The sequence below is a fragment of the Streptomyces sp. LBL genome (genome assembly GCF_029893585.1).
GTDB lineage: Bacteria > Actinomycetota > Actinomycetes > Streptomycetales > Streptomycetaceae > Streptomyces.
This window is the reverse complement of sequence record NZ_JARXYX010000028.1, coordinates 1-112785: the sequence shown is the minus strand read 5'-3', so window position 1 is coordinate 112785 and position 112785 is coordinate 1. Positions and strand designations below refer to the sequence as shown.

101 protein-coding genes and 3 pseudogenes are annotated in these 112785 nt (G+C 70.5%); 35 read left to right on the top strand and 69 right to left on the bottom strand.

What is annotated here, in order from left to right:
- Positions 1-72: 72 nt before the first annotated feature.
- The 4 genes from M2271_RS29950 to M2271_RS29935 all read right to left on the bottom strand — a co-directional run bounded on the left by M2271_RS29950 (position 73) and on the right by M2271_RS29935 (position 3617).
- Positions 73-396 carry a hypothetical protein gene (locus M2271_RS29950; protein ID WP_280890501.1) on the bottom strand — a complete coding sequence of 108 codons (324 nt, stop codon included), beginning with the start codon at positions 394-396 and terminating at the stop codon, positions 73-75.
- Positions 393-761, bottom strand: coding sequence for a WhiB family transcriptional regulator (locus M2271_RS29945; RefSeq protein WP_280890500.1), 369 nt, complete (start codon positions 759-761; stop codon positions 393-395). The genes M2271_RS29950 and M2271_RS29945 overlap by 4 nt, the downstream gene beginning before the upstream one ends.
- Positions 762-936: 175 nt before the next feature.
- On the bottom strand, positions 937-1254 hold the full coding sequence (locus M2271_RS29940; RefSeq protein ID WP_280890499.1) for a hypothetical protein: 318 nt from the start codon (positions 1252-1254) through the stop codon (positions 937-939).
- Between the two features lie 164 nt (positions 1255-1418).
- The gene (locus M2271_RS29935) at positions 1419-3617 is read right to left on the bottom strand and encodes an ATP-dependent DNA helicase UvrD2 (RefSeq protein ID WP_280890498.1); all 2199 of its coding nucleotides are present in this window, start codon (positions 3615-3617) and stop codon (positions 1419-1421) included.
- A gap of 208 nt (positions 3618-3825) precedes the next feature.
- Here M2271_RS29935 and M2271_RS29930 point away from each other — a divergent pair, with 208 nt between their 5' ends.
- Positions 3826-4083 carry a mycoredoxin gene (locus M2271_RS29930; RefSeq protein WP_280890497.1) on the top strand — a complete coding sequence of 86 codons (258 nt, stop codon included), beginning with the start codon at positions 3826-3828 and terminating at the stop codon, positions 4081-4083.
- A 265-nt stretch (positions 4084-4348) separates the two neighbouring features.
- On the opposite strand, the gene nudC is transcribed toward M2271_RS29930, so the two are convergent.
- The 5 genes from nudC to M2271_RS29905 all read right to left on the bottom strand — a co-directional run bounded on the left by nudC (position 4349) and on the right by M2271_RS29905 (position 14547).
- Positions 4349-5293: an NAD(+) diphosphatase gene (gene nudC, locus M2271_RS29925; protein WP_280890496.1), complete on the bottom strand. Its 945-nt coding sequence runs from the start codon at positions 5291-5293 to the stop codon at positions 4349-4351.
- A gap of 152 nt (positions 5294-5445) precedes the next feature.
- Positions 5446-6858, bottom strand: a complete 1413-nt coding sequence (locus M2271_RS29920) for a dipeptidase (RefSeq protein ID WP_280890495.1) — start codon at positions 6856-6858, stop codon at positions 5446-5448.
- A 10-nt stretch (positions 6859-6868) separates the two neighbouring features.
- Entirely contained in the window at positions 6869-10471 is a 3603-nt protein-coding gene (locus tag M2271_RS29915; RefSeq protein WP_280890494.1) for an ATP-dependent DNA helicase, read from the bottom strand.
- A 106-nt stretch (positions 10472-10577) separates the two neighbouring features.
- On the bottom strand, positions 10578-13904 hold the full coding sequence (locus M2271_RS29910) for an ATP-dependent DNA helicase (RefSeq protein ID WP_280890493.1): 3327 nt from the start codon (positions 13902-13904) through the stop codon (positions 10578-10580).
- A 256-nt stretch (positions 13905-14160) separates the two neighbouring features.
- A complete protein-coding gene (locus tag M2271_RS29905) occupies positions 14161-14547 on the bottom strand; it encodes an MGMT family protein (protein ID WP_280890492.1) in 387 nt (128 codons plus the stop codon).
- Between the two features lie 188 nt (positions 14548-14735).
- On the opposite strand from M2271_RS29905, the gene M2271_RS29900 reads away from it, so the two are divergent.
- Entirely contained in the window at positions 14736-17504 is a 2769-nt protein-coding gene (locus tag M2271_RS29900; protein WP_280890491.1) for a lysylphosphatidylglycerol synthase transmembrane domain-containing protein, read from the top strand.
- Positions 17505-17572: 68 nt separating this feature from the next.
- Complete coding sequence (locus M2271_RS29895) at positions 17573-19123, top strand: alpha/beta hydrolase (protein WP_280890490.1); 1551 nt, start codon at positions 17573-17575, stop codon at positions 19121-19123.
- Between the two features lie 79 nt (positions 19124-19202).
- Here the strand turns inward: M2271_RS29895 and moeZ are convergent, their stop codons facing one another.
- The 12 genes from moeZ to M2271_RS29840 all read right to left on the bottom strand — a co-directional run bounded on the left by moeZ (position 19203) and on the right by M2271_RS29840 (position 33921).
- Positions 19203-20381 (bottom strand): adenylyltransferase/sulfurtransferase MoeZ, encoded by a 1179-nt coding sequence (gene moeZ / locus M2271_RS29890; RefSeq protein ID WP_280890489.1) that lies wholly within the window; start codon positions 20379-20381, stop codon positions 19203-19205.
- Positions 20382-20444: 63 nt separating this feature from the next.
- On the bottom strand, positions 20445-20864 hold the full coding sequence (locus tag M2271_RS29885; RefSeq protein ID WP_280890488.1) for a hypothetical protein: 420 nt from the start codon (positions 20862-20864) through the stop codon (positions 20445-20447).
- Complete coding sequence (locus M2271_RS29880) at positions 20852-21814, bottom strand: NAD-dependent epimerase/dehydratase family protein (RefSeq protein WP_280890487.1); 963 nt, start codon at positions 21812-21814, stop codon at positions 20852-20854. The genes M2271_RS29885 and M2271_RS29880 overlap by 13 nt, the downstream gene beginning before the upstream one ends.
- 373 nt (positions 21815-22187) lie before the next feature.
- On the bottom strand, positions 22188-23327 hold the full coding sequence (locus M2271_RS29875) for a hypothetical protein (RefSeq protein ID WP_280890486.1): 1140 nt from the start codon (positions 23325-23327) through the stop codon (positions 22188-22190).
- Positions 23328-23530: 203 nt separating this feature from the next.
- Entirely contained in the window at positions 23531-25306 is a 1776-nt protein-coding gene (locus M2271_RS29870) for a DUF3492 domain-containing protein (protein ID WP_280890485.1), read from the bottom strand.
- Positions 25307-25584: 278 nt separating this feature from the next.
- On the bottom strand, positions 25585-27189 hold the full coding sequence (locus tag M2271_RS29865) for an ABC transporter ATP-binding protein (protein WP_280890484.1): 1605 nt from the start codon (positions 27187-27189) through the stop codon (positions 25585-25587).
- A complete protein-coding gene (locus M2271_RS29860) occupies positions 27186-28184 on the bottom strand; it encodes an ABC transporter permease (RefSeq protein ID WP_280890483.1) in 999 nt (332 codons plus the stop codon). Before M2271_RS29860 ends, M2271_RS29865 begins: the two co-directional genes overlap by 4 nt.
- A complete protein-coding gene (locus M2271_RS29855) occupies positions 28181-29248 on the bottom strand; it encodes an ABC transporter permease (RefSeq protein WP_280890482.1) in 1068 nt (355 codons plus the stop codon). Before M2271_RS29855 ends, M2271_RS29860 begins: the two co-directional genes overlap by 4 nt.
- A 4-nt stretch (positions 29249-29252) precedes the next feature.
- Entirely contained in the window at positions 29253-30971 is a 1719-nt protein-coding gene (locus M2271_RS29850) for an ABC transporter substrate-binding protein (RefSeq protein ID WP_280890481.1), read from the bottom strand.
- A gap of 164 nt (positions 30972-31135) precedes the next feature.
- Complete coding sequence (locus M2271_RS42600) at positions 31136-31228, bottom strand: Ms4533A family Cys-rich leader peptide (RefSeq protein ID WP_348539199.1); 93 nt, start codon at positions 31226-31228, stop codon at positions 31136-31138.
- Positions 31229-31285: 57 nt separating this feature from the next.
- Positions 31286-32860, bottom strand: a complete 1575-nt coding sequence (locus M2271_RS29845) for a DUF3152 domain-containing protein (protein ID WP_280890480.1) — start codon at positions 32858-32860, stop codon at positions 31286-31288.
- A gap of 8 nt (positions 32861-32868) precedes the next feature.
- On the bottom strand, positions 32869-33921 hold the full coding sequence (locus M2271_RS29840; protein ID WP_280890479.1) for an alpha/beta hydrolase: 1053 nt from the start codon (positions 33919-33921) through the stop codon (positions 32869-32871).
- Between the two features lie 172 nt (positions 33922-34093).
- Here M2271_RS29840 and M2271_RS29835 point away from each other — a divergent pair, with 172 nt between their 5' ends.
- The 4 genes from M2271_RS29835 to M2271_RS29820 all read left to right on the top strand — a co-directional run bounded on the left by M2271_RS29835 (position 34094) and on the right by M2271_RS29820 (position 36072).
- Positions 34094-34345 carry a hypothetical protein gene (locus M2271_RS29835; RefSeq protein WP_280890478.1) on the top strand — a complete coding sequence of 84 codons (252 nt, stop codon included), beginning with the start codon at positions 34094-34096 and terminating at the stop codon, positions 34343-34345.
- A 226-nt stretch (positions 34346-34571) separates the two neighbouring features.
- Positions 34572-35210 carry a TetR/AcrR family transcriptional regulator gene (locus tag M2271_RS29830; RefSeq protein WP_280890477.1) on the top strand — a complete coding sequence of 213 codons (639 nt, stop codon included), beginning with the start codon at positions 34572-34574 and terminating at the stop codon, positions 35208-35210.
- A gap of 148 nt (positions 35211-35358) precedes the next feature.
- Positions 35359-35586 (top strand): DUF3107 domain-containing protein, encoded by a 228-nt coding sequence (locus M2271_RS29825; RefSeq protein WP_019754243.1) that lies wholly within the window; start codon positions 35359-35361, stop codon positions 35584-35586.
- 216 nt (positions 35587-35802) lie between these two features.
- Positions 35803-36072 carry a hypothetical protein gene (locus M2271_RS29820; RefSeq protein ID WP_280890531.1) on the top strand — a complete coding sequence of 90 codons (270 nt, stop codon included), beginning with the start codon at positions 35803-35805 and terminating at the stop codon, positions 36070-36072.
- Positions 36073-36155: 83 nt separating this feature from the next.
- Here the strand turns inward: M2271_RS29820 and M2271_RS29815 are convergent, their stop codons facing one another.
- A complete protein-coding gene (locus M2271_RS29815; protein WP_280890476.1) occupies positions 36156-36914 on the bottom strand; it encodes a ferritin-like fold-containing protein in 759 nt (252 codons plus the stop codon).
- A gap of 468 nt (positions 36915-37382) precedes the next feature.
- Between M2271_RS29815 and M2271_RS29810 the strand changes: the two genes are divergently transcribed.
- The 3 genes from M2271_RS29810 to M2271_RS29800 all read left to right on the top strand — a co-directional run bounded on the left by M2271_RS29810 (position 37383) and on the right by M2271_RS29800 (position 41083).
- Positions 37383-40160, top strand: a complete 2778-nt coding sequence (locus M2271_RS29810; protein WP_280890475.1) for a DEAD/DEAH box helicase — start codon at positions 37383-37385, stop codon at positions 40158-40160.
- A gap of 369 nt (positions 40161-40529) precedes the next feature.
- Complete coding sequence (locus M2271_RS29805) at positions 40530-40961, top strand: Tn3 family transposase (RefSeq protein ID WP_280890474.1); 432 nt, start codon at positions 40530-40532, stop codon at positions 40959-40961.
- Entirely contained in the window at positions 40958-41083 is a 126-nt protein-coding gene (locus M2271_RS29800; RefSeq protein ID WP_280890473.1) for a hypothetical protein, read from the top strand. Before M2271_RS29805 ends, M2271_RS29800 begins: the two co-directional genes overlap by 4 nt.
- 73 nt (positions 41084-41156) lie before the next feature.
- On the opposite strand, the gene M2271_RS29795 is transcribed toward M2271_RS29800, so the two are convergent.
- Both M2271_RS29795 and M2271_RS29790 read right to left on the bottom strand, forming a co-directional pair.
- Entirely contained in the window at positions 41157-42221 is a 1065-nt protein-coding gene (locus tag M2271_RS29795) for an aldo/keto reductase (RefSeq protein ID WP_280890472.1), read from the bottom strand.
- A gap of 71 nt (positions 42222-42292) precedes the next feature.
- On the bottom strand, positions 42293-43018 hold the full coding sequence (locus M2271_RS29790) for an SDR family oxidoreductase (protein ID WP_280890471.1): 726 nt from the start codon (positions 43016-43018) through the stop codon (positions 42293-42295).
- A gap of 139 nt (positions 43019-43157) precedes the next feature.
- Between M2271_RS29790 and M2271_RS29785 the strand changes: the two genes are divergently transcribed.
- Complete coding sequence (locus M2271_RS29785; RefSeq protein WP_280890470.1) at positions 43158-43721, top strand: TetR/AcrR family transcriptional regulator; 564 nt, start codon at positions 43158-43160, stop codon at positions 43719-43721.
- A gap of 34 nt (positions 43722-43755) precedes the next feature.
- Positions 43756-43884, top strand: a pseudogene (locus M2271_RS29780) (arsenic resistance protein); the annotation flags it as partial.
- 11 nt (positions 43885-43895) lie between these two features.
- Here the strand turns inward: M2271_RS29780 and M2271_RS29775 are convergent.
- Entirely contained in the window at positions 43896-44204 is a 309-nt protein-coding gene (locus M2271_RS29775) for a site-specific integrase (RefSeq protein WP_280890469.1), read from the bottom strand.
- 159 nt (positions 44205-44363) lie between these two features.
- A complete protein-coding gene (locus tag M2271_RS29770; RefSeq protein WP_280890468.1) occupies positions 44364-44765 on the bottom strand; it encodes a hypothetical protein in 402 nt (133 codons plus the stop codon).
- A gap of 94 nt (positions 44766-44859) precedes the next feature.
- Here M2271_RS29770 and M2271_RS29765 point away from each other — a divergent pair, with 94 nt between their 5' ends.
- Positions 44860-45804: an alpha/beta hydrolase gene (locus tag M2271_RS29765; protein WP_280890467.1), complete on the top strand. Its 945-nt coding sequence runs from the start codon at positions 44860-44862 to the stop codon at positions 45802-45804.
- Between the two features lie 103 nt (positions 45805-45907).
- Here the strand turns inward: M2271_RS29765 and M2271_RS29760 are convergent, their stop codons facing one another.
- Entirely contained in the window at positions 45908-46801 is an 894-nt protein-coding gene (locus M2271_RS29760) for an NYN domain-containing protein (RefSeq protein ID WP_280890466.1), read from the bottom strand.
- A 242-nt stretch (positions 46802-47043) separates the two neighbouring features.
- On the opposite strand from M2271_RS29760, the gene M2271_RS29755 reads away from it, so the two are divergent.
- A complete protein-coding gene (locus M2271_RS29755; RefSeq protein ID WP_107055985.1) occupies positions 47044-47196 on the top strand; it encodes a hypothetical protein in 153 nt (50 codons plus the stop codon).
- A gap of 76 nt (positions 47197-47272) precedes the next feature.
- On the opposite strand, the gene M2271_RS29750 is transcribed toward M2271_RS29755, so the two are convergent.
- The 3 genes from M2271_RS29750 to M2271_RS29740 form a co-directional block, all read right to left on the bottom strand.
- Positions 47273-47878 (bottom strand): MarC family protein, encoded by a 606-nt coding sequence (locus tag M2271_RS29750; protein WP_280890465.1) that lies wholly within the window; start codon positions 47876-47878, stop codon positions 47273-47275.
- A 154-nt stretch (positions 47879-48032) separates the two neighbouring features.
- Positions 48033-48890: a PHP domain-containing protein gene (locus tag M2271_RS29745; protein WP_280890464.1), complete on the bottom strand. Its 858-nt coding sequence runs from the start codon at positions 48888-48890 to the stop codon at positions 48033-48035.
- Positions 48891-49086: 196 nt separating this feature from the next.
- The gene (locus tag M2271_RS29740) at positions 49087-49728 is read right to left on the bottom strand and encodes a DUF6758 family protein (RefSeq protein WP_280890463.1); all 642 of its coding nucleotides are present in this window, start codon (positions 49726-49728) and stop codon (positions 49087-49089) included.
- Between the two features lie 232 nt (positions 49729-49960).
- Between M2271_RS29740 and M2271_RS29735 the strand changes: the two genes are divergently transcribed.
- A complete protein-coding gene (locus tag M2271_RS29735; protein WP_280890462.1) occupies positions 49961-51196 on the top strand; it encodes an MFS transporter in 1236 nt (411 codons plus the stop codon).
- A 128-nt stretch (positions 51197-51324) separates the two neighbouring features.
- Here the strand turns inward: M2271_RS29735 and M2271_RS29730 are convergent, their stop codons facing one another.
- On the bottom strand, positions 51325-51909 hold the full coding sequence (locus tag M2271_RS29730; RefSeq protein ID WP_280890461.1) for a suppressor of fused domain protein: 585 nt from the start codon (positions 51907-51909) through the stop codon (positions 51325-51327).
- Positions 51910-52414: 505 nt separating this feature from the next.
- Between M2271_RS29730 and M2271_RS29725 the strand changes: the two genes are divergently transcribed.
- Both M2271_RS29725 and M2271_RS29720 read left to right on the top strand, forming a co-directional pair.
- On the top strand, positions 52415-53536 hold the full coding sequence (locus M2271_RS29725; RefSeq protein WP_280890460.1) for a magnesium and cobalt transport protein CorA: 1122 nt from the start codon (positions 52415-52417) through the stop codon (positions 53534-53536).
- Positions 53537-53568: 32 nt separating this feature from the next.
- On the top strand, positions 53569-54087 hold the full coding sequence (locus M2271_RS29720) for a hypothetical protein (protein ID WP_280890459.1): 519 nt from the start codon (positions 53569-53571) through the stop codon (positions 54085-54087).
- An 83-nt stretch (positions 54088-54170) separates the two neighbouring features.
- Here M2271_RS29720 and M2271_RS29715 read toward each other — a convergent pair whose 3' ends face one another.
- Positions 54171-54941 (bottom strand): hypothetical protein, encoded by a 771-nt coding sequence (locus M2271_RS29715; RefSeq protein WP_280890458.1) that lies wholly within the window; start codon positions 54939-54941, stop codon positions 54171-54173.
- Between the two features lie 223 nt (positions 54942-55164).
- On the opposite strand from M2271_RS29715, the gene M2271_RS29710 reads away from it, so the two are divergent.
- Genes M2271_RS29710 through M2271_RS29700 form a run of 3 tightly spaced genes read left to right on the top strand, consistent with a single transcriptional unit; the run spans position 55165 to position 58280 of the window.
- Entirely contained in the window at positions 55165-56505 is a 1341-nt protein-coding gene (locus M2271_RS29710) for a CBS domain-containing protein (protein ID WP_280890457.1), read from the top strand.
- Complete coding sequence (locus tag M2271_RS29705; RefSeq protein ID WP_280890456.1) at positions 56495-57103, top strand: DUF1003 domain-containing protein; 609 nt, start codon at positions 56495-56497, stop codon at positions 57101-57103. Before M2271_RS29710 ends, M2271_RS29705 begins: the two co-directional genes overlap by 11 nt.
- A gap of 43 nt (positions 57104-57146) precedes the next feature.
- Positions 57147-58280: an Mrp/NBP35 family ATP-binding protein gene (locus M2271_RS29700; protein ID WP_280890455.1), complete on the top strand. Its 1134-nt coding sequence runs from the start codon at positions 57147-57149 to the stop codon at positions 58278-58280.
- Between the two features lie 152 nt (positions 58281-58432).
- On the opposite strand, the gene M2271_RS29695 is transcribed toward M2271_RS29700, so the two are convergent.
- From M2271_RS29695 to sigE, 5 genes are all read right to left on the bottom strand, one after another.
- A complete protein-coding gene (locus tag M2271_RS29695) occupies positions 58433-59089 on the bottom strand; it encodes a hypothetical protein (RefSeq protein WP_280890454.1) in 657 nt (218 codons plus the stop codon).
- A 333-nt stretch (positions 59090-59422) separates the two neighbouring features.
- On the bottom strand, positions 59423-59869 hold the full coding sequence (locus M2271_RS29690) for a sec-independent translocase (RefSeq protein WP_280890453.1): 447 nt from the start codon (positions 59867-59869) through the stop codon (positions 59423-59425).
- A gap of 205 nt (positions 59870-60074) precedes the next feature.
- Positions 60075-61580, bottom strand: coding sequence for a trypsin-like peptidase domain-containing protein (locus tag M2271_RS29685; RefSeq protein ID WP_280890452.1), 1506 nt, complete (start codon positions 61578-61580; stop codon positions 60075-60077).
- Between the two features lie 208 nt (positions 61581-61788).
- Positions 61789-62763, bottom strand: coding sequence for a zf-HC2 domain-containing protein (locus M2271_RS29680; RefSeq protein ID WP_280890451.1), 975 nt, complete (start codon positions 62761-62763; stop codon positions 61789-61791).
- Positions 62760-63533 (bottom strand): RNA polymerase sigma factor SigE, encoded by a 774-nt coding sequence (gene sigE, locus M2271_RS29675; protein ID WP_280890450.1) that lies wholly within the window; start codon positions 63531-63533, stop codon positions 62760-62762. The genes M2271_RS29680 and sigE overlap by 4 nt, the downstream gene beginning before the upstream one ends.
- Before the next feature lie 163 nt (positions 63534-63696).
- Between sigE and M2271_RS29670 the strand changes: the two genes are divergently transcribed.
- The gene (locus M2271_RS29670; RefSeq protein ID WP_280890530.1) at positions 63697-64395 is read left to right on the top strand and encodes an O-methyltransferase; all 699 of its coding nucleotides are present in this window, start codon (positions 63697-63699) and stop codon (positions 64393-64395) included.
- A gap of 437 nt (positions 64396-64832) precedes the next feature.
- Here M2271_RS29670 and M2271_RS29665 read toward each other — a convergent pair whose 3' ends face one another.
- Positions 64833-65000 carry a DUF3117 domain-containing protein gene (locus M2271_RS29665; protein ID WP_003966491.1) on the bottom strand — a complete coding sequence of 56 codons (168 nt, stop codon included), beginning with the start codon at positions 64998-65000 and terminating at the stop codon, positions 64833-64835.
- A 378-nt stretch (positions 65001-65378) separates the two neighbouring features.
- On the opposite strand from M2271_RS29665, the gene M2271_RS29660 reads away from it, so the two are divergent.
- Positions 65379-66182, top strand: a complete 804-nt coding sequence (locus M2271_RS29660; RefSeq protein WP_280890449.1) for an enoyl-CoA hydratase-related protein — start codon at positions 65379-65381, stop codon at positions 66180-66182.
- Positions 66183-66354: 172 nt separating this feature from the next.
- On the opposite strand, the gene M2271_RS29655 is transcribed toward M2271_RS29660, so the two are convergent.
- Complete coding sequence (locus tag M2271_RS29655) at positions 66355-66942, bottom strand: DNA-3-methyladenine glycosylase I (protein WP_280890448.1); 588 nt, start codon at positions 66940-66942, stop codon at positions 66355-66357.
- The gene (locus M2271_RS29650; RefSeq protein ID WP_280890447.1) at positions 66939-67298 is read right to left on the bottom strand and encodes a DivIVA domain-containing protein; all 360 of its coding nucleotides are present in this window, start codon (positions 67296-67298) and stop codon (positions 66939-66941) included. Before M2271_RS29650 ends, M2271_RS29655 begins: the two co-directional genes overlap by 4 nt.
- A 124-nt stretch (positions 67299-67422) precedes the next feature.
- On the opposite strand from M2271_RS29650, the gene folP reads away from it, so the two are divergent.
- Positions 67423-68283, top strand: coding sequence for a dihydropteroate synthase (gene folP / locus M2271_RS29645; protein ID WP_280890446.1), 861 nt, complete (start codon positions 67423-67425; stop codon positions 68281-68283).
- 207 nt (positions 68284-68490) lie between these two features.
- Here the strand turns inward: folP and M2271_RS29640 are convergent, their stop codons facing one another.
- A complete protein-coding gene (locus M2271_RS29640) occupies positions 68491-69249 on the bottom strand; it encodes a TIGR00730 family Rossman fold protein (protein ID WP_280890445.1) in 759 nt (252 codons plus the stop codon).
- A 183-nt stretch (positions 69250-69432) separates the two neighbouring features.
- Positions 69433-70512 carry a succinyl-diaminopimelate desuccinylase gene (gene dapE, locus M2271_RS29635; protein WP_280890444.1) on the bottom strand — a complete coding sequence of 360 codons (1080 nt, stop codon included), beginning with the start codon at positions 70510-70512 and terminating at the stop codon, positions 69433-69435.
- Between the two features lie 84 nt (positions 70513-70596).
- On the opposite strand from dapE, the gene M2271_RS29630 reads away from it, so the two are divergent.
- Positions 70597-71604: a heavy metal transporter gene (locus M2271_RS29630; protein ID WP_280890443.1), complete on the top strand. Its 1008-nt coding sequence runs from the start codon at positions 70597-70599 to the stop codon at positions 71602-71604.
- Between the two features lie 272 nt (positions 71605-71876).
- Positions 71877-72326 carry an ATP-binding protein gene (locus tag M2271_RS29625; protein WP_280890442.1) on the top strand — a complete coding sequence of 150 codons (450 nt, stop codon included), beginning with the start codon at positions 71877-71879 and terminating at the stop codon, positions 72324-72326.
- Positions 72327-72580: 254 nt separating this feature from the next.
- Here the strand turns inward: M2271_RS29625 and M2271_RS29620 are convergent, their stop codons facing one another.
- A complete protein-coding gene (locus M2271_RS29620) occupies positions 72581-73675 on the bottom strand; it encodes a bifunctional succinyldiaminopimelate transaminase/glutamate-prephenate aminotransferase (RefSeq protein ID WP_280890441.1) in 1095 nt (364 codons plus the stop codon).
- Between the two features lie 117 nt (positions 73676-73792).
- Positions 73793-74116 (bottom strand): ferredoxin, encoded by a 324-nt coding sequence (fdxA, locus tag M2271_RS29615; protein ID WP_280890440.1) that lies wholly within the window; start codon positions 74114-74116, stop codon positions 73793-73795.
- 140 nt (positions 74117-74256) lie between these two features.
- Here fdxA and M2271_RS29610 point away from each other — a divergent pair, with 140 nt between their 5' ends.
- Together M2271_RS29610 and M2271_RS29605 are read left to right on the top strand one after the other, a co-directional pair.
- Entirely contained in the window at positions 74257-75312 is a 1056-nt protein-coding gene (locus tag M2271_RS29610) for a GNAT family N-acetyltransferase (protein WP_280890439.1), read from the top strand.
- Positions 75313-75338: 26 nt separating this feature from the next.
- Positions 75339-76190 carry a transglutaminase-like domain-containing protein gene (locus M2271_RS29605; protein ID WP_280890438.1) on the top strand — a complete coding sequence of 284 codons (852 nt, stop codon included), beginning with the start codon at positions 75339-75341 and terminating at the stop codon, positions 76188-76190.
- Between the two features lie 238 nt (positions 76191-76428).
- On the opposite strand, the gene M2271_RS29600 is transcribed toward M2271_RS29605, so the two are convergent.
- The 10 genes from M2271_RS29600 to M2271_RS29555 form a co-directional block, all read right to left on the bottom strand.
- Positions 76429-77043: a response regulator transcription factor gene (locus tag M2271_RS29600; protein ID WP_280890437.1), complete on the bottom strand. Its 615-nt coding sequence runs from the start codon at positions 77041-77043 to the stop codon at positions 76429-76431.
- Complete coding sequence (locus M2271_RS29595; protein WP_280890529.1) at positions 77040-78227, bottom strand: histidine kinase; 1188 nt, start codon at positions 78225-78227, stop codon at positions 77040-77042. Before M2271_RS29595 ends, M2271_RS29600 begins: the two co-directional genes overlap by 4 nt.
- Before the next feature lie 5 nt (positions 78228-78232).
- Complete coding sequence (locus M2271_RS29590; RefSeq protein WP_280890436.1) at positions 78233-78973, bottom strand: ABC transporter permease; 741 nt, start codon at positions 78971-78973, stop codon at positions 78233-78235.
- A complete protein-coding gene (locus M2271_RS29585; protein WP_280890435.1) occupies positions 78970-79920 on the bottom strand; it encodes an ABC transporter ATP-binding protein in 951 nt (316 codons plus the stop codon). Before M2271_RS29585 ends, M2271_RS29590 begins: the two co-directional genes overlap by 4 nt.
- A 289-nt stretch (positions 79921-80209) precedes the next feature.
- Entirely contained in the window at positions 80210-82816 is a 2607-nt protein-coding gene (locus tag M2271_RS29580) for a hypothetical protein (protein ID WP_280890434.1), read from the bottom strand.
- Positions 82817-82974: 158 nt separating this feature from the next.
- Positions 82975-83388: a DUF6113 family protein gene (locus tag M2271_RS29575; RefSeq protein ID WP_280890433.1), complete on the bottom strand. Its 414-nt coding sequence runs from the start codon at positions 83386-83388 to the stop codon at positions 82975-82977.
- Positions 83385-84326 (bottom strand): N-acetyl-1-D-myo-inositol-2-amino-2-deoxy-alpha-D-glucopyranoside deacetylase, encoded by a 942-nt coding sequence (gene mshB / locus M2271_RS29570; protein WP_280890432.1) that lies wholly within the window; start codon positions 84324-84326, stop codon positions 83385-83387. Before mshB ends, M2271_RS29575 begins: the two co-directional genes overlap by 4 nt.
- Positions 84327-84432: 106 nt before the next feature.
- The gene (locus M2271_RS29565; RefSeq protein ID WP_280890431.1) at positions 84433-84780 is read right to left on the bottom strand and encodes a hypothetical protein; all 348 of its coding nucleotides are present in this window, start codon (positions 84778-84780) and stop codon (positions 84433-84435) included.
- 67 nt (positions 84781-84847) lie between these two features.
- Positions 84848-85726 (bottom strand): helix-turn-helix domain-containing protein, encoded by an 879-nt coding sequence (locus M2271_RS29560; RefSeq protein WP_280890430.1) that lies wholly within the window; start codon positions 85724-85726, stop codon positions 84848-84850.
- A 202-nt stretch (positions 85727-85928) separates the two neighbouring features.
- Positions 85929-86414 carry an ATP-binding protein gene (locus tag M2271_RS29555; protein ID WP_280890429.1) on the bottom strand — a complete coding sequence of 162 codons (486 nt, stop codon included), beginning with the start codon at positions 86412-86414 and terminating at the stop codon, positions 85929-85931.
- Between the two features lie 155 nt (positions 86415-86569).
- On the opposite strand from M2271_RS29555, the gene M2271_RS29550 reads away from it, so the two are divergent.
- Positions 86570-87448: a helix-turn-helix transcriptional regulator gene (locus tag M2271_RS29550; protein WP_280890428.1), complete on the top strand. Its 879-nt coding sequence runs from the start codon at positions 86570-86572 to the stop codon at positions 87446-87448.
- Complete coding sequence (locus tag M2271_RS29545) at positions 87445-87660, top strand: DUF397 domain-containing protein (RefSeq protein ID WP_280890427.1); 216 nt, start codon at positions 87445-87447, stop codon at positions 87658-87660. Before M2271_RS29550 ends, M2271_RS29545 begins: the two co-directional genes overlap by 4 nt.
- 62 nt (positions 87661-87722) lie before the next feature.
- Here M2271_RS29545 and M2271_RS29540 read toward each other — a convergent pair whose 3' ends face one another.
- Positions 87723-87917, bottom strand: coding sequence for a hypothetical protein (locus tag M2271_RS29540; protein ID WP_280890426.1), 195 nt, complete (start codon positions 87915-87917; stop codon positions 87723-87725).
- 177 nt (positions 87918-88094) lie between these two features.
- Here M2271_RS29540 and M2271_RS29535 point away from each other — a divergent pair, with 177 nt between their 5' ends.
- Positions 88095-90212, top strand: coding sequence for a prolyl oligopeptidase family serine peptidase (locus M2271_RS29535; protein WP_280890425.1), 2118 nt, complete (start codon positions 88095-88097; stop codon positions 90210-90212).
- A 245-nt stretch (positions 90213-90457) separates the two neighbouring features.
- Here M2271_RS29535 and M2271_RS29530 read toward each other — a convergent pair whose 3' ends face one another.
- From M2271_RS29530 to M2271_RS29510, 5 genes are read right to left on the bottom strand one after another with little or no spacing between them, the layout of a single operon-like run.
- The gene (locus tag M2271_RS29530; protein ID WP_280890424.1) at positions 90458-91510 is read right to left on the bottom strand and encodes a dipeptide ABC transporter ATP-binding protein; all 1053 of its coding nucleotides are present in this window, start codon (positions 91508-91510) and stop codon (positions 90458-90460) included.
- Positions 91503-92486, bottom strand: a complete 984-nt coding sequence (locus M2271_RS29525; protein WP_280890423.1) for an ABC transporter ATP-binding protein — start codon at positions 92484-92486, stop codon at positions 91503-91505. Before M2271_RS29525 ends, M2271_RS29530 begins: the two co-directional genes overlap by 8 nt.
- Positions 92487-92493: 7 nt before the next feature.
- Entirely contained in the window at positions 92494-93483 is a 990-nt protein-coding gene (locus M2271_RS29520) for an ABC transporter permease (RefSeq protein ID WP_280890422.1), read from the bottom strand.
- Positions 93476-94399 carry an ABC transporter permease gene (locus M2271_RS29515; protein WP_280890421.1) on the bottom strand — a complete coding sequence of 308 codons (924 nt, stop codon included), beginning with the start codon at positions 94397-94399 and terminating at the stop codon, positions 93476-93478. The genes M2271_RS29520 and M2271_RS29515 overlap by 8 nt, the downstream gene beginning before the upstream one ends.
- Positions 94400-94405: 6 nt before the next feature.
- A complete protein-coding gene (locus tag M2271_RS29510) occupies positions 94406-96049 on the bottom strand; it encodes an ABC transporter substrate-binding protein (protein ID WP_280890420.1) in 1644 nt (547 codons plus the stop codon).
- Between the two features lie 436 nt (positions 96050-96485).
- On the opposite strand from M2271_RS29510, the gene M2271_RS29505 reads away from it, so the two are divergent.
- Genes M2271_RS29505 through M2271_RS29485 form a run of 5 tightly spaced genes read left to right on the top strand, consistent with a single transcriptional unit; the run spans position 96486 to position 102705 of the window.
- Positions 96486-98357, top strand: a complete 1872-nt coding sequence (locus tag M2271_RS29505) for an ABC transporter substrate-binding protein (protein WP_280890419.1) — start codon at positions 96486-96488, stop codon at positions 98355-98357.
- Between the two features lie 19 nt (positions 98358-98376).
- Entirely contained in the window at positions 98377-99402 is a 1026-nt protein-coding gene (locus tag M2271_RS29500) for an ABC transporter permease (RefSeq protein WP_280890528.1), read from the top strand.
- Complete coding sequence (locus M2271_RS29495) at positions 99399-100502, top strand: ABC transporter permease (RefSeq protein ID WP_280890418.1); 1104 nt, start codon at positions 99399-99401, stop codon at positions 100500-100502. The genes M2271_RS29500 and M2271_RS29495 overlap by 4 nt, the downstream gene beginning before the upstream one ends.
- The gene (locus tag M2271_RS29490) at positions 100499-101629 is read left to right on the top strand and encodes an ABC transporter ATP-binding protein (RefSeq protein ID WP_280890417.1); all 1131 of its coding nucleotides are present in this window, start codon (positions 100499-100501) and stop codon (positions 101627-101629) included. Before M2271_RS29495 ends, M2271_RS29490 begins: the two co-directional genes overlap by 4 nt.
- On the top strand, positions 101626-102705 hold the full coding sequence (locus M2271_RS29485) for an ABC transporter ATP-binding protein (RefSeq protein ID WP_280890416.1): 1080 nt from the start codon (positions 101626-101628) through the stop codon (positions 102703-102705). Before M2271_RS29490 ends, M2271_RS29485 begins: the two co-directional genes overlap by 4 nt.
- Here the strand turns inward: M2271_RS29485 and M2271_RS29480 are convergent.
- From M2271_RS29480 to M2271_RS29440, 9 genes and pseudogenes are all read right to left on the bottom strand, one after another.
- Positions 102687-102785 (bottom strand): annotated as a pseudogene (locus tag M2271_RS29480) (GNAT family N-acetyltransferase); the annotation flags it as partial. The gene M2271_RS29485 and the pseudogene M2271_RS29480 sit on opposite strands and share 19 nt — an antisense overlap.
- A gap of 319 nt (positions 102786-103104) precedes the next feature.
- Positions 103105-104661 (bottom strand): alpha-L-arabinofuranosidase B, encoded by a 1557-nt coding sequence (locus tag M2271_RS29475; RefSeq protein ID WP_280890415.1) that lies wholly within the window; start codon positions 104659-104661, stop codon positions 103105-103107.
- Positions 104658-105263: a hypothetical protein gene (locus M2271_RS29470; protein WP_280890414.1), complete on the bottom strand. Its 606-nt coding sequence runs from the start codon at positions 105261-105263 to the stop codon at positions 104658-104660. The genes M2271_RS29475 and M2271_RS29470 overlap by 4 nt, the downstream gene beginning before the upstream one ends.
- 442 nt (positions 105264-105705) lie before the next feature.
- Positions 105706-106074 (bottom strand): annotated as a pseudogene (locus M2271_RS29465) (UTP--glucose-1-phosphate uridylyltransferase); the annotation flags it as partial.
- 73 nt (positions 106075-106147) lie between these two features.
- Entirely contained in the window at positions 106148-107296 is a 1149-nt protein-coding gene (locus M2271_RS29460; protein ID WP_280890413.1) for a dipeptide ABC transporter ATP-binding protein, read from the bottom strand.
- Positions 107289-108350 carry an ABC transporter ATP-binding protein gene (locus M2271_RS29455; RefSeq protein WP_280890412.1) on the bottom strand — a complete coding sequence of 354 codons (1062 nt, stop codon included), beginning with the start codon at positions 108348-108350 and terminating at the stop codon, positions 107289-107291. Before M2271_RS29455 ends, M2271_RS29460 begins: the two co-directional genes overlap by 8 nt.
- 15 nt (positions 108351-108365) lie before the next feature.
- Positions 108366-109307 (bottom strand): ABC transporter permease, encoded by a 942-nt coding sequence (locus M2271_RS29450; RefSeq protein ID WP_280890411.1) that lies wholly within the window; start codon positions 109305-109307, stop codon positions 108366-108368.
- Positions 109300-110226 carry an ABC transporter permease gene (locus M2271_RS29445; RefSeq protein ID WP_280890410.1) on the bottom strand — a complete coding sequence of 309 codons (927 nt, stop codon included), beginning with the start codon at positions 110224-110226 and terminating at the stop codon, positions 109300-109302. The genes M2271_RS29450 and M2271_RS29445 overlap by 8 nt, the downstream gene beginning before the upstream one ends.
- Positions 110227-110379: 153 nt before the next feature.
- Positions 110380-111993: an ABC transporter substrate-binding protein gene (locus M2271_RS29440; RefSeq protein ID WP_280890409.1), complete on the bottom strand. Its 1614-nt coding sequence runs from the start codon at positions 111991-111993 to the stop codon at positions 110380-110382.
- Positions 111994-112785 lie beyond the last annotated feature (792 nt).

The window sequence follows — 112785 nt, the reverse complement described above, 5'->3', positions numbered from 1 at the left end:
ACCGACCCCCGCGGGGAGAGCTCCGCCTCCCCGGGCAGGGAGGCCACCGCTTCCGGTGTGTTCGGGATGTGATTACTGCATGACGGCCATGGCGAGCGCGCGGCGGGCGCGCAGCGAGGCGCGCTCGGCCCGGCGCTGCATCCGGCGGGCTGCCGCCAGGCGCACGGCCTGTCGGTCCCGCTCGGCCTCATGCAGTAGTTCGTGCATATGCGCACGAGCCAGGGCTTCTGGAATGAGTTGCATCTCTCGGGTCCTGTTCTGGCGCGAGTCCATCGCGCTGCTCTTGGTGAAGTCTTCAGGCGTCGCGCCTGCGGGCTCGGTGATGGACGGCTTCATCGGGGCCTGCTTCTTCGGGTCGTGCGTGAGGGGGCGGTCGATCGTTCCTGCGGTGTTCATGCCGTGACCGGGTTCTTGCGCGGGCGACCACGCGGCCGCTTCCGGGCAACGACGACACCCTGCACGAACAGCTCGCCACCCCAGACGCCCCAGGGCTCACGCCGCTCCTTGGCGCCGGCGAGGCAGGCCTCGACCAGCGGGCAGGTGCGGCAGAGGGACTTGGCGTATTCGACGTCCGCCGGCGACTCGGCGAAGAAGACCTCCGGGTCGTAGGAGCGGCAGGGAACGGGCACGCCGAGGTTCTCGATGGCGTCGTCGAGCGCGGTGAGCGCGGTGAGCGGAGTCAAGGTGGAGTCCTCCGTGAGGCCGGGCGGGGGGATCGTTTCGGAAGGCGGTACGGACGGGGCGTGCGCTTCGAGATGCACGGTTCGTCTTCCTCGTCTGTCGTTCCGGTCCTGTTGGACCGGGTTGCGGCTGGTACCGGAGTCTTTTCTTGTCCCGAGGCCCCTTCGCTCTGCCGTCCCCGTTCAGGGACAAACAAATGGGCCGCGGATCCCGGGTGGGGTTCCGCGGCCCTGAAGGCGCCGGCCTGATCGACGATCAGACTGGATCACTCCAGGGTTCTGGCCCACGGAAGGCCCACATCAGGTGGTGCTGCGTCTGCTTCCGGCTACCGGCACCGGCCGCCGCAAAGGCATAGGCCTGCGCCTGTGCCGCTACTGCTTCCAGTGCCTTGGTCGGTCGCTCATTGCGCTCACTGACGGGAAGACCCGCCAGAGACACGGAGGACGCCGGACGCACGGCACGAATGCCGGACAGGCCGGTGCCGGGGACCGAGGCGCCGAGCACGCACGTGGAGACGACCGAGCGATCGGTCATTTTGACGGTGCTGATGGAGCTGCCGTTGATGCTGATCACTGCAATCGCCTCCTCTCGGCGTCTGGGGGACCGGGGTGAGCCAGTCCGTCGGATATGCAAGTACAGCACGGAATCGGGGCCTCCGAGAAGGCCTCCGTCCCCGTGGCTAAGAACCTATGGGGATTGCTGGGGCATGCGCAAACTATTTTCTGGACGAGTTCGCATCAGTCGCCGTCTTCTTCTCCCCCCGGGGTCTGGCCTGCGCAGATGGCGAGGACATCCGCTCCGTAGCGGTCGAGCTTGCGCATGCCGACCCCGGGGATCCGTGCCAACACCCCCTCGTCGTCCGGGGCGGCTTCGGCGATCGCCATCATCGTCTTGTCGGTGAACACGCAGAAAGCGGGCTGTCCACTGCGTTGTGCCTGGACCGCACGCCACTCGCGCAGTCGCTCGTAGAGACCCTCGTCCATGTCGGACGGGCAGTCCTCACATCGCATCAGTTTCATCTCGCCCGCGTCGGTGAGCGTGCGCCCGCACACCCGGCAGCGGGCCGGAGTGCGCTGCCGTCGTCGAGGGGCGGCGCCCGGCCTGCTCGTGAAGCCCCGCTCGACACCTCCGGAACCGGCCACGGCGGCCCGTCCGGCACCGGCGGCGGCCGAGCCGGGGCGCAGTCCCTCGAGAAAGCGGCTGGGACGGCGGCTGGGTCGGCCTCCGGGCGAGCGGGAGAGCGCCCAGGAGACATGGAGGTGTTCTCTGGCCCGGGTGACGCCGACATAGAGGAGGCGGCGTTCTTCCTCTGTCTGCTCGTCGGTCTTTGCGTAGGTGATCGGCATCATGCCCTCGGCGACCCCGACCAGGAAGACGACGTCCCATTCCAGGCCCTTGGCCGAGTGCAGGGAGGCGAGGGTGACGCCCTCCACGGTCGGAGCGTGCTGGGCCCCCGCCCTTTCGTCCAGTTCGGCGACGAGGTCACCGAGGGTGGCGCCGGGTCTGGCGACGACGAAGTCCTGCGCCAGGTTCACCAGGGCCGCCAGGGACTCCCAGCGCTCTCTGACAGCTCCGGAGCCGGCCGGGGGCTCTGTGGTCCAGCCTTCCCCGGAAAGTACGGCACGCACCTGGGACGGCAGGTCGACGGCGTCGTCGAGGAGGGAGTCGTTGCCACCGAAACGGGCCGCGCCGCGCAGGGCGATGCCTGCCTTGCGGACCTCGGGGCGGTCGAAGAACCGCTCGGCGCCCCGCAGCTGGTAGGGGACCACGGCGTCGGCGAGAGCCTGTTCGTAGGTCTCGGACTGGGCGTTGGTGCGGAACAGGATGGCGATCTCGCTGGCCCGCACGCCTCCGTTCATCAGCTCGCGGATGCGGCGGGCGGCGCCCTCGGCCTCGGCGGGCTCGTCGGCGTACTCGGCGTAGACGGGTTCGGGGCCGGGGGCGCGCTGGGAGACCAGCTCCAGTCGGTGGTCCGCGGCGCGGCCACGGGCCTGGGCGAGCAGGCCGTTGGCGAGATGCACGACCTGTGGTGTGGAGCGGTAGTCGCGGACCAGCTTGACGACCGTGGCGCCGGGGTGGCGGGTGCGGAAGTCGAGCAGGTGGTCGGGAGTTGCTCCCGTGAACGAGTAGATCGTCTGGCTGGCATCGCCGACCACGCACAGGTTGTCCCGGTCGCCCAGCCACAGCTCCAGCAAGCGCTGCTGGAGCGGGCTGACGTCCTGGTACTCGTCGACCACGAAGTGCTGGTACTGGGCGCGGACCTGCTCTGCGACGTCGGGCCGGTCCTGGAGGATGGCGACGGTCAGCAGCAGGACGTCCTCGAAGTCGATGACCCCGCGATCACGCTTGAGGCCCTCGTACGCGGAGTAGAGCTGGGCGATCTCGGCCGGGTCTCGGGGGCTCTCGCGGCCGGCCTTGGCGGCGGCGAGCCGGTAGTCGGCGGGGACGGTCTGGGTGACCTTGGACCATTCGATCTCGCCGGTGACATCCCTCAGCTCGCCCCGGTCGAGGCGGATACGGCAGGCGGCGGCCGCGTCGGCGACCAGCTGAATCTTGCGGTCGACGAGGCGGGGCATGGCGCCGCCGACCGCTTTCGGCCAGAAGTACTGGAGCTGGCGCAGGGCGGCGGAGTGGAAGGTCCGGGCCTGGACGCCGCCCGCGCCGAGCTGTCGGAGCCGGCCGCGCATCTCACCGGCGGCGCGGTTGGTGAAGGTGACGGCCAGCACGGTGGACGGCTGGAGGATGCCCGCGCGCACGCCGTAGGCGATGCGGTGGGTGATCGCCCGTGTCTTGCCCGTTCCGGCACCCGCCAGCACACACACCGGACCGTGCAGGGCCGTGGCCACTTCGCGCTGCTCGGGGTCGAGCCCTTCGAGCACCGCGTCCGCCGAGTCCGGTGTCTGCGGGAAAAGGGTGGAGTGCGTTGCTGCTGTCACATGGCCATGCTGCCAGGTCGCCGGAGACAGATGAGCCGGTTGTCCACAGGGAGGCACTCGCAGTCGTACTAATGCGGCAGGCGTCACGTCCGGCTCGTGCGGCGGGGGTCACTCCGGGTTGGGCGTGCAGACGGGAATGGTGACCCTTTCAAGTACGTTCCCTCACTGCGAGCACGCATCCCCAAGCCGTCGAAGGAGCACGAGACACATGCCGGGCACTGTGACGATGTACAGCACCACGTGGTGCGGCTACTGCCGTCGGCTGAAGAGCCAGATGGACCGCGAGGGCATCGCGTACGACGAGATCAACATCGAGCACGACCCGGCATCCGCCGCGTACGTCGAGAAGGCGAACGGCGGAAACCAGACGGTTCCCACCGTTCGGGTGGTTCCCTCCACGGGTGGCAGCGAGGTCGTCATGACGAACCCGAGCCTTGCCCAGGTGAAGCAGGCTCTCAGCGCCTGACCCCCGGGAGTGCACGAGACCCCGCCCAAGGATCATGGGCGCGGGTCTCGTCGCTGTCCGGTCGCTCAGCAATACGGCTGCTGGTCGGTCAGTGCCGCCGCTGTGCCGTACCGACGGTGCTGTTCCCGGACGGTACGACGCTCAAGGAGCCCTCGCCGGCCCGGGTCAGGCAGAGGATCGGCGGGTGAAGCACCGCTCGGTGTGCGGAGGGCGGCTCCTGACGTGCTCGGGGCGCCCTCCGCGTATGGCTCAGGCGGTGAGCGCCTCAGACGAAACTGCGGGTCGGCAGCGGCTTGCCGTACCAGAGCTCGATCAGGCGAGCCGCGATCGAGATGCCGTACGGCGGGAGCACCTCGCCGGAGTCGAAAGCGGCGCGCAGTTCGTCGCGGGAGAACCAGCGGGCCTCGTGGATCTCATCGCCGTCGACGTTGATGTCGGTCGAGGTGGCGCGGGCCATGAAGCCCAGCATGAGGCTGGACGGGAAGGGCCAGGGCTGGCTGGCGACGTACTCGACCGGGCCGATGGTGATGCCGGCTTCCTCGAAGACCTCGCGGCGCACCGTCTGCTCGATGGACTCGCCGGGCTCGACGAAACCGGCGAGCGTCGAGAAGCGGCCTTCGGGCCAGTGGACCTGGCGGCCCAGCAGGATGCGGTCGTCCTCGTCCGTGACGGCCATGATCACGGCGGGGTCGGTGCGCGGGTAGTGCTCGGCGCCACAGGCCGGGCAGCGACGGATGTGACCGGCCGCGGCGATGACCGTGCGCTCGCCGCAGCGGGAGCAGAAGCGGTGCGTGCGCTGCCAGCTCTCCAGGCCGACGGCGTGCACCATCAGGCCGACCTCACGAGGCGACAGGAGCAGACCGGCCTCGCGCAGGCCCGCCGGGCGCGCGGACTGGTCGATTCGGCCGGGAAGCGCGTCCTTCTGGAGGGCGAAGTAGCGCACGCCGTCCTCGTCGATGCCGAGGAAGTAGCGGTGTGCCTCGGTGAGGGGCGCCTCGAAGGACGGGGTCATCACGAGTTCGGTGTGGCCGTCCGGCGTCTCGTCGATGAGTACCTGGCCGCCGGAGACCACGAAGCAGCGGGTCGTGGGGTGACTCCACGCCGCCGCGAGCCAGGCCTCGTCGAGCCTGTGGTGGGCGGCGCGGTCGATGCCGCTCGGGGCGGTGAGCGAGATGGGACGGTCGGCGGTGTGATCGGTCCAGGTGGTCACGGGTACTTCCAACTCCCCCGGTGGAAAGGGTGTTTCGCGGGCAGTTCGGCGGGACGTACGGCGGGAGGCGACCGGGTCCGGCAGGGTGGGGCTACGGGACAGCTCTTCCAGTGTGCCGCGCGCTCCATGCCGGTCGGGACGACTCGGGATGATCAGGGCGCATGGCTCCAGTGCTCCCCCAGGTCGTCCCACAGGTAGGCGCTGGTCTCGACGCCCTTGAGAAGCAGATCGAGCTCGACCTTCTCGTTCGGGGCGTGCCAGCCGTCGGACGGGACGGAGATGCCGAGGAAGAGCACGGGAGCACCGAGGACCTCCTGGAGGTCGGCAGCCGGCCCCGAGCCGCCCTCACGGGTGAAGCGGACGGGCTGTTCGAAGGCGCGGCTCATGGCGCGCACGACGGACTGCAGTGCCGGGTGGTCGAGCGGCGTCAGGCACGGACGCGTGGCGGCGAAGAAGGTGATCTCGCTGCGGATGCCTGCGGGCAGTTGCTCCTCGGCCCAGGCACGGACGATCTTCTCGATGTGGCCGGGGTCCTGGCCCGCGACCAGCCGGAAGGAGAGCTTCACCATGGCGGAGGACGGGATGATCGTCTTGCTGCCGGGACCCTGGTAGCCACCGCCGATGCCGTTGACCTCGGCGGTGGGGCGGGCCCAGATGCGCTCCAGAGTGGTGTGACCGGCCTCGCCGTGGGTGGCGTACGACCTGGCCGTACGCAGCCACTCCTGCTCGTCGAAGGGCAACTCGGCGAAGAGTTCGCGGTCCCGGTCGGTGAGTTCCACGATGCCGTCGTAGAAGCCGGGAACGGCCACGCGCGCGTGGCCGTCGTGCAGAGCGGCGACGAGGCGGGCCGCGGCGGTGACCGGGTTGGGGACGGCGCCGCCGAAGGAGCCGGAGTGGATGTCCTGGGCGGGGCCGTGCAACCGGATCTCGCACTCGGCGAGGCCGCGCATCCCGGTGCACACCGTGGGAGTGTCCTCGGACCACATTCCGGTGTCGGAGACGATCACAGCGTCGGCGGCCAGCCGGCCCGCGTTCTCCTCGACCAGGGCGCGGAAGTGCGGGGAGCCGGACTCCTCCTCGCCCTCGATCAGCAGCTTGAGGTGGACGGCGGGGGCGGTGCGGCCGGTGGCGGCGAGGTGGGCGCGGACCCCGAGGGTGTGGAAGAACACCTGCCCCTTGTCGTCGGCCGCCCCGCGCGCGTAGAGGCGGTTGTCGCGGACGACGGGTTCGAAGGGCTCGTTGTCCCAGCCGTCCTCGCGGGCGGCGGGCTGCACGTCGTGATGGCCGTAGACCAGGACCGTGGGCGCTCTGGGGTCGGCTGAGGGCCACTCGGCGAAGACGGCCGGCGCGCCCGGTGTCTCCCAGACCTCCGTGGTGGGGAAGCCGGTCTCCCGGAGCTTGGCGGCGAGCCAGTCGGCGCTGCGGCGTACGTCGGGCGCGTGGTCGGGCTGGGTCGACACGGACGGGATGCGCAGCCACTCGGCCAGGTCGTCGAGGAAGGCGGCGCGGTGCCGCTCGATGTACGTACGGACGGCGCTGACGGCACCGTCAACGGGCTGGCTCATGGTCACGAGCCTATCGGCCCGCAGTGACATCCTCGCCGTGCGGTCCCTCACCCTCCGGCTCCTCCAGGAGGAGTCGCTCCAGTGCCGGCCGGTCCGGCAACTCGTCCGGTCGTACGACCTCCCCGCGGCGCACGTACAGGAACGTGGCCGTGACCGCCTCCAGGGGGACGCCCTGCTGCTCGGCCCAGGCGAGCCGGTACACCGCGAGCTGGAGCGGGTCGGCGGTATGGGAGCGATTGGTCTTCCAGTCGACGATCTCGTAGGTCGCCTCCTCGCCGTCGCCCTCCTTGTAGACGGCGTCGATACGGCCCCTGACCATGCGGCCGGCGATCGCGAGCTGGAAAGGAGTCTCCACGCGGTAGGGCGTGCGCCGGGCGTAGTCGGTGCGCTCGAAGGCGTCCTTGAGTGCCTCCAGGTCGCGTTCGTCGGCGATCTCCGCCTCGCTTCCGGGCAACTCCTCCGGCTGCAGCATGGGCAGGGTGAGCGCTTCGAAGCGGGACTCGACCCAGGCGTGGAAGCGGGTGCCTCGGCGTGCGGCGGGCTGCGGCGGGCGGGGCATGGGTCGGGCCAGTTCCTGGGCGAGGCCGTCGGGGTCGGCGGCCAGCTGCAGGAGTTGGGACGCGGTGAGCGATGCGGGCAGGGGGACGTCGGTGACGCTTTGCCGGGCGCGCAGGAGTTCGCCGGTGAGGGCGTCGAGGTCGCGGTCCCAGGAGGCGATGGTGCGGGCCTCGTCCGAGGTGAGGGGCGCATTCTCGTGCTCGGCGGGGTGGGGGCGCGCGAGCTCTCGGTGGAGACGCGCGGGTTCCGCGTGGGGGTGTTCGGTGATGTCAGGGGCGGTGCCCGGGGCTGCTGCCTGGTGCGGGACGGTCGGGCGGTCCTGGGTCCAGTCGTCCCAGTCGGCGGGGTCCTCCCCCGCGAAGGGGACGTCCGCGACGAACGGATCCTCCTCGGGGAAGGGAGGCTTCTCGTAACGGGCGTCCTCGTAGCGGACGTCCTCGTCCTCGTAGCGGACGTCCTCGGAAAGGGGATCGTCCTCCGGCGGAACCGGCCAGTCCGGGTCGTCGTAGGTGTCCGGGTCGTGCGTGGCCGCGGGGTGGCCGTCCGTGTGGGAGGCGAGGTGCTCCAAGTGGGTCAGGACGGTCTCGGCAGCCGCCCGGCGCCGAGCCAGGGCCCTGTCGCCCAGAGGCAGGGGCCACACCTGGTCGGCGGACTGCCGGTGCAGGACGGGGTTCTCCCGGCCCTCGGCGGGCTCGTCCGCCCAGGCCTCGATCTCACCGTACCCGGCGGCGCAGTGCTCGTAGAGGGCCTGCAGGAAGTCGGAGGGGCCGCGTGGCTTCTTCTGGGAGGGTCCCCACCAGTGGCCGGAACCGAGGAGGAGGGAGCGGGGGCGGGTGAACGTGACGTAGCCGAGACGCAGTTCCTCGGTGTGCTGGTGTTCCTTCATGGCCTCCTGGAAGGCCTTCAGTCCCCGGGAGTCCCAGGAGGCGACGTCGGGAAGTGTGTCGGCGTCCCCCCGCAGTTCGTGCGGCAGCACCTTGCCCTGGGAGGTCCACTTCTCGCGGCCCTGGCTGCTGGGAAAGGTACCGGTGACCAGGCCGGGGACGGCAACGACGTCCCATTCCAGGCCCTTGGACTTGTGCGCCGTGAGCACCTTGACGGTGTTCTCGCCGCCGGGCAGGGCGTTGTCGAGGCCCTTCTCGTACTGGGCGGCGGTGCGCAGGAAGGCGAGGAAGGCGAGCAGGGTCGCCTCGTTGTCGCCGGCCGCGAAGGAGGCGGCGACGTCGAGGAAGTTCGACAGGGTCTCGCGGCGGCGGGCGGCCAACGCGTGCGGGGAGGCCGAAAGTTCGACCTCGAGACCGGTGACGGCAAGGACGCGGTGCAGGACGTCCATCAGAGGATCGGCCAGGGAGCGGCGCAGGTCGCGCAGTTCGGTGGCCAGGCGTGCGAACCGCACGCGGGCGTCCGGGGAGAAGGGCAGTCCGTCGTCGTCCCCGTCGCGGTCGAACGGGCTCTCCAGGAACGTGTCGAGGGCGTCCGCGAGCGATGTCACCTCGGACGGGTCGACTCCCTCGACGGCCTCGGCGAGCCTGCGGTCCAGGTCGCCGTCGCCGTCCACGCGCGCATGGGACACCAGGAGCCGGGCGCGCCGCCCCAGGAGAGCGAGGTCGCGCGGGCCGATGCGCCAGCGCGGTCCGGTCAGCAGCCGGACGAGGGAGGCGTTGGCGCCGGGGTCCTGGAGGACCTCGCAGACGGCGACCAGGTCGGCGATCTCGGGCAGGTGCAGCAGCCCGGACAGGCCGACGACCTCGACGGGGATGTCCCGGGCGACGAGTGCGCCCTGGATCTCGCCGAAGTCGGTGGCCGTACGGCACAGGACGGCGATCTCGCCGGGAGCCTTGCCCGTGTGCACCAAGTGCGTGATGGAGTCGGCGATCCAGTCGATCTCCTCGGTGTGGGTGGACAACAGAGCGCAGCGGACCATGCCGTCGCGTTCGGCGCCGGGGGCCGGGCGCAGGGCCTCCACGCCCGCGTGCATGGCGCGCAGGGGCTCCGCCAGGCCGTTGGCGAGGTCAAGGAGGCGGCCGCCGCTGCGGCGGTTCTCGCTGAGTGCCTGACGGTTGGCGAGGCGACCGTCGGAGTCGGCGAAGTGCTCGGGGAAGTCGTCGAGGTTGGCGACGGAGGCGCCGCGCCAGCCGTAGATGGCCTGGCAGGGGTCACCGACGGCGGTGACCGGGTGGCCGGTGCCGGCGCCGAACAGGCCCGCGAGCAGGATGCGCTGGGCCACCGAGGTGTCCTGGTACTCGTCGAGGAGTACGACGCGGAACTCGTCGCGCAGGATCCGGCCCACGTCGGGAATCTGCGCGAGGCGCGCGGACAGGGCGATCTGGTCGCCGAAGTCGAGCAGGTCGCGTTCCCGTTTGGCGGCGCGGTAGCGGACCACCAGATCGGCGAGTTCGCGGCGGGCGGCGGCCGTCTCGGGAACCTTGCGCAGATCGGCGTTGGTGAGCTTGGCGCCCTCCAGGGTGCGCAGCAGCTCGGCGTCGTACGCGCGCAGTTCCTCGGGTCGTACGAGGTGTTCGGCGAGTTCGGCGTCGAGCGCGAGGAGGTCGCTGACCAAGTCGGCGAAGGAACGGGTGAGCGCCGGGTAGGGGCCCGGTGCCGCGCGCAGCACCCGCGCGGCGAGCTGGTAGCGGGTGGCGTCGGCGAGCAGGCGGGAGGTCGGCTCCAGCCCGATACGCAGGCCGTGATCGGCCAGAAGGCGGCCCGCGAAAGCGTGGTACGTCGAGATCACCGGCTCGCCCGGCGGGTTGTCCGGGTCGATGACGTCGGGGTCGGTGACACCCGCCCTGACCAGTGCCTTGCGGACGCGCTCGGCGAGTTCGCCGGCGGCCTTGTTGGTGAAGGTGAGGCCGAGCACCTGTTCGGGGGCGACTTGGCCGGTGCCGACCAGCCACACCACACGTGCCGCCATGACCGTGGTCTTGCCCGAGCCGGCGCCGGCCACGATCACCTGCGGGGCGGGCGGCGCGATGATGCAGGCCGTCTGCTCCGGCGTGAACGGGATGCCGAGAAGCTCCTTGAGCTGATCGGGGTCAGTGATACGGGCAGGCATGTCGGAGAGGCTAGCTGCGGCCACTGACAGTGGCCGCCAACATCACCCTCGGAGCCGGGAGATACGCAGGTCAGCCCGTCTGGTGCGACCGGTCACACCCGTGTGCTCACTCCACGACGTGCCGTCCCTCGGGCTGCGCGCTGCACGACGCCCGGAACGCGCAGTGCGTGCAGTGCTGGCCGGAGCTGGGCGTGAACCGTTCGTCGAGGACCTTGCCTGCGGCCGTGGCCAGCAGGTCGCCGACCCACTCGCCCTCCAGCGGTTCCTGTGCCTGCACCTTGGGCAGGGTCTCGCCGCCGTCCCGCCTGGCGGCGCCCTGACGCAGCTGGACGAGTTCGGCGCCGCCCGGTTCGGGACGGACGCCGTCGAAGGCCTCGTCGACGGCGCCCTCGCGGACGGCGAGTTGGTAGACGGCGAGCTGGGGGTGACGCTCCACCTCCTTGGCGGTGGGCGCCTGTTTGCCGGTCTTGAAGTCGACGACGTAGGCACGGCCCTCCCCGTCCGCCTCGACGCGGTCCATGGAGCCACGGATGCGCACCTCGTAGTCGCCGGCTTCGAGGGTGACGTCGAAGTCGTGCTCACTGGCCACCGGCGTCCGCCCGGTGCGGTCCATGACGTGCCACTGCAGGAAGCGTTCGAGCGCCACGCGCGCGTTGTCCTTCTCCTGCGACGACTTCCATGGCGCGTCGAAGGCCAGCGCGTTCCACACGGAGTCGAGGCGTTCCATGAGCACGTCGAGGTCGGCGGGGGTGTGCCCGGAGGCGACCTCGTCGGCGAGGGCGTGCACCACGTTGCCGAAGCCCTGGGCGACCGTGGCGGGTGCGTCGGCCTTCACCTCGCGGCCCAGGAACCACTGCAGGGCGCAGGTGTGGGCGAGTTGGTCGAGGGCGCTGCCGGAGAGGACCACGGGCTGATCGCGGTTGCGCAGCGGCACCCTGCTCTCGGTCGGCTCGAACATGCCCCACCACCGGTAGGGGTGAGCGGACGGCACCAGCGGGCGGCCGTCCTCGTCGCAGAGCGCGGCGAGCCGGGCCAGGCGGCGCGCGGCAGCCTCCCTGAGGGGGTCGGACACGCGCGGGTCGACCGTGGTGGCGCGCAGTTCGGCGACGAGGGCGGCGACGGACAGCGGGCGGCTCGGGCGGCCGGTGACGTCTCTGGGGTCGACACCGAGCTCGGTCAGGAAGCGGGAGGGCTGGTCACCGTCGTCCGCAGGAGCCTTCACCGCGGTGACGACGAGACGCTCACGCGCGCGGGTGGCGGCCACGTAGAACAGGCGGCGCTCCTCGGCGAGCAGCGCTCCGGGGGTGAGCGGTTCGGCGAGGCCGTCGCGGCCGATGCGGTCGGCTTCCAGCAGGGAGCCGCGGCGGCGCAGGTCCGGCCACAGGCCTTCCTGGACGCCCGCCACGACGACAAGGCGCCACTGAAGGCCCTTGGAGCGGTGCGCGGTCATCAGGCGGACGGCGTCGGGGCGTACGGCTCGCCGGGTGAGGGTGTCGGCGGCGATGTCCTCGGCGTCGATCTCTTCCAGGAAGTTCAGGGCACCGCGGCCGCCGGTGCGTTCCTCCGCGCGCGCGGCTGTGGCGAACAACGCGCAGACGGCGTCCAGGTCCCGGTCGGCGTTGCGTCCCGCCGCGCCGCCGCGCCGGGCGGCTCGCTCCAGGCGTGTGGGCCACGGCGTGCCCTCCCACAGGTCCCACAGCGCTTCCTCGGCGGTGCCGCCGCCCGCGAGGCGCTCACGGGCCTTCCTGAGCAGCGCACCGAGCCGCTGAGCGCCCCGCGCGTACCCGGGGTCGTGCACGGCCAGCCGTTCCGGTTCGGCCAGCGCCCGCGCGAGCAGTTCGTCCGAGGGCGGCGGCAGGGCGTTGCCCGCGGCTCGTTCCTCGTCGCGCAGGGCCCGTCCGAGGCGGCGGAGATCGGCGGCGTCCATGCCCGCGAGGGGGGAGGCGAGCAGGATCAGGGCGGTCTCGGTGTCGAGCCAGCAGGTGTCCGGCTCCGGTTCCTCGGAATCAGGATCGCCGGAGCTCTCTTCGGTGCGCGCCGCCTCCGCTGCGGCCACCACCCGCAGGGCGGTCAGCAGCGGCGCCACGGCGGGTTCGTGCCGCAGGGGGAGGTCGTCGCCGTCGATGTCCAGTGGGACGCCGGCCGCGGTGAGCGCGCGGCGCACCGTCGGGATGGAGCGGGCGCCCGCACGCACCAGGACGGCCATCTCGCTCCAGGGCACGCCGTCCTCCAGGTGTGCCCTGCGGAGGATGTCGGCGACGTTGTCCAGTTCGGTGCCGGGGGTCGGGTACGTGTAGACCTCGACGTGTCCGCCGTCGCGGACCGCAGTGAGCTCACGGTGGGCGCGCACCTTGTCGGCCGGAAGGCGGGTCAGTGGCATGCGCTGGGTCAACCGCCGGGTCGCGGTCAGCAGGGTGGCGCCGGAGCGGCGGGCGTTGCGCAGGACCTCCACGGGCGCGGGGCGGCCGCCCGCGCGCGGGAAGTCCCGCGGGAACTCCAGGATGCCGTTCACGTCCGCGCCCCGGAAGGCGTAGATCGACTGATCGGGGTCGCCGAAGGCAACCAGAGTGCGGCCGTCGCCGGCGAGGGTGTGCAGCAGCCTCACCTGTGCCGGGTCGGTGTCCTGGTACTCGTCGACGAAGACGGCGTCGTACTGGGCGGCGAGCCGTGCGGCGACCTCGGGGCGGCGGGCGAGGAGAACGGCACGGTGGACCAGTTCGGCGTAGTCGAGCACGCCTTGGAGGTCCAGCACGTCGAGGTACTCGGCGAGAAAGGCGGCTGCTGCGCGCCAGTCGGGGCGGCCGCTGCTGCGGGCGAAGGCGTCCAGGGTTGCGGGGTCCAGGCCCAGTTCGCGGCTGCGGGCGAGGACCGCGCGGACCTCGTCGGCGAAACCACGGGTGGTCAGGCAGGCGCGCAGTTCGTCGGGCCAGCGCACGTGCGCGAGGCCGAGCCGCTCCAGGTCGGGCTGGCCGGCGAGCAGTTCACGGACGGCGACGTCCTGCTCGGGGCCGGACAACAGCCTCAGGGGCTCGACGAACAGGTCGGTGTCCTGGTGGGCGCGGACCAGGGCATAACAGAACGAGTGGAAGGTGGTCGCCTGGGGCGAGCGGGCAGCTCCTATCCGCAGCGCCATGCGGTCGCGCAGTTCGACGGCCGCCTTGCGGCTGAACGTCAGCACCAGCACGCGCGCGGGGTCCCCTCCCCGGGCGATCCGCGCAGCCACCGACTCGACGAGCGTGGTGGTCTTGCCGGTGCCCGGACCTGCGAGGACGAGCAGTGGTCCGGTCCGGTGGTCAACCACGGAGCGCTGTGAGGCGTCAAGACGAGGGGGATCCATGCGGGCCGGCGGGGTACGCACCAGTCGGTAAGCGCCACGGTTCCCCTGTCGCACCTGGGTGTGCGACAGACGCCTGGTGGAGGAAGAGGAGCTCACGTGGTTCGCCGGTCCTGGTGGGTGTGCGGTGGGGACGACCTCCGCGCGGGGAGGTCGGTGATCGCGGGATGAGGGGGCGGGTGCAGCCGACGCTACGCCGACGAGCGGTGCGGAAGCAGGGCTTCCCCCTCTTCCTTCGGGGCACTCGCGGCACGTACGCCCCTCGCCCCACGAACGTACGGCATGCCTCGGACGTGCCCTGTTTCCCCCGTACGGACCTCAGGGTGTCCCTGGGCCGGTCCGATGGCGGAAGCTGTCAGTCGTGACCCTCCGCGCGCTCGCCGCCGTCCCATCGCGCCCGTCTCATGTCGACCCGCGGCTGATGGTCCTCGGCGGCTCTGCTTGCCTCCTTCAGGGGGGTGCCCTCCGTGCGGTAGCGCCCGAGCGCCTCCAGTTCGTGGCCCGGGAGCAGGACACCGTCCGCGCGGACGACACGCCACCACGGGACGACGCCTCCGTAGAGGGACATGACTCGCCCGACCTGGCGGGGGCCGCCCTCCTCCAGCCATTCGGCGATGTCGCCGTAGGTCATCACTCGGCCGGACGGAATCCGTTCGGCGACGTCGAGGACCCGTTCCGCGTACTCCGGCAGCGCGTCCGCGTGCTCCGCGCGGACTTCGTCCGGAAGGCTCTCCTCGCTCATCCACCCCATCCTGCCCCACCTCACCGACAATGTGACGCGCTCGTGACCGTGCGTGGTATCCGTCGCTCCGGGGCGGCGCTTCGGGCAGACTGTGCGCCCCGCAAGTGCACCCTGATTCCCCCGCGTGTCGGTGGGGCATGCCACCATCGTGCGGGCGGTGACCGGTGATACGAGATCAAGAAGAGGCGATGAAGCAGCAGGGTGCGCACCCCGAGGACGCGGAGGGCACCTCTGACGTTTCGTCGCGCCCGGGCGCCGGCGGGACGGGCGCGGAAGACACCGGCGACGCGGACGCCAAGGACACCGGGAAGAAGGCGGCGGGCCGGTCCGAGCCCGGTGTCGACGAGCCGGACGAGGTCTACGCGGACGAGGTCGAGGGCGACGAACCGCTGCTCCCCGCGCGCGTCCACCGGCCCTCCGATCTGATGCGGTTCCTGATCGGCGTGTTGGCCGTGGCGGTGCTTCTCGCGATCGCCGCGTTCGCGCACGGCACCACCTCGGGCCTCGAACAGGACATCAACAAGGGCACCGGCCAGGCACCTGACCTGGTCATCAAGATCGCAGGACTGGCCTCCAGCATCGCTATCCTCCTGGTGCCGGTCGCGTTCGCGATCGAACGGCTGATCAAACGCGACGGGCTGCGTATCGCGGACGGCGTACTCGCGGCGGTCCTGGCGCACGGCGTGACCCTCGCCACCGACCTGTGGGTCGCCAAGGCCGCCCCCGGGTCGATCCAGGATGCGCTCACCCAGCCCTCCCCCGGCGACATCCACGCCCTCACCGACCCGGTGCACGGCTACCTGGCGCCCGTCATCGCCTATATGACGGCGGTCGGCATGTCACGCAGACCCCGCTGGCGTGGGGTGCTGTGGATCGTGCTGATGCTCGACGCGTTCTCGATGCTCGTCACCGGCTACACGACACCGTTCTCGATCATTCTCACCGTACTCATCGGCTGGACCGTGGCCTACGGAACGCTGTACGCGGTCGGCTCGCCCAACGTCAGGCCCACCGGGCGGACCCTGATGGCGGGCCTCAGGACCGTGGGCTTCCGCCCGTTGAGCGCCGCCCGCGAAGAGGCCCCCGACACGCCGGAGAACGGCGACCGCGGCAGGCGCTACTTCGTCACCCTGGAGGACGGCCCACCGCTGGACGTGACGGTGGTGGACCGGGAGCAGCAGGCTCAGGGCTTCTTCTATCGTGCCTGGCGCAACCTGATGCTGCGCGGCTTGGCCACCCGCAGCAGCCTCCCGTCGCTGCGGCAGGCCCTGGAGCAGGAGGCTCTGCTCGCGTACGCGGCCATCGCGGCCGGCGCCAACGCACCCAAGCTGATCGCCACCTCCGAACTGGGCCCCGACGCCGTGATACTCGTGTACGAGCACATCGGCGGACGCACCCTGGACGCGCTCCCGGACGAGGAGATCACCGACGAGCTGCTGCACGACACCTGGCACCAGGTGCGGGCGCTGCAGTCCCGGCGCATCGCCCACCGGAGGCTGGTGGGTGACGCGATCCTGGTGGATCGTTCCGGCACGGTGATCCTCACCGACCTGCGGATCGGCGAGATCGCGGCGGGCGACCTGCTGCTGCGCATGGACGTCTCCCAGTTGCTGGTGACGCTCGGCCTGCGGGTCGGCGCCGAGCGCGCGGTCGCCGCCGCGCTGAGCGTGCTCGGGCCCGACGCCGTGGCCGACTGTCTGCCGATGCTGCAGCCCATCGCGCTGAGCCGCTCCACGCGCGCGACGCTGCGGAGAATGGCGCGGGAGCGGGCCGAGCGTGAACGCGAGGCCGTCCTGGAGGCGTCCCGGCAGGCCAAGCACGCCCGTCTGGAGTCCGCGCCGGACGACGACACCGCGCCCGTACTCGAAAAGCCCGGCAAGAAGGCCGTGAAGGCCGAGGCCAGGGCCGAGAAGCGGGCCATCGACGAGGCCGTGGAGGAAGCGCGGGAAGAGGATCTGCTCACCCAGATCCGCCACCAGGTGCTGCTGATCCGCCCGCAGGCTCCGGTCGAACCGGCCCGCCTGGAGCGGGTGCGGCCGCGCACGCTGATCAGTCTCATGGCCGGCGCCATCGGCGCGTACTTCCTGCTGACGCAGCTGACACACATCGAGTTCGGTCCGCTCGTCGCCCACGCCCAGTGGGGCTGGGTCGCCGCGGCCGTGCTGTTCTCCGCGGCGAGCTACGTCGCGGCGGCCATGGCCCTGCTGGGCTTCGTGCCCGAACGGGTTCCGTTCGTACGGGCCGTCGCAGCGCAGGTCGCGGGGTCCTTCGTGAAGATCGTCGCGCCGCCCGCGGTGGGCGGGGTCGCCCTCAACACACGCTTCCTGCAGCGCGCGGGGGTGCGGCCGGGGCTCGCGGTGGCGAGTGTCGGCGCGTCGCAGCTGTTCGGGCTCGGCTGCCACATCCTGATGCTGCTGTCGTTCGGCTATCTGACCGGCACCGAGAAGACGCCGTCGCTGTCGCCGTCCAGGACTGTCATCGCGGGCCTGCTGACGGTCGCGGTGCTCGTGCTGGTCGCGACCTCGGTGCCGTTCCTGCGGAAATTCGTCGCCACGCGCGTGAGGTCGCTGTTCGCGGGTGTCGTGCCGCGCATGCTCGACGTCCTTCAGCGGCCGCAGAAGCTGGTCACCGGCATCGGCGGCATGCTGTTGCTGACGGCCTGCTTTGTGATGTGTCTGGATGCCTCGATCCGGGCGTTCGGCGACGAGACGACCTCGCTCAGCATCGCCGGCGTCGCCGTCGTCTTCCTCGCGGGTAACGCGCTGGGGTCCGCCGCGCCGACGCCGGGTGGCGTGGGCGCGGTGGAGGCGACCCTGACCGTCGGACTGATCGCCATCGGCCTTCCCAAGGAGGTGGCCGCGCCGGCGGTGCTGCTGTTCCGGCTGCTGACCCTGTGGCTGCCTGTGCTGCCGGGCTGGCTCGCCTTCAACCATCTGACGCGCAAGGGCGCGCTGTAGCAATGCTGCGCTCCCTCGTACGGCCTGCGCCCCGAGCGTCCGCCCATGGACGGCTCCAGGATGGGAGCATGCCCCGCCCCTCCCGGCCGCGCGCCGCTGCCCTGTCCACCACCGTCCTGCTGCTGGCCACCGTGCTGGCGGGTTGCAGCGACGGTTCGCAGGACCAGGATCAGGATCTGTCGGCGCAGAAGCTGAGCTGGAAGGACTGTCCGCCGCCGTCCGCGGCGGCGGGCGGCGGGGACGCACCGTCTCCCCTGCCCGGCGGCCGGAAGTGGCAGTGCGCCACTCTGAAGGCGCCGCTCGACTGGGCCGCACCCAAGGGCGACACGATCGATCTCGCGCTGATCCGCGCGAAGGCGAGCGGCCCCGCGGGCAAGCGCATCGGCTCGCTCGTCTTCAACTTCGGCGGCCCCGGCGGCTCGGGCGTCACCACACTGCCGGCCTTCGGTGAGGACTACGCGACCTTGCGCACCCGCTACGACCTGGTGAGCTTCGACCCGCGCGGTGTCGGCCGCAGTGCTCCCGTGGACTGCCTGAACGACCCGCAGCTGAACGCGTACTTCCAGCAGGACGCCACCCCCGACGACGCTGCCGAGCGCACCGAGCTGCTGGACAACACCAAGGAGTTCAACGCGGCCTGCGAGGAGAACTCCAAGAGGGTGCTGCCGCATGTGCGCACCACCGACGCGGCCCGCGACATGGACCTGATGCGCCAGGTCCTCGGCGACGACAAACTGCACTACTTCGGCATCTCGTACGGCACCGAACTCGGCGGCGTCTACGCCCACCTGTTCCCCCGGCACGTCGGCCGCGCGGTGTTCGACGGGGTGGTCGATCCCACCCAGAACGCCGAACAGGGCTCGCTCGGGCAGGCCGAGGGATTCCAGCTCGCCCTCGACAACTTCGCCGAGGACTGCACCTCGAAAACCGAGGACTGCCCGATCGGCGACAGCCCGCAGGACGTGAAGAACCGCATCGCCACACTGCTCAAGAAGCTCGACAGCAAGCCGATCCCCGGCATCGCCCCGCGTGAGCTGACCCAGACGGCGGCGACCAACGGCATCGCGCAGGCCCTGTACTCCAAGGACTTCTGGGAGTACCTCACCGAGGGCCTCGATCAGGCGTACCACGGGAACGGCCAGACTCTGATGGCGCTGTCCGACTCGATGAACGGACGAAGCCAGAACGGCGAGTACAGCAACATCACCGCGGCGAACGTCTCCATCAACTGCGCCGACGACAGATCCCGCTACACCGCCGCCTACGTGGAGCGGAAGCTGCCCGAGTTCCGGGCCGCGTCGGCACTGTTCGGCGATTTCCTCGCCTGGGGCATGCTCAGTTGTACCGACTGGGCCGTGCCGGGGGCCGCCGACCATCCGGACGTGAGCGCGTCCGGCTCCGCGCCGATCCTCGTCGTGGGCAACACGGGCGACCCGGCGACGCCGTACGAGGGAACCCGGAGGATGGCGGACGAACTGGGCAAGGGCGTCGGTGTGATGCTGACCTGGAAGGGCGAGGGCCACGGTGCGTACGGCAGCGGGAGCGGCTGTGTGGACGCGACGGTGAACGCGTATCTGCTGAGCGGCACGCTGCCGAGAAACGGCAAGGTCTGTTCATGACGACGGCGGGGGGGGGGGGGGGGGGGGGCCGGGGGGCCCCCCCCCCCCCCGCCGACAGCCGACCGGGACGAGCCGAGGCTCAGTACACCGGCTTGTCCGGCTCGATCTGGTGGACCCAGCCGATCACGCCGCCGCCGACGTGCACGGCGTCGGAGAAGCCCGCGGACTTCAGGACCGCGAGGACTTCCGCACTGCGGACACCCGTCTTGCAGTGCAGGACGATCTTCTTGTCCTGCGGGAGGGTCTCCAGGGCGGTGCCCATGAGGAACTCGTTCTTCGGGATCAGCTTGGCGCCCGGGATGGAGACGATCTCGTACTCGTTGATCTCGCGGACGTCGATGATCTCGATGTTCTCGCCGTCATCGATCCACTCCTTGAGCTGCTTGGGAGTGATCGTCGAGCCGGCGGCCGCCTCTTGGGCCTCCTCGGACACGACGCCGCAGAAGGCCTCGTAGTCGATGAGTTCGGTGACGGTGGGGTTCTCGCCGCAGACCGCGCAGTCGGGGTCCTTGCGGACCTTGACCTGGCGGTACTGCATCTCCAGGGCGTCGTAGATCATCAGGCGGCCGACCAGCGGCTCGCCGATGCCGGCGAGGAGCTTGATGGCCTCGTTGACCTGGATGGAGCCGATGGACGCGCACAGCACGCCCAGGACGCCGCCCTCGGCGCAGGAGGGGACCATGCCCGGCGGCGGGGGCTCCGGGTAGAGGCAGCGGTAGCAGGGGCCGTGCTCGGACCAGAAGACGGAGGCCTGGCCGTCGAAGCGGTAGATCGAACCCCACACGTACGGCTTGTTCAACAGCACGCAGGCGTCGTTGACCAGGTAGCGGGTCGCGAAGTTGTCCGTGCCGTCGACGATCAGGTCGTACTGGCTGAAGATGTCCATCACGTTGTCGGCCTCGAGCCGCTCCTCGTGAAGGACCACGTTCACGTACGGGTTGATGCCGATGACCGAGTCACGGGCGGACACGGCCTTGGAGCGGCCGATGTCGGCCTGGCTGTGGATGATCTGGCGCTGCAAGTTCGACTCGTCGACCTCGTCGAACTCCACGATACCGAGCGTGCCCACGCCCGCGGCGGCCAAGTACATCAGCGCCGGCGAGCCCAGGCCGCCGGCGCCCACACAGAGCACCTTGGCGTTCTTCAGCCGCTTCTGCCCGTCCATCCCGACATCAGGGATGATCAGGTGGCGGGAGTACCTGCGGACCTCGTCTACGGTGAGCTCAGAAGCGGGCTCGACCAGGGGTGGCAGCGACACGGGGACTCCGTTGGTCGGTCAATCACTACAGTTGTTCTCCCCGTAACACTGCCATGGGCTTCTTCATTCCGAGACACCTGTTCCGACCCGCGAGACGATGCCGTCCCAGTAGCCGGGCATGGTCTCCCAGGGGTCGCTACGGCCGGAGTGGTTCGCGCGGTCGAAGTAGGCCGTCGCGGCGCCCTGCCGGCGGGCGATGCGCAGTGCCTCGTCGAGGTGGCCGAGGATCCGGAGTCCCGCGTCGCGCAGGCGTCCGACGGCGTCCGGACAGTGCGGGGCGGGACGGGTGCCGGGGCCGTTGCCCGTGACGTTGCGGACGACCCAGTACAGCGGGCGCCCGGGGCGGGTGAGTTCGGCCCACTCGGCCCACTCGGCCGGGGCGGCCAGAGGGTGGGCGAAGCCGGGGATGCCGAAGCCGGTGCGCCGGCGGGAGCTCGCGGTACTGGGGATGGCGCTGGCGCTGGCGCTGGTCAGATACGGCATGCCGCCTCCATCCAGATGTCGGCCAGGGACTCCTCGAGGTTGATCCGCGGGCGCCAGCCGAGCCGGTCGCGTGCGGTGCGCACGTCGGCCTGCTGCCAACTGCCGCAGCCGTCCGGGTACGGGTACGCGACCGGGGCCGCGTGGTCCGACTCGGTGCGGGGGTGGCCGATGGTCGGCCTGAGGTGGACGCTGGGCGGACCGTCGAGTTCATGGAGGGCACCGCCGTATCCGGCGACGCGCGCGAGGATCGCGGCAGCGTCGCGCAACCGGACCGCGCGGCCCGAGCCGATGTTGATGACACCCTGCGCGGCGGAGAGCGATGCAGCGTGCACGGCGCGGGCGACGTCACGTACGTCGACGAAGTCCCGCTGGACGCCGAGGCCGCCGAGTTTGAGCTCACCGTCACCGGACTGCATGGTGCGGCGCATGGCCTCGGCGAGGCGGCCGAGCGGGGATCCGGCGGGGGTGCCGGGGCCAACCGGCGAGAACACACGGAGGACCACGGCGTCCAGGCCGGAACCGAGGACGAGTTCGGTGGCGGCGAGCTTGCTGACGCCGTACGGGCCGCCGGGGCGGGGCACGGAGTCCTCGGGAGTGGAGGAACCCGGCTGGCTGGGGCCGTACTCGGCACCGCAGCCGATCTGCACGAGGCGGGCGCCGCAGCCGCTGCGGCGCAGGCCCTCACAGACGGTGGCGACGGCGACGGTGTTGTGGCGGGTGAGGTCGCGCGCGCCCCCGCGAGTGGCACCGGCGCAGTTGACGACGACACCGGGGTGGACCGCGTCGAGGAAGCGGGTGAGGGCACCTGGACTGCCGGACGCGAGGTCGAAACGTACGTCGGCGTCATCACCCCGGCCGAGGGCCGTGAGTTGGACAGCCGGGTCGGCGAGCAGGCGGTCGGCGACGAAGCGGCCGAGGTAGCCGTTGGCTCCGATCAGCAGGACTCTCATCGGACGACTCCCGGGGCCGAGGCGTCGGATCGGGAGGTGATCATTTGGCGGTCTCCTTCGAGAAAGGGGGGTATGGGGGCCTGCGGCGCTGGGGCCGGGAGCTAGGGGCAGCCTGGACGCATCGACGCGCGGGCCTGCGGTGCTCGGGCCAGGTGCCGGGGATGGCCTGGACGCATCCGTGCGGAGGCTTGCGGCGACGGGACAAAGTGCCACAGGACGCTGAGGCAAGAGGCCGGAGGTACAACGCTGTGGCTCGATGCCGGAGCGAGGACACCTGAGCCGGTCGGCAGGGCGCGTGAGGCCGGTGGCGCTGAGCGCGGCAGCTGGTGCAGTGATCGCAGCAGGGGGCGCGCCGTGCGGCGTGATGTGGCCGTCATGTCGGCTCACCCGGTAGGGCATGGGCCGAGGCTCGGGCCAGCGTGCGAGTGGCGTGAAGCAGGAGGGTGAGAGCGCCCAGGCCGCAGGTGAGGGTCTGGATGCCGCCCGGGCCCCAGGTGTCGGTGACGGTGTGGACGGGAGTGGCGAGGAGGTCGCAGCCGGGGAGGCGGGCGGCGAAGACCGCCGACAGGGCCACGGCCTGGGACGCGGCCGTGGCCGTGAGGACCACCTTCGGGGCGTGGTTGAAGCCGTGGACGGTGAGGAGGCGGGCGAGGAGCAGAAGCGCACCCAGGGTGGCGGTCTGGGCGTACGGCGTTGGTTCGCCGAGGGCCGCGCCGGATGCGGCCAGGAGGGTGGTGAGGCCACAGAGAAACAGAACGAAGGTGCCCAGCAGGAGAGGCCGTACGGAGGCGGCGAAGTCCTCCAGGCCTCGGCTGCCCGTCAGTTTGCGGCGGGCGCGGACGGCGAAGAGATGGGCGCTCCAGGCGGCGGGCACGCACGCCCAGGCAAGGGCCAGCGCGGGAGCCGGGGTGAGGGGCCAGGGGGCGTTCGCGGTGCCGTCGGGGAGGCCGTCGGGGCCGCCGGCCAGGGCTGCGCCGAGCAGTCCGTCGCCGAGGATGGCGTAGGCGAGGAGCCAGTACGTCGAGGTGACGGTGGCGTTCGGGTGCGCGCGGGCTCTGGTGCCGAGCGGGCCGTGGGTCAGGATCGCGCGCACGCCCAGGGCCATGGCGAGAACACCCACGGCGGCGACGGTCAGGCGCGCTCGGCCGTCGGTGAGGTGCAGGCCGACCACGGTGGCCGCGCAGAGGGCACCGGGCAGGAGGGTGAGCAGGGCCCAGTCGGCGCGGGCCCGCAGGACTTCCTGAGGGGTGGGACGCGGCGGAGTTTCGCCGTCATGGGAGACGCGGGCGTACATCTCCTCGGCGAGGGAGAAGACGTCCCGGTGGCGGAAGCGGGCCGCGGTGCGGTCGGTGACGCCGTGGGCCTCCAGGCCTGCTGCGATCTCCAAGGGGTCCACGGCCCCTTCGCACAGCTCGCGGTGACGGTGCATCAGGGCCTTCACCGGGTCCGCGCCAGTGCCGCGGGTGACGGGCCGACGGCCCCCGGCCGCCTCATGGGCGCCAACGAAGGCCACGGCACCCCCGCCCCCGCCCCCGCCCCCGCCCCCGCCCGCAACCGTCACATCCCCGACATCCACACCCACACCGGCCCCCGCATCCACACTGGCACCCACCGGCACCCACCCCTCCGGCCGCGCATCCCGCGCCCCGCCCCCGCGTCCGCCCCCGCTCGGGCTGCCAGGTCGGTCCAGCCCGTCCGGCTCGCGCAGGCCGCTCATCACGCCCCCTCCGTCGCGGTCACCGGTGTCGCACCACGCACCGAAGAAGTCCCGACCGAAAAAGTCCTCACCGAAGAAGCCTTCGCGGAGGAAGCCCCCGCCGAAGCGGCCCGCACCGGCGGGCCCGCCGCCCAGCCGGGACCGCCCGCGGCCACGACGCGCACGTCCCGCTCGGTCCAGCTGCCGGGTACGCGGGACTCGGCAGGGGCGGCGAACGGCAGGGGTTCGCCGGAGTCGTCGAGGACGATCCGGCGGACCGGGGTGCGTGCGACGATGTCCAGGTAAATGCCGTGAAATGCCGTGATGTTCTGCTCGACGGTGAACAGTTCGAGCGCGCGGGCCCGCGCGGCGGCGCCCAGGCGCGCACGACGCTCGGGATCCCGCAGCAGTGCCACACACGCCTCGGCGAGCGCCTGCGGATTGCGCGGGGGTACGACGAGTCCGGTGCCGCCGATAACCTCCACGACCGCGCCCACGTCCGTGGACACCGTCGCCCGGCCGCAGAGCATGGCCTCGACCAGGCCGACCGGAAAGCCCTCGACCACGCTGGACAGGACGGTCACGGCACCGGCGGCGTACGCGTCGGCGAGGGCCGGGAGCTCAGGACCGCCGACCTCCTCGAAGGACACCGGGTTGTCACCGACGGCGTGCGGTCCGTCGGCCTCGTCGAGGAAGAGCTGTGCGGCCAGCGCCTCGCAGTGGCCGAGGTAGACCGCGCCCTCCGCGCCCGAGGGAGCGCCGACTATCCGTAGCCGGGTCGTGGGCTCCTCCTTGCGGATCTCGGCGAAGGCATGCAGCAACGACACCAGGTCCTTGGCCGGTTCCACGCGGCCTACCCAGACGAGCGTGTCGGGGTCCGCGCACACCGGTGACTCGCCGACCTCCGCGAAGGGGGCGGCCTCCATGCCCGGGTAGACCGTGCGGAGCTTGTCGCGGTCGGCTCCGCAGCGTTCCTGCCAGCGGCGGGCATGCGCGTTGCCGGGTGTGACGATCGTGGCCCGGCGGTAGGTCTCCGCGGCGAGCCTGCCGTGGAAGGCGGTGAGCAGGGTTCGTACGGGGGGCGCGGCCTTCGTGGCGGTCAGGTAGTGCGTGCGCAGCCGCACGCCGTACTCGGTCACCAACAGGGGTACGTCGGCGAAGTGCCGTGCCAGCAGCCCGGGCAGGGCCGCCGGTCCGCCGGAGGCGGCGTGGCACAGGTCGACCGAGCCGAGGCCCTCGTCCTCATACCAGTCGAGCGACAGGGGGCGCAGGACGCGTTCCAGGTGCGCGGCGACGGCGAGCAGCTCGGGTACGCGCGCTTCGCGGGCCGTGCGCGGGGCGCCGGGCGCACGACAGGCGCGCTCCAGGGCGCGTACGGCGGCCTCGGAGCGGAGCGCGCCCACCAGTCCGCCCACGTCGCGGGCGAGTTCCGCGAGCCCGTACAGCGCGCCGGCGAAACGGTCCGCCTCAGCCGCCCACGGTTCGCCCGGAGCCTGCCCGGCGTCCCCTTCGCACAGGGCGGCCGCCAACTCGCCGTAACACTCGGCAAACCGCCGACGCGCGCGCCGTCCGTACACCACCCCGTCGCCCTCGGCCATCCACAACGGCGCCGTACGCACCCTGCTGACCTGCGGGGGCAGTGGGACCCAGCCCTCGTCCTCCTGGCGCTCGCTGCGGCTGAGCGCGTAGATGTCGAACTCGTGCTGCTGAAGCCCGCGTACGAGCCGGTCGCACCAGAGCCCGGTGTCACCGTTCACATACGGATAGCCGCTCTCCGTAAGCAGTCCGATGCGCACGAACGCACCCCCGATCTCCCGTATGAGGAGCCGCCCTTGGTCCGGCGGCTCGCAGCGGGACGAACGTATGCGGACAAGGGGGTGGCGCGACGGACTGTTGTCCATCGCGCCACCAAAAGGGGTGAACGGTCGTAACTTTCCCGTGCGGGTCGCGTTCTGTCGCGCTAACAGATCAGACGCGTACGGATCGTCACCGGCGGATGATGCCGGACGTCACGCCACGCCAGGTCACGCCAGGTCACGCCACGCCACGCCACCTCACCTCACCTCACCTCACCTCACCTCACGGCCGGCTCGCGCCGGATGGCCCTGCGCCGGGCCGCGATCTCCGGGTCCAGTGCCGGTACGGCGGCCAGGAGTTGCTTGGTGTACGGGTCCCGCGGGTTGTCGTACACCTCGTCGGCCGGGCCGGACTCGACGAGCCGCCCGTGGCGCATGACCGCGACCCGGTCGCTGACCTGGCGGACGACGGCGAGGTCATGGGCGACGAAGACGAGGGCGAGCCCGAGTTCACGCTGCAACTCCCCGAGCAGCGCGACCACCTGGGCCTGGGTGGTGACGTCCAGCGCTGAGACCGGCTCGTCGCAGACGATGACGCGCGGGTCGGCCGCGAGCGCCCGCGCGATGCCCACGCGCTGGCGCTGACCGCCGCTGAACTCGTGCGGGTAGCGGTCGTAGTGCGCCGCTTCGAGCCCCACGCGCTCCAGCAGTTCCCGCACCCGCCCCCGGATGTGCCCTTCGGCCTGCTCCCCCCGCGCGCGCAGCGGGTCGGCGATCGACTCGCCCACGCTGCGGCGGGGGTTGAGGGACGAGACGGGGTCCTGGAAGACCATCTGTACGGCCGGGTTCACGCCCACGCGCGCGTGCCCCTCGTAGCGCACCTCCCCCGCCGTCGGCTCCAGGAGGCCGACGAGCATGCGGCCCAGGGTCGTCTTGCCGCTGCCGCTCTCGCCGACGACGCCGAGGGTCTCACCGCGGCGGATGGTCAGCGACACGTCGTCCACGGCGGCGAACGCCCGTTTTCCGCGTCCGAACTCACGCCGCAGGCCGCTCGCCTCGATGACGACCTCCTCGGACACCTCCGCGGACACCCCGGAGGTGACGCGCGGCGCGTCCACACGCGGGACCGCGCCCAGCAGGTCGCGGGTGTACGGCTGCGCGGGTGCCCCCAGCACGGCACCGACCGGCCCGTGCTCGACCACCCGGCCGTGCCGCATGACGAGGATCTCGTCGACGCTCTCCGCGGCGACGCCCACATCGTGCGTGACCAGCAACAGGCCCATGCCGGTCTCCTCGCGCAGCGTGTGCAGCAGGTCGAGGATCTGGGCCTGGACGGTGACGTCGAGCGCGGTCGTCGGCTCGTCGGCGATCAGCAGCTCGGGTTCACAGGCCAGCGCCATCGCGATGAGGGCACGCTGTCGCATACCGCCGCTGAACTCGTGCGGCCGGGACCGGGACCGGCGCCGCGCGTCCGGAATCCCCACCCTGTCCAGTACGTCCACCGCACGCGCGCGTGCCGCTCGGCGCGAGGCGCGCGTGTGCACCCGGTACACCTCGGCGATCTGGTCCCCGATCGCGTAGTACGGGTCGAGGGACGACAGCGGGTCCTGGAAGACCATGGCGGCCTTCGCGCCGCGCAGCCGCCGCAGCGCGTCCTCGGACGCCCGGTGTACATCGGTGCCGGCGACCTCGACCGAGCCGCCGACGCGCGCTCCCGTGCCGCGGTGCAGCCCCAGCAGGGCCGAGGCGACCGTGGACTTGCCGGAGCCGGACTCGCCGACCAGGGCGAGGGCGGCGCCCTGCTCCAGCCGGAAGGAGAGCTTGTCGACGGCCCGCAGGTCGCCGAAGTCGACGGTCAGATCCGTGACGTGGACAAGACTCATGTCAGTACCACCCGTCGGTCGGCCACCGCGTACAGCACGTCGGCGACGGCGTTGGCGACGACCACGAAGAAGCCGATGACCAGGACCATGCCGACCACCACGGGGAGGTCGACGACGTTCACCGCGTGCACCAGCTCCTGGCCGATGCCGGGCAGGCCGAAGAGCGACTCGACGAGGACGGCACCGCCCACCGCACTACCGAAGTCATTGGCGTTCAGGGCGATGATCGGCGCCACCGCGCCCCGTAGCGCGTGCCGGCCGACGATCGACCGTTCACCGACGCCGTAGGCCCGGAAGGTCCGGATGTGGTCCTCGGCGAGTGTCTCGAGCATCGACGCCCGGGTCAGCCGGGCGAAGTAGGCCGCCTGGCTGAGAGCGAGCGCGAACCACGGCAGCAGGAGGCCCCAGGCCCACTGCTCGGGGTCGTCGGAGAGGGAGACGTACTCCGGGAAGGGCAGCAGCTCCAGTTGCCCGCAGATCACGATCATCAGGACGAGGCCGATGACGAAGACGGGCGTGGCGATGCCCGCGAGGGTGATGCCGGTCAGCGCGCGCTCGGTGAACCGGCCGCGTCGCCAGGCGGAGAGCACCCCGGTGCCGACACCCAGCAGCAGCCAGAGCACCATCGCACCGACCACCAGCGAGAGACTGACGGGCAGCTTGGTCAGGATGATCTGCATGACCTGCTGGTCGCTCTGGTACGACAGCCCGAAGCAGGGTGCCGAGCAGTGTTCGACGGACGTGCCGGTCGAGTAGTCCTGACCGACGACGATGCCTTCCAGGAAGTGCCAGTAGCGCAGGTAGAGCGGATCGTCGAGCTTGAGCTGCTCGGCGACCTGGTGCACTTGTTCCGGCGAGCAGCGCGGGCCGCAGGTGATCTGGGCGACGTTGCCGGGGGTGGCGTAGAAGATGACGTAGATGATCACCGAGAGGGCGAGCAGGGTGAGCACGGCGCCTGTGGCGCGGCGGAGCGCGAAGCCGGCGAAGCCGCTCATGGCCGCGCCTCCTTCTCGACGCCCGCGTCCGCCTTCGCCATGCCCGCGTCCGCCTTCGCCACGCCCGCGTCCGCCTTCGCTTCCCGCTTGCGGCCCGTCCCGACCCGCAGGCGGGAGACCGCGCGCGGGTCCAGGGCGGTGCGGACACCGTCGCCGAGGACGGTGAGCGCGAGCACGGTCACGAACAAGGCGCCCGCGGGCAGCAGCAGGTACTGCGGGGCCGCCTGGTACCAGACGTTGGCCGAGGTGAGCATCTGTCCCCAGGACGGAGTGGGCGGCTTCACGCCGACGCCGAGGAAGGACAGGGCGGCCTCGATGGCGATGTTGGCCGGCACCATGAGCGCGGCGTAGGTGATGACGGGGGCGGCGAGGCCGGGGAGCAGCTCCCGGCGCGCGATCCGGACGGTGCCCCAACCGCTGAGCCGGGCGGCGGCCACGTAATCGAGCTCCTTGAGGGTGAGCGTCTGGGCCCGCGCGATCTTGGCGATGGTTCCCCAGGCGACGAAACCGATGATGAGCGCGACCAGCACCGGCCTGGGGAAGCTGCTGGGCACGATGGCCAGCAACGCCAACGCCATGATCATCAGCGGCATGGCGACGATGATGTCGGCGATCCGGCTCAACAGTTGATCAACCCATCGGTTCCCGAGCGCGGCGGCGACACCCACCACGACTCCGATGCAGACCTGGACGACGGTCGCGGCCAGCGCGACGCCCAGGGAGACCCGCGCGCCGTACACCAGCCGGGCGAACAGGTCCCGTCCGGTCTGCGGTTCCACGCCGAGCCAGTGGTCGCCGCCGATGCCTCCGAAGGACCCGATGGGCACGCCACCGCGTGCCGAGTCCACCAGCGAGGGGTGGTAGGTGGTCGGGTCCTGGCCCTCGATCGCGGTGAGCAGCGGTGCGGCGATCGCGACCAGGACGAGTAGCGCGACGACGGCCGCCGCGAGGATGGCGGCGCGCTGCGCCCGCAGCCGCCGCCAGAACTGACGGGCCCCCGAGGCCGCCGGGGTGGGCTGCACACCCGTACCGGCGGCCTCGACGGCGACAAATGCCTCACTCATGGCGTTACTTGACCGCGACCTGTGAGATGTCCAGCACACCGGTCCAGTCGCTGATCACGATGTTCTTGACGTTCGCGCCGTACAACCGCTTGTAGACGGGGTGGAAGAGCGGCACGGTCAGCGCCTGCTCGCCGATCTTCTTGTCCAGTGCACCCCACCGCTTGGCGGCAGCGTCAAGATCGGTCAACTTGTTGATCGCGTCGATCTCCGCATTGACCGACGCGTCATCGAGGAAGCCCGAGTTGAAGTTCGAGCCGTCCTTGACGATCTGCCGGCCGTCGAAGATCGGGGCGAGGAAGGGACCGCCGGAGGGCCAGTCGGCACCCCAGTGGGCAAGGAAGAAACCGGGCTCGGTCTTCACGTTGTGGATCTTGTCGGAGTAGTCGTTGTCCTCCAGCCCCTGCAGCTTGACGGTGATGCCGGCCTTCTTCAGCGCGTCCTGGACCGCGGTCGCGATCTCGGGGCTGGTCTCGAAGTCCTTGCTGTTGGAGTGGGTCAGCGTGAGGGTCAGCCCGTTCGCGTACCCGGCGTCCTTCAGCAGTTCCTTGGCCTTCGCGGCGTTGCCCGTGCTGCCCGCGGGGAAGAGGTCGTACGGCGTGTAGCCGAAGGACTTCTGGTCCGGCAGGTAGGTGGTGGCGGACTCGGCCAGCGCGGAACCCCCGGCCGCGTTGATCACGGACGAGCGGTCGATGGCGTACGAGATCGCCTGCCGCACCTTGACGTTGTTGAACGGCTTCACGTTCGGGTTGAACGCGAGGTAGTTCGTGTAGCCGAAGTGGCCGGTGCCGACGCGCGCCGCCAGCTCCTTGTCCCCCGTCACCTTGGCGAGCTCGGCCGGGCCGAGGTTGGTGTCCGTGGTGACCGCACCGGCGTCCGCACCCTGGGACGCCGACAGCCGCTGGTTGATCACGGACGAGTCCAGCCCGGACCGTACGTCGATCTTGTCCGGGTAGGCCTTGCGCTCGGGGTCCGTCGAGGCGGACCAGTAGGTGTTGCGCTCCAGGACGAGGCGCTCGCCGTCGTTGTCGTTCGTGACGACCTTGTAGGGGCCGGACGAGACCGGGTGCTCCTCGTACTTCGTCCCGGTGTCCTTGCTCTTCGGGACGGGCGTGAACTGCGTCTGGGTCGCCAGGTACGGGAACTCGCCCTCGGGCTTGTTCAGGTGGAAGACGATGGTCCGCTCGTCCGGCGTCCCGATCGCCGAGAGCCCCTTCTTGTCCTTGTAGGGGCCCTGGTAGTCGGCCGCGTCGACCAGCCAGTCCCGCAGGTAGGGGGCGCCGCCGGAGAGCTCGGGGGCGAAGGAGCGCTCGATGCCGTACTTGATGTCGGCCGAGGTGATCGGGGTGCCGTCCTCGTACTTCAGCCCCTTCTTCAAGGTGTACGTCCAGACGGTCGCGTCCCTGTTGGGGCGCCCGGTGTCGGTGGCGAGGTCCGGCACGACCTGGGCACCGGCCGCGCCGTTCTCCCGGTTGCGCGTGGTGAGCGTGCGGAACACCAGGGACGGCACGTTGCCGCCGCCGGAGGTGTACTGGCGGGCCGGGTCGAAGTCCTGTTGCGGGTCGGAGTTCAGGACCGTGAGCGTGCCGCCCTTGTGGGGCGTGGAGTCACCGCCGGAGGCCTTGGCATCGTTGTCCTCGGGCCCGCAGGCTGCGGCACCCGCTGCCAGAACCAGGCCTACGGATACCGCGGTCACGCGGCGCGCACTGAGGGACGGTTGACGCATCGGAGACGACCTCTCGAAGAATGTGTCTCGGATCACGAGACGGATTGACGAGGAGTGAGACAGAAGGGAGCAGACGTCTGCCCCGGCGTCAGGTCGTCGGAAAACCGTGACCTGGGGTCACGGGAGAAAAAGAAGTTCGCGACGCGTACGCCAGGGGGCGGACGTCAGCTACAGAGAATGTCGGCCACGCAGAGCGGGGTCACACCGATCAGCGCAAGCTCGATGGCTGCGCGGGCGGAGGCGTGACGGGGCGACATGCGCAGCAATATGTACGACTTTTCTGCGCCTGTCAATGTGATCTCGGTGCCCGCCCGTCAACTCCGAGGAAACGGCCAGGGATTGGCCTTGCAGTGGATTCCCCCGTGGTCGAGGAACTTGGTCTGCTGCTGCATGACCGGCGCGAGCTCACCGTCCTTGTCGCAGCTGACATGGCCGTGGCCCAGCCGGTGACCGACCTCATGGTTGATCAACATTTGTCGGTACGGATGGATCTGATCACCGTATGTCGTTGATCCCTGCGCCCATCGATACGCATTGATCATCACGCGTTCGGTGGACGCCGAGTCACACGACACGTTGTCCTGGGTGGTGTCCAGGCCGGACTTGGCGCACCAGTAGGCCGTGGTGCCGGGACTGGCGAGCGTGATCACGAAGTCGGGCTCGCCCGAGGAGATCCGCTCGAAGGTGTTGGCGCCGTCGTGGGCCCAGCTCCGGTCGTCGTTGAGCGTCTTCTGGACCGCCTCCGCGAAGAGTTCGCCGTCGAGCCCGAGTCCCTGCTCCACGTCCACCCGGTAGGTGTGCTTCTGCCCCTTGCCGGGCGCCTTGGCGACACCGGGAATCGCGTCGAACCTTCCCGAGCCCTTGAGGCCGGCGCCGAGCGCGTACGTCCTGCCCATCTTCTGTTCGTATGTCAGCGGCGCCCCGGCCGCCCCGGAGGGTGTCGGCCGCTCCCCGACCCGCGAGGCGGAGTCGTGGTCGTCCCGCGCCTGGTCGGTGGCGGACCGGAATTGGCCATCGCTGCCGTCCTGCCCGTCCGCGACCTGGCCGGCCACGACGATGGCCAGCACGGTGGTGACCGCGGCGGCCGCGATCCCGGTGAACGCCCGCCCCTTGCCGCCCTTGGGCGCCGCGGGCTCGCCCGTGGGAGCCGCGTCGTCATCGCCCTCGTCGCCACCCGCGGTGTCGGGCCACGCGGTGACCGCGTCGTACGGCTCGGACGCGTGCGCGGCGGTCTGCGTACGGGTCGCCGAGGCCGGACCGTGGCCGGCGGCGGACGGCGGCCCGGAGGCAGGCGTACGCGGTCCGGAGATGGGCGTACGCGGCCCCGGGACGGGCGGAGGCCCGGAGGTGGGCGGAGGCCCCGAGGCAGGCGTACGCGGCCCCGCGACCGGCGTACGCGGCACGAAGACGTCCTCTTCCGCGCCGAAGGCGTTCAGGTAGTCCTGACGCGGTCCCGAACCGGATGGGGGCGCGGGACGCTGCCGCGGTATCACGGGCCCCTGCCCACCGCGCCCGGCACCGGACCGCCCGCTCGACTCGCCCCAGCCACCGCCGTCTTCCCGCTGCTCGGGATGCCCGCCCCGAACCTGGGGGACCCCATGCGCCGGAGTGCCGTCGGAAAGCCTCGGGACACCGCGCGCAGGCGTGCCGTCCGCGAAACGCGGCACCGCGCGCGCGGAAGTCCCGTCCGGGAGACGTGGCACCCCCCGCGCGGGTGTGCCGTCCGCAGGACGCGGGGCCCCTTGCGCGGGCCTCTCGTACCCGGGAGGCGGAACCTGAGTCCGGTTCCGGCCTCCCGTCACACCCGAGTCGTTGTGACCACTGTCGCCCTTGGGGGCACTCTTGGGGTCACTCCTGGGGGCAGATCCACGTCGACTGTGGCGTCCCACGCCGCGCCTCAGCTCCCCGCGCCGGTCGTACTCGACATCCCGGCGCCCCCGTCGGAGACACCCGCACCACGAACAAAGCCACCCGGACCACCGCCGGAGGCCTCCTTCTCCGCCTTCTCCGCGAGGAGGTCACGGACCGCGCCCGCCAGCGTCTCCGGGTACTCCATCATCGCCACGTGCCCCGCCTCGGGCAGGGTGAGCAGGCGGGAGTCGCGGAAGGCGCGGGCCGCCTTCTGGGCCATACGGAAGCCGACGAGCTGGTCGCGGCCGCCGTAGACGAGGAGCGTCGGCGCGAGGACGCGTTCGGCCTGGCGCCACAGCGCGTGCTGGCCGCCCAGGGTGTACGCGTTCACCAGCCCGCGCGCGGAGCGCGTCATCGCGTCCCAGAAGTACGGCAGTCGCAGCCGCCGCTCCATCTCCTCCACCGCGTACTGGAGCCCCTCGGGAGTCACCTGCCCGGGATCGCCGTAACACAGCGCCGTCACCCCGCGGACCCGTTGCTCCGCCGTCCACTCCTTGGTGAACCGGGCGAACAGTCCGGCCACGCCGGGCACGGCCAGCAGCGCCGTCGGCACGGCGCTGCGCTGGACGCGGATCTCCGGCAGGGCGGGCGACACGAGTGTGAGCGTACGGACGAGGTCGGGCCGCACCGCGGCCACGCGCGTGGAGACCGCGCCGCCGAGGGAGTTCCCGAAGAGATGCACGGGACCGCGCCCGGACGCGTCGAGGTAGCGGATGACCGCGCGCGCGTGCCCGCTGATCGAGTAGTCGCCGTCGTCCGGTGGCGGGGAGTCGCCGAAACCCGGCAGATCGACGGCCTCACCGTCGACATCATGCTCCAACTGCTCCATGAGGGCCGACCAGTTCTGCGAGGAACCGCCCAGCCCGTGGACGTACAGCGCGGGCGGCAGACCCGCGCGCGCGGGCGGTCTCGACCGGACCGTCAGCGTGATCCCCGGCAGCCCCGCCGACCTCAGCCGCTCGCCCTCCGCGACCCTGACGGGCGCCACCTTGGGAAGCACATTGGCGGGCGGCACGAACGGCAGCTCGGTCGAAGGCATGCAGCAATGTTACGAGACGATCACACGGTGGTTCGTGTGTTCGCCGTCACAGAAGGGTGCCCGGATCGATGGCGTACAGATCGGGTGTCTCCTAGGCTCGTTCGCAGGGCACCCGGATGTGGCCCCCTGTGGCACCCAGGCACGCAGGGATGTTCTAGGAAGGGAGCCCAGCATGACCGTCGACCCCACCGGCCCCGAGACGTTCGCGGCCGAGAACGACGAGAAGGACGAGCGCATCGAGAACGCCCGGAACGCCGAGGAATTCGACGTCGAGGCCCCCCAGGTCGACGCGGCCGAGCAGCGCACCGAGGTCGACCCGGACCGCGACGACCCGCTGACCGGCCTGGAGCCGGATCGCGCCAGCGAGGCCGATCTCCTCGAACAGGCCCGGGTCGTCTCCCTCGACGAGGACGACTATCGGTGACGCGCACGAAGGCTCCCTGCTGAGCAGGAGCGGAGCCGCCGGCCCGCCCGGATGGTGGAACGTGGTGCGCCCCGGTGCCCAGTAGGCCCCGCCTTGAAACCTTCTGTACGGCTTTCGTCACCGTCCGGTCCGTGAAATTCTGCGCTCGCACCGCGCACAGCTCGGTTACCGAAAAGTACGATGGCCACGCGGCGCATACCGCAAGTGGACGACTTTGGGAGGCGGCGTGACAGCCATCGAGCAGACAGAGGCGGCGCGCCCACGAGGTACGCGCCTGCCGCGCCGTGCCCGACGCAACCAGCTGCTGGGCGCCGCCCAGGAGGTCTTCGTGGCGCAGGGCTACCACTCCGCCGCGATGGACGACATCGCCGAGCGCGCCGGAGTCAGCAAGCCGGTGCTGTATCAGCACTTCCCGGGCAAGCTCGACCTGTATCTCGCGCTGCTGGACCAGCACTGCGAGTCTCTGATCCAGTCCGTTCGCCACGCGCTCGCGTCGACGACGGACAACAAGCAGCGCGTCCGGGCGACCATGGACGCCTATTTCGCGTATGTCGAGGACGACGGCGGTGCCTTCCGCCTGGTCTTCGAGTCGGACCTGACGAACGAGCCCGCAGTGCGCGAGCGCGTCGACAAGGTCACGAACGAGTGCGCGGAGGCGATCTGTGAAGTGATCGCCGAGGACACCGGTCTCTCGCGCGCGGAGTCGATGCTGCTCGCCTCCGGTCTGGGCGGCCTCGCGCAGGTGGTGGCCCGCTCCTGGCTGCACAGCGACCGCAGTGTGCCGCGCGACCAGGCGGTCCAGCTGCTGACGTCCCTGGCCTGGCGGGGCATCGCGGGTTTCCCGCTGCACGGCATCGACCACTGACCCGTACCCGCGCGTGGGGGCGTTTGTTCCCGCCTGATGTTCGCTCCTGGCGTTCTTGGGCGGAGCATGTAGGTCCCCTCACCGGGCTAATGTGTGCTGGTACGGCGCGGAAGGTCGCGCACTTACTGACCGTCGGAGGGACATAGCCGTGGAGGTCAAGATCGGCGTGCAGCACGCGCCCCGCGAGATCGTTCTGGAGAGCGGTCAGAGCGCCGAGGAGGTCGAGCGGGCGGTGTCCGAGGCGCTGGCGGGCAAGTCTCAGCTGCTGAGCCTCGTGGACGAGCACGGTCGCAAGGTCCTCGTGCCGGCCGACCGTCTCGCCTACGTCGAACTGGGTGAGCCGGCCCCGCGCAAGGTGGGCTTCGGCGCGCTGTAGTCATACGCGAGGCACTCGCGCGGTCCGCGCGACGGGAGGAGCCCGGCGACCATGTGGCGCCGGGCTCCTCCCGATTTTCCCCCTCCGCACATGGAGCTTTTCTCCTCCACATAGGGAGCACGGGTCGCATCCGGAGGATGATTGCATTCCGCAGGTCACGGGTATGACGGGCTACGACCGTGATGCACAGAGTGGCCGTGTGGGAGGGACCCCATGATGTTGTTGGAAGCGCTCGGCTCCACCTTGCTCGGTCTCGTGCTGGCGGGGGCGGCAATCCACCGACTGCCCCACCGTCTGCCGGCCCGTTCCCTGGTCCTGGCGACCGGTGTCGCCGGAGCCCTGGTCGGCGCCTTCGTCACGCACAGCGCGCTGGACGCCGGGGGTGTCCTGGTGACCCTGCTCGGCGCGGTGGTCGTCTCCGCGGCCTCGCTCTCGCTGCTGCTGCGCCCCGCGGGAAGACTCCGCCGCCGATCGGCGACCGCCTGACCCGTCGCCGACCGCGGCACCCCCGGTGAGCAACAGCCGAGCCGCTGGGCGGCGTTGGGGGGCAAGATCCTGTCTGACAGGCCCTATGCCGCGAGTCCCAGCGCCGCCATCCGCTTGGTGTGGGCCTCGGTGATGCGGGAGAACATACGGCCCACCTCGGCGAGGTCGAAGCCGTCCGCGACACCGCCCACCAGCATCGTCGACAAGGCGTCCCGGTCGGCGACCACGCGCTGGGACTGGGAGAGGGCCTCGCCCATCAGCCGTCGCGCCCACAGGGCGAGCCGTCCGCCGACGCGCGGGTCCGCGTCGATCGCCGCGCGCACCTTCTCCACCGCGAAGCCGGCGTGCCCGGTGTCGTCGAGGACGGCCAGGACGAGTTCGCGGGTGTCCGCGTCGAGGCGGGCGGCGACCTCGCGGTAGAAGTCGCTGGCGATCGAGTCGCCGACGTACGCCTTGACCAGGCCCTCCAGCCAGTCCGAGGGCGCCGTCTGCTTGTGGAAGCCGTCCAGCGCGGCGACGAACGGTTCCATGGCCAGGGTCGGCTCCTCGCCGATCTCGGTGAGCCGGTCCTTCAGCTTCTCGTAGTGGTGGAACTCGGCCGACGCCATCTTCGCGAGCTCCGCCTTGTCCGCCAGCGTCGGCGCCAGCTTGGCGTCCTCCGCGAGCCGCTCGAAGGCCGCCAACTCCCCGTACGCCAGCGCGCCGAGCAGGTCGACGACCGCCGCCCGGTACTGCGGCTCTGCACAGGCCCGGGCCCAGTCCTGGGCAGCGACAGCGATGACCTCGCGAGAAGCGTCCGCGGGTGTGTCGGAGGTGTTGTCAGGCGTCGTCATGAAGCGCACAATAGCCCGCCCGTCGCACGACGGAAGTCCCTGGTCAATCACTGTGACGACGACGACGTGACCAAATCGGCCATCGCGTGTGCGCAATTCCGGGGTATGGTGGTAATGCGCCCGCTGAGGTCTCTGACGTATCTCGACGGGCCGCACGAATGAGGATGCCCGGTCGGTGGCCCGATCGGCTCCGACCCGACAGCCCTCCTTGTCCGTATGGCACTGTGCGTACGGAATCCGGAGGGGGACCCTCAGCGGTACGAGCGCTAGAGCGTCGGCAGTGGTCCCGTGTCATACGGCTAGCCCGTAAGGCAGTCGACGTCCCCGGCACGGCCCCAGACGACCCCCGCGCTCGCCTCGCACCGCCCACACAGAAGAGGCAGCACCCTGACTACTTTCCGAGAGCTCGGGATCCTTCCCGAGACCGCCGAGGCCCTCGAAGCCGTCGGCATCACCAGTCCCTTCCCCATCCAGGAGATGACCCTCCCCGTCGCCCTCTCCGGCTCGGACGTCATCGGCCAGGCCAAGACCGGTACCGGCAAGACGCTGGGCTTCGGCCTTCCGCTTCTCGAGCGTGTCACCGTCCCCGCCGACGTGGAGGCCGGGCGCGCCACGCCCGAGGACCTCACCGACGCCCCGCAGGCGCTCGTCGTCGTTCCCACGCGCGAGCTGTGCACGCAGGTCACCAACGACCTGTTGACCGCGGGCAAGGTGCGCAACGTACGCGTGCTCGCCATCTACGGCGGCCGGGCCTACGAGCCGCAGGTGGAGACCCTCAAGCAGGGCGTCGACGTCGTCGTCGGCACCCCGGGCCGGCTGCTGGACCTCGCGGGCCAGAAGAAGCTCAACCTCAAGCACATCAAGTCACTCGTCCTCGATGAGGCCGACGAGATGCTCGACCTGGGATTCCTGCCCGACGTCGAGAAAATCATCAACATGCTGCCGGCCCGCCGCCAGACGATGCTGTTCTCGGCGACCATGCCGGGCGCGGTCATCGGTCTCGCGCGGCGCTACATGTCGCAGCCCACGCACATCAGCGCCACGTCGCCGGACGACGCGGGCAAGACGGTCGCCAACACCAAGCAGCACATCTACCGCGCCCACAACATGGACAAGCCCGAGCTGGTCGCGCGCATACTGCAGGCCGACGGCCGGGGCCTGGTCATGGTCTTCTGCCGTACGAAGCGGACGGCGGCCGATCTGGCCGACCAGCTCCAGCAGCGCGGTTTCGCCTCCGGCGCGGTCCACGGCGACCTCGGTCAGGGCGCGCGTGAGCAGGCGCTGCGGGCCTTCCGCAACGGCAAGGTGGACGTCCTCGTCTGCACCGACGTCGCCGCGCGCGGTATCGATGTCGAGGGCGTGACCCACGTCATCAACTACCAGTCGCCGGAAGACGAGAAGACGTACCTGCACCGCATCGGCCGTACGGGCCGCGCGGGTGCCAAGGGCATCGCGATCACTCTCGTCGACTGGGACGACATCCCGCGCTGGCAGCTCATCAACAAGGCGCTGGACCTCGGTTTCAGCGACCCGCCGGAGACGTACTCCACGTCCCCGCACCTCTTCGAGGAACTCAGCATCCCCGCGGGCACCAAGGGTGTCCTGCCGCGTGCCGACCGCACGCGTGCCGGGCTCGGGGCGGAGCAGGTGGAGGACCTGGGCGAAACCGGTGGCCGCGGTGCACGCGGCCGCGGCGACCGGGGAAGTAGCGGTGGCCAGGGCGGCCGGGGAAGCAGCGGCGGCCGGGGAGGTCGCGGCGGCCGGGACGACTCCCTGTCCGTCGGCCGCGAGCGTTCGGCCGGTACGACGCCGCGTCGTCGCCGCCGTATGCGCGGTGGAACGCCGCTGGACGCCACGGCGCCCTCCGGGGCGAACGAGGCGATCGCGCCGGAGGAGAACGCCTCGGCGGTCGCCGCGGTGTCGCCGATCTCGCCGATCTCGCCGGTCTCGTCGGAGGACGCGACCGCGACGACCCGGACCCCGCGCCGTCGCCGCCGTAACCGCAACGGGGCGCAGGCCGAGACCGCGCCGCCGACCGCGGCCGCCGAGCCGGTGGCGCCCCAGGCGGTTGCCGAGACCGCGCAGGAGGCCGTCGCGACGGCCGAGGGCACGGCAGTGGAGGTCGTGGGCTCCCCCGAGTCCCCGGCGAAGTCGCGTCGGCGTCGGACCCGTAGGTCCGCGGAGTCGGCGGTCACGCCGGCCGAGCCGACCACGGCGTCCGAGCCGGCCGCACCGGTGACTCCGGAGGCGATCACGGAGGCAGCGCCGGTGTCCGAGGCCCCGGTGGTGTCGGAGCCCGAGGCTCCCGCCGCGAAGCCGCGTCGCCGTACGCGCAAGGCGGCGACCGCGGCCCCGACCGCTGCCCCGACTGCGGCCGAGGCCGCGGTCGACACCGCCGAGGGGACGACCGCGTCCGCCGTTGAGGCCACGGAGGCCACGCCTCGTCGCCGTACGCGCAAGGCCGCCGCGGCTCCGGCCGAGGCCGCCCTCGACACGGTGGAGGCCACGGAGGCCACGCCGCGCCGCCGCACACGCAAGACCGCCGAGCCGACCGAGGTCGTCACCGCCGAGATCCCGGCCCAGACGGTCCCGGAGCCGGAGGCCACCGAAACCAAGCCGCGTCGTACGCGCAAGGCGTCGGCGACGGCGGAGGCCGCCGAGGCGGCGGTGGACACCGCCGCGGGTGTCGAGGCCAAGCCCCGGCGCACCCGCAAGGCCACCGCTGCCGTGGACACGGCCGAGGGTGCGGAGGCCCCGCCCCGGCGCCGTACCCGCAAGGCTGCCGAGCCCGCGGTGACCGCCGTTGTTCCGGAAGGCACGGAGACCAAGCCGCGCCGGACCCGCAAGACCGCCGCTGCTGCGGAAGCGGCCGTGGACACCGCAGAAGGCACGGAGACCAAGCCGCGCCGGACCCGCAAGACCGCCGCTGCTGCGGAAGCGGCCGTGGACACCGCGGAGGGCACGGAGACCAAGCCGCGCCGGACCCGCAAGACCGCGGCTGCCAAGGCGACGGAGGACACGGCGCCGGAGACGAAGCCGCGCCGTACGCGCAAGACCGCGGCGTCGGCTGAGGCTGCCGTGGACACGGCCGAGGGTGCGGAGGCGAAGCCCAAGGCACGCCGGCCCCGTAAGGCCACGGTTGCTGCGGAGCCCTCCGCCGACATCCCGGCCCAGGCGTCGGAGACGGTCGAGGCGAAGCCTCGGGTACGCCGGCCCCGTAAGGCCACGCCTGCAACGGAGCCGGCGGACAGCTGACCCCTCGCTCGATGGCCCGGTTCACTGAGGTGAACCGGGCCATCGACGTTTCTCCGCGCATCCCGGCCCTGTTCTCGTATAGCTACGGCGAACGGACATGTAGCGCCGTGTGACTGCTGTGGTCGTCGTTTCCCCTCGTCGGACGCCTCGTTGAGCTGAACGAGTGATCTCGGGCGGGGTGGAGGGGGACGGGGTGCGGCAGGACTGGGAGCCAGAGGACCTGATCGAGGTCTGGACGCTGCTGGAAGATGACATGAAGCGGGTGCGGAACAAGTCCGGGGCGACCCGGCTCGGGTTCGCACTGTTGCCCTGGTCTCCATCAAGGCGGAGATCGAGGGGCACTGGGGCACCATCGACCTGCTGGACATCTTGAAGTACGCCGAGTTCGACACCGGCTTCATCGCCGAGTTCACCTCGGTCGCCACCAGAGAGAACCTGTCCAAGGACGTACTGCGCCGCCGGCTGCTGCTGGTCCTGTTCCGCCTGGGCACCAACATGGGCATCAAGCGTGATAATTACCTCGCCGACGCCGAGCCGCGCCAGGAGATCCACGAGGGCCTGCAGGTGGTGGAGAACTGGAACAGCGCGAACAAGGACCTCTTCTACGGCAAGGACGGTGACCTGGCCGGGCAGGACAAGGAATCCCAGGAGGTGTCCATGCTCGCCCTGCACCTGCTCCAATCCGCCCTCGTGCACGTCAACACGCTGCTGATGCAGCAGATCCTCGCTGATCCGACGTGGGCCGACACGCTCACCGACGCGGACCGGCGGGCGCTGTCCCCCTGTTCTGGACGCACGTGAACCCCTACGGCCGGTTCGAGCTGGACATGAACAGCCGCCTGGAGCTGGGCCTGACCGCCCGGGCCGCGACGTTGCCCGGCCCGCGCACCCCCGAGGGTGAGAGCGCGACGGCCCCCGCGTGACTGGGGCGGCGTGGCCGGGCGGATTGCCGACGCGCGCACGGGTGCGGCGAGATGCCGCCCCCGTGCGCGTCCGTCAATGGCGGGCCTGGATCTTCAGGTCGCCGCGGGTCTGTACGCGGATGTGGTCACTGGCGAGCATGGCGTGGGGGAAGCCGAGATCGATCGCGCTGACCTCGTCCAAGCGCGCCTTCTGGGACGGGGTGAGGTTGACCTCGAGGGTTCCCAGGTTCTCCTGCAACTGTTCGACAGTTCGCGCCCCGATGATGGGCGCGGTCACCCCTGGGTTGTGCAAGGTCCAGGCCAGTCCGACCTGTGCAGGGGTCCGGCCCAGTTCCGCCGCGACCTCCTTGACGACGTCCACGATGGCGAGGTTGCGCTCGGTCACTCCGCCCAGGGCCAGGTTGAAACTCTTGCGGGCGCTCTCACTCTGGTCGGACGCCGGTGCGGTCAAGTCCTGGCGGCTGTACTTGCCGGTGAGGACCCCACCCGCCAAGGGGGACCACAGCACGGTTCCCAGTCCCAGCTCCTGGGCCATCGGCAGAAGGTCACGCTCCCCGGTACGTTCCACCAAGTTGTACTCCAGCTGCAGTGCCGTGAGTGGCGACCAGCCGCGCAGGTCGGCGATCGTCTGCATGCGTGAGATCTGCCAGGCCGGGGTGTTGGAGATGGCGACGTAGAGGATCTTGCCCTGGCCCACCAGGTCGTCCAGGCCGCGCAGAATCTCCTCCACGGGCGTGGTGGAGTCCCATACGTGCAGGTAGAGCAGGTCGATATAGTCGGTATTCAGCTGCCGCAGGCTGGTCTCGACCGCGCCGAACAGGCTCTTCCGGCTGGCGCCGCCGGAGTTGGGGTCATCGGGCCGGCGCAGCGTCGTGTACTTGGTCGCCAGGACCAGACTGTCGCGCCGGTCACGGGCGAACTCGCCGAGCATGCGCTCGGAGGTGCCGTTGGTATAGGTGACCGCGGTGTCGATGAAGTTCCCACCCCGCTCGACGTAGAGGTCGAACAGTTTCCGCGCCTCGTCCTGCTCCGCGCCCCAGCCCCAGTCGTTGCCGAAGGTGGCCGCGCCGAGCGCGAGTGGTGAGACCCGCAGACCGGAACGTCCCAGCTGCCGGTAGGTGTCGAGCGTGAGCGCCATCGTGTTCTCCTGTGAGGTGTGGTTCCTGGCGTGTGTTGCGTTCGGGCCGGTCGTGGGCCCGTGGATGCTCATCAGGCGCCGAGCCCGTAGCCGCCGGCCACGGTGACGTCCTGGCCGGTGATGTAGCTGGCGGCGTCCGAGGCGAGGAAGGCGACTGCTTCCGCGACCTCGCGGCTGGATCCGAAGCGCTCGAAGGGGATCTTCGCGCGCATGGCGTCCCGGCCGCTCTGGGGAACTCCCAGCTTGTCGAACAGTGGGGTGTCGGTGACCCCGGGGCTCACGGCGTTGACGCGAATTCTGCGCGGAGCCAGTTCGAGCGCGAGCGAGGGCAGCATCGCCAGCAGCGCGCCGCGTGTCGCCGCCCCCACTGTGGCGCCAGGGCTGCCGCGACGGGATCCGATGCCCACGGTCAGCACGATCGAGCTGCCGTCATTCATGAGGGGAAGGGCCTTTTGGAGGGTGAAGTACTGGCCCTTGAAGTTGAGGTCGGCGTGCTCGTCGAACGATTCCTCCGTCACATCGGCTGCCAGTGCCGGACGGAATATCCCGGCGTTGAGGAAGAGCAGGTCCAGTGACCCGAAGCGCGCCGACACCGCTGACATCAGAGCGTCGGTGTCGGAGAGCACGCGCGCATCGGATCGGACGACGAGCACGTCGTCGGGGAGCTCGGACCGTGCCCGTGCGAGGGAATCAGGATTCTGTCCGGTGACCGTGACCTGGTAGCCGCGGGCGTGCAGCAGCTCGGCCGTCGCCCTGCCGATCCCGGTCGTTCCCCCGGTGATGAGAGCTGTGGGCATGGCAAACCTTTCGTCGCTGAAGCAGTGGGCGAGACTGCTTCACAACCGGGGAACTCCCCGTTTGTCTCACCGTACACTGAACTGGGGACATCCCCGAATCGTTCCCGAGCCTCATCCGGCACTCACGATCGCGAAGGTCATGACACCTCCACGCAGCACCCTGCGCGCCGACGCGCAGCGCAACCGCGAGCAGCTCATCGCCACGGCCGCTGAAGCCTTCGGGTCCGGACGCGGGATCTCGCTGGACGCGATCGCCAAACGCGCGGGAGTGGGGAACGCCACCCTGTACCGGCACTTCCCCACCCGTGAGGATCTGGTCGAAGAGGTCTACCGGGACCAGATCCGCCCCTTGCGCGAAGATGCGCGCACCCTGCTGGCCACCGAGCCGCCCGCCCAGGCCCTCCACGCGTGGATGCTCAGATTCGCCGACTGGGCCGGTGAACGACGCGGCATCTGCGAGGCCCTGGTCGCCATGAGTGCTTCCGGCCGCTTCGGCACCGGACCGGTCTGCGACGAGGTCCAGCAGGTCCTGGCGATGATGCTCGAGGCCGGCGCCACAGCAGGAGAACTGCGCAGCGACATCGACCCGGCCGACGTGGGCGGCATCCTCGCCGGGCTGCTCTCCGTGGCCGGCGCACCCGAGCAGCGCCCCCAGCTGAACCGCATGCTGGACGTCGTCGTCGACGGACTCAGGCCCCACTAAGCGATACGCCAGCGGTTCGGTGAGGCGTCGGCCTATGCCGGACGACCCGGCTGCGGCCGCGGTGGTCGTGGCGCCCCAGACCTTGGTGAGAACCGTCGGGATGGTTGCCTACGTTCGGCTCGTTCCCCGCCTCGCGACAGCGCCCGCTCGTCACAGTAGTTGATCTTGGAGGCGTCAGCGCTTCCGGCGGGCGGCGGGGTCGCGCTCGGCGACGTGCCGGGCGACTGCGGCGACGCTGGGGCGGGCGTAGCGTTCCAGGGATCGGACGGATGCGTGGCGGGAGGCCAGCAGCATCGGGGTGGAGGTGCCGTCCTCCGCGTCGTGTGTCAGGGCACTGTGGCGTAGCCGATGGAGCGTCCAGCCGTCCAGGTCCTCGATGTCCTCGGGCGAGGTGAGAGGGTTGGCCAGTAGCCGGGTCTTCTCCTCGAAGATTTCCTCGGCCCGGCGATAGGAGAGCCGGGCCCGGCCGGTCTTGGGGCACACGTCCAGCGTGGGTGTTCCGGCCGGGGCCTTGCGGTCGGTGAGGAACAGCGGGCCGCGGGTGCGACGGGCGATCAGTCGGGGCAGGAGCTGGGCGGTGCCGGACTGCCAGTGAATCCACTCGATTGCCCCGCCCTTGGCGGTGATCCTGCCGCGCTTGTCCTACGGATATAGGTCCTCCACGTTCAGGCACAGCACCTCGTCGGCGCGGGCTGCCGCCAGCTCGGCCAGCACCTCGGGCAGGGCTGGGTCGTCGATCGCGGTGAGGGGGAAGACGGGCGGCTTCGCGCCCCGGCGGGCAAGTCCGGTCGGCGCCGGTTCGCCGGCGAGCATCCATCTCCATGTCGTCAGCGAGATCCGGTAGATCCGCGCGGAGGACTTCGCGATGCCCGCGCCGGTGAGGTACCGCTCGACCGCTGCGGTGTACGACGAGGGCGGGGCGGACAGAGGAATCACCCGGCCCCGCCGCAAGCCCTCCCCCAACTCCCCCAACTCTCCCAACTCTCCCAACTCCTCCAACTCCTCCAACTCCTCCAACTCCTCCAACTCCTCCAACTCTCCCAAGCCCTCAAGCCCCCTCAAGCCCCAACCCCCAACCCCTCCTCCCTCCACCCCAGGCGCCCGGCCACGCCCCCCGCCCACCCGATACCCTCCCCCCGTGAGCCGTCGCGTCTCCTTCACCCCGCCCCCCGGCGCCCGCGCCTACCCTCTGCGCACCGCACGCGGTGAGTTCGCCGTCGTGGACTCACCCGTGGCCGATGGTGTCGAGGGGAAGGGGACCGTGTTGATGCTGCCCGGGTTCACCGGCAGCAAGGAGGACTTCACGCTGCTGCACGAGCCGCTCGCGGCGCGGGGATATCGGGTCGTGGCCGTGGACGGGCGGGGGCAGTTCGAGTCGGACGGGCCCCAGGACGACGAGTCGGCCTATGCCCGGGACCAGTTGGCGCGGGACGTGCTCGCGCAGGCCGAGGCCGTCGGGCCGCCCGTGCATCTGCTCGGGCACTCGCTCGGCGGCCAGATCGCCCGTGCGGCCGTCCTGCTCGACCGCTCCCCGTTCCGCTCGCTCACCCTCATGTCCTCCGGCCCGGCGCGGATCTCCGACTCCCAGCAGCAGCGCGTGAAACTGCTGCGGGACGCGCTCGCCGTGATGACCATGGCCAAGGTGTGGGAAGCCATCCAGGCCATGGGGCCGCCGGAGGAGGTCGGTGGCCCCGCCGTCGGCATCGGCGACGCGGACCAACTGCGCCGCCGTTGGCTGGGCACCAAGCCCGCTCAACTCCTCGCGACGGGCCGCCAGTTGTGCACCGAGCCCGACCGGGTCGCCGAACTCGCCACCGTCCCGCTGCCGTTCCACGTGCTGTCCGGCGCCCGCGACGACACCTGGCCGGTGGCACTCCTCGACGGCATGGCCGTACGACTCAGGGCGCGCCGGACGGTCGTCCCCGGCGCCGAGCACTCCCCCAACACCGACCAGCCCTTCCCGACCGCCCGCACCCTCGCCGACTTCTGGGACGGCGTCCAGCGCGAGAACGGTGAGGACGGTATACAGCGCGAGAACAGTCGCGAGAACGGTGCGGACGGCACCCGGCGCGAACCCGGTTAGTACGGCGTCCGCCACGAACCTTCGGCTGGTACGGCGTCCGCCACGAACCCGGTCAGTACGGCGACCCGAACCCGGGTTGTACGGCGTCCGCCGCGGACCCCCGTCAGTACAGCGTCCGCAGGTGCTCCCAGAAGCCGTCCCGCAGGGACCGGCGCAGGTCCGAGTGGCCGCGGAGCGAGTACTGCAGCAGGCCTTCCGCCTCCACCAGGAGGTCCTGGTCCACCGACCCCGGCAGGTACGGATGCCCCGGCAGCAGTTCCACCAGCGTCTCGCGGCCCCGCGCCGCCAGCCACTTCGCCGCGATCTGTGCGCCCACGAACCGGACGTCCTCGCGGGTCGGGCGGACCGCCGCGGCCTCGTAGGCGGGGGCCGTGCGCCGGGAGACGTACGGCTTGAAGAAGTCGAGGTCGAAGGTGCGCTGGCTGTCGACCTCCCAGAGCAGAGGCTCGGCCTGGTTGCGGCCCTCGGGTGCCTCGATGCCCCAGAGGTGGACGCGAGCGCCGTATCCCTGGGCCGCCTCCACCGCCGAGACCAGGTCCTCGTCGCCGCCCAGCAGGGCCGCGTCGCTGATGGCGCGGTGCCGGGCGAGGGACTCCAGGTCGGAGCGGATGAGGGAGTCGACGCCCTTCTGCTGGTTGTTGGCGTTCAGATTACCCAACCGGACCTTCACGTCCGGGAGTTCGGCGATCGACTGCTGTTCGGCGGTGTGGATGCGGCGTCTCGCACCGTCGTACCAGTAGACCCTGAGCAGACGGCTGTCCGCGAAGATCGTGCGGGCCCGGTCGATGAGCGCCTCGATCAGGCCCTCGGTGTCGAGCTCGAAGGAGCGGCGGTCCTCCGTGCCGGCCACGAGGCGTCCCGCGGCCGCGTAAAGGTATCCCGCGTCGACGAAGATGGCATGCGTCGAGGGCGTCTTCGCCACCTCGGCGAGCATGCGCTGGAGCAGCTCGTTGGTGCGGTCGATGCGGGCGCTGAGGGCCGTGAGGTCGTCGTTCATCGCCTCCATTGTCCCGGCGGTCACGCTGCGAACACAACTGCTCCCGGTCAGTCCCCCGACGCTCCCCGTCCGCACCGCTTACCGGTCAGTAATTAGCCGTTCGAAAAATTTCCTTAGCGTAGGGAATGTTTGTAACAAGCGCCCCGTTGACTAGAGATGGAACAGGGGGCACCGACGCTCCGTGGACCATCCGCCAAAAAGTAGTTCTCCTCAGGAGGATGACCAGACGAAGGGAGAAGCCAATGCGCTTCGAAATCATGCGACTCGACGATGTCGACGGCACGCCCGTGGACAGCACCGTCGTAGACGCCGCCTCCGTCAACCGTATCGTTCAGCAGGCTGCCGCGATCGGGCAGCGGCTGTGGATCCGCCCGGCCGAGACCTCGGCCTCGTAACCCAGGATCCCTCTACATGTTTGGGAACCCCCGCCGGCACCGATGCCGGTGGGGGTTCTGCGTGTCGCGCCAGGGCTCAGCTCCCCCGGATCACCTGCGTGACCCCGTTGATGATCTGCTGCACGGCGATCGCGGAGAGCATCATGCCCGCGAGCCGGGTCACCAGGACCACGCCGCCGTCCTTGATGACCCGGATGATCAGCAGCGAGTAGCGCATCACCAGCCACAGCACGACATGGATGGCGAGGATCGCCGACCACACCGACAGCTGGCTCGCCACACCGCCGGCCTTCTGCACCGCCAGGATCACCGACACGATGGCGCCCGGCCCGGCCAGCAGCGGCATGCCCAGCGGTACGAGCGCCACGTTGACGTCCTTGGTCTGCTTCGGCTCGTCCGTCTTGCCGGTGAGCAGGTCCAACGCAATCAGCAGGAGCAGCAGCCCGCCCGCGATCATCAGCGCGGGTACGGAGACATGCAGGTAGTCGAGGATCTGATGCCCGAGGAGCCCGAACACGGTGATCACACCGCCGGCCACGCAGACAGCCTGGAACGCCATCCGCTTCTGCACCTTGGCGGGGCGGCCGGCGGTCAGCGCGAGGAAGATCGGGGTGATCCCAGGGGGATCCATGATGACAAAGAGGGTCAGGAACAGGGAGCCGAAGACGGCGACGTCGAACATGGAGGCCTTGCGGAGTTACGGAAAGAGGCGGACGTACGGAAGGATGCGGACGTGCGAAAAGACGTGGATGTGCGAAAAGACGTGGACGTACGGAACGTGGAGGCACGGAAGGCTGCGGAGGTACGGAAAGACGTGAACGCGCGACAGGTGGACCTCAGGCTCCGCTGGCCCCCGGCACCGGGAACGCCCCCGTGGCACGCCGCGTGATCTCTCCGTAGACCTCGGGGTCGGTCGTGTACGCGCCGAGCGAGACGGTCTTGCGGCTGCCGTGGTAGTCCGAGGAGCCCGTGACCAGCAGCCCCAGTTCCTCGGCCAGTCCCCGCAGTCGCGCCCGCGTGTCCGCGTCGTGGTCCATGTGGTCGACCTCGATACCGTCCAGCCCGGCCGCCGCCATCTCGGCGATCGCCGACTCCGGCACCGTACGTCCCCGCTTGGAGGCCGCCGGGTGCGCGAACACCGCGACCCCGCCGGCACCCTTGACCAGCCGGATCGCCTCGAAGGGGTCGCTCTCGTGCTTCTCCACGAAGACCCGGCCGCCGTCGGCCAGCCAGTCAACGGTGAAGGCGTCGTCCACGGTCGGTACGACCCCGAGTTCGACAAGCGCGGTCGCCACATGCGGACGGCCCACGGAACCGTCACCCGCGATCCGGGCCACCTGCTCCCAGGTGACCGGCACGCCCAGTTCCTGAAGGCGGGCGACCATACCCCGCGCCCGCGGCACCCGGTCGTCCCGCACCAGTTCACGCTCGGCGAGCAACGCCGGTTCCTCGGGGTCGAACAGGTACGCAAGCATGTGCATGCTGATCCCGTCGACACGACAGGACAGCTCGGCCCCGGTGACCAGCGTGAGCCCCGCCGGCAACGCCGCGATCGCCTCGGCGTAGCCGCGCGTGGTGTCGTGATCGGTCAGCGCGACGACGTCCAGACCAGCCGCGGCGGCATTCCGCACCAACTCGGCGGGGCTGTCCGTACCGTCGGAAGCGGTGGAGTGGCAGTGCAGATCGATGCGCACAGCGCGGACTCCAAGCGATGACGGGATGGAACTGGACAGATCTGGACGGAACCGGACGGGACGGAACCCGACTGCACGGATCTGGGCCGGACCGGACTGCACTGGACGCTCAAGGATAACCGGATTTTCCGGACCCCCTCGTCACACCCGCACAGGGCCAGCGCCCCCTACAAGACTCGCCCCGACCGGTGGAGCATCACGGCTTCAGCAAGAGCGGCGACAGCGCCCCGCACGGAACCAGGTCCAGCTCGGCACCCGCGTCCCGGAGATCCGTCAGCACCAGTTCGTCGTACATCAACAGCCCCGACTGCTCGGGCCACACCACCGCCCACAACCACAGCCCGAGCGCCTCCCCCGCGAAGACCGCGCGATCGTCGGGCGCACCGGCGACGTTCCACAGCGGAGTCGGGCGACCGGCGGCCAGCACCTTTGCCTGCGGAGGCTTCTCCACGCTCACGTACGGCCCGGGGTCCGGCCCGTCGATGCCCGCGTACCGCGCGCCGAGGCCGACGCCGAGTTCCTCGGCCACCAGGATCAGTTCGCCCACACCGCCGAGCGGCCCGGGTCCGGTGCAGGCCACCGCCGTCGCACGGCCGCCGCTGCGGTCGTCACCCGCGCAGGCCACGCCCGTGAACAGCCAGCCGACCGGCAGCGGCCACGGCATCCACACCGGCACCTGGGTGCGGCGCACCACGACTCCGAGGGCCTCGACGCTGGGCGGGATCACGGGTTGCACCGGATGCACGGTGCCGTGCACAGCACACTGCCAGGCATCGGCGAAAAGTCCGGGAGCCCTGACCCGGCCACCGCACTTCGGGCAACTGGGTTCGCCCCTCATAGGGCCCCACGGTCCTACCCCTGCGCCGCCACGTCAAGGGACGATCACCTGTCCGGACCGAGACCGCCCACCACCGCCCACCGTCGCCCATCACCGCCCACCGTCGCCCACCATCACCCATCACCGCTCCCACCAGCACCCACCAGGAAAAATTAGATGTAGCTTGCATTAATTAGCTGAGCTAACTACTGTGTGCATATACCAACTATCTTCGTCGGGATGGGAGAACGTGATGGGAGCCAGCCAGGACCCCTTCGACGCAGGAGCCGGCAGCATCCTGCGACAGCCCAAGGCGGTGTGGGCGACCGCCGGCGCGTCCGTCGTCGCCTTCATGGGCATCGGACTCGTCGACCCGATTCTGCCGTCCATCGCCTCGGGCCTGCACGCCACCGCCAGCCAGGTCTCGCTGCTCTTCACCTCGTACTTCCTGATCACCGCGATCGCGATGCTGGTCACCGGCTTCGTCTCCAGCCGCATCGGCGGCCGCAAGACCCTGCTGCTCGGCCTCGCACTGGTGGTGGTCTTCGCGGGCCTCGCGGGCACCTCGAACTCGGTCGCCGAACTCGTCGGCTTCCGGGCCGGCTGGGGCCTCGGCAACGCGCTGTTCGTCTCGACGGCCCTCGCGGTCATCGTCGGCTCGGCGGCCGGGGGCAGCGCGGCCGCGATCCTGCTGTACGAGTCCGCCCTCGGCCTCGGCATGGCGTGCGGCCCCCTGCTGGGCGCACTGCTCGGTGACGCCAGCTGGCGCTACCCCTTCTTCGGCACCGCGTTCCTGATGGCGATCGGCTTCCTGTGCATCACGGCGTTCCTGAAGGAGCAGCCGAAGCCGGCACGGAAGACCTCGCTGCTCGACCCGGTCAGGGCGCTCGGCCACGGCGGCCTCGCCTCCGTCGCCGCCTCGGCCTTCTTCTACAACTACACGTTCTTCACCGTGCTGGCCTTCACCCCGTTCGTGCTGAACATGACCCCGTACAAGTCGGGTGCCGTGTTCTTCGCCTGGGGTGTGCTGCTCGCCGTGTTCTCGGTGATCGTGGCGCCGCGCATGCAGGAGCGGTTCGGTTCGCTGAAGGTGCTCGGCGGCTCGCTGGTGCTGCTCGCGATCGACGTACTCGTCCTCGGCTACGGCAACCACACCGCGGCGATCGTCTGCACGATCCTGTCCGGTGCCTTCATCGGCGTGAACAACACGGTGTACACGGAGCTGGCTCTGGGGGTGTCGGACGCGCCGCGTCCCGTGGCGAGCGCCGGCTACAACTTCGTGCGCTGGTTCGCGGCGGCCGCCGCGCCGTTCTTCGCACCGAAGATCGAGGAGTGGACCGACATCCACATCCCGTTCGTGGTCGCGGCGGTCACCGCCCTGCTGGGGGCGCTCGTGGTCGTCGTACGACGGAAGGCACTCACCCACGAGGCCGAGGAGCTGGAGCCGCGGCATGCGACCCAGGACGGTGTCGCCGTCTTCGTCAACTGACGGTCTTCGCCAACTGACGGTCTCCGTCAAGGTGCGGTCTCCGTCAAGGGACGGTCCTCGCCAACGAACGACCTTCGTCAACTGGAGCTTTTCGGCCACCGGTTGGTGACCTTCCTCACCACGGGAGGTCAGGCCAGCGGGACGGACATGCGGGACGGGTCCCTCAGGTCCGTCCCGTTCGTCAGCCAGCGCTCCTGGAGGGCCTGGGCGCCGTGCACCCGCTTCCAGGCGGCCTCGTTCGGCGTCATGGGGAGCAGCGGCAGGAACCGTACGGGGTCGAGCGGTTCGTCGAGCTCCAGGTCCTCGACCAGCCCGCCGGGCTCGGCGACCAGTACCGAGGTGAACGGGGCGCCGGGCCACAGCGGCTCGCCGACGTCGAGGGAGGCACCGGGCGCCACGATCAAGCCCTCGACCTGCGGGGACGCGGCCAGCACGGCGAGCGGGCGGAGCGCCTTGTCGGTGTCGGCGAGGCCGGAGCGGACCGAGAGGACCAGCTCGGCGCGCGGGCCCTCGACCGGGTCGGCGAGAACGGCCGTGGGCTCGCTCATCGGCTGCGCGGACATGCCGAGCGTGGCGTAGCGGACGATGTCGCCCTCCTGGAAACGCAGCACCTCGATGCGGTCCGTGCCCAGGAACGTGACCGCCGCGCGCGCGTCCGGTTCGCCCAGCGCGGTGCGCAACCGGGCCTCGACCAGAGGAAGAACATCAGCCATGCGGCGAGCATAGAACTCGTCAGTACGGGGCAAAGCAGCGCCTTGACAGTTTGGTCGGCTGGTACTCTGGCCCAGTGGTTCGGGGCAGCACGCAGAAGCGTCGCGGTCAAGCCCCGACGCCGACGAGACTCCCTCACGAGGGACCGGCCGGAGGAGGTGGGGCTGCAATGGACCGAAGTCGACCGTGCAGTAGCACCCGCTCTTCCCGCCGCTGATGTAGCTGCTCCGGCTCCGGCTGACTGCCACCTCTCGCACTCACTGCACCGCGGAAGAGCGCTTCGTTTCGTTTTGCCTGATCTGTCTGATCTGCCTGTTTGTCTGAATCAGTACCTGTATCAGTAGCGAAGCTCGCCACCGCGACGGAGCGGTGCTCCCCGCTTTGTGGACGTGCCAAACATCCTTCCCCTCCTTGAAGGGCGGGAGACCCGTTGCCAGGACGTCCCCATTCCGGGTAGTTCCACCCGTCGTCGGCGCCCTTTCGTTGCCTGTCACGAAGGAGCCCGCCATGTCGATGATCCGTGACCTGCGTGCTGTCGTCCGCCCGTCCCGCATCTCCCTGCGCAAGGACGCCGGTGTCTACGACGCCACCCGCGACCCCTCGACGCCCTCCGCGGTCGTCGACTGCGCCGTCTACCGCGACGGCAACCGCGTCCAGCGGGACACACCCCTGACCCCGCACGAGGCGATGCGGGTGGTGCGCCGCGACGGCGGCTTCGTGTGGATCGGCCTGCACGAACCGACGGAGGCCGAATTCGCCGGTGTCGCCAGCGAGTTCGGGCTGCACCCGCTGGCCGTGGAGGACGCCGTGCAGGCCCACCAGCGACCCAAGCTGGAGCGGTACGACGACTCCCTCTTCACGGTCTTCAAGACCATCCACTACGTCGAGCACGACAAGCTCACCGCCAACAGCGAGGTCGTCGAGACCGGCGAGGTCATGTGCTTCACCGGACGGGACTTCTTCATCACCGTCCGGCACGGCGGGCAGGGCTCGCTCAGAACGCTGCGCCACCGCCTCCAGGACGACCCCGAGCTGCTCGCCAAGGGCCCCTCGGCGGTGCTGCACGCGATCGCCGACCACGTCGTCGACGGCTACGTCGCGGTCGCCGACGCGGTGCAGGACGACATCGACGACGTGGAGACCGAGGTGTTCTCCTCCCCGGGCCGCCGGGGAGGGACCTCGCGCGGTGTGGACTCGGCGCGGATCTACCAGCTCAAGCGTGAGGTGCTGGAGTTCAAGCGGGCGGTGTCCCCGCTGCTGCGCCCCATGCAGCTGCTGAGCGAGCGGCCGATGCGGCTGATCGACCCGGACATCCAGAAGTACTTCCGGGACGTCGCCGACCACCTCGCCCGCGTCCAGGAGCAGGTCATCGGCTTCGACGAGCTGCTCAACTCGATCCTCCAGGCCAACCTCGCGCAGGCGTCCGTGGCGCAGAACGAGGACATGCGGAAGATCACCTCGTGGGCCGCGATCATCGCCGTACCGACGATGGTGTGCGGGGTGTACGGCATGAACTTCGCGTACATGCCCGAACTGCACTGGAAGTACGGCTACCCGGTGATCATGTCGGCCATGGTGGCCCTCTGCCTGGGCATCCACCGCACGCTGAAGCGCAACGGCTGGCTCTGAGACCGCCTGGATAGCCTGGATAGGCTGGGCCCATGACAAGTGAGCTGCTCGACCAGGCCCTCGTCGAGGAGGCCACGAAGAAGTCCGGCCTCATCTGGGTCACGGGTCCCGGCTCCCCGGCCCGCGCCCTGTGGCACGTCTGGCATGAGGCGGCGGCCTGTGTGGTCGGTGACGGGCCCGGTGAGCAGCCGCTGCCGGGGCTGGTCGACGGGTCGGAGGCCGAGGTCACGGTCCGCAGCAAGGACAAGGGCGGCCGGCTGGTCTCGTGGACGGCGAAGGTCGTGGAGCAGGCGCCGGGGTCCCCCGCGTGGGAGGCGACGGTCGCCGAGCTGAAGGGCAAGCGTCTGAACGCGCGGGACGGCGAGGCGATGCCGGTGCGCTGGGCCCGCGAATGCCGGGTACTGCGCCTGGAGCCGACCGGTACGACGGCAGCGCTGCCGGACGGCGATCTGGCCGAGGCGCCGTTGCCGACACCGGCGACGACCCGGGGACCGATCCCGGCGGGGCTGCCGCGGCTGTTGCTGAAGCGGGGCCGGGGCAGGCGCCGCTGACCGCGGTAACGATCAAGCTTGGCCCCGCATGCAAGGCCCCGCATCCAAGGCCACGCGTCCACGATCACGCGTCCACGATCACGCTAGGACGTCGGCAGTTGCTTGCCGTAGTCCACCGTTTCGTCCTTCTCCGGTTCGGCCAGGGTGAAGTTCGTGCCCCAGGCCGAGAAGCTCAGGGTGCCCGCGCCTCCGGCCCGCACCAGGCGGAGCGGATACGGCCTGCCCTCCAGGGAGACGTCCAGGGTGCCGCCGGAGCCGTCGTCGCCGGTGATGCGGATGGTGCGGACGCCTGTCTGCTCGCGGCGGCCGTCCGTTTCCAGCGTGCCGTGCAGGGTCAGCAGACCGTCGAGGAGTACGTCCATGTCCGTGAAACCGCTGAACTTCTTGTACGAGGGATCGCCCTGCGGCACCTTCACGTACTTGCCGCCGAGCTTGCCGGCCGCGGCGGTGCCGGTGTCGCTGTCACCGTCGCTGTGGCCGCCCTTGCCGTCCGCGTGGGTCCAGAAGTCCCCGTCGGCCTTCAGGAAGAGCGCTTCACCGACCCTCAGCAGTTGGAAGGTCGCCCCCTCCGCGGTGACCGACCCGGAGGCCCCGTCGGACTTCAGCCGCATGTCGAGCTTGTACGTACGGCCCCCGGCGACCACGTTCCCGGAGAGCCGCACCGCCGGGGCGGACTCGGCGGCGCTGCGGGTCCGGGACTGGATCTGGGCGGCCGGCAGCTTGCCGACCCCGTTGGTGCCCTCGTCCGGATCCTCTCCGCCACATCCCGTCAGGACCGTCCCCGTCGCGGCCAGGGCGCACATCGCGCCCACCAGTGCGGCCCTGGGGGTACGGCGCCGGGGAATCGCAGTCACAGGTGGGGCTGCCTTTCTGACAAGGGTCCTTCAGCGGCGTACGGCAGCGTACCGGGGCCCCCGCGCCGCGTCAGAGCCAGACCGTCCGGACTGCTCACCAGGGCCTGTCCGATCGGGACGGGCTAGCCTGAAGCCCACCCCAGCAGGCAATTCGGAAATGAGACCCACCCGGCGACCCAGGACACAAAACAGCACGAACCCCGCACGAAAAGGAACCACAGCCATGGCAGCGGGCGCCCCCCGGATCTTCGTCTCGCACCTCGCCGGCGTCGCCGTCTTCGACCCGACCGGTGACCAGGTCGGCCGTCTGCGCGACCTGGTCGTCATGCTGCGCGTCGCACGACGGCCGCCCCGGCTGCTCGGGCTGGTCGTCGAACTCGCCACCCGCCGCCGCATCTTCCTGCCCATCACCCGGATCACCGGCATCGAGTCCGGCCAGGTCATCACCACCGGCGTGGTCAACGTCCGCCGCTTCGAGCAACGGCCCACCGAGCGGCTCGTCTTCGGGGAACTCCTCGACCGGCGCGTCACTCTCGTCGAGACCGGTGAGGACATCACGGTCCTGGACGTGTCGGTGCAGCAACTGCCGGCCCGCCGGGACTGGGAGATCGACCGGGTGTTCGTGCGTAAGGGCGCCAAGGGCGGCGCGTTCCGGCGCAACAAGGAGACAGGGCGCGTGTCGCTTCCCTGGACGGCTGGTGGCGGGCGACGGGGGGGCGAGACCCTGACCGTCGAGTGGAGCGCCGTCACCGGCTTCTCCCTGGAGGAGCACGGGCAGGGTGCCGAGAGCCTGCTGGCCACCTTCGAGCAGTTGCGCGCCGCGGACCTCGCCAACGTGCTGCACCATCTCTCCGCCAAGCGCCGCGCGGAGGTCGCCGCCGCCCTCGACGACGACCGCCTCGCCGACGTACTCGAGGAACTGCCCGAAGACGACCAGATCGAGATCCTCGGCAAGCTTCAGGAGGAACGTGCCGCCGACGTCCTGGAGGCCATGGACCCGGACGACGCGGCCGACCTGCTGGCCGAGCTGCCCACGGACGACCAGGAGCGGCTGCTGAGCCTGATGAAGCCCGCCGACGCGGCCGACATGCGGCGTCTGATGTCGTACGAGGAGCACACGGCCGGCGGTCTGATGACCACCGAGCCGATCGTGCTGCGGCCCGACGCGACCGTCGCCGAGGCGCTCGCCCGCATCCGCAACGCCGACCTCTCCCCCTCGCTGGCCGCGCAGGTCTACGTCTGCCGACCGCCCGACGAGACGCCGACCGGCAAGTACCTGGGCACGGTCCACTTCCAGCGGCTGCTGCGCGACCCCCCGTACACCCTGGTCAGCTCGATCATCGACGACGACCTGCAACCCCTCGCCCCTGGCGCGGCGCTGCCCCTGGTCGCCGGGTTCTTCGCGACGTACGACATGGTCGCGGCGCCCGTGGTGGACGAGGCGGGGGCGCTGCTGGGTGCGGTGACCGTGGACGACGTACTCGACCACATGCTGCCCGACGACTGGCGGGAGACCGAGTTCCACCTCGACGAGGACGAGGAGGTGACTTCCCGTGACGCCTGAGCGCGAGAGCGGCGCCCGCGAGCGCACGCCGACGGGCGCCACCGCCACCACCCGCCCCCGTACGCTCCGTCTGGACCAGCCGCGGCCGCCCAGGCGCCGGATACTGCCCGAGTGGGACCCCGAGGCCTTCGCACGGCTCTCGGAGCGCATCGCGCGGTTCCTGGGCACCGGGCGGTTCATCGTCTGGATGACGGTCGTCATCATCGTGTGGGTGCTGTGGAACATCTTCGCTCCCCAGGACCTGCGCTTCGACCACTACCCGTTCATCTTCCTGACGCTGATGCTGTCCCTCCAGGCCTCCTACGCGGCCCCACTGATCCTGCTCGCGCAGAACCGGCAGGACGACCGCGACCGGGTCAACCTCGAACAGGACCGCAAACAGAACGAACGGTCCATCGCGGACACCGAGTACCTGACCCGGGAGATCGCCGCCCTGCGCATCGGCCTGGGCGAGGTCGCGACCCGGGACTGGATCCGCTCCGAGCTGCAGGACATGGTGAAGGAGGTGGAGGCGCGGCGCGACGGCCACCACCAGCACAGCGCATTCCACGCAGTTCCGGCGGAACCGCCTCGGGGACGTGACGCGGACGACCGGTGACGGGTTTTCCGGGGCCCGTGTGCGGCGCCGTACCATCGTGGTTATGGCTACGGAAGACGCGGTGCGTGAAGCACTGGCGACGGTGAACGACCCCGAGATCAACCGCCCCATCACCGAGCTCGGGATGGTCAAATCGGTGGACATCGGCGCGGACGGAGCGGTCGCGGTCACCGTGTACCTGACGGTCTCCGGCTGCCCCATGCGCGAGACGATCACACAGCGGGTGACGGACGCGGTCCTGGCGGTCGAGGGTGTCACCCACGTCGACGTCACGCTGGACGTGATGAGCGACGAGCAGCGCAAGGAACTGGCGACGGCGCTGCGCGGCGGCCAGACCGAGCGCGAGGTCCCCTTCGCCAAGCCGGGCTCGCTGACCCGTGTGTACGCGGTCGCCTCCGGCAAGGGTGGCGTCGGCAAGTCGTCGGTGACGGTGAACCTGGCGGCGGCGATGGCGGCCGACGGTCTGAAGGTCGGTGTCGTCGACGCCGACATCTACGGCCACAGCGTGCCCCGCATGCTCGGCGCGGACGGCCGTCCGACCCAGGTCGAGAACATGATCATGCCGCCGTCCGCGCACGGCGTGAAGGTCATCTCGATCGGCATGTTCACCCCCGGCAACGCCCCGGTCGTGTGGCGCGGCCCGATGCTCCACCGAGCCCTGCAGCAGTTCCTGGCGGACGTGTACTGGGGCGACCTGGACGTGCTCCTGCTCGACCTCCCGCCGGGCACGGGCGACATCGCCATCTCGGTGGCCCAACTGGTCCCGAACGCGGAGATCCTGGTGGTCACCACGCCCCAGCAGGCGGCGGCCGAGGTGGCCGAGCGCGCCGGCTCCATCGCCGTCCAGACGCACCAGAAGATCGTGGGCGTCGTGGAGAACATGGCGGGCCTGCCCTGCCCGCACTGCGGCGAGATGGTCGACGTCTTCGGCACGGGCGGCGGCCAGTCGGTGGCCGACGGTCTGACGAGGACGACCGGCGCCGGCGTCCCCGTCCTCGGCAGCATCCCCATCGACGTCCGCCTGCGCGAGGGCGGCGACGAGGGCAAGCCGGTCGTCCTGACGGACCCCGACTCCCCGGCGGGCTCGGCGCTGCGGGCGATCGCGGGGAAGCTGGGAGGACGGCAGCGGGGCCTTTCGGGACTGTCCTTGGGGATCACGCCGAGGAACAAGTTCTAAGGTCGGTTCCAGGTCGGTTTTAGGTCGGTTTTAGGTCAATTTCAGATCAGGTCCTGGCCAGTTCCGGATCAGCTCCCGATCAGTTCCGGATCTTCCTACGACGATGGGGGCGCCGTCTCAGACGGCGCCCCCATCGTCGTGGAACCGGCTGGCTAGGCGTAGGCCGAGATGTCCTTGACCACGGCGAACCCGAGTCCGTACGCGCTCATACCTCTCCCGTACGCCCCCAGGTGCACACCATCGTGGGTCGACCCGGCGAGCACCCAGCCGAACTCGGACTCCCGGTAGTGGAAGGGCGTCGGCACGCCGTCCACGGGCAGGGACAGCGTCGACCAGTCGGAAGCGTCCAGGTCGTCGGCCAGGGCCCACGCCGTCTCCGTCTGCTGCTCCAGCCAGTCGTCCCGCAGCGTGTGGTCCATGTGCCCGGGCCAGGTGAAGGACAGGAGTCCCACCCCCGCGAGCCAGGCCGCCGAGGACACCGACGTGGCCTCCAGCAGCCCCGTCCCGTCCGCACTGCGCCGCACGGGATTCGCCGCGAGGGTCACCACCACCGCGAACTTCTCCTTGTCCTCCGACGCCTCGTTCCGTACGGAGGGCTCGTCACCGTGCCCGATCGAACCGTGCTCGACGGCCCCGTCGGCCGCCGTCCCGACCTGCATCAGCCAGCGCGGTCCCGTGAAGGCCTCGTCGAGGCCGTACCACGGGAAGGGCGCCAGCAGGTAACCGTCGACCGTACGCCGGGCGGAGGGGGCCTGTGGTCCGCCTTCCGCAGCCGGCGCCTGCGCGCCTGCGCGACTCGTCGTCTCCATGTGCCCGGACGCCTCCTCGTTCTCGTCGGACCGAACGGCCCGCCCCCCTTCGGGCGGCGTTGCTGGTTCGCGTACGGCCCGTACAACAACTCGGCAGCATAGCCACACCGCTCGGGGCAGCCGGGAAAGTGCCCGGCGCGTGGGGCGTTCTCAGGGCGCGTTCGGGCCGTACAGCGGCAGAACGGCGCTGGACGGACCAAGCCGGAGTATGAAACGCGTCACGTAAGCCAGGCAGTACATGCCTACCGCGCGCTACGGCTCGGGCGCGTCCGGCGCCTGGGTGGCCCAGGTGGCTCGGCCCGGGTCGCTCCGGCTCAGGTGGCGTCCTCCGGCTCAGGTGGCGTCCGCGTCGAACGGCGGGCGGTCGTCGTCCGGCTTCTCCGGCTTCTTCGTCATGTCGACGGTGCTGCCGGAGGTCCCGGACGAGGACGAGGACCCGGACGCGGAGGACTCCGGCTCGCGGCTGTGGACGGCGTCCGTGACCTCGGCCATCTCCTTCTTCAGGTCGAAGCCGTTGCGGATCTCCTTCAGCCCCAGATCGTCGTTGTCCAACTGCTTGCGGATGAACGTCTTGGGGTTGAGGTCCTCGAACTCGAAGTCCTTGAACTCCGGGCCCAGTTCCTGCCGGATGTCCTCCTTGGCGCTCTCCGAGAACTCACGGATCTTGCGGATCGTGCGTGTGACGTCCTGGATGACCTTCGGGAGCTTGTCCGGACCGAAGACGAGCACGGCGAGGACAACGAGCGTCACGAGCTCGAGCGGTCCTATGTCATTGAACACCTGAAGCTCCTTGAGATGTCCTCGGTCCTCGACCCTCGGCCCTCGGTGGTCGGTGCGGGTCTTCCGTGGTCCGGGCCGGGTCCACGGTACCCGGCGATCCCGTACGACCGGTACTGTCCGGGGCTTCCGACTGCGGCCGGATGGGCTGTTTTGCGGGTTCTCCGTCCTGGGGGACGGGGTTGGGCGGTCCATCGGTGAGTTTCCGTCAGCCGCCGGAGGATCCGAGGACCAGCGAGACGGTCCGCTCCTGGCCTGCGCGCTCCAGGGTGAGTTCCAGGCGGTCGCCGGGGCGATGGGCGCGGGTCTTGACGATGAGCTCCTCGCCGGAGTGGACGCGTCGGCTGTCGACCTCGGTGATGACGTCGCCGGCCTTGATACCGGCCCGGTCACCGGGGCCGCCGACGGTGACCGCGGGACCGCCGTCGCCGCTCCTGGCGTCGACGCGGGCGCCGTCGCCGGAGTAGTTCATGTCGAGGGTGACGCCGATCACCGGGTGGGTGGCCCGTCCGGCGTTGATCAGCTCCTCGGCGACCCGCTTGCCCTGGTTGACCGGTATGGCGAAACCGAGGCCGATGGAACCGGCCTGGCCGCCGTCCGGCGCGGAGTCGCTGCCGCTGTCGGCGGAGCGGATGGCGGAGTTGATGCCGATGACCCGGGCCCGGGTGTCGAGGAGAGGCCCGCCGGAGTTGCCGGGGTTTATCGGGGCGTCGGTCTGCAGGGCGTCGACGTACGACACGTCGCTCGCGCCGCCGCTTCCGCTTCCGGCGGTGATGGGCCGTTCCTTGGCGCTGATGATGCCGGAGGTCACGGTGCCCTCCAGGCCGAAGGGGGCGCCGATGGCGACGACCGGGTCGCCGACCTGGACGTTGTCGGAGTTGCCGAGGGGCAGCGGCTCGAGACCCCTGACGTGCTTGACCTTGACGACGGCGAGGTCGTAACCGCTGTCCCGGCCGACGACGGTGGCCTTGGCGGTGTCGCCGCTGTTGAAGGTCACCGATATCTCGCCGTCGAGCCCTGCGGGCTCCACCACATGGTCGTTGGTGAGAATGTGGCCGCTGTCGTCGAGCACGAATCCGGTCCCGGTGCTCTGATCCTCGGACCCGGCCACATGCAACGTCACCACGCTGGGCAGGGCCCGCGCGGCGATCCCGGCCACACTGTCCAGGGCCCGCCCGGCAGGCTCGACGCCGGCCTGCGGCAGCTCCACCTCCCCGATCCCCCCGATCCCCCCGTTGCGCTCCAGATACGCCCCTACGACGCCTCCCACACCCCCCGACACCAGAGCGAGCAGCACAGCCGCCCCGACGAGCACCTTCCGGACCTTCTTGCGCCGCTGCTCCTTGCTGGACACGGCGGCTCCGGTCTGCTGGAGCGGGGCGGTGACGGGGGCCCAGGGGTCGTAGTTCTGCCAGGGATCGGCGGAGGCCGCGGCGGCTGCCAGGAGTTCGTAGTCGCCCTCCGGCGCCGCCAAGGTGCGGGGTGCCGTCAGCTCGAATTCGCCGTGGGAATCGTCGGCGCGGACACCTGGCCCGGCATCGGTCGACGTCCCGTAGGCCACCCGGCTCGGCGTCGGTTCCGGCCCGGCCGACCCGTTCCCCGGCTCCTCCGACTCCCCGGTGTCCTCGGGAGCCTCGGCAACCTCGGCCGCCTCGGTGCCCTCCTCCGGCGCCGAGACAGGTTCGGTCGCCTTCGTGAGCTTCCCCTCGTTCATGCTCTCCCCCACAGTCACGGCCTCCGGGACCGTCCAGCAGATCAGGCCGCGGAGACAGGAACCGGCTCGTCCCCGGAGGGTGGCGCAGCTCCCCGCGACCTGATGCCAGGACCGGCCCCGGCTCCCCCGCACCGCTCGTCGGCGGTGGCCGAAGTTCATCGACTCCCCTGGATTCAACCAGGTTCGCCGTCCACCGCGCAGAGACAGGTCAGTGGGGGGTGCTGGAGGGTGCGGAGGTCGGGTCCGGGACGGGCGCGGCGAACAGACCGGGTGAGGGGTCCGGGGTGGTGGACCACGCGGTCAGGGCGAGCGGCGCGGTGGCACTGAGCGGACGTATCAACGGGGACATCGCCGCGGCGCCGGCCATCACGGGCGCGGCCAGCGCGTGCGCGACCGTCTCGTGTCCGGCCGCGGCCTGCGTCGGCACTCCGGGCAGCAGCGGTGCGGACACCGTGGTCGGGGCGACCGAGGTGTTACCGAGCGCCCCCTGTCCCTGGCCCTGTGCGAGGAGCGGGCCGGTCCCGCGGCGCCGCTGACTCTCAGGCGCCGTGGTGGCACCCTGGCCCTGGGTGCGGGCCGGGGTCACATTGCTGCCCGTGCCCATACCGCCGCGGGCCTCCGCGGCCGTGTCACCCGCTGTCACCGTGGTGACGCCACCGAGCGCGATCGCGGCCAGGGAGACCGCCCCGGCTGCGGCGAACGCGAACCGCAGCCCGCGTGAGCCCGGCCGCTCGGCCTCGTGACGGCTGACGTCATGGATACGGAACCCGCGGTTCGCCGAGGAGGGCGGCAGCACGGGGCCGTGCCGGTGAGCCGGCACGTAGCCGAACTCGAACCGCTCGCCGCGCTTCAGGCCGAAGACCCCGGTGGGCCCGGGCCGGCCGGGCAGTCCTCCGGTGAACCCGGATCCGCCGAAGGGCGCATCGTCGTCGTCCACCGGTTCGCCCTCCGCCGACAGTCCCTGGAGGCGGGCGAGGAAGCTCTCGGAGGGCGGGGGCGGGGCGGCCTCCGCGAAGACGTTCTTCAGTCGGCGCTGTGCGTCTGCCTCTGCCTTGCACTTGGCGCAGGTGGCCAGGTGCGCGAGGACTCGGTCGCGCGACTCATGACCGAGCTCACCGTCCACAAGAGCGGCGAGTCGGTCTCCCAGGTGCTGTTCGGACGGGGTAGGCCGTGATCCACTCACGCGGTCGCGCCCCCTCCCCCCAGCGCGGGCACACGGGCCATGAAGGACCGGCGCTCGGCCCGGGCCTCGGGCGAGCGGTGCGCGAGGGCCTTGCGCAGCTGCGAGCGGCCGCGGTGGATCCGGGAGCGGACCGTGCCGAGCTTGACGCCCAGGGTCGCGGCGATCTCCTCGTACGACAGGCCTTCGATGTCGCACAGGACGACCGCGGCGCGGAACTCCGGGGCGAGGGTGTCGAGGGCCTGCTGGACGTCCGCGTCGAAGTGCGCGTCGTTGAAGACCTGCTGGGGCGATGGCTCGCGGCTGGGCAGGCGCTCGGCCGCGTCCTCGCCGAGGGCGTCGAAACGGATGCGCTGCTTGCGGCGGACCATGTCCAGGAAGAGGTTGGTGGTGATGCGGTGCAGCCAGCCCTCGAAGGTGCCCGGCGTGTAGGTCGACAAGGAGCGGAAGACGCGGACGAAGACCTCCTGCGTGAGGTCCTCGGCGTCGTGCTGGTTGCCCGTCAGCCGGTAGGCGAGCCGGTAGACCCGGCCGCTGTGCGTGCTGACGATCTCCTCCCAGGTGGGCGGAGTCCACGCCTGCCCGTCCGCGTCGGTGGAGAAGCTCGCGGTCCGGTCGTATACAGCGGCGTGGCTGTGGTCAGCAGCGGTGTCGTTCACGGATTTCGGCCTGCCCGCCGATCCGAGAAGGCGCCTCAGCGCTCCTCCCCGATCCCCAGGTGCGGCCGCACCTCCCCTGTCGGCTCTGGTGGTGTCCAGTGGAGCCCCTACCATAGCCACCTCGCCCGTTAGCTCCGGATAAGCGGTTTTACGAGAATTTGATCTGGGCTGACACGGCTCATACGGCTGCGTCAGCACTTGCTTGAGCTCTCGCTCGTCATCGTGATCCAACCGTGTCCCTCCGCCCTGTCTCCCACCCCTCTAAACGTCCGGTCCCATCTGCGGGTTCCCGACGCCAACGGATACAGTCACGCCCAGGCAACCATGGGGACAGGAGAGGGTCATTACCGGCAACCGGCAGACGAGCTGGGCGTTCGCCGACGCCTATGTCGCCGAGGACGAAACCCTGCACTGGGCCCGTGACCGGGCCCGCGAGGCGGGGCTGCGCTCGGTGTCGCCCGGCACGGGTGCGGCGTTGCGGTTGCTCGCCGCCACCGTGGACGCCAAGGCGGTCGCCGAGATCGGCACCGGTACCGGCGTGTCCGGGATCCATCTGTTGCACGGCATGCGCCCGGACGGTGTGCTGACCACGGTCGACCCCGAGCCGGAGCACCAGCAGTTCGCCCGCCAGGCCTTCCGCGCCTGCGGCTTCGCCAGCAACCGGGCCCGCTTCATCCCCGGCCGCGCGCTGGACGTGCTGCCCCGGCTCGCGGACGCCGGCTACGACCTCGTCTTCTGTGACGGCGACCGCCAGGAGTTCCTGGACTATCTCGACGAATCGTTGCGTCTCCTCCGTCCGGGGGGCCTCGTCGCCTTCGAGGGGGTCTTCGCGAACGGCCGCACCGTGGACTCGGGCCCGCAGCCCACGGAGGTCCTGCGGCTGCGGGAGCTGCTACGCGCGGTGCGCGAGAGTCAGGACCTGGTGCCGTCCCTGCTGCCGCTCGGCGACGGGCTGCTGTGCGCCGTCAAACGATGAGCGCGGCTTGGCAGGACCACGGCCCGGCATAAGCGCCGCCCTGCACGACCCCGACCGACCCGGGCATAAGCGCCGCCCTGCACGACCCCGACCCGCGGCAGGAGCGCGGCCCGGCACAAGCACCACTCGGTACAACCGCGGCCCGGCATGAACGCCGCCCAGCGCGACCACTGCCCGGTATGAGCCCCCAGCGCGACCACTGCCCGGCGTGAGCACCCCCGGCACGACCGCCCTTCGGTACGACCGCTCTTCGGCACGACCACCGCCCGGCAGTAGCACCCCCGGTATAAGCGCCGCCGGGCGGGAGCGAGGGGGCATGACGAGCGCGGCCAAACCGTGACCCTTTCGGCGTGTCCCGAGGCGATCAGCTCGTGAAAAAGCTGCCCCGGCACCGTATGCGATGCCGGGGCAGCCGAAAGGGTATGGTCGCTTCCGCGTCAGCCGACGACCTTCTTGAGGGCGTCACCGAGCGCGTCGGCCTCGTCAGGGGTCAGCTCGACGACGAGCCGACCGCCGCCTTCGAGCGGAACGCGCATGACAATGCCCCGCCCCTCCTTTGTCACCTCGAGCGGGCCATCGCCCGTCCGCGGCTTCATGGCCGCCATGCTCGTTCCCCTTCCTGAAACCAGCTCATCGCCAAAGCCGACAGCCCTGGAGGGCACGCGCATTCCTGGAGTGGGACACGCGCCACCGGCATCGAACACATTGCTTGCAAGCCATTATCCCGCATCTCAGGACCCGATGACCAACATCAGTCGGCATCGCTTGGGCAACGCGCGCGAGCAAAACCACTCAATTCGGCGATGTGACTGCGATACTGCGCCGCCGCACGAAGGTCCGCCGACCTGACGCCGTCCGGGATTCTTTGACACAGGTCACACGTCCGCACGGGTTCGCGGGCAATGATCTCCGCCATGCTGTCCTTCGGACACAAGGACGTACCGACGGGTACGCCCGTACCGCGACACCGGAGGGGACACGCCATGGCCGGCACCGTGCTGTACGAGGTGAGCGACGGACTCGCGACGATCACGCTCAACCGCCCCGAGGCGATGAACGCGCTGAACATCGCGACCAAGGTCGCCCTCCGGGACGCGGTGCGGTCCGCGGCGGACGACGACACCGTACGGGCGGTGCTGCTGACCGCCGCCGGTGACCGGGCGTTCTGCGTGGGCCAGGACCTCAAGGAGCACATCGGGCTGCTGGCGGCCGACCGGGAGGCGGGCACCGGGGTCACCATGAGCACGGTCCAGGAGCACTTCAACCCGATCGTGCGGGCACTGACGGAGATGCCCAAACCGGTGGTGGCCGGGGTGAACGGGGTCGCGGCCGGCGCCGGGTTCGGATTCGCGCTGGCCGCGGACTACCGGGTGGTGGCGGACACGGCCGCCTTCAACACGTCGTTCGCGGGCGTGGCGCTGACCGCCGACTCGGGCGTCTCGTGGACCCTGCCTCGGGTCGTCGGCCCCGGACGCGCCGCCGACCTGCTGCTCTTCCCGCGGAGCATCAAGGCGCAGGAGGCGTACGAGCTCGGTATCGCGAACCGTCTGGTGCCGACGGAATCACTGCGCGGCGAGGCCGAGAAGGCGGCCCGGATGCTGGCCGCCGGGCCGACGGTGGCGTACGGGGCGATCAAGGAGGCGCTGGCGTTCGGGCTGTCCCACTCGCTGGCGGAGACGTTGGAGAAGGAGGACGAGCTCCAGACGCGGGCGGGGTCGTCGGCGGACCACGCGATCGCGGTGCAGGCGTTTGTGAACAAGGAGCAGCCCAAGTATCTGGGGCGGTGAGTTCGGGGGCCCTGAGCGCCGCCGCAGGGCGCGGTGCGGGTGCGTGGTGCGGGTGCGTGGTGCGGGTGCGGGGTGCGGGTGCGGGGTGCGGGACGCGTGGAGCGGGGCACGGGTGCGTGGTTGGCCGTCGCGCCCACGCGGCGGAGCTGCCCAGGAACGCCGTTCCGCGCCCCTAAGGGGCGCTCCTGGCCACGCAGGTGTCCAGGTGGTCGTTCACCAGCCCGCACGCCTGCATCAACGCGTACGCCGTCGTCGGGCCTACGAAGCGGATGCCCCGTTTCTTCAGGGCCTTGGACAGCGCCGTCGATTCAGGGGTGACCGCCGGGACGTCCGAGAGGGTCTTCGGAACCGGACGGCCGGTCGGGTCGGGGGCGTGGGACCAGATGAGGTCGTCGAGCTCGCCCGGGGTCCAGTCGGCCAGCACACGGGCGTTGTCGAGGGTTGCGTCGATCTTGGCTCGGTTGCGGATGATGCCGGCGTCGGCGAGGAGGCGGTCCTTGTCGGTGTCCGTGAAGGTGGCGACCTTGGCGATCTGGAAGCCGGCGAAGGCCGCGCGGAAGCCCTCGCGGCGGCGCAGGATCGTGATCCAGGACAGGCCGGACTGGAAGGCCTCCAGGCTCAGGCGTTCGAAGAACGCGTCGTCGCCGTGGATCGGCCGGCCCCACTCCTCGTCGTGGTACGTCACGTAGTCCTCGGTGGACAGGGCCCAGGGGCAGCGCGGCGCGCCGTCCGGACCGGCGAGGGTGGCGCCGTCACTCACGGCTGGCCCTCCTGCCGGGCGGGCTTGTCCATGGACATGTGGGTCGCGGCGGCCCGGGCGCCGGCCAGGGCGGACTCCAGGTCGGCGATACGGGCCTCCCGCTCGGCGAGTTCGGCGCCGAGGCGGCCGAGCGCGTCGTCGACGTCCGCCATGCGGTAGCCGCGGGCGGCCAGGGGGAAGCGCAGGCTCTCGATGTCCGCCCGGTTGACCGGGCGGTCCGGGGGCAGGAAGTCCTGCAGCCGCTCGGGGCCGGCCTCCGGCAGCGGGCCGTCGCCCTCGCCGCCGCCGACGACGGCGAGCGTCACCGCGCCGACCACCACGGCCAGCGCGATGACCAGGAACAAGAACATAACCATCGCTGACGTCCCCACGGTCTGAGCTCGGTGTCGAACTGTGTCAGAGTCCGATCGTGCCATGTGAGTCTGACAGTCAGGGTCGCGGGCGGTCGGTTGCCGGACGAACTAGGAGAGGTCACAGGCGATGCTCAGGCTGGGCAGGCGGGAATTCGAGCCGCACGAGCCGGTGATCATGGCGATCGTGAACCGGACCCCGGACTCCTTCTACGACCAGGGGGCCACCTTCCGCGACGAACCCGCCCTCACGCGCGTGGAGCAGGCGGTGGCGGAGGGCGCGGCCATCGTCGACATCGGCGGGGTGAAGGCCGGGCCGGGCGAAGAGGTGACCGCCGAGGAGGAGGTGCGGCGGACCGTCGGGTTCGTGGCGGAGGTCCGGCGGCGCTTCCCGGACGTCGTCATCAGCGTGGACACCTGGCGGGCCGAGGTCGGTGCGGCGGTCTGCGAGGCCGGGGCGGATCTGCTGAACGACGCGTGGGGCGGCGTGGACCCCGGACTGGCGGAGGTCGCCGCGCGGTACGAGGTGGGACTGGTGTGTACCCACGCGGGCGGTGCGCAGCCACGGACGCGGCCGCACCGGGTGACGTACGACGACGTCATGGCCGACATCCTCGAGGTGACCCTGAGGCTCGCCGAGCGGGCGGTGTCCCTCGGTGTGCCGCGGGAGTCCGTGCTGATCGATCCCGGGCACGACTTCGGAAAGAACACGCGGCACAGTCTGGAGGCGACGCGGCGGCTGGGCGAGATGGTCGCCACCGGGTGGCCGGTGCTGGTGTCCCTGTCCAACAAGGACTTCGTGGGCGAGACGTTGGACCGGCCGGTGAAGGAGCGGGTGGTCGGGACGTTGGCCACGACGGCGGTGTCGGCGTGGCTGGGGGCGCAGGTGTACCGGGTGCACGAGGTGGCGGAGACACGGCAGGTGCTGGACATGGTGGCGTCGATCGCGGGCCACCGGGACCCTGCGGTGGCTCGGCGGGGCTTGGCGTAGGGCGTCGCCCCGCCGTACCAGGGGGCTCCGCCACCGCAGTAACAGGAGACTGCGCCCCGCCCTACCAGGAGACTCCGCCCCGCCTTACCTGAGGACTGCGCCCTGGCGACAGGGCGGGGACTCGGCCCCCCGACCCCCGCCCTGTGGCCGGGGCGGGATCTGCGGGGCCGGAGCCCCGGCTACAGCCCGCCCCGCTGGTCACTACGGCTAGCGCCCCGCCTCCTTCGACACCAGCGCCACCGCCTCGTCCACGTCGTCCGTGAGGTGGAACAGCATCAGGTCCTTCTCCGCCGCCTTGCCCTGGGCGACCAGCGTGTTCTTCAGCCAGTCGATCAAGCCACCCCAGTACTCCGTACCGAAGAGGACGATCGGGAAGCGGGTGACCTTCTGGGTCTGGACCAGGGTCAGGGCCTCGAAGAATTCGTCCAGGGTGCCCAGGCCGCCCGGCAGGACCACGAAGCCTTGCGCGTACTTGACGAACATCATTTTTCGCACAAAAAAGTACCGGAAGTTCAGCCCGATATCGACGTAGGGATTCAACCCCTGCTCGAACGGCAGCTCGATTCCCAGCCCGACGGAGATGCCCTTCGCGTCGGAGGCGCCCTTGTTGGCGGCTTCCATGGCGCCCGGCCCGCCGCCCGTGATCACCGCGAAGCCCGCTTCCACCAGGCCCCGCCCCAGCCGCACGCCCGCCTCGTACTCCGGCGAGTCCGCGAGTGTCCGCGCCGATCCGAACACGCTGATCGCGGGCGGGAGTTCGGCCAGCGTGCCGAAGCCCTCGATGAACTCCGACTGGATGCGCAGCACCCGCCACGGGTCGGTGTGGACCCAGTCGGAGGGGCCGCCCGCGTCCAGCAGCCGCTGGTCGGTCGTGCTCGCCTGGACCTGGCCGCGTCTGCGGAGCACCGGTCCCAGGCGCTGCTCCTCCGGCGGCTGCTTGCTGCCCTCGGGGTTGCCAGTAGCCATGTGCGCTCCCTCCACGATCGAAGCTCCCCGGCTCGGCGAAGCCGGGAACCGGGGAGGGTCTTTCCACCTCAGCGTAGATCTACGCGGGTTACGGACGGGGGACGCGGGCATGTCCGCCATGAAGAGCCAGCGGGCACACCCGGGCCGTCCGAACGCCGGTCAGGACGCCGGTCGGTACACCGGTCAGGACGACAGCCAGGACCTCAGCCGTTCCTCCGCCAACGGGATCAGCGACGCCCGCACCCGCTCGTCCACCTTGTGGGCGAGGAGCGGATCACCCGGGCTGTAGTTCACCGCGGGCACCCCCAGCGCGCTGAAGCGGGCCACGTCCGTCCAGCCGAACTTGGGACGGGCCTCGCCGCCGACGGCCGCCATGAAGGACTGCGCCGCGGGATGGGTGAGGCCGGGGCGGGCGCCGCCGGTGTGGTCGTCGACGACGAACTCGTCGACACCGCAGTCCGCGAAGTAGTCGCGCACGAAGGCCTCCGCCTCCGCCTCGCTGCGGTCGGGCGCGTAGCGGAAGTTGACGACGAGTGTGCAGCCGTCCGGGATGACGTTGGTGGCGACGCCGCCTTCCACGCGGACGGCGTTGAGGCCCTCGTGGAACCGAAGTCCGTCCACGACCGGCTTGCGGGGCTCGTACGCGGCGAGCTTGGCGAGGGCCGGGGCGGCAGCGTGGATCGCGTTGGAACCCATCCACGCGCGCGCGGAGTGCGCCCGCTCCCCCGTGAACTTCAGGAACATCCTGAGCGTGCCCTGGCAGCCGCCCTCCACCTGACCGTCCGTCGGCTCCAGCAGGACCGCGAAGTCGCCCTCCAGCCAATCCGGGTGTGCCTCGGCCACATGCTTCAGGCCGTTCAAATGGGCGGCGACCTCCTCGTTGTCGTAGAAGACGAAGGTCAGGTCGCGGTTGGGGGCCGGCACCGTGGCCGCGATGCGCAGCTGTACCGCCACCCCGGACTTCATGTCGCAGGTGCCGCAGCCCCACAGCACACCCTCCTCGTCGAGGCGCGAGGGGACGTTGTCCGCGATGGGGACGGTGTCGATGTGGCCGGCGAGGACGACGCGTTCCGGTCGGCCCAGGTGCGTGCGGGCGACGACGTTGTTGCCGTACCGGTCCACCGTCAGGTGCGGCAGGGCGCGCAGCGCGGTCTCGATCGCGTCCGCGAGGGGCTTCTCGGTGCCGCTCGCGGAGGGGAAGTCGACGAGTTGCGCGGTGAGCCGCGCGGCGTCCAGTGTGAGGTCAAGTGGGGTGTCGGCCATGCTGTCGACCCTAGCGCCCGGGGCGGTCGGCCAACTGTCCGCTCCTGGCACCGCGGACACAGAACCCTCCAGTATCTTGTGCGGATGCCAGAGCAGTCCCCTCGTCCCAAGCGTCGCGGCCGCCTCTTCCGTTTCGGGGCGGCCTTCGTGACCCTGTGCGCCGTCGCGGGTTACCTCCTGGTGCAGTACGTCACCGGAGGCGGGCGTACACCGGGATGCAAGGTCGTCGCGGACGGGAGCACCGGAGCGACGTACGAGTTCACCCCGGAGCAGGCGGTGAACGCGGCGAAGATCACGGCCGTCGGTACCGGCCGCGGGATGCCCCAGCGGGCGGTGACGATAGCGCTCGCGACGGCGCTCCAGGAGTCGGGTCTGCGCAACATCAGGCATGGCGACCGTGACTCGCTCGGTCTGTTCCAGCAGCGGCCCTCGCAGGGCTGGGGCACACCGGCGGAGATCATGGACCCGACGCACTCGGCGGGCGCCTTCTACACGCACCTGGCCAAGGTGCCGGACTACATGGACCTCCCGCTGACCGTCGCCGCGCAGCGTGTGCAGCGCAGCGGCTTTCCGACGGCGTACGCCAAGCACGAGCCGGACGCCACGATGCTCGCCGCCGCCCTCACCGGCCGGTCGGCGGCCGCGCTGACCTGTGCGGGGCGCCCGGCCGCCGACCAGGCCACCGGTCCGAACGCGGTGCGCTCCGCCCTCGTACGGGACTTCGGGCGGGACGTGCTGGAGTCGGCCGCCGCCGAGGTGGGCGCCGGGTCGACGCCCACGCCCACGCCGACGCCCTCCGCGAGCGCCACCGGCGGCGGACGGACCGTGACGCTGCCGGTGACCGGGGAGACGATCCCGGGCTCCGGCCGGGGCCGACGGGAGCGCGGCTGGCAGCTGGCGCACTGGGCGGTCGCCAACGCCTCCGCCCTGCACATCGAACGCGTCTCGTACGCCGGCCGGCAGTGGGTCGCCGGGAACACCGACAGCCGGTGGCGTCCGGCGGACACGGCGGGCTCCGCCGGCACGGACGAGCAGACGGGGAAGCCGACGGAGAAGGACGCGGGCGCGGTCCGGATCGTGACGGCGCAGTAGTACGAGGACTCACTCGGGAGCGTTACGGCCGCCGGGTTCGGGCGGAGTGTGCGCAGGCTTTCGCCCCGTCACTCCCCGTCGGTGAAAACCCTTGGGAGCGAAGGGCCGAAAGGACTCGGCGGGCTTTCAGACCGGGCGTTTTTGTCCGCTTTTATCCACAGCCGATAATGCGACACATTGCCAACTCTTTAGGTTGACCCGCCGCAACTTTCCCGGGCTTCGAGCGGTATTCACGGCGTCCGAGATCGTTTTCCTCCCGTCCAAGGAGCAACATGTCCCTCCCCCTGACCCGACGGATCGCCCGTGCCGCGCTGCTCGTCGCTGCGGGAGCGGCCGCTGGGGTCGGTGCGGCCGGCTCCGCCGGCGCGGCCCCCCAGCTGCCCGCCGCCCCGAACCTCGGTGGGCTGACCGCCCTGGACGGGGCGAGCGTCGGCAACACCGTCGACGGTGCGGCGCAGAACCTGGCCGGCACCGCGGGTGACACCGGCGGCAACACCGTCAAGAAGGCGGTGCCGGCCGTGGGCAAGACCGGCGGCAAGGCCGTGAAGCAGGCGGCGCCCGCGGTACAGAAGGCGGCGGGTGACGTGGCGGGCTCCGCCGGGGACGTCGTCGGCGACACGTCGAAGACCGCGACGAAGGGCGGGCTGCCGACGGACTCCCTGACCAAGGGCGGCCTGCCGACGGCCGACCAGCTGCCGGTGAAGAGCCTCCCGCTCGGCTGACCCACCCGGCCACCACGGACGGCCCGCGCGCTCACTCGGCCGCCACGCACGGCCTACGCAGTCGGCCGCCACGCACGGCCTATGCACGCGCCCGCCACGCACGGCCCGCGTGCTCGGTCGGCACCGCTCGGCTCACGCGCTCGGCCGGCATCCCTCGGCCGGCATCCCTCGGCCGCGGCCGGCTCGGCAGCCGATTGATGCAACGGCGGGGTCCAGGTTTCCACCTGGACCCCGCCGTTTCGCGTCTGCCTACGTCACGTCAGCCGCTCCACGGCCGCCCGCACCCGCTCGTCCGTCGCCGTCAGCGCCACGCGGACGAACCTCGCGCCCGCCTCGCCGTAGAAGTCGCCCGGCGCCACCAGGATGCCCAGCTCGGCCAGGTGCGCCACGGTCTCCCAGCAGGACTCGTCCCGCGTGGCCCACAGATAGAGGCTGGCCTCGCTGTGCTCGATACGGAAGCCGTGGGCGAGCAGCGCCTCGCGCAGGAGGGTGCGGCGGGCCGCGTACCGCTCCCGCTGCTCACGGACGTGGGCGTCGTCGCCGAGGGCCGCCACGACCGCGGCCTGGGTCGGCGCCGAGGTCATCATGCCGCCGTGCTTGCGGATCTCCAGCAGGGGCGCCAGGACGGCCGGGTCGCCCGCGAGGAACGCGGCCCGGTAACCGGCCAGGTTGGAGCGCTTGGACAGGGAGTGGACCGCGACGATGCCCTCGTACGAGCCGCCGTTCACGTCCGGGTGCAGCACCGAGACCGGGTCGGCCTCCCAGCCCAGCTCCAGGTAGCACTCGTCGGAGAAGAGCAGGACGCCGTGCTCACGCGCCCAGGCGACGATCCGGGTCAGCTCGTCCTTCGACAGGACCTTGCCGGTGGGGTTGGACGGCGAGTTGAGCCAGAGCAGCTTCAGGCCGGCCGGGTCCAACCGCGTCGGGTCGTCGTAGACCTCGTAGTCCGCGCGGGCGAGGCGGGCGCCGACCTCGTAGGTCGGGTAGGCCAGGCGCGGGTGGGCCACCCGGTCGCCGGGGCCGAGGCCCAGCTGGGTGGGGAGCCAGGCGACGAGTTCCTTGGAACCGACGATCGGCAGGACGTGCCGGTGGGTGACCTCGCGGGCGCCCAGGCGGCGCTCCAGCCAGCCGGTGATCGCGTCACGCAGCGCGGGGGTGCCCCAGACCGTCGGATAACCGGGCGAGTCCGCCGCGTCGACGAGCGCCTTCTGGATCAGCTCGGGGACCGGGTCGACCGGAGTGCCGACGGACAGGTCGACGATGCCGTCCGGGTGTGCGGAGGCCGTCGTCTTGTACGGCACCAGCTTGTCCCAGGGGAAGGCGGGCAGGCGATCGGAGACTGCGGACACGGTGTACAGGCTCACTTTCTTCGGTACGGCAAACGCCTCGGTCCCGTACGGCGATCAGACAAACGATCTGGCCGTACGGGACCGAGGCGGCACTGGTTTTGCGGGCCGCCCGCGGGACTACTCGGTGGCCTGCGGCGGAAGCGCGGAAATGAAGGGGTGGTCGCGCTCGATCAGGCCCAGCTTGCTGGCTCCACCGGGCGAGCCGAGCTCGTCGAAGAACTCGACGTTCGCCTTGTAGTAGTCCTTCCACTCCTCGGGAGTGTCGTCCTCGTAGAAGATCGCCTCGACCGGGCAGACCGGCTCACAGGCCCCACAGTCGACGCATTCGTCCGGGTGGATGTACAAGGACCGCTTACCCTCGTAGATGCAGTCGACCGGACACTCCTCGATGCACGCCTTGTCCTTAAGGTCTACACAAGGCTGCGCGATGACGTAGGTCACGCTGTCGTTCCTCCTCGATAGGGCGCTGGCGAGCCGTCTTCAGGCTCCGCCACCTGGCGCGCGGGAGCGCGGCGTCGTCGATGCCCGCCCCTAGTATCTCCGTTCTTGGGCAAGATCCGAACAGGAGGGGTGAACTGACTGTGGAAATCTCTGCGACAGGACGTCTCGTGGTCCGCATCTCCGCGGCTGACGTGGGCAAACGGGTGTCCGTCCGGCGCCTGGGCGAACCGGGGATGATGGACGAAAAGTTCACCGACACCGTGGGTGTTCTCACATCTTGGGACGAAGGCGTGCTGATGATCACGCGCCGGGACGGCCAGAGTGTCCGCATTCCGGAATCCTCCCTGGTCGCGGGCAAGGTCGTACCGGCCGCACCGGCCCGTCGACGGGGCCCTGCGGCCTCCTACGAGGAACTGGCGCGCGTCGCCGCCCGCGCCTGGCGTCCGGTGGAGAGCGAGCCGCTCGGGGAATGGGAGCTGCGGGCAGCCGACGGGTTCACCCGCCGGGCCAACTCGGTGCTGCCCCTGGGCGCCCCCGGCCTCCCCCTCGACGAGGCCCTGACCGTCGTACGACAGTGGTACGGCGACCGTGGGCTGCCCGCCCGCGTACAGACGGCGACGGGCGCGGAGGGCACGCAGGAACTGCTGGGCGCGGAGCTGGAGCGGCGGGGCTGGATACGGGAGGTGACAGCCGAGCTGTGGATCGGCGCGCCGGCGCCGGTCGCCGACCGGGGCGAGCCAGGTGGCGTGGTGCTGTCCCGGGCTGCCGACGAGGCGTGGCTCGCGCGCTACCAGCGCAAGGGGGTGAGCGAGGTGGCCCTGAAGGTGCTGGGGAGCGGTCCGTCGGTGTGGTTCGCGACGGTGCCCGGCACGGCGGAGGGTGCTGCCCCCGCGGCCATCGGGCGGTGTGTCGTCGACGGGCGGTGGGCCGGCTTCGCCGCCGTCGAGGTGGATCCCGGGCAGCGGCGGCGAGGGCTGGCCACCGCCGTGATGGCCGCGCTGGCCCGGCGGGCGCTCGACGAGGGTGCCTCGGCCGCGTGGCTCCAGGTCGAGACGGACAACGCGGCGGCTCGGAAGCTGTACGCCGGGATGGGGTTCTCCACGCATCACGCGTACCACCACTACCGCGCACCCGGGACGGCAGGAACCGCCCGAACGGCAGGAACCGCCGGAACCGCCGGAACCGAACGGTACTGATCGCCGTGAAAGGGCACCAGCCTTCTATGCGTCCCCCCTGCCCCCCGCCGCCCGAACGCTCCGCGGAACTGCGCCGACGGTTCGCCGAAGAGGCCCGTTCCGAACGGCCCGACCTGTCCGCCCTGTGTCTGCTGGTGGGCGCGGAGGCGGACGGGACCCTGGACGAGGCCGGTATGGACGCCGCGCAGATCGAGCTGGACGAGCTGGCCGGACAGCTGCCGTTCCGGCCGGGCGGGCCGCGATCCTGGGCGGTGGCGCTGGGTGAGCTGCTCGGGGAGCGGCGCGGGTATCGCGGCGCTGCCGCGGACTATCAGCGGCTGGAGTCGTCGTTGCTGCACGAGGTGCTGCGGCGGCGGCGCGGGCTGCCGATCCTGCTGTCGGTGGTATGGCTGGAGGTGGCGCGCAGGGCGGGGGCGCCGGTGTACGGGGTGGCGCTGCCGGGGCACTTCGTCGTCGGCTTCGGACCGCCTGACGAGCAGGTTCTCGTCGATCCCTTCGACGGGGGGCGGGTGTTGACGGGACCCGACGCGGAGGTGCTGGTCGCAGGGGCCACGGGGGCGGCGTTGGATCCGTCGATGCTCGGTCCCGCGGAGCCTTTGGAGGTCGTCTCGCGGATCCTGAACAACGTCCGGGCGTGGGCCGCGGCTCGGCCGGAGCGGTCGGACGTGTCGCTGTGGGCCGTGGAGCTGGCGTTGCTGTTGCCGTCTCATCCGGCTCGGTTGCGCTACGAGCGGGCGCAGTTGCTGGTTCAGCGGGGGGACTTCGTGGCGGGGGCCGAGGAGTTGGAGGCGTACGCCGACGTGGTGGTGCCCGTGGACGAAGCGGCTGCGGCACGGGTACGGCAGCAGGCGCACGCGGCTCGGGCGATGCTGAACTGAGTCTCCACAGTCCTGCGCCCCCAAGGACGGCTGCGACCGGGCGGCTACGACGAGGGGCTACGGACCAGGGGCCTACGACCGGGCCGGCTTGCAGGCCGACTACGACCAGGCCGGCTTGCAGGCCGACTACGGCCAGGTCGGCTGCGGCCAGACCGGCTACAGGTCGGCTGCGGCCAAACCGGCTACAGGTCGGCTGCGGCCAGACCGGCTACGACCAAGCCGCATACGGCCAGGCCGACTACAGCCACCCCTTCTCCCGTGCGATCCGCACCGCCTCCGCCCTGTTCCGTACCGCCAGTTTCTGGATGGCCGTCGAGAGGTAGTTGCGGACCGTGCCCTGGGAGAGGTGCAGGGTCACTGCCAGTTCCGCGTTCGTGGAACCGTCCGCAGCCGCCCGCAGCACCTCCCGCTCCCTGTCCGTCAGGGGGTTCGCGCCCTCCGCCAGGGCCGCCGCCGCCAGCGTCGGGTCGATGACCCGTTCGCCCGCCAGGACCTTGCGGACCGCTGCCGCCAGTTGGGCGGCGGGGGCGTCCTTGACGAGGAAGGCGTCGGCGCCGGCTTCCATGGCGCTGCGGAGGTAGCCGGGGCGGCCGAAGGTGGTGAGGACGACCAGCTTCAACTCCGGGAGTTCCCGGTGGAGTTGCGCGGCGGCCTCGATGCCGGTGGCGCCCGGCATCTCGATGTCCAGGAGGGCCACGTCCACCGCGTGTGCCCGGGCGGCGGCCAGTACCTCGTCGCCGCGAGCCACCTGGGCGATCACCTCGATGTCGTCCTCGAGGCCGAGCAGTGCGGCCAGGGCCTCGCGGACCATCGACTGGTCCTCGGCGAGCAGCACCTTGATCGTGCGGGTCATGCGCCGGATCCTACGTCGGCCGAAGGGCCGACGGGCACGCGGGCGGCCAGGCGGAAGCCGTGCCGGGTCCCGGCCGCGTCCAGGGAACCGCCCGCCTTCTCCAGGCGTTCGGTGAGGCCGGCCAGACCGTTGCCGGGGCCGGCACCCGAGCCGCCGGAGCCGTCGTCCTCGACGGAGAGTTCGAGGACGGGCCCGTCGAGGGTCTGGTGCCGGACGAGACCGACCGTGCACCGGCGGGCGCCGCTGTGCCGTACGACGTTGGTGACCGCCTCGCGCAGCGCCCAGGCGAGGGCCGACTCGCTCTTCTCGGGGACACCGGTGAGGTCGGGGTCGGCGGGCAGTACGGCGGTGACGCCCGCCGCTGTCAGGGCCACCCGGACGCCGGCGAGTTCCGCGGTCAGGCGGGGGCGGCGGTAGCCGGTGACCGCCTCACGGACGTCGACCAGGGCCTGGCGGCTGACCTCTTCGATGTCGGCGACCTGCTGGGCGGCCTTCTCGGGGTGGGCAGGCAGCATCCGGCCCGCGAGCTCGCTCTTGAGGGTGATCAGGGACAGGGAGTGGCCGAGCAGATCGTGCAGGTCGCGGGCCAGGCGCAACCGCTCCTCGTTCGCCGCCAGTTGGGCGACCGTGGCACGGGCCTCGCGCAACTCGACGGTGGTCCGCACGAGTTGGCGTACGCCGGTCATCGCGAACCCGATGAGCAGGACCAGGAGAACCAGGTCGAGCGCCTCGTCCTCGCCGACGTGCAGGCCGACCAGGGTCATCGCGCCGGCGGTCAGCGGGATCGTCCAGTACGCCGCCCGCAGCGGGAGCGTGGCGCCGCAGGCGACGGCGACGTACACGAAGAGGCCGAGCCAGTGCGGGCCGAGGGTGAGGCTCAGCAGGACGGCGAGCGCACCGAGGACGGCGATCAGGGCACCGACGAGCCGGGCCGGCAGCGACGACCTGCTCATGTTCCGGAACACCAGGGTCAGATACGTCCCGACGAAGACCGCCAGGCCCAGCCAGCCGGCCACCGTGCCGCCGGTGGTGTGGTGGCCGGAGGCCAGGTCGTGGACCGGCGGGCTGAGGAAGACCAGCCAGACGCCGATCCACAGCACCTTGGGCAGCAGTTCACGCCGACTGCGGGGAGACTGCCCCAGGGGCATCAGCGGCAACTCCCCGGCCGCACGGCCCTGCCTCATGACGCTCACGCCTTCAACGTGTCCTTCCGGTACAGCCACGCCGCCCCGCCCGCGAACAGGGCGAAGTAGACGACGAGGAGGGTGATGTCCTTGGTGTGGGGCGACTGGCTCTGCTCGATCGCCTGCCCGAGCGCAGCGTACGCGTGGGTGGGCAGCCACTCGGCGATGTCCTGCAGCCAGGCCGGGAACGTCGTCGTCGGCATCCACAGCCCACCCAGCATCGACAGGCCGAAGTAGGTCAGCATCGTGATCGGGCGGACCGCGTCCCCGCTGGCGAGGTAGCCGATGGCGACGCCGAGCGCGGCGAAGACGAGGCTGCCGGCCCAGATCGCGCCGGTCAGCGCGAGCCACTGCCAGGCGTCCAGCCGTACGTCCTTCACGGCCCCGGCGACGACGAAGACGATCACGATGGACGGAAGGCTCACGACCGCGGCACTCGCGGTCTTCGCGAGGACATAGCCGTGCCCCGGCAGCGTGGTCAGCCGCAGCTGCCGCACCCAGCCGGCCTCCCGCTCCTTGGCGATGCGCTCACTGTTGCCCATCAGGACGGCGGTGAGGGCGCCGAAGGAGGCCATGGAGACCATCATGTACGTCGCGAGGGTCAGGCCGGTCCCGTCGACCTTCGTGGTCCTGTCGGCGTTGCCCGCGATGATCAGAAACAGGACCGAGGGGTAGATCACCGAGAAGAACAGGAACTTGCGGTTGCGCAGGGCGCGGGTGAGTTCCAGTTTGATGAGGCTGTTCACAGCGACTTCGCCTCCTCGGCGGCGGTGATGGCGACGAAGGCCTGCTCCAGACCGAGGCCGGCGACTTCGAGGTTGCGGGGATAGAGGCCGAGGCCGTAGAGGGCGTGGACGGTCGCGTCGGCGTCGGTGGACTGGATACGGATCGTCTGGCCCGAGCCCGCGGCGGAGCCGCTTTTGGCCACGGTGAGCGAGGTCAGGAACGGGAGCGCCCGGATCGGCGGCTCGTCGATCTCGCCCTCCAGGTCGAAGGAGATCCGGCGGGCGCCCGCCTTGGCCTTGATCTCGGCGGCCGTGCCGTCGGCGAGCAGCCGGCCGCGGTGCAGGACGAGGACGCGGTCGGCGATGGCGTCGGCCTCTTCGAGGTAGTGGGTGGCGAACAGGACCGTACGTCCCTGGTCGGCCTGTTCGCGCATGGTGGCCCAGAAGCCCTGACGGGTGGTGACGTCCATGCCGGTGGTCGGTTCGTCCAGGACGATCAGGTCGCTGTCCCCGGCGGTGGCGAGCGCGAAGCGGACCCGCTGGGCCTGGCCTCCGGAGAGTTTGTTGACCTTGCGGTCGGCTATCTGCGAGACGCCCGCGCGAGCGAGCACGTCGGAGGGGCGGTACGGCTTCGGGTGCAGGTCGCAGGCGAGCCGGACCAGCTCGGCGACCGTCACCTCGTCCATCAGGCCGCCGCTCTGCAGCATCGCGCCCACCCGCCCGGCGACGATCGCCTCGCGCGGGGTGGTGCCGAAGAGGCGGACGGTGCCGGTGTCGGGGTGCTTGAGCCCGAGCAGCAGGTCGAGGGTGGTGGACTTGCCGGCGCCGTTGGGGCCGAGCAGCGCCACGGTCTCCCCCGGGCGCAGGGTCAGCGTCAGACCGTCCACGGCCCGTACGCTCCCGTAGGTCTTGCTCACCTGATCGAATCCGACCACCGGGGCGGTCGTGGTCACAGCCGTCGTCGTCATGTGGTCCAGGATGGCCGCCGAGGCCGGGCGCCCGGCAGTGTCGGCGATCCCGACAACCGCATGACAGATGTCACTGCCGGCATGTGACGTGGGGGCGAGAGAACAACGGGCGCCGACGGGACGCCGGGGGCGATCCGTCGGGGCGATGCGCCGGGGCGATGCGCCGGGAGCCGGTTGGTGATCGGGCTGCCGGTGCCGCCGGGGGCCCGGTGAGGAGGCTCACGACGCTGTCGGAGGAGCCCGGTGGTGTCCGGGCTCCTCCACGGTGTGCGGCTGGGAGGTGCGCCGGCTAACTCGGGTTCGTGTCGATCGTGGCGACGCGGGTCGCCGCCGTCTTGCCGAGAAGCGCCGGGCGCATCGCGTCGATCACGTCCTGGGGCGACACCGGGGCCTTCTCACCGTTGGCCCGGGTGATCAGTACGGCGTCGAAGGCTCCGCCGTACAACCCCTTCAGCGCGGCGGTGTCGTAGGTCTCGACCAGCTTGCCCTGGGCGTCGGGCCTGGCCCCGAGGAACTTCCACAGCGAGTTCTCCGGGCTGAACTTGACCTCCACCGCGCCGGCCTTGACCGTCACGAGGTCCGACATCGCCGGCTTCGCGAACTCCTTCATGAACCGGTCGACCTCGGCGTTCGAGACCTTCGGCTGCTGGGCGGTCGTCGGGACGGCCACCGGATCGGTGGTGCCGGTCTCGACCTGGGTGCGGAAGGCCGCCGCGACCGCGTCGGTCGACTTGTCGACGTCTACGCCCTTGCCCGCCTTGCCGTAGACGGCAACGGCCTTGCCCGACTTGAACGTGACCGTGCCCTCGGTGACCGAGCCGGAGCCGCCGGCGGCGTCCTGGAGTTCCGCGTGCAGTTTCTCCTCGTCGACCGGCAGGACCGGGGCGACCACCCGGTGGTTGCCGAAGAGCGAGCCGATCACGGAGACCGGGTTGTAGTCGCTCTGGGCCGCCGCGCTCGCCGTGGACTGCATGTCGAACTGGAGGCCGGCCTGCTCCGGCTTGAGCGTGACCGTCCTGCCGTCCACCGCGAGCTTCAGGTCCTTTTTCACCTGCGGGTCGAAGGCCTTGTTGAGCTTCTCGACGGCGTCGTCCCGGGTGCCGCCGCCGATGTCGACGCCGAGCACGGTGGTGCCCTTGGGCACGTCGGTGTGGTTCATCAGCAGCCCGGCGCCGTAGGCACCGCCGCCGATGACGAACACGGCGACACCGAGCAGCACCAGCTTGCTGCGCCCCTTCTTCTTCTTTTTGGGCGCGGAGGCGGCCGGCGCGTTCTGCGTACCGGTGCCGGGCGGCTTCGGGGCCGTCCGCTGGGCCGGGCCGTCGGTGTGCGCGCCGGGCGGGAAGCTCGCCGTGCGGTCTGACGGCACGACGGGGATACCGCTGGTGACGGTGTGCCCGGACACGTTGTCGGCGGCTCCCCCGAAGCCGGGGCGACCGGGTTCGGGGGCGGGCTTCTGCGGGGTGAGGATCGCGGTGTCGTCACTCAGCCCGCCGGGGCCTGAGGCGGGGCCCGCACCGGGACCGCGACCGGCGTGGGGGCCGGGGGCACCGGGGGCACCGGGGGTGCCGGGTCCGGCGAGACCGGAGGGGCCGTTCGGGCCGCCGGGGCCGCCCGGCCCCCTGGTCCCACCAGGCCCACCAGTACCGGAGGGGCCACCGGGCCCGCCGATGCCGGAGGGCCCACCAGGCCCGCCGATGCCGCCAGGAGCACCCGGGGCGCCGGGGCCGCCCGGGCCGCCGGGTCGCCCGCCGAAGGTGTCACCCGCGCCGAAGCTGTCGGGCGCGTTGAAGTCGCGCGATCCGTCGAGGCCGTTGGCACCCGGGCCGGCGGGCGGGATGGCCAGTGGTCCGTCGCCGGTGACCGGGCCGCTGGTCGGGCCCGCGGGGCCCTGCGGACCGCCGTGACCGCCGCCAGGCCCGCCGCGGCCGTTCGACCCGCTGAAGCCGCTCGGACCCCCCGGACCGCTCGGGCCCCCCGGGCCACCCGTACCGCCGTACGCGCCCTGGCCGTTCTGGCTGCCCGGGGCGCCCTGGCTGCCGTAACCGCTCAGATCCTGGTCGTACGCACTCAAAGGGCTCTGCCCGCCCGGACCACTCTGACCGCCCGGACCACTCTGACCACCTGGGCCACTCTGACCACCCGGGCCACGCTGACCGCCGCCGTTCTCCGAGAAGTACGGCAGGTCGTCGCGGCGCGGTTCGCCGGGGCGGGAGCCGTTGCCCGGCGAGCCGGCGGCCAGTGCCTCGGTGACGTCGAAGGAACCGGTGCCGCCGCCGTGCCCGGGGGCCACCGGGCCGCCGGTCGCACCGGTCAGCCCGGCACCGTGCGTACCGCCGGAACGCGGGCCGCCCGGAATGCTCATGGAACCGACCACGCCACCGGGACGCGTACCGCCGGAAGCAGCCGCACCGCCGCCCGAGGCAACCGCACCCGAAACTCCCGGCACACCGGCCCCGTTGGTCGAGCCGCTGCCCGGACCACCCTTGGCCGGCCCGGACTTGCGGGGCGCGAACCAGTCGCTGGTCTTCTCCTCACCACCCGGCCCGGACTCGGCGGGCGGTGCGACCGTGCCCGTGGGCGGGTCGGAGCCCGGCGCCGACACCTCGGCGTCCTTGCTGTCGTCGGTGGCCGCGGTGGCCGCGGTGGCCGCGATCTCGCCGACGGGCTGGCGCATGACGACCGGCGGAATGGGCCGCGATCCGGGGATGTTGATCCGGATCCGGGTCGTCAGTGTGGTCTCGGTCTTGCGTTCTTCCGGCCGCGCGGCCGAACGGCCCGCGTCCGGGCCGCCGTCGGACACCGCGGGCGTCCCGTACGGCGGGGTGCCCGAGGGGTAGGCGGCTCCGCCGCGCCCGTTGGGCCCGGAGGACGAACTGTCAGTTTCACGACTCAAGGCAGGTTCTCCCGGTTGGCTCCGCCGCCCGCGTTACGACCTCTCTCGGGCGACTCGGCGGCGCGCACCACCATACTGGCCACTTCCCGCGCGTATCCCACGACCGCTGGGGAAACCATCACGGGACTCCCACCGACGTCGTACGGCGAAGTGGTACGTCACTTGCCAAGTCGGACGTCATCGCCGTCCGGTTGCCGCCCCGGGCCAAGGGTGGCGCAGATCACAGCCACAGCCATGCCTCCGAGCAGGAAGAGGTACGAGCCCCCACCCGCGGCGAAGACGAAGTCGCCCTCCGGACGGCTGACGGTGGCCAGGATGACCGCGATGATCCACCCACCGGCCGGCGCGACGGCTCCGGCCCGGCTGCCGGCGGCCCGCGCCCCGCCCAGACACAGCCCCGCCTCACCGGCCAGTGCGAGCAGCAGACCGCCCGGGAACCAACCGGCCTGCACCAGCGCCCCAGCCACCCCTACGACCGCGCCGAGCACGAAAAGCCCCAGGTAGGCGGCGGCCCGCCCGAAGGACGGCCGCTGCAGCGGCTGCGCCAGCATGGAAGTCGCCCGCTCACTCATGACGCCTCCTCGACGCCGTCGGACTCGACGCCCGCCGACCTGACACCCTCCGGCTCGACGCCCTCCGACGGGATCCCCGCGAACAGGTCCGTCTCTCGTACACCCGCCCGTTCACCCGCTCGTTCACCTGCCCGTTCGCCAGACACCAGCTCGTAGTACTCGCTGGTGAACACAGGCTGCGCGAGTTCGTTGGAGAGGATGAAGTACAGCCCGGCGACTGTGATCTGGGTGGCGTGCGCCCGCATCGCGGCCGTCTTGGCGGCGGCGTACGCGGAGCCGTCGATCTCCGCGGTGATCCGCTCGTCGTCGACGACCCCCGGTACGTCCTCGATGACGGCGGACTCGGTGAAGGGGAGGCCGGGCAGCTCCCGCTCCAGCCGGGCGAAGGCCTTCTCGGCGACGGGGCGAGGCATCCGGTTCCAGTAGACCTTGTCGACCCGGTATCCCGCCTCCGCGGCCAGCTCGACGGCCCGCATGGCGACGCGGTGGGCCTGGATGTGGTCGGGATGGCCGTAGCCGCCGTTCTCGTCGTACGTGACGAGGACCTGCGGGCGTACCTCGCGGATCACGTCGACGAGGTACCCGGCGGCCTCGTCGACGTCGGCCTGCCAGAAGCAGGCGGGGTCGTCGTTGTCGGCGAGGCCCATCATCCCGGAGTCCCGGTAGCGGCCCACGCCGCCCAGCTGGCGGAAGTCGTCGACGCCGAGCGCACCCATCGCGGCGGCGAGCTCACGCAGCCGGCACTCGCCCAGGGCGGCGCCGGTCAGATGCGCCAGTTCGGGCGGGATGACCTCGCCGCGCTCGCCGAGCGTGCAGGTGACCAGAGTCACCCGGGCACCCTCGGCGGCGTACCGGGCCATGGTCGCGCCGTTGTTGATCGACTCGTCGTCCGGGTGCGCGTGCACCAGCAGCAGACGCCGGGCGGGCAGTTCCGTCATGGGGCCACCCTACGAGGCCTCCGGCAGCCTGGGTGTCCGGGTGACCATCTGCCCGCTCAGGTGCGGCCGGTCTCTTCTGCACCGAAGGCGTATTCCCACTTCCAGCTCACTCGCGAACTGCCCTCAGCGCCTCTTCGAGGACCGCACTCAACTCGCGAAGGGCTTCCTGCGCGACGGCCGGATCCTCGTGTTCCAGAGCATTCTCCGCCTCGGTGTAGCGGGCGGACAGGTCCGGTCGCCGGGCGATCTCGATCTCCCTGGCCCAGATCAGGACCCAGCTCCGCACCGCACTGAGCGACTGCCACTCGACCGCTTTGGCGAAAGCCTCGTCCTTCATGGCCTGCATCTCTTCCAGGCGGGACGGAGCGACGACAGCAAGAGCAGCACGCAAGGCATCGGGAGTCAGTTCAGGACGGGGGACCAACTCGTGCCCGTGGTCGGCCTGAGTGCTCATGGTGTCCTCCAGAGGATGCCCTGGCCAGGGTATCCGGACCGAGCGCAAGGAACCGGACACAACAGGCTCAGGCGACGGCGGAAACGGGAGTGCGGCAGTCATGGCAGCGTCCTCGGGTTGGGGAGCGGAAGGCGCGGTCGCAGCCGTCGCAGTTCTGGAGCGGGTGCCGGACCGTCGGCGGCGGGGTCTGCGCGCGGAACGGCGGCAGGGGTGGAAGCTGGACCGCCAAGCGGTGAGCCAGGAGGGCGGCGGGACGGCGTGGTCCCTCGGGCGGCAGGTCGGCGGTGAGCGCGTGGCGTACGGCTGCGGGGGTGACGTCCCGCTCCAGCCAGGCAGCGACACCCGGAGCGAGGTGTGCCGTGTCGCAGGCGGAGAGGAGCAGGCGGGAGTCCTGGCGGCGGAGGTCGGCGAGGAGGTCGGTGGCGGCCTGGAGGAGAGCGGGCGCGGGGTGGCCTGGGCGCGGTACGGCGGGGAGGGGCTTGCGGGGCGCGCGCTTCTTCGGTTGCTTCGGTTGCGTCGGGGTCCCCGGAGCGTGGTCGACAGCCGATTTACCCTGGTGGCCGGGCTGGTTGCAGGAGATCGTACGGGTGACGATACGGCCGCCGGGGACCCGTTCGCGGACGCGACTGAGGTAGCCGTGGACCTCCAGCTCACGCAGGGCGGCGGCGATGCGGGTGGCGCCCTCGGGGAAGCGGGAGGTGAGGGTCTTGATGTCGACGCGGGCGCCCTTGGGCAGCGACTGGATGTGCAGGGCGAGCCCGATCGCGACGAGCGAGAGCTCGGGGTGCTGAGCGAGGTGGTTGCCGACGACCGTGAAGCGGGTGGTGTGGCGGGTGTGGTCGTGGTCGAGACCACCGGGGTACTGCTGGGGGCGCCGGTTCGGGTGCTTGTACCCCGCAACAGGGCCACGGGCACGCGAGGGCGCGCTAGGGTTCTGCCTATCCATCGGGAAGGTCCTTGCTTCCTTGGTGGTGAGGCCCTCGCACTGGGATTGCCGTCCCGGCGAGGGCCGCTGCATGTCTGCGGTTGTGTTGCGCTGAGCGTAAGGCAGGCAATGGGCCCGGAAGCCAGCCGAGTTGGCGATGTTCACTCGCGCGGGTGACGGGCCTGCGGCGCGGGCGGGAGGGGTGGGGCTTGGCCTGGTTCTTTCACCTTCGTGGTTCTTGAAAGAGGGCGCCCCTCGCACCGAAGCACGCGTTTCTGCGCTCCGGTGAGAGGTCGAGTTCCGCCCAGATCGTCTTGCGCGGGTGCGGTCCCTGGGTGACGCCCCAGCGGTCGGCCAACCCCTCGACGAGGACCAGGCCCCGACCGGACTCGGCGTCGGATCCGGAATCTTGGAGGCGGGGCAGACGGTCCCCGCACGTGTCGGTCACCTCGATGCGCAGGGTGTCCGCGACGAGGTGGAGGGCAACCCGGAAGTCCCGCCCGGGAACGCGGCTGTGCGTGGCCGCGTTGGCCGCGAGTTCGGCGACGAGTTGGCGTGCCGGGTCGAAGGGGAGACCCCACGCACGGAGTTGCTCCGTGGCGAGCAGCCGGGCGAGGCGGGCCCCGCGAGGCGTGGGTGACAGCTGCACGCCGAAGGTGCGGATGTGGTGGTCGGGCTGGGTCTCGGGAGTGACGGATTTCTGGATCACGTCACTCAGAGTGTCCGCATACGCCTACCGTGAACAGTGACGACTCGGTTGCGTACGGTGACCGTCCGCGCGTTGTCCGGCCGTGTCCGGGCTGTCGGAACCGGCCCTACGGGGAGGAGTCGTCGCGGCACAGGCGTACGACGGAGAGGTGCGAGATGCAGCAGGTGGACGGCAACGCGGCGCGACTCAAGACCGAGACGGACGAGCCGGGTTGGGAGGTGGATCCGGACGACGACTGGGGTCTCGCGGTGGTGGCCACGGTGGGGCGGCAGCTGAAGCTGCGACGGGAGGCGGTGGGGATGCGTGCCGCCGACTTCGGGGAGGCCGTCGGGTACGGCGAGGACCTCGTCTACAAGATCGAGGGTGGGAAGCGGATTCCCCGGCCCGAGTATCTGGACAAGGCCGACGAGGTACTGGGAGCGGCCGGGCTGCTCTCGGCGATGAAGGAGGACGTGAAGAAGGTCCGGTACCCGAAGAAGGTGCGGGATCTGACGCAGAGGGAGGCGAAGGCGGTCGAGCTTCAGCTCTACGACCCGCTGAGCATCCATGGGTTGCTGCAGACACCGGAGTACGCCCGCGGGCTGCTGTTGATGCGGCGCCCCGCCTACACCGCAGACGAGGTCGAGCGGTTCATCGCCGCCCGTGTGGCCCGCAAGGCCGTCTTCGAGCGGGACCCCGCGCCTGAACTCAGTTTCGTCCTGGAGGAGTGGACGCTTCGACGTCCACTCGGAGGGAGGACGGCATTGCGGTGCCAGCTCGAACACCTGCTTGCGGCAGGGCAGTTGCGGAACGTCGAGCTACAGGTGATGCCCATGGATCGGGAGGAACACGCCGGAGTGGACGGCGGGATCGAGGTGCTGAAGTTCGCTGATGGCTCGGCCGTCGGGCGTTCGCCGGTCGTAGCCAACGGCCGACCTGTCTTCGAGCCCAGGCAGCTCCGTATCCTCGAACTGCGGTATGGCATCATCCGAGCTCAGGCGCTCACCCCACGTGAGTCGACAACCTTCATCGAGAAATTGCTGGGGGAAACATGATCCACAACGTTGCGGCCGAGAGCACCTCAGACCTGGCGTGGTTCAAGAGCAGTTACAGCAGCGGCAGCGAGGGCGACTCCTGCGTCGAACTCGCCACCACCGCCGCCACCGCCACCATCCACGTGCGCGACTCAAAGAACGCGGATGGCCCGCGCCTCGCCTTCTCGCCCACCACTTGGTCAGCCTTCGTGCCGTACGCGTCCGAAGGCTGACCAGGGCGCGGCACCGGCACGCGCCGGTGTGTACCGGTACGTGCCGGTACACACCGGTGCGGTCAGAACTTGATGCTGCCGATCATGCCCGCGATGTTCGTCGTCAGATTGCTGATCGTCGGAGCGATCGTCGACGAAGCCAGGTAGAAGCCCAGAAGGATGCACACAACGGCGTGCCCGCCCTTCAGTCCTGACTTCTTGACCAGCAGGAAGACGACGATCGCCAGCAGCACCACCGCCGAAATCGAGAGTGCCACGGCAGCTCACCTCCACAGATCCCTAGAGCGCGGGGGTTCGGACTAAGGGGGCAGATAAATCCACACAGCAGCCAGCAGGTTCATACCCACTGTGCGCTAGTGATCATAACTATCCGCACGCGCGCATCGATCGGCGCACAGCCTCACAAGGGGGCGCATGGCCAATATGGTCAGGGGATGACGACCGAGGCTGACTCCTTCCCCCGACGGCACGCCCGTACCCAGAGGTTCACGCTCGGCGCGCCGCGCGCGTTCACCGTGGCGCCCGACGGTTCACGTGTCGTGTTCCTGCGCTCGGGCTCAGGCACCGACCGGGCCAACTCGCTGTGGGTACTGGATCTTCCGGACGGCGGGGAGCGCGTGGCGGCCGACCCGCGCCCCCTTCTGGGAGGTGCGACGGAGCACCTCTCACCCGAGGAACGGGCACGGCGCGAGCGCAGCCGTGAGGGCGGTGCCGGCATCGTCGGCTACGCCACCGACGCCGCCGTGGAGTTGGCGTGTTTCGCCTTGTCAGGGCGGCTTTTCGCGGCGGAGCTGCAAGCCGGTACGGCACGTGAACTCCGCGTCCCCGGGCCGGTGATCGACCCGCGCCCCTCTCCCGACGGGCGGCACATCGCGTACGTCGCGCGGGGCGCCCTGCGGGTGACGAACGTGGGGGGCGAGGGCGACCGGGCGCTGGCGGAGCCCGAGTCGGACCAGGTCACCTACGGTCTGGCGGAGTTCATCGCGGCCGAGGAGATGGGCCGTACGCGGGGCCTGTGGTGGTCGCCGGAGTCGGACCGGCTGCTGGTGGCACGCGTGGACGACACGCCGGTACAGCGGTGGTGGATCTCCGACCCGGCCCATCCGGAGCGTGATCCACACCACGTCCCGTATCCGGCGGCGGGCACGGACAACGCGGACGTACGGCTGTTCGTGATCGGTCTGGACGGGAGCCGCACGGAGGTCGTCTGGGACTGGGCGCGGTATCCGTATCTGGCGCGTGTGCACTGGTCAGCGGCGGGTGCGCCGCTGCTGCTCGTACAGGCGCGCGACCAGCGCAGCCAGCTGTTCCTGGCGGTCGACCCGGAGACGGGCGCCACCCGGATGGTGCACGCGGATGAAGATCCAACTTGGCTTGATCTTTTCCCCGGGGTGCCGTGCTGGAGCCCGTCCGGGCAGCTGGTGCGCATCGCCGACGAGGGCGGCGCGCGGGTCCTGGCGGTCGGCGAACGGCCGCTCACCGGGGCCCAGTTGCACGTCCGTGCGGTGCTGGACGTCTCCGACCACGACGTGCTGGTCTCGGCCTCGGCGGGCGTGGAGGCCGAGTTCCCGGAGATCGGCGAGGTACACGTGTACCGGGTGAACGAGCTCGGAGTGGAGCGCGTGTCCCAGCGGCCCGGCGTGCACTCGGCGGTGCGCGCCGCAGACGTGACCGTGCTGGTGTCCACGGCTCTGGACCGGCCGGGCGCCCGGGTGCGGGTACTGCGCGACGGTCAGCGGACGGCGATGGTCACCTCGCACGCCGAAGACCCTGGCATGTCCCCGCGCGTGACGCTCACCGAGGGGGGCGCACGGCGAATCCCGTGCGCCGTGCTTATGCCTCAGGACTACCACGGCGACATTCCCCTTCCGGTTTTGATGGATCCCTACGGTGGTCCGCACGGCCAGCGGGTGGTCGCCGCGCACAACGCGCACCTCACCTCGCAGTGGTTCGCCGACCAGGGTTTCGCGGTGGTCGTCGCCGACGGCCGCGGCACCCCCGGCCGCTCCCCCGCCTGGGAGAAGGCGGTCCACCACGACTTCACCGTGACCCTGGACGACCAGGTCGACGCCCTCCAGGACCTCGCGAAGCGGTACCCGCTGGACCTGTCCCGGGTGGCGATCCGCGGCTGGTCGTACGGCGGTTGGCTGGCCGGGCTCGCGGTGCTGCGCCGCCCGGACGTCTTCCACGCGGGCATCGCGGGCGCCCCGGTGACGGACATGCGGCTGTACGACACCCACTACACGGAGCGCTACCTGGGCGACCCGGGCGCGCACCCGGAGTCGTACGCGAAGAGTTCCCTGGTCACGGACGAGGGCCTGTCCTCGCCGGCCGAGCCGCACCGGCCGCTGATGATCGTGCACGGCACGGCCGACGACAACGTGGTCTTCGCCCACACCCTGCGCCTGTCCTCCGCCCTCCTGGCCGCCGGCCGCCCGCACGAAGTGCTGCCGCTGTCCGGGGTGACCCACATGACCCCGCAGGAACAGGTGGCGGAGAATCTGCTGCTGCTCCAGGTGGACTTCCTCCGGCGCTCTCTCGAACTGGGCTGAGCGACGACACTCCACAGAGCACCGCAACCATCAATCGAGGAACCACGACGAAGCACCGACCAGGTCCGCGAGAGCGGCGCCGGTTCAGGCGCAAAAAGGGGCAGCGGGCCGGGAGACACATGGCGCTCCCGGCCCGCTTACGGCACCCGCACGGCCGTACGCTGTTCAGCCTGACGTGTCCGTATATCGAGATCGGGTCGGCCAAGTTGCCTGCGTGTTAACGCGGTTGTTGTGCATTTGTGCGGTTATTCCTGCCCTCCGGCAAGGTCGTCCTCCGGCGGCACCACCCGCTTCTCCTCCGCGAAGTGGCAGGCCGAGTCATGGGCCGCCGGGCCCGGCAGATACCGGAACTCGGCGGGCACCGCCAGCACCGGGACCTCCAGGGCGCAGCGCTCCTGTGCCTTCCAGCAGCGGGTGCGGAAGCGGCAGCCGGAGGGAATGTTCGTCGGGGACGGGACGTCGCCGACGAGGATGATCCGTTCCCGGTGCTCCCGGGCCGCCGGGTCGGGCACGGGGACGGCGGACAGCAGGGCCTGGGTGTAGGGGTGCGTGGGATGGTCGTAGATCTCGGCGTCCTTGCCGGTCTCGACGATCCGGCCGAGGTACATGACCCCGACGCGGTCCGAGATGTGCCGGACGATCGACAGGTCGTGCGCGATGAAGACGTACGAAAGGTCGAACTCGTCCTGGAGCCCCGCCATCAGGTTGATGACCTGCGCCTGCACGGACACGTCCAGCGCGGACACCGGTTCGTCGGCGACGATGATCTCGGGGCGCAGCGCCAACCCCCGGGCGATGCCGATGCGTTGGCGCTGGCCGCCGGAGAACTGGTGCGGATAGCGGTTGATGTACTCGGGGTTGAGACCGACGACGTCGAGGAGTTCCTGCACCTTGCGGCGGCGGTCGCCCTTCGGGGCCACCTCCGGGTGGATGTCGTACGGCTCCCCGATGATGTCGCCGACCGTCATGCGCGGGTTGAGCGAGGTGTACGGGTCCTGGAACACCATCTGGATGTTGCGGCGGACCGCCTTCAGCGCGCGGCCGGAGAGTTTGCTGATGTCCACGCCCTTGTAGCGGATCTCCCCCGCCGTCGGCTTCTCCAGGTTGACCAGCATCCTGGCGACCGTCGACTTGCCGCAGCCGGACTCGCCGACGATGCCGAGGGTTTCGCCCCGGTTCAGGGTGAAGTCGACGCCGTCGACCGCCTTCACCGCGCCGATCTGCTTCCTGAAGAGGATGCCCTGGGTGAGCGGGTAGTGCTTGACCAGCCCGCCCACCTCCAGGATCGGCTCAGCCATGGAGGCACTCCCGCCAGAAGTGGCAGGCGCTGCCCCGGTCCGCGCCCGACTCGGTCACCTCGTACAGCGGGGGTACGTCGGTGCGGCACACGTCCTGGGCCATCGGGCAGCGCGGGTGGAAGGGACAGCCGGGCGGGATGTTCATGAGGTTGGGCGGCAGCCCCTTGATGGCGTAGAGCTCGTGGCCCTTCTGGTCCAGGCGCGGGATGGAGTCCAGCAGGCCGCGGGTGTACGGGTGGGCGGGCGCCTTGTAGATGTCGTGGACCGGCGCCGACTCGACGATCCGGCCCGCGTACATCACGACGATCCGGTCGGCCACGTCGGCGACCACACCCAGGTCGTGGGTGATCAGGATCAGCCCCATGTCGTACTCGCGCTGCAACTCGGCGAGCAGCTCCATGACCTGGGCCTGGACCGTGACGTCGAGGGCGGTCGTGGGCTCGTCGGCGATGATCAGCGCGGGCTCCAGTGCGAGCGCCATCGCGATCATGATGCGTTGGCGCATACCGCCGGAGAACTGGTGCGGGTACTGCCTCACCCGCTCCTTGGCGCCCGGGATGCGGACGTGGTCCATGAGTTCGACGGCCTTCGCCCGGGCGTCCTTGCGGGACATCCCCCGGTGGACCGTGAACATCTCGCCGAGCTGGTCGCCGACGCTCAGCACCGGGTTCAGGGACGACAGCGCGTCCTGGAAGATCATCGCCATCCGGGCGCCCCGGACCCGCCGCCGTTCCTCCTCCTTGAACGTCAGCAGGTCCCTGCCCTGGAAGAGGATCTCGCCGCCGGTGATCCGTCCCGGGGGCATGTCGAGGATCCCCATCACGGCCTGGGCGGTCACCGACTTGCCGGAGCCGGACTCGCCGAGCACGGCGAGGGTCTCGCCCGCGTCCACGCTGTAGTCGACGCCGTTGACGGCCTTGGCGACACCGTCCCGGGTCCGGAACTCCACGTGCAGGTCACGTACTTCGAGCAGCACGGCCGACTCACCTCAGCTTCGGGTCGAGGGCGTCGCGCACCGCGTCGCCGAGCATGATGAACGCGAGCACGGTGAGCGCGAGCGCCCCGGCCGGCCAGAGGAGCATGTGGGGGGCCTGGCGGATGTACGGGGACGCCGCGGAGATGTCGATGCCCCAGCTGACCGTGGGCGGCTTCAGTCCGACGCCGAGGTACGACAGGGTCGCCTCCAGCGCGATGTACGTGCCGAGTGCGATGGTCGCCACGACGATCACCGGCGCGATGGCGTTGGGCGTGATGTGCCGCAGGAGGATGCGGGAGTGGGAGGCGCCCAGGGCCCGCGCGGCCTGCACGTAGTCGTTGTGCTTGGCGGTGATGACGGAGCCGCGGGCGATGCGGGAGACCTGCGGCCAGCCCAGCAGCACCATGAACCCGATGACCGGCCAGACGGTGTTGCTGGTCACCACGGACAGCAGGACCAGACCGCCGAGGACGACCGGGATCCCGAAGAACACGTCGGTGATCCGGGACAGGAACGAGTCGGAGAGCCCGCCGAAGAACCCGGCGAGCCCGCCGAGGACCGAGCCCAGCAGGGTCACCCCGAGCGTGGCGCAGACGCCGACCGTGACGGACGTACGGGCGCCGTAGACGGTGCGGGTGTAGACGTTGCAGCCCTGGCCGTCGTAGCCGAACGGCGCACCGGGCTGGGAGCCCTCCTGGGCCTTGGCGAGGTCGCACGTGAGGGGGCTGCCGGAGGCGATCAGCGACGGCCAGATGGAGATGACGACGAGGAAGAGGATCACCAGGGCGGAGATGACGAAGACCGGGTTGCGGCGCAGGTCGCGCCAGGCGTCGGACCAGAGGGAGCGGGGTTTGCCCGCCGGGCCCCCGTCGTCCGGGCCGCCCGGGGCCCGCTCCAGCGTCTCGCCCTCGCTGGTGGCGAGGTCCATCGCGCCGCCCATGCCGGTGGCGGCTACGGCCCCCTCGGACTCGTAGGACTCGTAGGACTGCTCAGGCATAGCGGATCCTCGGATCGAGTACGGCGTACAGGAGGTCGACGAGGAGGTTGGCGACGAGGAAGACCAGGACGAGGACCGTCACGAAGCCGACGACGGTCTGGGTGTTCTGGCGGAGGATGCCCTGGTAGAGCTGGAAGCCGACGCCGTGGATGTTGAAGATCCGCTCGGTGACGATCGCGCCGCCCATGAGGGCGCCGATGTCCGTGCCGATGAAGGTGACCACGGGGATGAGTGAGTTGCGCAGCAGGTGCCGGGTGATGACCCGGCGCCGGGGCAGGCCCTTGGCGACGGCCGTGCGGACGTAGTCGGACCGCTTGTTCTCCGCGATGGAGGTGCGCGTCAGCCGGGTCACGTAGGCGAGCGAGACCGAGGCGAGCACGAGGCCCGGCACGATCAGCTCGCCGAAGCCGGCGTCGGTGGAGACCGACGGTTTGATCCAGCCCCACTCGACGCCGAGCAGGAGCTGGAGCAGCAGACCGGTGACGAAGGTGGGGACGGAGATCACGACGAGGGTGAAGAGGAGGACCGAGGTGTCGACGGGGCGTCCGCGGCGCAGGCCCGTGATCACGCCCAACGTGATGCCGATGACGATCTCGAAGAGGATCGCCACGATCGTCAGCCGGATGGTGACCGGGAACGCCGTCCTCATCAGTTCGGTGACCTTCTGGCCGTTGAACGCCGTCCCGAAGTCGCCGGTGAAGACGTTCCCCATGTAGGTCAGGTACTGCTGCCAGACCGGCTTGTCGAGGCCGAACTCCTTCTCCAACTGGGCGGTGGTCGCCGGGTCGCACTGCTTGTCTCCGCACAGTCCCGCGATGGGGTCGCCCATCACGTTCACCATCAGGAAGATCAGCAGGGTGGCTCCGATGAAGACAGGGATCATCTGCAGCAGTCGCCGCACGACGTACCGCCCCATGCCGGCTCAGCCGACCTTGATCTCGTTGTAGACAGGGACGCTGAACGGGTTGAGCTTCACGTTCGACAGCCGGTCCGAGTAGCCGGCGCTGCCGTTCTGGTACCAGAGCGGGATCGCCGCCATGTTGTCCCGGACGACCCCCTCGGCCTGCTGGAAGAACCCGACGGCCTTGGCGGTGTCGCTCTCGGCGTTGGCCTGGTCGACGAGGTGGTCGAAGTCCTTGTTGGACCACTTGCCGTCGTTGGAGGAGGCGTTGGTGTAGTAGAGCGGCTGGAGGAAGTTCTGGATGAGGGGGTAGTCCATCTGCCACCCCGCCCGGAACGGGCCGTTCATCTTCTTCTGGGTGATCTGGCTGCGGAAGTCCGCGAAGGTGCCGACCGGGTTGCCGACGCAGGCCTTGTCGTTGCCGAGGGCGTTGTTGATGGAGTTGCAGACCGCGTCGACCCACTCCTTGTGGGAGCCGGTGTCCGCGTTGTACGAGATCGTGACCTGGCCGCCGGGAAGCCCGCCGCCCTCCTGGACCAGCTTCTTGGCCTGGCCGGGGTTGTAGTCGCAGGCACTCCCGCACAGGCCGTCCTTGAAGCCGCCGTCCTTGCCGAGGACCGGGGAGGTCCAGTCGGTGGCGGGGGTGCGGGTCTTCTGGAAGATCGTGTCGGTGATCTGGTCGCGGTTGATCGCCATGGACAGGCCCTGGCGGACCTTCACCGTGCCGGACTTGTTCCAGTCGCTGTCGTAGAACGGGAAGGCGAGGGTCTGGATGATGCCGGCAGGGGTGTTGATGTACCGGCCGCCCAGGTCGCTCTTGACGTTCTTGAGCTGCGCGGCGGGGATGTCGTCGGCGAGGTCGAGGTTGCCGGCCATCAGGTCGGTGTAGGCGGTGTTGTTGTCGGTGTAGACCTTCAGGTCCACCCCGCCGTTCTGCGCCTTGTCCGGGCCGGGGTAGCCGTCCCACGCGCGCAGGGACATCTGGGAGCCCTTGGTGTACGAGTCGATGGTGTACGGGCCGTTGCCGACGGGCCGGCTCACCCAGGCGGCGTGGTCGTCGAAGAAGGTCTGGGGCAGCGGGGCGAAGGCGGAGTAGCCGAGGGTGTCCGGGAACGTCGAGAACTTCTGGTTGAGCTTGACGGTGAAGGTCCTGTCGTTGACGACCTTCAGCCCGGAGAGGGTGTTGGCGCTCTGCGTGCCGCTGCCCGGGTGAACCTTGTCGTAGCCCTCGATGTACCCGAAGAAGTACGCGTTCTTCTGGTTGTTCTTCAGGCTGGCGCCGTAGTTCCAGGCGTCGACGAAGGACTTCGCGGTGACCGCCTCGCCGTTGCTGAACTTCCAGCCGCTCTTGATGGTGATGGTGAAGTTCTGCGAGTCCGAGGTGGCGATCTTCTGGGCGAGCATGTCCTCGGCCGCGCCGGTCTGCGGGTCGTACCTCTTCAGATTCCGGAAGATCATGTCGAGGACCTTGCCGCCCTGCACCTCGTTGGTGTTGGCCGGCTCCAGCGGGTTCTGCGGGTCTCCCCAGGAGGCACTGAGCACCGCGCCGCTGTCCGCGCTGCTCCCGGTGCCGCTGCCGCTGTCGCTTCCGCAGCCCGACGCCGCGAGGGCTGCCGCAGCCGCGCAAGCGGCCCACTTGGCGTGCGGGTGCGTGGCTCCACGCATGGAGTGCCTCCTCCTGAGTGCCCGTGCAGTGCCCGTGCAGTGCGCTGTGCAGCCGACGCCGGGACAATGATCTGTTACCGGTCAATATCAGCACAGAACACTCATATCGCACGTGAACACCGGCCGTACGGGTCACCGGCCGCCCAGGAGTGTGAACCGTCACCGGCACGAGGGACAGATGACCGGCACGAGGAACAGAAAGGGGCGGGGGACATCGTCAGGCCGTCACCAGGGGAGCTTCACAGGTGTGGACCAATGGCTGGCTGGTTCCCGTCTCAGGTTTGTTTCCGCAGGCCACACGGTGTTCACGCGCCGTTGACGGGTACGGAGCGGCGCTGATAGACACACACATCATTCCGCCGACGTCCCCCGGTCCGGTCCGAACCGACAGTCCAACAAGCCGTCCCTGTGCGAGCGATGACGCGAGGTCACGACCATGAGCACACAAGTCCACGGCAGGGGGCTCTCGGGCCCGAGGAGATCACGCTCCCGGGCCGGCCGGCTCGTCGCGGCGGTCGGCGCGGCCAGCCTGGTGCTGTCGGCCGGGCTCGCCACCCCGCTCGACCCGGCGCCCCAGCGGGCCGCCGCGGCTGAGGGCAAGAACGTCCTGACCGTCGCGGTCGCGCAGAGCGTGGACTCGCTGAGCCCCTTCCTGGCCCAGCGACTGGTCAGCACCAGCATCCACCGGCTGATGTACGAGTACCTGACCAACTACGACCCCAAGGACAATCACGCCGTCCCGGGCCTGGCCACCAAGTGGCAGTCCTCCGCCGACAAGCTGACCTGGACCTACACGGTCCGCTCCGACTCCAAGTGGTCGGACGGCGAGCAGGCCACCGCCGAGGACGCGGCCTGGACGTTCCACAAGATGATGACCGACGAGGGCGCCGCGACCACCAACGGCAGCTTCGTCGCCAACTTCAGCAAGGTCACCGCGCCCAGCCCGACCCAGCTGGTCATCCAGCTGAAGAAGCCGCAGGCCACGATGACCGCCCTCGACGTGCCGATCGTGCCGAAGCACGTCTGGGAGAAGGTGGGCGACTTCTCGAAGTTCACCAACGACAAGAGCTTCCCCGTCGTCGGGAACGGCCCGTTCGTCCTCACCGACTACCAGCCCGACAGCTACGTACGCCTCAAGGCGAACAAGGACTTCTGGCGGGGCGCGCCGAAGTTCGACGAGCTGGTCTTCCGCTACTACAAGGACCAGGACGCCGCCGTGGCCGCCCTGCGCAAGGGCGAGGTCTCCTTCGTCGCGGGCTCCCCCTCGCTGACGCCCGCCCAGGCGGCCTCCCTCAAGAACGAGAAGAACATCCACGTCAACGACGCCCCCGGCCGCCGCTTCTACGCCCTCGCCGTCAACCCGGGCGCCAAGGCGAGGAACGGCCGGAAGTTCGGCGACGGCGACCCCTCCCTGCTGGACGAGCGGGTACGGCACGCCCTGTTCAGGGCGGTCGACCGCAAGGCCGTCATCGACAAGGTGTTCCAGGGGCACGCCGTCGAGGGCGAGGGATACCTCCCGCCGCGCTTCTCGCAGTACTTCTGGAAGCCCTCGGCGAGCCAGGAACTCGCCTACGACCCAGGGCAGGCCGCCCAGCTCCTCGACCAGGCGGGCTACCGGAAGAACAGCTCCGGCAAGCGCGTCGGCAAGGACGGCAAGCCGATCACGTACCGCGTCCTCTGCCACGCCACCGACCCGAACGACAAGGCGGTCGGCCAGTACCTCCAGGAGTGGTGGGGCAAGCTCGGCATCGGCGTCACCCTCGACTGCCTGGACAACGTCACCGATCCCTGGCTCGCGGGCACCTACGACCTCGCCTTCGACGGCTGGTCCGTCAACCCCGACCCGGACTTCGTCCTGTCGATCCACACCTGCGCGGCCCTGCCCGCCACCCCGAAGGACACCGGCGCCACCGACAACTTCCTCTGCGACAAACCGTACGACGACCTGTACGCGCGTCAGCTCGCCGAGTACGACCCCGCCGAACGGGCCACGATCGTCCGGCAGATGGAGTCGCGGCTGTACGACCTGGGGTACATGAACGTCATGGCGTACCCGAACGCCGTCGAGGCCTACCGGACCGACCAGATCAAGTCGATCCGGACGATGCCGAGCGCGGCGGGCAACATCTACGGCCAGGACGGCTACTGGAGCTGGTGGTCGGCGGTCCCGGCGGACTCCGACGGTTCCTCCGGCGGCTCCGGCACGACCGGTGTCGTCATCGGGGGCGTGGTGGCCGCCGTGGTCCTGGTGGGCGTCGGTGTGTTCGTCGCGCTGCGGCGCCGGTCCACCGCCGACGACCGTGAGTAGCCTCCAGAAGGCCGCCGCCATCTCGGGTCGTGGCGGACCGGCGGCACGCACCCCGCGGGTGCGCAATGCCACCGCGTACGTCCGCTACGGCGCCGGCAAGGTCGGCGGCGCCGCCGTCTCGCTGCTCGCCGTGCTGGTCACCGGCTTCTTCCTGTTCCGACTGATCCCGGGCGACCCGGTCAGGACCATGACCGGCGGCCGCCCGGTGTCCGCCGGGCAACTGGCTTCCTACCGGCGGGAGTTCGGGATGGACCTGCCTCTGTGGCAGCAGTTCACCGACTACTGCGGCAAGGCACTCACCGGCGACCTCGGCACGTCGTACCAGTTCCGCGCCCCGGTCGTCGACAAGATCAGCGAGGCGCTGCCGAACACCCTGCTGCTGACCGGCACGGCCTTCGTCATCTACACCGCCCTCGGTATCGTCCTCGGCACCCGCGCGGCCTGGCGCCACGGCCGGCTCGGGGACCGGCTGAACACCGGTCTGGCGCTGACCCTCTACTCGGTCCCGTCGTTCTGGCTGGGCCTGCTGCTCATCATCGTGTTCTCGGTGGGCATCGGCCCGATCCCGGGACTGTTTCCCACCGGCGGCATGGAGTCGGGCGGCGAGGAGGGCTTCGGGTACGTCCTCGACGTCGCCCACCATCTGATCCTGCCGGTGATCACGCTGGTCGCGGTGGAGTACGGGCAGACCCTGCTGGTGACCCGCTCGGCGCTGCTCGACGAGATGGGCAGCGACTATCTGACCACCGCGCGGGCCAAGGGCCTGCGGGACGACCTGGTCCGGCGCCGGCACGCGGTACCCAACGCGCTGCTGCCGACCGTGACGCTGGTGTTCGTCAACCTGGGCCGGACGGTCGCGGGCGTGATCCTCGTCGAGACCGTGTTCTCCTGGCCGGGTCTGGGCGGACTGTTCTACCAGGCCCTGAGCGTGCCGGACCTGCCGCTGGTCCAGGGCCTGTTCCTCTTCTTCGCCGCGGCGGTGATCATCATGAACACGCTGGCCGACCTGGTCTATCCGTTCCTCGACCCCCGGGTGGGCCGATGACGACCGACACTCCGGCGGACAGCCCGGCCGACAGCCCGGGCGGGGGCCCGGACAGAAGCCCGGACGGCAGCCCGACCGAGACCCCGCCCGACATCGCGGCGGGCACACCGGCCGACGGCCTGGCCGTCACCTCGGCCGACCCCCCGCCCGACACCCCCGCCGGCACCTCGCCCGACACTCCGCCCGGCACCCCGGCCCGGGTCGCCGGGGCAGGTCCGCGCCGGCTCGCCTGGCAGCGCCGTCGGCGGTCCGCCGTACGGTTCTGGGCGCTGTACCGCACCCACCGCGCCGGGCTGGTGGGCCTGGCCGCCCTCACCCTGTTCGCCCTCGCCGCGCTCACCGCGCCGCTGACCGTCGGCTCCGGCGTGGCCGGCGTGACGGACGCGCCGGGGCAGCCGATGGAGGGCCCGAGCGGCGAGTTCCCGCTGGGCACCGACCGGTTCGGGCGCGATCTGCTGGGCCTGCTGGTGTGGGGTGCGCGGGTCTCGCTGCTGGTGGGGCTGCTGGCGGCCGTGCTGTCGGTGACGATCGGCACGCTGGTCGGCATCACGTCCGGGCACTTCAAGGGCGCGTACGGGACCGTGCTGATGCGGGTCACCGACTGGTTCCTGGTGATGCCGACGCTGGTGCTCGCCATCGCGCTGGCCACCGTGATGTCCCGCTCGCTGGGCACCGTGGTCCTGGCGATCGGCGTGACCACCTGGCCGACGACCGCCCGGCTGGTGCGGGCGCAGACGCTGGCGGTGGAGTCACGGCCGTACATCGAACGCGCGAGGGCGCTCGGCGGCGGGCACTGGCACGTCATGTCCCGGCATGTGCTGCCCAACGTGATGCCGCTGGTGCTGGCGCAGGCGACCCTGGTGATCTCCGGCGCGATCCTCGCCGAGGCCACGCTGGCCTTCCTCGGGCTCGGCGATCCGACGGTGGTGTCGTGGGGCGGGCTGCTCCAGGAGGCACGGGAGGCGGGTGCGGTGAGTTCCGGAGACTGGTGGTACCTGGTGCCGCCCGGCATCGCGATCGCGGCGGTCGCGCTGGCGTTCACGCTGTGCGGGCGTGCGGTGGAGTCGGTGCTCAACCCCCGGCTGGGGGTGGACCGTTGACGCTGCTGGAGGTACGGGACCTGGAGGTGACCTACCCGGGCGGGGCCGCGGCCGTACGGGGCGTGGACCTGTCGCTCGGGGCCGGGCAGAAGCTCGGTGTCGCGGGCGAGTCGGGCTGCGGCAAGTCCACGCTGGCGCTCGCGCTGCTGCGGCTGCTGCCGGCCGGCACCCGGGTCACCGGTGAGGTGCTGCTGGACGGCGAGGACGTGCTGACCATGCGGTGGGGACAGGTGCGGGCGGTCCGCTGGGCGGGCGCCTCGATCGTCTTCCAGGGGGCGATGCACTCGCTGAACCCCGTACACCGCGTCGGCGACCAGATCGCCGAGCCGATCCTGCTGCACCGCAGGGCCACCCCGGCGGCGGCGAAGAAGCTGGCCGGGGAGCTCCTGGAGCAGGTGGGCCTGCCGGCGGCGCGGGCGTCGGCGTACCCGCACGAACTCTCCGGCGGACAGCGCCAACGCGTCATGATCGCCATGGCGCTGGCCTGCGCACCACGCCTCATCATCGCCGACGAACCGACCACCGCCCTGGACGTGATGATCCAGGCCCAGATCCTGCGGCTGATCGAAGAACTGGTCGCCGAACAGGACCTGGGCCTGATCATGATCAGCCACGATCTGGCGGTCCTCGCCGACACCTGCGACCGGCTCGCGGTGATGTACGCGGGCCGGGTGGTCGAGGAGGGCCCCGCCCGGAAGATCTACGAGGACGCCCGACACCCCTACGCCAAGGCCCTGTCGGCCGCGTTCCCGCGCATCGGCGACCCCGCCTCCAGGTTCGCCCCGCGCGGCCTGCCCGGCGACCCGCCCGACCCGGCCGCACTCCCCTCCGGCTGCACCTTCCACCCACGCTGCCCGGTCGCGCCGGCCTCGTGTGCCGTGGACGACCAGGAGCTGCGGGAGGCGGGAGCGGGGCGAAGGGCGGCCTGCGTGCACGTGGGAGCGGCGGTGCCGGCACCGGAGCCGGGGCCGGGACCGGAGCCGGGACCGGAGCCGGGACCGAGACCGGGACCGGAGCCGGAGCCGGGACCGAGACCGGGACCGGGACCGGAGCCGGGACCGAGACCGGGACCGGAGCCGGAGCCGGGGCCTGCGACCACGGCCGAGGACGCGAGGAGCAGCACATGACGACATTGACCTCCACAGCTCCACCGGCACAACGGCCCCTGTTGACCGCCGAAGGCCTGCACGTCACCTACTCCGGCCGGCACGGCGACCCGCCGGCCCGGGCGGTGGACGGCGTCGAACTCGACGTCCGGGCCGGGGAGATCGTCGCCCTGGTCGGCGAGTCCGGCTGCGGGAAGACGACACTGGCCCGCGCCCTGCTGGGCCTGGTCCGGCCGACGGAGGGCCGCGTCAGCTTCGGCGGGCAGCCGCTGGAGTACTCCTCCCGGTCCCTGAAGGCGTACCGCAAACGCGTCCAACTGGTCCTCCAGGACCCGACCGGCTCCCTCAACCCCCGGCACACGGTGTACGACGCGGTGGCCGAGGGCCTGCGGATCCACGGGTACGGCGGCGACGAACCGGCAGCGGTGGCCGGAGCCCTGTCCCGGGCGGGCCTGCGTCCCCCCGAGCGTTTCTTCCTGCGCTACCCGCACGAGCTGTCCGGCGGCCAGCGCCAGCGGGTCGTCATCGCCGGCGCGCTGGTCCTCGAACCCGAACTCCTCGTCGCCGACGAGCCGGTGGCCTCCCTGGACGCCTCCGTACGTGGCGAGATCCTCGCCCTGCTCCTGCGTCTGCGCGCCGAACTGGGCCTGTCCGCGCTGGTGGTGACCCACGACCTGGGACTGGCGTGGAACATCGCCGACCGCGTGGCGGTGATGTACCTGGGCCGGATCGTGGAGACGGGGGACGTGGAGCAGGTCCTGACCGCTCCCCGACACCCGTACACCCAGGCCCTGTTGTCGGTCCTCCCGGAGGCCCCCGGGGAACCCGTCGTCCTCACCGGCGAGCCCCCGGACCCGTCCCGCATCCCCTCCGGCTGCCGCTTCCACGCCCGCTGCCAGGTACTGGCGAGCGGGGAAGCGGAACGGGCGGGGGTCGCGGGAGCGTGCCGGGGGGAGGATCCCGGGGTGCTGGGCGGGGGCGCGCAGGCGCAGGTGGCGTGCCACTGGGACAGGTCCGCTGCGAGGCCATCACCATCACCCTTGTCACAGCCATCAGCTCATGGCTGTGACCGGCCACGTCACGACGGGGCCGTGTAACAGCGGATGGCCACTGTCTGCCGCGGGCTCCACTGCTGCTCGACGGTAGCCATCAGCTCCCAGCCCAGCCGCTCGTACAGGCCACAGCGTCGCAACCAGCGAATTTCGGTGCAGGCCCGCGGCGGACGTTGAGGATCAGGCTAAGTGCTGTCCCGCGACTGGTCGCGCTCACCCGGACCCGACGTCGGCCGTTCGCCGCGCCGGCGGAGTCGGGCCGCCAGTCCTGCCAGTACGTGACCGCGTCCCGGTCCGCGGGACCCGATGCCGGCGTGTGCAGGGCGACCAGGCCGCGCTGGGCGTCCCCGCGAGACGACGAGAAGGAAGCGAGCACGGCCTTCCTGCGATTCTGCAAGGCTGCCGGGCTCGCTGCTGGAGGCGCTCAGAGAGGCCGGCTGCTCGTCAGCTCCAGGGAGACGCGGTGAGCCAGCTGGTGTCCTGGGCCCACGACGACGTGGAGTCCCAGGTGTTGGAGCCGCCGTTGCTGGCTATGTAGGCCGTGAAGTTGTAGTGGCGGATGTACTTCGTCGGGTAGTTGACGGACTGGAAGGAGTGGCCGACCCCGCTGTTGCCCGTGGTGGGGCAGAAGGTGGCGTCCTGCGCGAAGGAGCCGCCGCCGTTGTCGGTGTTCAGGTAGAGCTCGTAGTTGTAGTGGCGCAGGAACTGGCCGGGGTTGTTGGCGGACTCGAAGGACAGGCAGGAGCTGTTGGCCAGGCCTGCGCGGACGATCCAGGTGGCGTCGGCCTTGTCGGTGGCCGAGCCGGAGGAGTTGATGTTGGAGATGACGACCTTGGTGTCGGCGTCGTCGTGGCGGAGGTAGTCCGTGGTGCAGCAGGGGGCGGTGGTGGCCTGCAGGGAGATCCGGGAGCCGGGCGTCAGCGAGCCGGTGCTGGTCGAGCCGCTGTTGTAGCCGGCGGCGGTGATGTTGGCATGGACGGCGTTCTCGGTGGCGTCCGAGGGGTAGCCCGAGGTCATGACGCCCTCGTAGAAGGTGCCTTGGGCGCCCTTGCTGTTGTCACCGCCGATGCCCAGGATGATCGAACCTTCCTTGTGCATCGGGTTGTAGCCGGGGACGTTGGGGCGTACGCCGCTGTAGTAGGTGGACAGGCTGCCCGACTGCGCGTCGCCGCCGCGGATGGCCCACTGGTTCGGGCCGCCCTTGACGATGGCCGTCAGGAACCGGTTGGTGACGGTGGGGTCGCCTGCGTTGAAGTGCTGGTTCACGCCGGAGAACAGGCCGTTCTCCAGGTCGGCCATGATCCAGGGGCCGTTGCCGCTGCCGGAGCCCCAGCCCGTGTTGTTTCCGAAGTAGATGGCCTCCATGTGGCCGTTGCCGGTGTCGTGGTCGTTGGTCTCGGCGTTGCCGTAGTCGAAGCAGCAGCCGCCGTTGAAGTGCGTGCCGTCGAAGATGGCGTACATGCCCTCGGGCTGGTCGCCGGTCGTGATGCCGTTGGTGTTGTCGTTGCGGTAGCCGGTGCCGGGGGCGACGTAGACGCCGTACGCCTCGTGCCCGCCGACGGTGACCGGCGCCTCAAAGGCGTTGGCGAGGTTGTCCGGCCCGCTGGCGGCTCCGCCCGCGGGTGCCTGGGTGAGGTTGTTGCCCTTGCCGGACTGGTCGTAGATGACGGTGATGACGCAGCTGGTGTTGGCGCAGAAGGTGTCCTGCGCGGCGGCGTTGGCGTATCCGGCCGCGCTGAGCACGCCGATGTTCAGGGTGGTGTTGTCGGAGGCGCGCCTGATCTGGTACAGCGGGCCGTTGTACGCCGCGTACAGGGCGCGAGTGGTGCTGTGTGCGGCGACGCAGGGGGTGCCGCCCGCTGCGTAGATGTCGCACGGCCCCTGGGTGGCGGCCTGCGAGGTGGTGGCCGTGGCGGTGAGCAGGCCGACGGCGAGCGCGGTGGTGGCACCGGCCGCGAGGAGGGCGCGTCTGACACTGCGGATCCACGGTGACTTGATCATGAAGTGGGGTCGGGCTGGGTCGGCAGCGTGACGGTCTGGATGTCGTAGCGGAAGCTGACTCCGGCAAGCGGTTTGGCGCTCGCCAGTGACCCGAGCCCGTTCTGGACCTCCGCGACGACCGTCGTCCGCTCGTCGTCGGTGAACTGCAGTGCGGCAGTGGGGCCCTGGACGATGATGATCCCGACCGCGACACTGCCTTCGAGATAGGCGCTCGTCGGCGGGGCGAGCGCCGCCGCCCGATGCGTGGCCGAGGTGGGGGTGGGGACCACGGTGGTGCAGCCGGGCATGTCCCAGCGCTCGCCGGCCCTCGGCCGGTCGGTCCTGGCGGCGATGAAGCCCTCCGACTGCAGCAGGCGGAGGGCTGCGAGCCCGAGACGCTCGATGTCCTTCAGGCTGTTTCTGGCCTCCTCGAAATCCGACGCCTTCGGTACGGCCGTGGGCGATTCGTGGTCCACCTCGGAGACGATGTTGAGCCGTCCGTACCGGTGGATCGTCCGCCCGGGCGACTTCTCCCCGTTCGGCCGTCGCGCGACTGACGGTTGCTCGACTGGCCGTGGTTCGGTCGCGGTCTCCAGCACATAGAGGTCGTCATATCGAGCCATGTGAACTCCAGTTGTCGTGCGGGCGCTTCCCGCCGCGAGGCCTGGAGTCGGCGCGTCACGCCGAACCACTGTCACCGGATACCACGTTCAGGGAAGCAACCGATACATGTCTCAGCTGATCGCCGAACAGAACGGTCCCCGCGTGTTTCGATGAGCGCGCACTGTGCCGTGGGGCCGTTATGACATGTTCGCTGTCGCTCTTCGAACGATCCCGGCCGGGCGCGGCCGTGGACCGGTGAAGAGGTCATCTCTCTCAGAGTGACATCTGTCGACGGGAGTCGCGAATCGGTACGCGAGAGACACCGCGCGGTACAGGCCGGGCGCCGGGGCGCAGGTGGCGGGGCGGCGGTCAGCGTGAACGCCTCGGTATTGGCGGGCGTCAGCATGTCGGCACCGTGCCGTGGTGGAAGGCCGCCCAGACGCACTTGCCGGGGCCACGGCGTTCCTCCACGCCCACGGGCACGCCGTAGCGCTGGGAGTCGCCGGGGTCCATGGGCAGCACGGCCAGGACCGGACAGTTGGTCGCCTCGTACGCGTGGATCAGCTGCTGGGCAGGGGGCACCTCGGCCACGAAGACGTCGTCCGGCCACAGGACGAGCATCGGTTCGTCGCCGACGTTGCGGGCCGCGTTCAGCACCGGGGTGCCGTTGCCGTAGGGGCCGTGCTGGTCGAGGTAGGTGATGTGCCCACGGCGGGCCAGTTCGGCGACCTCCTCCACGGCGTCCGCGTACGCGGTCTTGCCGTCGGCACGCAGCTGTTCGACCAGCGCGGGGTTGGGCCGGAAGTGGTCCTGGATCAGGGATTTGCCGCCGAACGACATACGGGGTGCCAGGAGCCCTCGGCTCCCGGCACCCCGCACCGCGTGTGGCTCTACGTCCTCACGCTCAGGCCGCGTGGACGACGTCCTTCTCCTCGGCGAAGTGGCACGCCGACTCGTGGGCCGCCGGAGTGTCCGCGCCCTTGAAGCGCTCCGGGATCGCCAGCAGCGGCTCCTCCTCGGCGCACTTGTCCTGGGCCTTCCAGCAACGGGTGCGGAAGCGGCACCCGGAGGGCGGGTTGGCCGGGGACGGGACGTCGCCGGTGAGGATGATCCGTTCGCGGCCCTCACGGGCCTCCGGGTCGGGCACCGGGACCGCCGACAGCAGCGCCTGGGTGTAGGGGTGCGTCGGGTGGTCGTAGATCTGCTCGTCGCTGCCGATCTCCGCGATCTTGCCGAGGTACATGACCCCGACCCGGTCCGAGATGTGCCGGACGATCGACAGGTCGTGCGCGATGAAGATGTAGGAGAGGTTGAACTCGTCCTGCAGTCCCTCCATCAGGTTGATGACCTGCGCCTGGACGGACACGTCCAGCGCCGACACCGGCTCGTCGCAGATGATGATCTCCGGGTTGAGCGCCAGGCCGCGGGCGATGCCGATGCGCTGGCGCTGACCGCCGGAGAACTGGTGCGGGTACCGGTTGATGTACTCGGGGTTGAGACCGACGACGTCGAGGAGTTCCTGCACCTTGCGGCGGCGGTCACCCTTCGGCGCCACCTCCGGGTGGATGTCGAAGGGCTCCCCGACGATGTCGCCGACCGTCATACGCGGGTTGAGCGAGGTGTACGGGTCCTGGAAGATCATCTGGATGTTCCGGCGGACCGCCTTCAGGGCCTTGCCGGACAGCCTGGTGATGTCCTGGCCCTTGTAGAAGACCTCGCCGGCCGTCGCCTTCTCCAGGTTCATCAGGAGCTTCGCGACCGTCGACTTGCCGCAGCCGGACTCGCCCACGATGCCCAGGGTCTCGCCCTGGTACAGGTCGAAGGAGACGCCGTCGACCGCTTTCACGGCGCCGACCTGACGCCTGATGACGATCCCCTGGGTCAGGGGGAAGTGCTTGACGAGGTTGCGCACCTGAAGGATCGGCTCGCCCCGCTCGACGGGCGCGTCGAGGGCGGCGACCGCTTCCTCCTCCGAGTGCACGTCGGCCACCTCGACGTCGGAGACGTTCGGCATGGCGTCCTGCGGCTCGGCGGCCTTGGTCGGCTCAGCCATGGATCGTCTCCTTCCAGAAGTGGCACGCGCTCGCGCGGCCGGGCAGTTCCGTTCCGTCCCGCTCCGTCACCGTGAACAACGGCGGAAGGTCCGTACGGCAGATGTCCTGCGCCTTCTCGCAGCGCGGGTTGAAGGGGCAGCCCGGCGGCACCTTGAGCAGGTTGGGCGGCAGCCCCTTGATCGCGTAGAGGTCCTGGCCCTTCTGGTCCAGGCGCGGGATCGAGTCGAGCAGGCCGCGGGTGTACGGGTGCGCGGGACGCTTGTACAGCTCGTGCACCGGCGCGGTCTCCACGATCCGGCCCGCGTACATGACCGCGATCTTGTCGGCGACGTCCGCGACGACGCCCAGGTCGTGGGTGATGAGGATGAGACCCATCTGGTACTCGCGCTGCAGTTCCGCGAGCAGGTCCATCACCTGCGCCTGGACTGTCACGTCGAGGGCCGTGGTCGGCTCGTCGGCGATGATGAGGTCCGGTTCCAGGGCGAGCGCCATGGCGATCATGATGCGCTGGCGCATACCGCCGGAGAACTGGTGCGGATAGTCGCCCACGCGGGCCGCGGCGCCCGGGATCTTCACCCGGTCCATCAGCTCGATGGCCTTGGCCTTGGCCTCCTTGCGTGACGCCCCTCGGTGGACGCGGAACATCTCACCGAGCTGGAAGCCGACACTGAGCACCGGATTGAGCGAGGACAGCGCGTCCTGGAAGATCATCGCGATGCGCGCACCGCGCAGTCGGCGCCGCTCCTCCTCGGACATGGTGAGCATGTCCCGGCCGTGGAAGAGGATTTCGCCCTGCGGAATGCGGGCCGGTGGCATGTCGAGGATGCCCATGATCGCCTGGGCGGTCACGGACTTGCCGGAGCCGGACTCGCCCAGCACGGCGAGGGTCTCGCCGGAGTTCACCGAGTAGTTGACGCCGTTGACGGCGCGGACCACGCCCTCCCGGGTGTGGAACTCGACGTGCAGGTCTCGTACGTCGAGGAGCGGGCCGGGCTGGTCGCCCTCGGCCTCGCGCGGAGCCGGAACGGCGTCCGTGGGATCGATGATGGTCATAGTGGTACGCCTCCCTCAGCGCATCTTGGGGTCGAAGGCGTCGCGTACCACGTCGCCGAGCATGATGAACGCGAGCACGGTGATGCTCAGCGCTCCGGCCGGGAACAGCAGCGCGTGCGGAGAGGTCAGGAACCTGTCCTGGGCGTCGCTGATCATCAGGCCCCAGGAGATGTTCGGGGACTGGATGCCGATGCCGAGGTAGGACAGGGCGGCCTCGGCGGCGATGTAGACGCCGAGGTTCATGGTGCAGATGACGATGACGGGGGCGAGCGTGTTCGGCAGGATGTGCCGGAACGCGACCCGCCAGGAGTCGGCTCCCAGCGCCTTGGCCGCCATCACGTAGTCGTTGTACTTGTTGGAGATGACCTCGCCGCGCATGATGCGGTAGACCTGCGGCCAGCCGAGGATCGTCAACACGAGCGACACGGTCCACACGTTGCCGGTCTGCCAGATCGACATGATCAGCAGGCCGCCGATGAGGATGGGCAGCGCGGAGAAGACCTCGGTGATCCGGGAGAGGATCGTGTCCAGCCAGCCGCCCTGCAGACCGGCCAGCATGCCGAGCAGACAGCCGACGAGCGTGGTGGCCAGCGTGGTGACCACACCGACGACGATGGAGTTGCGGGTGGCGAACACCGTCCGCGTGTAGATGTCGCAGCCCTGGACGTCGTAGCCGAACAGGTGCCCCGAAACGGGGCCCTCCATGGAGTTGTCCAGCTGGCAGAAGCCGTCCGAGAACGGCGAGCGCGAGGTGAACAGGCTCGGTGCGATCGCCAGTGCGAGCAGGCACAGGATGATCAGGGCGGTGAGGAGGAACATCGGCCGCTTGCGCAGGTCGATCCAGCCGTCCTTGAGGAGGCTGGCCTGCCGTGCGGCGGTCTTCTCCTCTTCCTCCAGCTCCTTGGTCATCACGTCCGCGCCGACGACGGACGGCTTCTCTATCGTCTTGTCACTCATAACGGATCCTCGGGTCGAGCACGGCGTACAGCAGGTCTACGAGGAGGTTGGCGACCAGGTAGATCAGGACGAGCAGGGTCACCAGACCGACCACGACGGGCCGCTCGCGCAGATACACGGACTGGGCCAACTGCCCGCCGATACCGGGCAGGTTGAAGACCCGTTCGGTGATGATGGCGCCGCCCATGAGAGCGCCGAGGTCGAAGCCCAGGAAGGTGACCACCGGGATCAGGGAGTTGCGCAGCGCGTGGACGCCGATGACCCGGCGCCGCGGCAGTCCCTTGGCGATCGCCGTCCGGACGTAGTCGGCGCGGACCGACTCCGTCATGCTCGACCGGGTGAGCCGCGCGATGTAGGCCATGGAGGTCGAGGCGAGCACGACGGACGGGAGGATGAAGCTCTGCGGCCAGCCCTGCTCGATGCCGGCGACCGGCGTGATCTTCAGATTGACGCCGAACTCCAGCTGGAGCACGCTGCCGAGCACGAAGACCGGGACGGAGATCAGCACCAGCGTGGAGACCAGCACCACGTTGTCGAGGAACTTACCCCTCTTCAACGCCGAGAAGATGCCCGCGAGGATACCGATGCCGGCCTCGATGCCGAACGCCGTCAGCGCCAGCTTCAGCGTGACGGGGAATCTCTGGGAGACCAGCTCGGAGATGGCACGCCCGTTGTACGTCTCACCCAGGTCACCGGTGAGGACACCGGTGATGTAGTGCCAGTACTGCTGGTACAGCGGGTCGTTGAGGTGGTACTGCGCACGCAGCATCGCCGCGATGTTGGGGTCGGCTCGCTTCTCGCCGGCCAGTGCCTGGATGGGGTCGCCGGGCAGAGCGAACACCAGACAGAAGATGATGAACGTGACGCCTATCAGTACAGGGATCGCCTGCAAGACGCGGCGCGCGACAAATCGGCCCATGGGTACTCCAGAGGGGGTGCTGAGCCCGTCCGTGACCAGGCGGGCGGCGCTGGCGGGACGGGAGACGACAGACGGGGCGAGCAGGGAGAGATACCCGTCTCCCCCTGCTCACCCGTTGTCCGTGCCCTGTGCGGGGAACTACTCAGAACTGGTTCAGCTGAGCTTGACCGAGTCCCACAGGATCTGGTGGCCGGCGATCTTCACCGACTTGATCTTGTCGCTGAAGCCACCGTTCGTCTTGTAGAAGTACACCGGAACGTACGGCATCTCGTCGAGGATGACGTCGTCGGCTTCCTGGTACTTCTTGATGGCGGCCTCGTGCGACGGGGCGTGGTCGCCCTCGACGATGAGCTTCTCGAAGTCCGGGTTGACGTAACCGGCGTAGTTCGAGCCGGACGTGATCGCGTCCTTGGAGAAGATCGGACGGAGGTAGTTCTCCATGTCCGGGTAGTCCATGTTCCAGCCCATACGGAAGGCGCCGCTGTACTTCTTCGCGTCCAGGTCGTTCAGGATGCCCTGGAACTGCTCGAACGGCTTCGCCGTGACCTTGATGCCCAGGTTCTGCTGGATCTGGTTGGCGGCGGCCTCGACCCAGGCCTTGTGGTCGCCGTCGGCGTTGTAGCCGATCTCCAGCCTGTTGCCCGGCAGGCCGCCGCTCTTCTTGTAGAGCTGCTTGGCCTTGGTCGGGTTGAGGGTGCACGCGTCGCCGCAGGCGCCCTTGCGGTAGCCGTCGATGATCGGGCTGATGAAGTCGTCGGCGGGCATCCGCGCACCGAGGAAGATCTTGTCGGCGATCGCCTTCCGGTCGATCGACATCGAGATGGCCTTGCGCAGGTCCTTGTCCTGGAACGCCTTGTTGTACTTGATCGGGAAACCGATGTACCCGACGCCCGAGTCCGACTCGTCGATCGTGCGGTTCGGCAGGTCCTTCTTGTACGTCGGCAGACCCGAGTTCGGGACGGTGATGTCGAGGTCGAGGTTGCCGGCGACCAGGTCCTTGTAGGCGGTGTCCTGGTTCGAGTAGATCTTGAAGTTGACGCCCTTGACCTCGATCTTCGAAGCCTCGGGGTACTTGTCGTACTTCTTCAGGCTGATCGACTCGTTGTGCTTGAACGTGCCGTTCATCTCGAACGGGCCGTTGCCGATCGGCTTCTCACCGAACCCCTTGGGGTCCTTGAAGAAGACCTTGGGCAGCGGGGCGAACCCGTAGAAGGACAGCTGCGTCGGGAACGCGGAGAACGCGCCGGTCAGCGTGACCTGCAGGGTCGAGGCGTCGACGGCCTTCAGGCCGGACATGCCCTTGGCGGTGACCTTCTTGCCCTCGCCGGGGTTCAGGTCGCTCCAGCCCTGGATGTGGTTGAAGAGCGGGTTGGTCTGCTGGGCGTTGGTCTGGTCGGCGCCGTAGTTCCAGGCGTCGACGAAGGACTGGGCCGTGACCTTCTCACCGTTGTGGAAGGTGTAGCCGTCCTTCAGCTTGATCGTCCAGACCTTGTTGTCCTTGGACTCGACCGACGACGCCAGGTCGTTGACGACCTTGTTGTCGGCGTCCAGCTTGGTCAGGCCCGTGAACAGGGCGTGGATGACCTGGCCGCCCTCGGTCTCGTACGTGTTGCTCGGGATCAGGCTGTTCTGCGGCTCACCGATCTCCATCGAGACGATGCCATCGTTGCTGCCCGAGCCGCTGTCGCCCCCGCCACCACAGGCTGTCGCACCGAGTGCCACAACTGCAGCTATGGCCACCCACTTGGCGCTCTTGGCACCGCGCATGGGTTCCTCCTCATGAGTCCATTGGTTCACCGCATGGGGGAGCACATGACACGCATCCGTCGCCTCGTCGGTGCCGGAGAAAGTCAGATGCCCCCGCGCTCGTGAGTCGGCGCAGTGTGCAGCGCGTGACTCGTTGATCCGAGCTCTACGCGCCTAACTATCTGCCATGCGCCATGACCGAACCACATTCCTAAGGTCTCGGTTCGATCACACCTGTCGCCTACATCTTCCAAAATCCGGACAAACGGTTTGCCGAAAGATCCCTGCGAAACGGACTTGTTACACATCTATCGGGAGCGAGTGTCCGCATTCCGGACGTGCAGGGGCGGAAAATGTGTTGCGCATAACGGGCCGCCGTGCTGGATCCCTCCGGCGGGCCCGCACGTGAGAACGCGCGGGCGGCGGCGCTGGGTGACACACCGTCAGCACGCCGTCGCGACGGAGCCGTTCTTCCGTACGGCTTCCGCGAGGCTTCCGTCCGACTGCCGTACGGCTGCCGTACGGCTGCCGTGAGGAAGAGCACACGCGCCGAGGACGCGCGGCGGATCTTCGAGCTCATGCCTCACGGGCGGCGGACGGGCCACTCGGGGAGAAGGGTAGTGGGGACCGGCTGCCCATGAGGGCTCCCCCGGGCAAATCAAGGGTTTTCCCTATGACCCCCGGGACGGCGCCGGGGCCCCCCCCCCCCGGGGGGGGGGGGGCGGGGGGGGGCGGGCGGGGGCGGGGGGGGGGCGGGGGGGACCCGGCGGGCGCCCGGGGTGGGGGGGCGCGCGGCTGGGGCGCGCGCCGCGG

What these genes read in the sequence shown, in the direction of transcription:
- M2271_RS29550 (WP_280890428.1), top strand. Translation starts at nt 86,570, where the DNA reads ATGCAGCAGGTGGACGGCAACGCGGCGCGACTCAAGACCGAGACGGAC.
- M2271_RS29485 (WP_280890416.1), top strand. Translation starts at nt 101,626, where the DNA reads ATGACGACATTGACCTCCACAGCTCCACCGGCACAACGGCCCCTGTTG.
- M2271_RS29440 (WP_280890409.1), bottom strand. Translation starts at nt 111,993, where the DNA reads ATGCGCGGTGCCAAGAGCGCCAAGTGGGTGGCCATAGCTGCAGTTGTG.
- M2271_RS29545 (WP_280890427.1), top strand. Translation starts at nt 87,445, where the DNA reads ATGATCCACAACGTTGCGGCCGAGAGCACCTCAGACCTGGCGTGGTTC.
- M2271_RS29600 (WP_280890437.1), bottom strand. Translation starts at nt 77,043, where the DNA reads ATGACCCGCACGATCAAGGTGCTGCTCGCCGAGGACCAGTCGATGGTC.
- M2271_RS42600 (WP_348539199.1), bottom strand. Translation starts at nt 31,228, where the DNA reads ATGTCGCCCCGTCACGCCTCCGCCCGCGCAGCCATCGAGCTTGCGCTG.
- M2271_RS29520 (WP_280890422.1), bottom strand. Translation starts at nt 93,483, where the DNA reads ATGCCTGAGCAGTCCTACGAGTCCTACGAGTCCGAGGGGGCCGTAGCC.
- M2271_RS29840 (WP_280890479.1), bottom strand. Translation starts at nt 33,921, where the DNA reads ATGCCTTCGACCGAGCTGCCGTTCGTGCCGCCCGCCAATGTGCTTCCC.
- M2271_RS29505 (WP_280890419.1), top strand. Translation starts at nt 96,486, where the DNA reads ATGAGCACACAAGTCCACGGCAGGGGGCTCTCGGGCCCGAGGAGATCA.
- M2271_RS29660 (WP_280890449.1), top strand. Translation starts at nt 65,379, where the DNA reads ATGGCCGGCACCGTGCTGTACGAGGTGAGCGACGGACTCGCGACGATC.
- M2271_RS29905 (WP_280890492.1), bottom strand. Translation starts at nt 14,547, where the DNA reads ATGAGCGAGGAGAGCCTTCCGGACGAAGTCCGCGCGGAGCACGCGGAC.
- M2271_RS29445 (WP_280890410.1), bottom strand. Translation starts at nt 110,226, where the DNA reads ATGGGCCGATTTGTCGCGCGCCGCGTCTTGCAGGCGATCCCTGTACTG.
- M2271_RS29585 (WP_280890435.1), bottom strand. Translation starts at nt 79,920, where the DNA reads ATGACGACGACGGCTGTGACCACGACCGCCCCGGTGGTCGGATTCGAT.
- M2271_RS29475 (WP_280890415.1), bottom strand. Translation starts at nt 104,661, where the DNA reads ATGATCAAGTCACCGTGGATCCGCAGTGTCAGACGCGCCCTCCTCGCG.
- M2271_RS29725 (WP_280890460.1), top strand. Translation starts at nt 52,415, where the DNA reads ATGTCGATGATCCGTGACCTGCGTGCTGTCGTCCGCCCGTCCCGCATC.
- M2271_RS29900 (WP_280890491.1), top strand. Translation starts at nt 14,736, where the DNA reads ATGAAGCAGCAGGGTGCGCACCCCGAGGACGCGGAGGGCACCTCTGAC.
- M2271_RS29820 (WP_280890531.1), top strand. Translation starts at nt 35,803, where the DNA reads ATGTTGTTGGAAGCGCTCGGCTCCACCTTGCTCGGTCTCGTGCTGGCG.
- M2271_RS29460 (WP_280890413.1), bottom strand. Translation starts at nt 107,296, where the DNA reads ATGGCTGAGCCGACCAAGGCCGCCGAGCCGCAGGACGCCATGCCGAAC.
- M2271_RS29760 (WP_280890466.1), bottom strand. Translation starts at nt 46,801, where the DNA reads ATGAACGACGACCTCACGGCCCTCAGCGCCCGCATCGACCGCACCAAC.
- M2271_RS29865 (WP_280890484.1), bottom strand. Translation starts at nt 27,189, where the DNA reads ATGAGTCTTGTCCACGTCACGGATCTGACCGTCGACTTCGGCGACCTG.
- M2271_RS29650 (WP_280890447.1), bottom strand. Translation starts at nt 67,298, where the DNA reads ATGGTTATGTTCTTGTTCCTGGTCATCGCGCTGGCCGTGGTGGTCGGC.
- M2271_RS29560 (WP_280890430.1), bottom strand. Translation starts at nt 85,726, where the DNA reads ATGGATAGGCAGAACCCTAGCGCGCCCTCGCGTGCCCGTGGCCCTGTT.
- M2271_RS29595 (WP_280890529.1), bottom strand. Translation starts at nt 78,227, where the DNA reads ATGAGGCAGGGCCGTGCGGCCGGGGAGTTGCCGCTGATGCCCCTGGGG.
- M2271_RS29750 (WP_280890465.1), bottom strand. Translation starts at nt 47,878, where the DNA reads ATGTTCGACGTCGCCGTCTTCGGCTCCCTGTTCCTGACCCTCTTTGTC.
- M2271_RS29730 (WP_280890461.1), bottom strand. Translation starts at nt 51,909, where the DNA reads ATGGCTGATGTTCTTCCTCTGGTCGAGGCCCGGTTGCGCACCGCGCTG.
- M2271_RS29710 (WP_280890457.1), top strand. Translation starts at nt 55,165, where the DNA reads ATGGCAGCGGGCGCCCCCCGGATCTTCGTCTCGCACCTCGCCGGCGTC.
- M2271_RS29605 (WP_280890438.1), top strand. Translation starts at nt 75,339, where the DNA reads ATGCGTCCCCCCTGCCCCCCGCCGCCCGAACGCTCCGCGGAACTGCGC.
- M2271_RS29685 (WP_280890452.1), bottom strand. Translation starts at nt 61,580, where the DNA reads ATGAACGAGGGGAAGCTCACGAAGGCGACCGAACCTGTCTCGGCGCCG.
- dapE (WP_280890444.1), bottom strand. Translation starts at nt 70,512, where the DNA reads ATGGCCGACACCCCACTTGACCTCACACTGGACGCCGCGCGGCTCACC.
- M2271_RS29790 (WP_280890471.1), bottom strand. Translation starts at nt 43,018, where the DNA reads ATGCCCACAGCTCTCATCACCGGGGGAACGACCGGGATCGGCAGGGCG.
- mshB (WP_280890432.1), bottom strand. Translation starts at nt 84,326, where the DNA reads ATGACGGAACTGCCCGCCCGGCGTCTGCTGCTGGTGCACGCGCACCCG.
- M2271_RS29810 (WP_280890475.1), top strand. Translation starts at nt 37,383, where the DNA reads ATGACCCTCCCCGTCGCCCTCTCCGGCTCGGACGTCATCGGCCAGGCC.
- folP (WP_280890446.1), top strand. Translation starts at nt 67,423, where the DNA reads ATGCTCAGGCTGGGCAGGCGGGAATTCGAGCCGCACGAGCCGGTGATC.
- M2271_RS29455 (WP_280890412.1), bottom strand. Translation starts at nt 108,350, where the DNA reads ATGACCATCATCGATCCCACGGACGCCGTTCCGGCTCCGCGCGAGGCC.
- M2271_RS29630 (WP_280890443.1), top strand. Translation starts at nt 70,597, where the DNA reads ATGCCAGAGCAGTCCCCTCGTCCCAAGCGTCGCGGCCGCCTCTTCCGT.
- M2271_RS29920 (WP_280890495.1), bottom strand. Translation starts at nt 6,858, where the DNA reads ATGAGCCAGCCCGTTGACGGTGCCGTCAGCGCCGTCCGTACGTACATC.
- M2271_RS29855 (WP_280890482.1), bottom strand. Translation starts at nt 29,248, where the DNA reads ATGAGTGAGGCATTTGTCGCCGTCGAGGCCGCCGGTACGGGTGTGCAG.
- M2271_RS29565 (WP_280890431.1), bottom strand. Translation starts at nt 84,780, where the DNA reads ATGAGCACTCAGGCCGACCACGGGCACGAGTTGGTCCCCCGTCCTGAA.
- sigE (WP_280890450.1), bottom strand. Translation starts at nt 63,533, where the DNA reads ATGGTAGGGGCTCCACTGGACACCACCAGAGCCGACAGGGGAGGTGCG.
- M2271_RS29930 (WP_280890497.1), top strand. Translation starts at nt 3,826, where the DNA reads ATGCCGGGCACTGTGACGATGTACAGCACCACGTGGTGCGGCTACTGC.
- M2271_RS29515 (WP_280890421.1), bottom strand. Translation starts at nt 94,399, where the DNA reads ATGGGGCGGTACGTCGTGCGGCGACTGCTGCAGATGATCCCTGTCTTC.
- M2271_RS29860 (WP_280890483.1), bottom strand. Translation starts at nt 28,184, where the DNA reads ATGAGCGGCTTCGCCGGCTTCGCGCTCCGCCGCGCCACAGGCGCCGTG.
- M2271_RS29495 (WP_280890418.1), top strand. Translation starts at nt 99,399, where the DNA reads ATGACGACCGACACTCCGGCGGACAGCCCGGCCGACAGCCCGGGCGGG.
- M2271_RS29755 (WP_107055985.1), top strand. Translation starts at nt 47,044, where the DNA reads ATGCGCTTCGAAATCATGCGACTCGACGATGTCGACGGCACGCCCGTG.
- M2271_RS29530 (WP_280890424.1), bottom strand. Translation starts at nt 91,510, where the DNA reads ATGGCTGAGCCGATCCTGGAGGTGGGCGGGCTGGTCAAGCACTACCCG.
- M2271_RS29665 (WP_003966491.1), bottom strand. Translation starts at nt 65,000, where the DNA reads ATGGCGGCCATGAAGCCGCGGACGGGCGATGGCCCGCTCGAGGTGACA.
- M2271_RS29720 (WP_280890459.1), top strand. Translation starts at nt 53,569, where the DNA reads ATGACAAGTGAGCTGCTCGACCAGGCCCTCGTCGAGGAGGCCACGAAG.
- M2271_RS29575 (WP_280890433.1), bottom strand. Translation starts at nt 83,388, where the DNA reads ATGAGTGAGCGGGCGACTTCCATGCTGGCGCAGCCGCTGCAGCGGCCG.
- M2271_RS29950 (WP_280890501.1), bottom strand. Translation starts at nt 396, where the DNA reads ATGAACACCGCAGGAACGATCGACCGCCCCCTCACGCACGACCCGAAG.
- M2271_RS29625 (WP_280890442.1), top strand. Translation starts at nt 71,877, where the DNA reads ATGTCCCTCCCCCTGACCCGACGGATCGCCCGTGCCGCGCTGCTCGTC.
- M2271_RS29795 (WP_280890472.1), bottom strand. Translation starts at nt 42,221, where the DNA reads ATGGCGCTCACGCTCGACACCTACCGGCAGCTGGGACGTTCCGGTCTG.
- M2271_RS29450 (WP_280890411.1), bottom strand. Translation starts at nt 109,307, where the DNA reads ATGAGTGACAAGACGATAGAGAAGCCGTCCGTCGTCGGCGCGGACGTG.
- M2271_RS29735 (WP_280890462.1), top strand. Translation starts at nt 49,961, where the DNA reads ATGGGAGCCAGCCAGGACCCCTTCGACGCAGGAGCCGGCAGCATCCTG.
- M2271_RS29510 (WP_280890420.1), bottom strand. Translation starts at nt 96,049, where the DNA reads ATGCGTGGAGCCACGCACCCGCACGCCAAGTGGGCCGCTTGCGCGGCT.
- M2271_RS29895 (WP_280890490.1), top strand. Translation starts at nt 17,573, where the DNA reads ATGCCCCGCCCCTCCCGGCCGCGCGCCGCTGCCCTGTCCACCACCGTC.
- M2271_RS29535 (WP_280890425.1), top strand. Translation starts at nt 88,095, where the DNA reads ATGACGACCGAGGCTGACTCCTTCCCCCGACGGCACGCCCGTACCCAG.
- M2271_RS29835 (WP_280890478.1), top strand. Translation starts at nt 34,094, where the DNA reads ATGACCGTCGACCCCACCGGCCCCGAGACGTTCGCGGCCGAGAACGAC.
- M2271_RS29850 (WP_280890481.1), bottom strand. Translation starts at nt 30,971, where the DNA reads ATGCGTCAACCGTCCCTCAGTGCGCGCCGCGTGACCGCGGTATCCGTA.
- M2271_RS29640 (WP_280890445.1), bottom strand. Translation starts at nt 69,249, where the DNA reads ATGGCTACTGGCAACCCCGAGGGCAGCAAGCAGCCGCCGGAGGAGCAG.
- M2271_RS29470 (WP_280890414.1), bottom strand. Translation starts at nt 105,263, where the DNA reads ATGGCTCGATATGACGACCTCTATGTGCTGGAGACCGCGACCGAACCA.
- M2271_RS29740 (WP_280890463.1), bottom strand. Translation starts at nt 49,728, where the DNA reads ATGAGGGGCGAACCCAGTTGCCCGAAGTGCGGTGGCCGGGTCAGGGCT.
- M2271_RS29695 (WP_280890454.1), bottom strand. Translation starts at nt 59,089, where the DNA reads ATGGAGACGACGAGTCGCGCAGGCGCGCAGGCGCCGGCTGCGGAAGGC.
- M2271_RS29915 (WP_280890494.1), bottom strand. Translation starts at nt 10,471, where the DNA reads ATGCCTGCCCGTATCACTGACCCCGATCAGCTCAAGGAGCTTCTCGGC.
- M2271_RS29885 (WP_280890488.1), bottom strand. Translation starts at nt 20,864, where the DNA reads ATGCCGTATCTGACCAGCGCCAGCGCCAGCGCCATCCCCAGTACCGCG.
- M2271_RS29700 (WP_280890455.1), top strand. Translation starts at nt 57,147, where the DNA reads ATGGCTACGGAAGACGCGGTGCGTGAAGCACTGGCGACGGTGAACGAC.
- M2271_RS29785 (WP_280890470.1), top strand. Translation starts at nt 43,158, where the DNA reads ATGACACCTCCACGCAGCACCCTGCGCGCCGACGCGCAGCGCAACCGC.
- M2271_RS29880 (WP_280890487.1), bottom strand. Translation starts at nt 21,814, where the DNA reads ATGAGAGTCCTGCTGATCGGAGCCAACGGCTACCTCGGCCGCTTCGTC.